This is a genomic window from Geoalkalibacter ferrihydriticus DSM 17813, from assembly GCF_000820505.1.
GTDB lineage: Bacteria > Desulfobacterota > Desulfuromonadia > Desulfuromonadales > Geoalkalibacteraceae > Geoalkalibacter > Geoalkalibacter ferrihydriticus.
Genome location: NZ_JWJD01000004.1, coordinates 115,344 through 230,686 on the forward strand (window position 1 = coordinate 115,344; position 115,343 = coordinate 230,686).

A 115,343-nucleotide genomic window follows, 5' to 3' on the forward strand; every position below is an offset into this window, starting at 1 on the left:
ATGAGGTCGGCGAAGGGATCGTGGTGCGAGATCGCGAGACCTTTCAGGTGATGAAGCAGTACATGGCCAACGGCAATTTCACCCGATCTTCCTCAATGGTTACGGCGAGCGCCAGCTTGGCTTTCATCGGCAATATCGATGATGCGATTGAGTCGGTGGTCAACTCCCCTGAGCATTCGCTCTTCAAGCCTCTGCATCCAGTATTCGATCTGGCCATTCTGGACCGTTTCCATACCTTCGTTCCCGGCTGGGAGATTCCGAAGAACAAAGACGAGAACCTGACCCGCAATTACGGTTTGATAATCGAATACCTGGCCGAGGCATTTCACCATCTCGCCCGCAAAACGAACCGTTTCGCCCAGGTGAAGGCTGCCTGCAAACTCGGCCCCGGCTATGACCAGCGGGACCAGACGGCCGTGCTGAAGACCGTCTGCGCTTTCGTCAAGATGCTCCATCCGGGCGACGAGCCGACCCAGGAGGAAATCAACGAGTATCTCGCCTATGCGATCGAAGGGCGGCGGCGGGTGAAGGAGCAGCTCAACAAAAAGAAGCCGGACGACGAGTTCGCCAATATCAACCTCGGTTTCTACGCACCCGACGGGCAGTTGATTACGGTCTTCTGCCCCGAATCGCGTTATGCCGACGCAACCCAGAACCCCTCACGCAGCCGGGCGCAGGAAGAAGAGGATGAGACTGTAGCTGCTAAGCCCGCTACTGTACAGCCACCTCCAGGGGCCTTTCCTCCGCCGGAGGCTCAACCTTCGGCCTTACCGGAGCCCGTTGCCTCAGAGCAGACGGAAGCCCTTGCCGCTAATAGAAGCGAACCGAAGGAGCGGCACTATCGAATCCATTACGGAGCAATCGGGCATTCCTACGAGAGCATCTTCGGCGACTACCTGCCTGGAGCAGAGGAGATCGTCATCGAGGACCCCTATATCCGGCAAAATCATCAGATCGGCAACTTCTTGCGCTTTTGCGAAACGGCCGTTCGTCTAGGCAAGCCGAAGCGTATTGTCCTGATCACGAAGTTTGACAACCAGTTCGAGAAGGACGAGGCGATGGCAAAGCTGTTTTCCATCGCCGACAGTCTGAAGCAGCTTGATATATCTTTGGAGATCAAGGAAAACGCAGCCTTGCACGATAGAGAGATAAGGCTGAGTAACGGCTGGACCTTAAAGATCGGGAGAGGTTTTGACATCTACCAGAAACCGGACGATTGGTTCCAGATCGGCGCAAATGACCTTTTTCTTAGACCGTGTTTGGAAACGAATGTGGACGTGATTCCGCGGTAGGGGGGTCCGTCTAAGCACGCGCCGAAGAACCGGCAGGGCGTGCCTTTTTCTCCTACGGTCTCGTCATAGGAATGATCTTTAAAGTCCTTTTTGGATGGCAGGAAAAATATATCATGCATCCTCAGGAAGTGAGGGTTGAGTCAGAGGAAAATAAAGGCTACCAAAATTATCAAGCTTATCCCGCCAGTCTGGTGACGGCCCACTTCTTGGCACTCGAACAAATTCCAAAATATGATCTTCGGTTCTTCCCCTTTCTTTTTCCCAAGGCAGAATCGCAATACCGACAGAATGGCGATCCAGCAAATGCAGGATTTCGGAAAAAATTCTAATGCGTTCACTACCAATATTTGATGGAAAAATGACCCAAATAGCCTTAAAAAAACAGGCATTAAAAAGCAGTCGGCTCAAAAGTGGCTCGATGCGCTGCTTAAAGTTTTCGTTTGACCGGAGGTGAAAGAACATAAACCCAACGTCCTCTGATTTTTTGGTTTCAGGATCCCACCCAAATGCTATTGCATCAACAGACAAAGGGAATTGCATAGGTTTTACTTTTTCAATACTTCTTTTGATTTTATCCACGAACATGCTTGGTTGCGCATAGAGAAGACCACGAAAGGCTGCCTCTTCAAATTCTCCTCTTTCTTTTTTCGCAAGTTGCTGGCCAGAAGCGGCACTCGCGTTCTTGGAAAACACCTGTTTATAGTGTTCTCGCAAGTTCCGGTAAGTTAATTTCCCCCCTGCAACTTCGGCCAACATTTTGACCCCTTCGTTGGGATTCACCTGATGCAGGCGTTTTATCACCTCAAGGCTAGGGAAAGATAAAGTATCTGGATCGACCCCCGCCAAATCCTTAACAGAACCCTTGACTGAATCGAAAAACTCCCTGACAGCCATCATACGATTCACCGTATTCAGGCTGTAGCCACATGCCTTGCAAGCGTCTCTGATTCTTCGGTGCGGGTGTGCATATCCTGCTTTAGAGTAATGTTGCTTGAATTTCTCAAAAGTCGATGCTACCGAGTACCAATTGCCCTTAATTCTGGATAGTTCCGCCAATTCTTGGAGCAGGCTCTGCGGATTCATAATTTATCTCCCAAAGAAACGTCGCACAAGCGTGCGATCTTTATTGACAAAAGGCTTTGCCAGTGCTAAATTTGTAGCACAATAGTGCGACGTGGCATAAAAGTGCGACACACTATAGCAGTTTACAAATACGTCAAAGAGAATGCACGAGAAATTTAGTGCACGGCACTGAGTATCTTGATGATGGGCACCAAAGGAAACTCTCTTTAGAATCCCCTCGCACGGGAGCAGGTATGAAAAAAAGAAGGGGCATATCACCGAACGATGTTAAACGTTGGATCGCCAAGGGTGACGGCCAAGGAACGGGTCGAGAGTATAAGCCGTTTTTTCATGTCCGGGATGTTCCCTCTTGTGGTCGATCATCCATGGTGCTGGGCCTGAAAACCGGTCGAGTCCATCATTATCTCTCCGATCTCGAATACGCCTGCCACATTCTGGCCGAGTATGCGGGGGACATTACCGACATCCGGGAACAGTTCACCCTGCTCCCTTGGGAGGAAACGCAGAGGATTGCTGATGGGCTTGGCATTCGCCATCCTACTTACCCAGGAACAAAAACCCCGACACTCATAACTTCAGACTTGGTGCTGACTTCAGAAAAAGAAGGGCAAAAGAGCTACGGGGTCATCTGCGTCAAGCATTCTTCGGCGACGATCCTACCTCGGGAGGCCAACATGTTCACATCAAAATTCAAGAAGATAGGCCGCCGAGTTCGGCGGGTTATGGAAAAACTCCTCATCGAAAAAACTTACTGGGAGCTCCGAGGCGTTTCTTGGCGCCTGGTTACCGAACAGGACATCCCCATGGTTCGTGTCCGTAATTTGGATTTGCTTCGGGGGAGTATGGTCTCCGAGGAACTCGACAGTGTGAACACACTTATGGGGGACTTCCTAAAGATATTTGATTCAAACTGGACGGCCAACCGTACGTTTCTCCGCATCCTCGACCGAGTCGGCGAAAAAATAGGTCTCTCGCGGGAAGAGTGTTTCACCCTCTTCAGCCGGGCCGTCTGGCTGCGACTCCTTCCCGTTGATCTGGACAAAAAAGTCATCCATCACGATCAGCCACTGCTCAGGATTGCAAACCAAGGAGGCGACAGATGCTAAGCATCAACGATTTCCTCTGTGCAGCGCCAGATACTTCGACGGTCATCGAAGGGGTTTCTCGCCTAGTGGGTGTCGACTCCCAGAATTTCGCATACCTGATCCGTGTAGACGAATCGCCACTTAAGGGGCCGATCCAGATCCCCATGCTCCAATTGCAGGCAGCTATCCAGGCTGGAGAGGTTCTCCTGGATCAGGAAATCACCATCGAACTACCTCCTACCCTGGAGGTGCTGAATTCTGCGGGAATAGAAAAAGTAAAGAAATCAATGGATGTTCTTACCCCGCTTGTCTTGGATGATAATGTCCTCTTCAACCCGGAGTATCGCGCACGGATGTTTGCCCAGCGGGGTGAGGAATGCAAAATTCATCCGCGACAAATTCGCCGTCTCTATTATCGGTACATGTGGGGCGGGCAGACTGAGCTGGCCCTCGCCCCCATGTTTTCTAGGTGTGGAGGGCGCGGCCAAAAGCAAAAGCCGGGTTCAAAGAAGAGGGGCAGGAAACCCCAGGATAGCACAGTGGCCAGTCAGGTCTCCTTGCCAGACGTGCGCGAAAAGCTAGAAAAAGGCGCTAAGAAATTTTACCTGCCGGACGGCCTCACCCTGGAAGAAGCCTTCATCGAGACAAAAAACAAGTATTTCACAAGGGGACTGCATATAGAAAGGGGAGCTCCAGTCACTGCAATTCTTCTCCCGAAAGAACAGTTACCCAGTCTCGCTCAATTTCGCTATGTCTGCGGCTACCTCGGCAAAACTCGGAAAAATGGCCGTAGAATTCGCCAGAAGCTTGTGGAATGGGAATTCAGAGGTCGAAATCGTGACAATGTTCCGGGACCAGGCTATCGGTTCGAAATAGACGCAACAAAATTACAAGTCAGACTGGTCTCGCGGTATGACCGGTCCAAGACACTCAAGGATCCAACTCTCTACGCCATCATCGACGTTTGGTCTGGGGCCATCGTCGGTTATGCACTTTCGTTTCACAACGCTAGCTGGGCACTGGCATCAAAGGCGCTGCAAAACTGTTTTACGGACAAACAGGAGGTATTCGAGCGATTGGGTATGAATTGGTACTCCAGAGAGGATTGGCCCTGCCAGCACCTCCCTCAACGTCTCGCTGCTGACAGAGGCGAACTGGTTAGCAATAAAGCAGGTTTGATCCCGGAAATTGGCCTTAAAGTTGAAATCATGCCACCGATGTGCCCGCAGCTCAAAGGTAAGGTTGAGGCATCAATCAAGGACGTTAAGCATGGACATTCCCATCGGCTGCCCGGTCGTCATCCAAAAAACCGTCAACGCCGTGAGACCGATGGAACCGAAACAGCAGCTTTAACCATCGAGGAAATGGAGAGGGTGATTGTCGAAATCATCATCGGGCTAAACCACGAACCGGCACCCGCCGCTCACATCCCTCCCGAGATGATCGAGGAGGGAGAGACCGATGTAACGCGCATTGGGCTGTACCGGTGGGGAGTAGAACGCTACACTCTCACACGGTCGCTTACCAAAGAAAAAATTTGGGAGAGTCTCCTGATGAAGGGTGAGGCGGCACTCACGCCTAAAGGACTCAATTTCAAGTGTCAGACCTATAGACTTCCTGCGGGCGCTAATGTCATGTCCCGTTGGAGGGCATCCGGAAAAGGAAACCCTCTGGTTCATGTCCGGTATGATGAACATCATGCAGACCAGATCTGGTTCATGGACCAGAAAGAAAAAAAATGGGTCCCGGCATCCAATGTCAGCGAAAACATCAAGCGGCGAAAAGCGGCGTTTTACGAATTGGAAATCAGCCGACAGGAGGTGAAACACCTCCGGCGCCTCGCAAAAGACGAAAACCTTCACCGGGAGAGCGAACGACGCCAACGGATCAATGCAATTATCACCCAGGCTGAGGAGGAAACCAAGGAGGATAGGAAAGGGGTTTCCATTGCAGGCCGCAAAAAAGATCGAATGGAAAACACCCAACTTGAAAGAGCGGCAAGCGAGATGATCGCCTCCGGCGCTACGGCCATGGCACCGGCTCCACAGCCGACACCGGCAGTGGGGGCGCAAAAAGATATCACAGGAGCTGTTTCGCCTGGCCCCCTGCCTGCCCCGTCCGGAGAGACGAAAAATCACCCTGAAAATAAGATTCATCCTGCTGAATTGTCGATTCAGATGTGGGAGGACTGATGAGGGATTGGATCAACGATAGCCCTGAGTATTTCGATTTCCCGATCCCCGAATTCCAAGGGAATCCTCTCGTCGAGGCATTGCGGCCTCCACCGATGGATAAGACGGAGGCAATTTCGCGGCTAAGTCAAAAGCCTCTTTTTAACAGGAGCGAACGCGATCTTCCCTCCTCCATGAGGATGGCTCTGCCCTCACGCTTGCAGAACTTCATGTTCCCAACCCAACAGCACATCGGGTTATTGGATCGGATTTACTGCCAAATCCTGAACGGCTATCGTAGGTATAACCCGGCCACAGTCTTAGGCCAGCAATATCTCCATGGTGAAGGTAACCCCTTTAACGATCCTAATAAGACCCCTTCAAATATTTCCTTCCTGACCGGACTTTCCGGCATGGGCAAATCCAGTCTGATCCGCAGTATTATGCGGGCAATGGGCAAGCCGCTCATCGTGCATTCCAACTACAAAGGTGCTCCATTCCCGGAGTCACAGATCCTCTATCTCATGAGGAATGTGCCCGACCAGTGCAGTGCCAAATCTGTCTGCAAGAAAATCGGCCTCCATGCTGACACCCTGCTTGGCAAGAAACTTTATGCTCAACGATTCACAGACAAGGCATCAAGATCCGAATACGTCTCCGCACTTGAGGCAATTATCAAAAATCACCATGTCGGCGCTCTTGTCATCGACGAATTTCAAAATATCTCCTTGGCAAAATCTGGCGGCAAGGGAGAGGTTCTAGCCCTGATTCACAATCTCCGCGACGAACTCGGAGTTCCCATCATCCTTGTCGGGACCTATAAAGCCGCAGCAATGTTAAGGGAGGAAACCAGCCTCGCGCGCCGTCTCGTTGAGGGCGGTTTTCACGAACTGAAGAGGCCTGCCGACCCAAGCGATATAAATTGGCGTGCCCTCTGCAACATCGTCTGGCGCTATCAGTGGGTGAGAGAACCGCAAGACATCAGCGACAAAATCGTCCAAACCTTATATGGCTTCAGTCAGGGAATCACCGGCATCATGATCAACCTCTTTATTACCGCCCAGACCTACGCGATCGAGGAAGGGCTCGAAACCGTGACCTGTGGTCTGTTGAATGAGATCTATCATGAACGCTTCCGGCCGATACACCACATCATCCACCTTCTCCGGGAAAACAATCCGGCAGTTTTGAGCCAGTATGACGATCTCTACTTTGACGCGATTGCGGAAATGGATGACGATCCATTACAGAACCGCATCAAAGCTCTTCGAGAAGGGATGGCAGACACCAAGGAGGCTCTGTTGGAAAATATTGCCGCCGGGCCGCCCCAGAATGTAGCCAAACCTCGCCAAGGAAGAAAAAACAAGCTGACGACAAAAAGCCTCCACGATGCGATCCGAGGGTCTGCTCAAAACTCTGCCGATATCCTCGGAAAAAGGGCATGAATACGTTTCCTTTCTTCCCTGTGCCAGCCTCGGGCGAGACGGCTTACTCTCTTTTCAGTCGCTCCATCGCGCGCTCAGGTCTTCCCGAAACCTATCTTTTGCAGGAGTTTACCTGCCAACGGCACTCCACAACCCTGCTATCGGCACTTCCGGGCTATCTGTCATCTATTTCGAGGAGAATGCCGCTCGGCCATCCTTGGCGAGACGCGACCCTTATCGTTCGTAAGCATACCTCACTGCCGTATTTCATTTACTTCGACGAGAAGGAAAATCGAGACAGATGGGTGGACAGGCTTGCGGGAATCGACTCTTCCCAGCCGATAACAATGGCGCTGGGGTTGACCAGCTACCCTCGCGGAATGCTTTCTATCCATCCCAGATATTGTCCGACCTGTGTTCAAGTAGACCGCGACAACTATGGTTTTCCCTGGTTCCGACGCGAGCATCTGTTGCCAGGAGTGGCGGTCTGCTGGCGGCATGGTACGGCCTTAGCTCAGGGTTGCAGCCGCTGTGGTCCGTATCCCATAAAAGGCAGAGCCCTGAGCATGGCCGGCAGATGTCTCTGCCAGGAGGGAATAAATCCGCTGCCAGTCCATGCCGACCTACCGGAAGACACCGAACCACTTCTCTGGCTCGCTCGGCAGAGTGCTTGGATGGTGAACTCGCCAGGAAGCCCCTTCGGTGGCATCAGGGCGACCTTGCGGGAGAAAGTCCTGGAGAAAGGTTTCGGGCGAGGTTCCTTGATTGAGCCACGTCGGCTCGCAAAAGCTATTGAGGAGAGATTCGGAAGGCAAACTCTGGAATGGCTGGGAACTCCTGCCTGGGAAGGGGAAAGACCTGCGGCATGGCTCCGGAGACTTCTTTCAGGACAACTCGACGGGAAGAAGCGCAGCCCTGCCCTCCTCTTCCTTATCATCATTGGAACGCTCTACGAATCGTTAGAGGCTTTTGAAAAAACAGCAGAAGATCTATCTCGACCTGAGACAATCGAAGAAGAACTGGTGCTGCCGACCTGGAGCGCAGATCTTTTTCGGCTCCTTCAAACCGGTGAATGCGGCCTACCCGGAATCTCCAAGCAACTTGGGATCTCGACCTATCGGCTCATTGAGAAAATTCGCCAACGTGGCTGGCGCGTTCCTCTTTCCCACCAGACTCGAAAAAAACTGGGAGACGCGAAGATCTCTGCAATCAAGGAAGATTTTATGCAGGGGATGGAGAAAACACAGATCATGCGCCACCACGGTTGCAGCGAATGGGCACTCACTTTGATTGAACTGGATGAACCTGGGCTAAACGCCAGCTTCCGAGGTGCTGCGAAGCTTATAACGCAAGAACGAAACCGCGCTCGGTTGCGCGACCATCTCTCCGCAAACCCGACTGCAACCCGAATCGATATCTTGGAAGGTCTGCCCGGTGTTTATGACTATATGCTTAAACAGGATAAGGAGTGGTTCTACAAACAAATTTCCGAGAAAAAGGCCGCGGCGCCAACTCCCAGGAAAAGCAGAGTCGACTGGGCCCTTCTCGATCAGAATAAGGCGATAGAGATCGCGGGCGTATTTGACGAGATGCTGGCATCGGGCCCAAAACCAGTGCAGGCGACCGCCACTGCAGCCCTGAAAAGGGCCGGCCTTCTACGACAATATAGCAATGATCCTACCAAATTCCCCCTGGTTGCCGGCATCCTTCAAGAGCGTTCCGAATCGCGGCAAAACTTTATCCGGCGCCGCCTAGCCTGGGCGGTGGAGCAAATGGCCAATTCCGGAGACCCCATCTCAATCAACAAGCTTCGCCGAGTCGCCTCCCTTCCGGCAGAAACTATGAGAGATCACAGGCAAGAAGTCATTAACCTAGCGGAGCAGATGAACACCGCTATCGATGGAGGATCATTTTTTGCGTAACGCGAAATGCATCCTCCAAACCACGTTGCCGGAACAGTTTTCAGGCAGTCTCAGTACCGTGACTTTTCAAACATAAAAAGGGCTATTTTCATTTGAGGGTTGAGGTGGCCCTTTCTGCAGGCACCTTCCATTACCCTCTCTCGGCGCGACACCTTTGGCATGGTCTTTGATTATTACTACAAGACAGGAGTTTGGCAGAATTTGACTGGATGGCGATGGGGTAGGTTTCATGCGAAGCGATATGTCCTTGAAAGAAAAAGGAACTAAAAACAACTATTCAGGAGGCTTAAAAGTGGGGACTTCAAGCAGGGGGAGCAACATTGGCTTAAAACCACAACGGGCTGTAAGGGAATATGCATGCTCTCGCAAATAGGGAAATAAGATCAGAGGAGCATTTCTTTGTGCCCAGTGGTCAATATGCTCCACAGGAAACTCACTTTCATCAACTTTGAAATTGCCAACAATTTCAATTCTCATTGAAAAAGGAGCCGAGTTTTCCTTTTCATCTTCTTCGAAGCCGACCTCAAGCTTCAAAGAAACACTGATCTCTTTATCTTCCTCATCATACTCACTATGACCTACCATAAGAGAGAACCTGCCCCCTTCGACACCTTTATCTTCGCTAGGGGGTCCATTCGCTGAAATAAATAATTCTTTGACCAACACACCTTGGACTTGAATGGGATGATATTTAGTCAAAGGAACTCCCTCTTTTTTCTCAGCCATTGACAAACCTAAGCAGCCAATTTGAAGGGGATGTAATTTACATCCTTGTCAGGAGAAGAGAAAATATCATGTTTAATGCTTTTTCTATATCTCTTCTCAGACTTTGATGTTGAATATTTGATTTCGCCAAAAAATAAATTTTCTCCAGGCGCAAAAGTAAACGCTTCGTTTAGGTTGGACAATACAGGTTTTTTTACATGCTTATAAAAATCATAATTAGACTTTTCAAGAATAGCATCAACCTCTGCGTCGGTGGCAGCTTCAAAAAATGTCTCAATTCGATCCTTTAAGTTTTCTGTCCATTTCTTTTCCATCTTTAATACCCTTTATAGTGTAAGTGCATACTCAAAATGTTTTGTGTATTCCTTACGCAAATTAAAACTGGATTATACAGAAACAGCCTTTCTCCAACCTTAAGGTCTTTTTTCCACACAAAGCTGCATTTGACTACATCTGCGCCTTCCAAAAGAGCAACGAAATTAATTGCTACAGCGTCGGTTACGTCCTTTTTCCCTCGTGCTATGAGATTTTCCTTTGCGACCTTTACAGCTTCTGCATGCTCATAGGTATTAAGGTTAAGGCACCTACCCAAATTAATTGTAGCACAAATAACACCAATTTGCGGATCGGCAAGCCCTCTTTCTCTCGCGGCTCTTCTGCCCTCTCGCTCAGCGAAATAAGAGGATGACTCATGGAAGTATACCCCATCACCTAACCAGTGCCGGGGACCTGTGCTAGGGTTAAAACCTTCCTTAAATATCTTGCCAGCAGAAATGAGCGTGGTGCCATGATATGCGTCTGGGACGATTTTTTGAATATATTCAATCGTGGATTTTTTGCTCATGTTCCGGATGAGCCCTCAGCTCCCTAGCAGGGCCTAATCAGAAGAAGATTAGTTTTAGGATAAAATACAAGATACCAAATTTTTCGCAAATAAAAACTTAATCAATATTATTTTTAGTATGGAGTCACAGCCGGCAAAACTCGGCAAATCGGCCTGGACAGTTATTCTGTCCAGAAAGGGTGTGTGCTATCGGTAGTGGATGGTGAAGATAACAGACCTGACAAGCTGATGTCCATAAGAATATAAGGAAACCCACAACCACCAGTCAGGCGTCGCCGCTTCCTTGAGGGGGTTCGCTCTCCAGATTTACGATCATCCCAAACGGTTGCGGATCTCCCTTTTGATGCCAAGTTCCACTTAGATCAAGTGAGAGTTGCGCATTCACAGCGTCTTCTTCCTTGTCTTCGTATTTGAGTCTTATTTCACCAGAAATCATCCCTTCCTCCATTGGATTGCCTGCTGTACATTGGAACGCATTATGTCACGGCTTCAGGGAGATTTAAAGCGGACGCTTTCGGGCGTCCTTTTTCGCACGGGTGCCAGCACAGTTTTCCAGCAATCTCGGGACCGGGACTTTTCAGACAGAAAGGAAGGGCCATTTTCATCCGCGGGATGAGATGGTCTTTTTCGCAGGTCAGGTGGGAGTTTTTTCCTCACCGGCCTCGATCTTTGATCTCCCATTATCGATGAGGTATTTGTAGTGCTGGTTGAGATCAAGAGCTAGCTACGCTCTCGTATCCGTCTCGATTCTTGTAAAGGCTCCATTTGATTTCCACTTGACGTCCTTCCTCTGGTTTTGCTTTTTTCGCGAGAACGGTTACCTGTTACCTAAGGTCGGATTTCCGATCCAGTTCCAAAGCGGCGCTTTCCCCCATTGCGACTCCTCCCTGCTTATAGGCCTGGCACATCCGGACCACAAGTTATCCTTAGCAACCTCCGCGCCAATCATTGGAGGACACCCAGCGGCCAGGGACAAAATGCGAGACCAGTGCCAACCTCCTACAGAGCGCCTATATCTACCGCCGTCTGATCTTGATTGAGAGACAAGCTCTGTTAACAGAAAGGCCCCCTCGGCAAAAATCGCCGAGGGGGCCTTCACTGTTAAAATTTATGATTCAACAACTTGCTAAAAGAAATTGTCACTCGCTCAAACTCGGGAAATGAGTGACAATTTCTTTTAGCAATTAAGCCCTTTGTAACTACCTGAAATTACATAACCACCAGTGACAAAGACTTTTAGCATTTCACAGAATGGGCACGAGTCTAGCGGAATTGCCCTGGGCTGTAAAGGGCCAATCCAAAAAGGTTTGACTGACCGCAACAACTCATTTAGACTAACTTTTTTGCCAATCAACCAAGGCGCAAGACATGCTGCGGACCCTGTTTTTTGTGGCCACTTTCATCCCCTGGACCCTGGCCTTGCTGCTGATCAGCCTGGCGGTGTCCTTCTTCGGGGCGGATGCCGTGCACCACTGGGCCAGAGTCTGGGCGCGCGGCGGTTTGCGCCTGGCGGGGCTGCGCGTGCAATGTCGCGGCCGACTCGAATTGGAGCCCGGGCAGGCGGTGATCTTCATGCCCAATCACCAGAGCAATTTCGACATTCTTGCCCTACTGGCCTGCATTCGGCCACCTTTTCGCTGGCTGGCCAAAAAGGAACTCTTCTCCATTCCCCTGTTCGGCACGGCCATGCGTCGTGCCGGCTGCATCGCCGTGGACCGTGGCGATCATCAACGGGCGGTAGCGAGCATGGATGAGGCGGCGCGGCGCATCCACGGCGGCGAATCGGTGGTCATCTTCCCCGAGGGAACGCGCTCCCCAGACGATCAGTTGCTGCCTTTCAAAAAAGGCGGTTTCATGACCGCCATCAAGGCGCAGGCGCCGATCATCCCGGTGGCCGTGACCGGCAGCGGCCGGGCACACCGCAAACACAGCCGCAAGATTCGTCCCGGCATTATCCGCGTCAACTTTCTGCCCTGCATTGAAACGCATGGGCTGACCACCAATGACCGCGACCAGTTGATGGATGCGGTGCGCCGCGCCCTGAGCGCGAATCTGAGGGAACCTAAGGCGGACACGACATGAGTGAGAGCATAGAATTGCAGCCTGCCGAGGTACGAATTACCGCCTTGGGCGGGCTGGGCGAAATCGGTCTCAACATGATGGTCCTCGAAAGCGGCACGGACCTGCTGCTCATTGATTGCGGCCTGATGTTTCCCGAGGCCTACATGCTGGGCATCGATCTGGTCCTGCCCGATATCAGCGCCATCCGCCACCGGGTCAAAGACATCCGCGCCCTGGTGCTGACCCATGGCCATGAAGATCACATCGGCGCCATCCCCTATCTGCTTCCGGAGTTAGGCTTTCCACCGATCTACGGCACCGGTCTCACTCTGGGCCTGCTGCGCAACAAGCTCGAAGAACACGATCTGCTCGATCGCGTCGAGCTGCGCCGGGTGAGTTTACCCGAAGAAGTTTCCCTGGGCCCCTTTGCAGTGGAGTTCTTCCGCGTCACGCATTCCATCGTCGACGGCGCAGGCTTGGCGATCCGCACCCCGGCGGGCCTGATCGTGCATACCGGCGACTTCAAATTCGACAACACCCCGGTGGACGGCAACCGCACCGACATGGCGCGCCTGGCCGGCTACGGCGATCAGGGGGTGCTGCTGCTGCTTTCCGACTCAACCAACGTCGAGCGCCCGGGCATGACGCTCTCGGAGCGGGTCGTAGGCGACGCCCTGGCCGAGATTCTGCCGCGCTGTCCCCATCTGGTGATGGTTTCGACCTTTTCCTCCAATATCCATCGCGTGCAACAGGCGGTGGACGCGGCCGTTGCCTGCGGCCGCAAGGTGCTGCTGAACGGTCGCAGCATGGTTGCCAACTGCACCGTGGCACGGCAATTAGGCTATCTGCGCATCCCCGACGCGACCCTTATCGACCTGCGCGACCTGCGCGATCTGCCGCGGCAGGAGGTCATGGTGATCACCACCGGCAGCCAGGCCGAGCCTCTTTCGGCGCTGATGCGCATCGCCATGGCCGACCACAAGCAACTTGAGCTGGAACCGGGCGACACGGTGATCCTTTCCTCCAAATTCATCCCCGGCAACGAGAAGGCCATCAGCAACCTCATCAATCACCTCTACCGACGTGGCGCAGAGGTCTATTACGAGACCACCAGCGAAATCCATGTCTCGGGGCATGCCGGGCAGGAGGAACTCAAGCTTATGCTGGCGCTGACCCGGCCGCGCTATTTCGTACCGATTCACGGCGAGTACCGCCATCTGGTGCGCCATGCGCAACTGGCGCGTACCATGGGGGTGGCCGCCGATTACGTCCGGGTGCTGGAGAACGGCCAACCGCTGGTGGTGGGGCCCAACGGCCTGCGCCGGGAGGCGCGGGTGGACAGCGGCCGGGTGCTGGTCGACGGCAAAGGGGTGGGGGACGTGGGCGCCATGGAACTGCGGGATCGCCGCCATCTGGCCAATCACGGCCTGGTTATGGCGATTCTCGGCGTCAATCAGAAAAGCGGCGAAATCGTCTATGGGCCAGAAATCTTTACCCGCGGCTTCATCCCTGAAGAAAACAGCGCCGCCTATCTGGAGGAGATGCGCGCAGTGATTCTGCAGGTATTCCAGGAACACAGCCTCGAAGCCGTCACCGAATGGGAAGAGCTGCGGGTCGAAGTTCGCAAGGCTCTGCGCCGCCTCTTTAATCGCACCATAAAACGCCGGCCGCTCATCGTGCCGGTGATCATGGAACTTTAAGCAGAATTCAACTATGTCCAAAGATGAGAAGAAATCCCTGGCCGGTGTTCTGAAAAAGGAAATCTCCGGCCTCCTGTGGTTGGCGGCGGGACTGTTCGTGCTGCTGTGTCTGGTCTCCTACAACAGCGGTGACCCGTCCTTCAACAACAATCTGCACCCGGAAAAAATTCACAATTTCGGCGGTGTGGTCGGCGCCCATGTGGCCGACCTGCTTTATCAGGCCGTCGGCCTGCCCGCTTTGCTCATCCCACTGATCTGCTTTCTGACGGCTTGGCGCCTGCTGAAAATGCGCGAGGTCAGATTCCGGCTCTACAAATCCCTGGCCTTTGTGGCCCTGCTGCTCTCCTTGGGAGGCATGCTGGCCCTGGGTCTCGATCAGGTCATGCTGTTCGGCCAGACCATCAACGAGGCCGGGGGCGGCGCCGGGCGCATCCTGGTCGACACCCTCTCGCTGTGGCTCAATGTGACCGGGGCGGCCATTGTGCTTTCCGTCTTTTTTCTCGTCTCGCTGATTCTTGCAACGCGCTTTTCCATGGTGCTGTTTCTCTCCGGTCGCCTGGATCTCCTTGGCCGCAGCCTCGAAGAACGCCGCTCCCGGCGGGATGCACAAAAAGCCCGGAAAGCCAGGGAAAAAGGCGAGCGCCAGGAAAAGGGCCCGCTGATTCAGGCGCCCGTGACGCCCGCCCCGGTGGCGCGCGTCAATCCGAAAAAAAAGAAAAAACAGGAGGAGCAGGAACGCCAGGTCGCCTTTGAATTTCTTGAACCCTCCGGCACCTACCACCGCCCGCCTCTGTCGTTACTCGACCATGAAGGCGGCCCCGCGCCGCCCGTCGATCGCGAGTCGCTGATGGCCAACGCCCGGCTGCTGGAAAACAAGCTCAGGGATTTTGGTGTTCAGGGCGAGGTGGTCGAAGTCAAGCCGGGGCCAGTGGTGACCATGTACGAGTTCGCTCCTGCAGCCGGGGTCAAGGTCAACAAGATCGCCGGCCTCTCCGATGATCTGTCCATGGCCTTGCGCGCCCTCTCCATCCGCATCGTCGCACCCATTCCCGGGCGCGGCGTGGTCGGCATCGAGATTCCCAACCGCGAGCGCGCAACCGTGTGGCTCAAGGACATCATCGAGACCGATGTCTTTCAGCGCGCCGGGGGGCGGCTGCCCATGGCGCTGGGGCAGGATATTTTCGGCGGCACGGTGGTCGCCGATCTGGCCAAAATGCCGCATCTGCTGGTCGCCGGTTCCACCGGCAGCGGCAAGTCGGTGTCCATCAACACCATGATCCTCTCCCTGCTCTACCGCGCCACCCCCGAGGACGTGCGCATCATCATGGTCGACCCCAAGATGCTCGAACTCTCCATTTACGAGGGCATCCCCCACCTGCTGCTGCCGGTGGTGACCAACCCCAAAAAAGCCGCCCTGGCCCTCAATTGGGCGGTGCGCGAGATGGAGCGGCGCTACCGCCTGATGGCAGACAAAGGGGTGCGCAACATCGACGGCTACAACAAGAAGCTGGCGCGCGAGGAAAAGGACAAGGCCGAGCAGAAAGCCCAGGGGGTGATGGTGGTGGAGAGCACCGATCTCATGGAGGACGAGCTGCCGGAGATCCAACCCATTGCCGGGGAGGAACTCGAACACGGGCATCTGCCCTTCATCGTGGTCATCGTCGATGAGCTAGCCGACCTGATGATGGTTGCCGGACGCGAGATCGAAGAATCCATCGCGCGTCTGGCACAAATGGCGCGCGCCGCCGGCATCCATCTGATTCTCGCCACCCAGCGCCCCTCCGTCGACGTCATCACCGGGCTGATCAAGGCCAACTTTCCCACGCGCATTTCCTTCAAGGTCTTCTCGCGCATCGATTCGCGCACCATTCTCGACTCCATGGGCGCCGAAACCCTTCTCGGCATGGGTGACATGCTCTACCTGCCGCCCGGCACCGGCGCTCTGCAGCGTGTGCATGGGGCGTTTGTCAGCGAACTGGAAGTGCAGCGGGTGGTCGATTTCCTCAAGAAACAGGGGGAGCCGGAGTACGACAAGTCGATTCTTGAAGCGCCGCCCAGCGCCGAAGGCGGCGGCGAGGACGACGATGATGAACTGGACGAAAAGTGGGATGAAGCCCTGGCGCTGGTCACCGATTCCCGCCAGGCGTCCATTTCCATGCTGCAACGCCGCCTGCGGGTCGGCTACAATCGCGCCGCGCGCATGATCGAGAAGATGGAGCAGGAAGGGATTATCGGTCCCTCCGACGGCACCAGCCGCCCCCGTGAAGTATTCATCAACCGCATCGATCCCTGAGACGAGCGTTCATGGCCAACCAGAAAAACAATGAACAGAGCATCATCGAACTATGTCTGGCCTCGCTCCATGCCCTGCCCGGCTGTCGTTTTGAATTTTCTCCGGCCGCGGCGGGCAGCGATCATGCCGGCCACCTGGAGCTCTCGGGCCCCTGGGGCGCCTGCCGCTACCAGGCACAGGTGGTGACCCGCCTTACCCCGCTGGCCGCACAACTGGCGATACACCAGGCCCAGGCGACAAGGGACTTCCCCTTGCTACTGCTCGCAGACTTTGTTTCCGAGCGCCTGGCCGGACAACTGAGAAGCCACGGCATCGCCTATCTGGATACGGTGGGCAATGCATCGCTGCATGAAGGCGGTTTGCTGGTCGAGGTCAGCGGACGCAAACGCAAGGCCCGCCCGCCACGCACCAGCCGCGGCTTTCAGCCTTCGGGCCTGCGTCTGATCCATCTGCTGCTGCGCAAGCCTGAAGCCCTCAACTGGAACTACCGGCGCCTGGCCAAGGAGGCCGGGTTGGCTCTGGGCGCGGTGGGGCCGGTTCTCAAGGAACTCGAAGAACGCGGCTTCAGTGTCGACGACGCCGGCGGCAAGCGCCGTCTGCGCAATCGGCTCGACCTGTTCCGCCGCTGGGAGATCGGCTACCTGGAGCGGCTGCGCCCGAAACTGCTGGTGGAGCATTGCCGCCCCGCCGCCGACATCGGCTTGGGTGCCCTGACGGATCTGATTCGCCGGCAAAATCTTCAAGGCCAGATTCAGATCGGCGGCGAACTCGGAGCCGCCCTGGTTCTTGAAGGGGTCAAGCCCCAGCAGGCGGTGTTGCATCTCAACGGCGACCCACTGGCCATTATGCTGCGCCTGCGCCTGGTCCCTGATCCCGATGGCGAAGTCATTCTGCTTAAGGCCCTGGGTACGCGCAGCGACGGCGAACGTCTGGCCCTGGCGGATCCGCTGCTGCTGCATGCCGAACTCATGGGGATCGGCAGCACGCGCGAAGAACTGGCCGAGCAGCTGTTCGAACGCTATCTGTCGCGTCACTTTCAGTCTCCCACCCTGGGCGGATCCGCGGAAAGGTCGAAATGAACGCCACCGAACTCCGAGAGTTATTGACGACTCTACAGCAAGGACAGACCAGCGTTTCCGAGGCTCTGGAACGGCTGCAACGATTGCCCTTTGAGGACATCGGCGTGGCCATGATCGATCATCACCGCGAATTGCGCCAAGGCGCTCCCGAGGTCATTTTCGGCGAGGGCAAGAGCGCCGCGCAATTGCAGGCCATCGTCGCCCGCATGCAGCAGCGCGGCGGCAACATCCTCGCCACCCGCCTCGACCTGGACAAGGGCCGGGCGCTGCTCTCCGATTTTCCCGAAGGACAATTCGATCCCGAGGCACGGACCTTTGCGCTGATCCAGAAACCCGTGAACCAAATCGGGCGTGGCACCATCGCGGTGGTCTCGGCCGGCACCTCGGATCTGCCGGTGGCGCGCGAGGCAGCGGTCACCGCGCGTCTGCTCGGCCATCAGGTGGAAGAGCTGGTGGATGTCGGCGTTGCCGGTCTGCACCGCCTCTTCGCCCGCGCCGACGTGTTGCGGCGCGCCGCGGTGATCATCGTCGTGGCCGGCATGGAAGGCGCACTGCCTTCGGTGGTCGGCGGGCTGGTCGCCGCACCGGTCATCGCCGTGCCCACCTCGGTGGGTTACGGCGCGGCTTTCGGCGGGGTCGCCGCCCTGCTCGGCATGCTCAACTCCTGCGCCGGCGGCGTCACCGTGGTCAACATCGACAACGGCTTCGGCGCAGCCTATGCCGCGCATCGCATCAACCAGGGCGAGACACCATGAGAACCCTCTACCTTGATCCTTTTTCCGGCATCTCCGGCGACATGTTTCTCGGGCTGCTGGTCGATCTCGGGGTGCCCGTCGCGGATCTGGAAACGGCGCTAACGATGCTGCCCGTCACTGGCTGGCGGCTGCAAGCCGCTGTGGAACGCCGCCAGGGCATCGCCGGCACACGGCTACGGGTCGAGTGCGAGGAAACTCACCATCACCGCACGTGGCGCGACATCGACGCGATGCTCGCGCAAAGCTCACTGGCGGGGCCGGTGCGCGAATCGGCACGGCGTATTTTCCGCCGCATCGGCGTCGCCGAAGCCAAGGTGCACGGCATCGCCCTGGACGAGGTCCACTTTCATGAGGTCGGCGCCCTCGACTCCATCGTCGATATCGTCGCCGCCGCCGCCGGCTTGGCCGTGCTAAGTGTCGACCAAGTCATCTGCGCCCCCCTGCCCCTGAGTCGCGGCTTCGTGAGGTGTGCCCACGGCAACTTCCCCCTGCCCGCGCCGGCCACCGTGGAAATTCTGCATGGAGTTCCGGTTGTGGACGGCAATTCAGAGTTCGAACTGGTCACCCCGACGGGGGCCGCGATTGCCGCCGAGATTGCGACCTTCGGCCCCCTGCCGGCCATGCACGTCGCACGCAGCGGCTATGGAGTTGGTGGCCGCCATCTTGCAGATCGCCCCAATCTGCTGCGTGGCATCCTCGGTGACACCTCAGTGCCGAGCGACACCGACCAGGTCGAGGTGCTGGAAACCCACATCGACGACAGCAACCCCGAATGGCTCGGGGCGCTAATGGAGGATCTGCTCGCCGCCGGCGCTCTGGATGTAGCCTACGTCCCTTTGCAGATGAAAAAAAACCGCCCCGGCGTCGGCGTCACGGTGATCGCTCCCCAGGGGCGCGGCGCTGAACTGGCAGGGCATCTGCTGCGTGAGAGCAGCGCCATCGGCGTACGGAAGCAGACGGTTGAGCGCCTCAAGCTCGAGCGCGAAACCGCCACCCTGGCAACCGAACTTGGTGCGGTCGAGGTCAAATTACTGCGCCAAGCCGGGCGCCTGCTGCGCATCGCTCCCGAATACGAGGGCTGCCGGCGTCTCGCCCGGGCCGCCGGCCGCCCCCTGCCCGAAGTTTACCGTCTGGTGGAACGCGCAGCGCAGGAGATGGCGTCAAGGATGCAGGATGAGGAATGAAGGCGTAAATAAACAAAAACTTGTCCTGCTGCTGTCGAGCAACGCAGGGCTCGGCTATTTTCCCTGGGCACCCGGCACCATCGGCACCCTGGCCGGGATTCCCGCCTTCTGGCTGCTGGCGCGGCTCTCCGTGCCGCTTTATCTACTGAGCTGGACGGTGCTGTTGGTCCTGGCTTTCTGGGCCGCCGCGGAGGCGGGGCGCATCTACGGGGTGGTCGATGATGGACGCATTGTCATCGACGAGCTGGTGGGTTATCTTGTCACGGTGGCCTTTGTGCCCTTTTCCTGGACAACGGCGCTGCTGGGCTTTGTGTTTTTCCGTTTTTTCGATATTGTCAAGCTCTGGCCTGCCAGTTGGTTCGACCGCCGCATGAAAAACGGCGTCGGGGTGGTTCTCGACGACGTCGTCGCAGGCATCTACGGAGCCGTCGCTCTGCATCTGTGCCTGGCGTTTCTGGGGTAAATTTTATTGCATCGGAGGTTGTCGTGAATCTCGACATCGCAGTCCTCGCCGTCGGGGATGAACTGCTCAACGGCGAAATTCCCGACACCAATACCGCGACCATCGGGCGTCTGCTCAATGCCGGGGGCTATCGGCTGGGCGAGGGGCGCACCGTTCCCGACCAGGAGGAAACCATTGCCCTGGCTCTGCGCGACCTTGCGGCGCGTCATCAGGTGGTGGTGGTCACTGGCGGCCTGGGCCCGACGCGCGACGACCTTACCGCCCGCGCTGCCGCCCGCGCCTTCGATCTCCAGCTGACAATCAACGATGAGGCCCTGACTCTGATCCGCGCCTTTTTTCAGGAACACGACCTGGAGATGGACCCGCGCAACGAAAAACAGGCCCTGTTGCCGCAGCAATGCCTGGTACTGCCCAATCTGCGCGGCACCGCTCCCGGTTTTCTCCTTGAGCAGAAGCAGAGCCTGCTGCTGTTTTTTCCCGGCGTCCCGGTGGAAATGGAGGCCATGGTCGAAGCCGAGCTTCTGCCGCGCCTCGACGCTCTGAGCGGCGGCCATCCGCCTCTGTGCGAGCGCATTCTCAAAATATTCGGTCTCTCCGAGCCCAAGACCGAAAGCCTGCTCGACGGCCTGACCCTGCCATCCGGCGTGAATATCGGATTCGGCGTCGACTTTCCCCTGGTGCACCTCAAATTGCGCGCCACCGGTCGCGCGGCCGAAGACCTGCTCGATCAGGCCGAAGTCAGCGTTCAACGACGCCTGGGCGATTTCATCGTCGCCCGTGGGCGCGAAACCTTGCCCCAGACTGTCGCCCGCCTGCTGAGCGCCAGCGGCCTGACCCTGTCGTTGGCTGAATCCTGCACCGGCGGTTTGGTGGCCGCCTGGCTCACCGATATTCCCGGCGCTTCAGCCTTTCTCGATCGCGGCGCGGTGACTTACTCCAACCAATCCAAGAACGATTGGCTGGGCGTGTCCAAACGCATGCTGCACGACCAGGGCGCGGTCAGTGAAACCTGCGCGCGCGCCATGGCCACGGGGCTACGCCAGAGTACCCGCACCGATATCACCATCGCCGTGACCGGCATCGCCGGACCTGACGGCGGCACCCCGGACAAACCGGTAGGCACGGTCTTTATCGCCCTTTCGGCCAATGACGCTGAGCAGGCCAAAGGCTACAGGTTCAGCGGCAGTCGTGACCAGATTCGCAAACTTTCCGCTTGCATGGCCCTGGAATGGATCCGCCGCTATCTGGTGGAGCGGGGACAGCCCAAACGCTGACAGCGATCCACAACCTCACCTGCCCGAGGACGTCATGGTCGCAGCAACAAAAAAAACCCACCGCCGCTCATTTGCCATGGCGCTCTGCGCAGCCTTGATTCTGCTGCCGGGCACCGCTCTGTCGACGGTCGCCGCTGCGGACCCGGTCATGACTACGGAGCGGAACCTGAACGCGAACCGCGCGCTTCATACGGCATTGATTCAGGGTGCCGCCTTGCCCGCCTTGCCGGCTCTGGCCCTGGGCCTCGCCTGGCTTCACCAACGTCGCCGCCGCAACGTTCTGAGGGCTGAACTCAGAAACAAGGAGCAGGAGAACGCCCTGGCCCTGCGCGATCTTGAGCATTCACGCCGTCGCTTTCAGCAACTGCTCGACAATGCCGGCGATGCCATCTTCTTCATTGCACCTGACAGCGGCCATCTGTTACAGGTCAATCGCCAGGTCGAAAATCTCCTCGGCTATAGCGAGACGGAAATCCGCGCCCTGTCCCTCGCCGAGCTGTTTCCCGGCCACCACGAGCGCCGCTATCTGCGCCTTATGCGCCGGGTTGTGCGCAACGGCTATGCAGAAGAGCCCAATCTGCATTTTCGCACCAAAAACGGCCAGCGGCTGGTCGGCGCGGTTCATGCCCGCCTCGGCCACCTCGATGACGCGCAGGTGGTGCACGGCGTGGTGCGCGACGTCACCCGGGTGCGCTTGAGCGAACAGCAGCTACGCCGTAAAAACCGCGAACTGACCCTGCTCAACGAAATCGCCCGGCGCATCGCCGGCCACCGCGGCCTGGATGAATTGCTGCAAGCGATTCTCGAAGATGTCATCAACGTCTTTGAAGCCCAGGGTGGCGGCATCTACCTGGTTCATCACTCAGACGGCACCTTGCAACTTGCCGCCCACCGCAACATCGAACCGGAGGTGCTGGCCGACATCCAGAAGGTGCCGCAAGGCACCGGCATGGCCGCCCGAGTCGCCGCCAGCGGCCGCCCGCAAAGTTCCGCGGACCTGAGCAACGATCTGCGCCTGCGCAGCCAAGCTATTCGCACCGCGGGTTGGCGTGGATTCCAGGCGATCCCTTTGAGCGCTAAAGACCAAACCGTCGGCGTGCTGTTTCTCTACAATCGCGACCAGCGCGTACTCAGCCGCGACGAAGTCCACCTGCTGATGGCCATCGGGCATCAGGTCGGCAGCGCCATCCAGGGGGCCGAACTTTATGAGGCATTGCGCTGGCAGAACCGCCTCACCGAGGCGAGCAACCGCGAACTGCAACGCTCACGCAGGCAACTGCGGGAAAACCTAGATCAAGCACAGCGCCACAATCGCGAACTCGCGCGTCTGGAGGCCATGAAGAGCAATTTCATGGCCCTCGCCTCGCACGAGTTACGTACTCCCCTGACCTGCATTCTCTCGGGCGCGCAATTTCTCGTGCAACGCCTGGAATCGCGCCTGGATGCCGAAGAAACGCAGCTTTTAGCGGCCCTGGTCCAAGGGGGGGAGCGCCTCGAAGCAATTGTGCGCGACATGCTCGAAGCGGCGCGCCTCGAGTCCCAATCTCTTTACCTGGCCCGGGAAAAAATTGATCTCTGCCAAATTTTGCATGAGGTCCATGGGGAGTTTCGGGCGGTTCTCGCCGACCGGCGGCTCGACTTCAAACTTCACAGCGTCCCCGAGGGAGCGGAACTCACCGGCGACGCCTACCACCTGCAACGCACCTTCGCCCGGCTGCTGGAAAATGCAGTCAAATACACCCCGTCCGGCGGCGGCATTGAAATCCGCAGTCGGTTGCGCTGTTTTGCCGAGCTGCACGGGGACAAGGAAAGCCTGAGCCGCTTCTCCCCGGTGTTTTTTCAGGAAACCCTCGGCGGACCGCTGATACAGGTCACCGTTGCGGACAACGGCATCGGCATCGAGGACGAAGAGCAACTGCGCGTCTTTGACAAATTCTATGAAGTCGGCGACATCAACGCCCACTCCACCTCGCGCACCGGCTTCGGCGGCAAGGGCTTCGGGTTGGGGTTGACCCTGGTCAAGGGCATGGTGGAAGCCCATGGCGGCATGGTCTGGGTGGAGAGCGGGCCCGCGGGCGGCAGCGCCTTTCATGTCCTGCTGCCGGTCATGCTCGCCGCCGCAACGGAAGATCAGGGAACATGAGCCTGCGCTCCTTCATCGCCGTCCCTCTGCCCCTGGAATTGCAACAGCGCATCCTGGCGCTGCAGAGGGATCTCGCCGGCGTGCTGGACGCAGTGCGCTGGGTCAAGGCTGAACAGATACATCTGACCTTGCGCTTTTTCCCGGCGCTGCCCGAAGAATGCCTTGATCCTGTGCGGGAAACTATGCTATCGGTAGGGAATTTCCATGCGCCGTTCAGAGTGGAAATCGGCGGGCTCGACGCCTTTCCCAACCTCGCCCGACCTCGGGTTTTCTGGCTCGGTCTTACACCGGAAGAACCTCTGCTCAGGTTGCAGCAGGATCTAGACGAGAAGCTTAAGATGATCGGCCTGGGGAGCGATGAGCGGCCCTTCAGACCCCACCTGACTCTCGGACGGGCCAGAGAAACCCGCAAAATCTCTCCTGCTCGGCTCGCCGGATACCAGAACCGCGTGGGAGAAACCTGGTCGGTGACGGAAATGCGGTGCTATCAAAGCCGCTTGACACCGGCAGGCGCCGTTCATACCTGCCTGTTTCGCGCCGCCCTCGGCAACGCAGGATCTTCCTGAACATCAAACGTTTCACCTTTCGGAGGTTTTTCCTTTTATGGCTGACGACAATCGCAACCGCGCCATCGATCTGGCATTCGGTCAGATCGAAAAACAATTCGGCAAGGGCAGCATCATGCGCCTGGGTGAGAATACGGTCCTGCCCGGGATTGAGGCGATTCCCAGCGGTGCCCTCTCTCTGGATATCGCCCTGGGCGTCGGCGGTGTGCCGCGCGGACGCGTGATTGAGATTTTCGGTCCCGAATCCTCGGGTAAAACCACCCTGGCCCTGCATATCGTGGCCGAAGCCCAGAAAAAGGGCGGGATTGCCGCTTTCGTCGATGCCGAGCACGCTCTCGACATCAATTACGCCAAGAAGCTCGGCGTTAAAGTCGAGGACCTGCTGGTCTCCCAGCCGGACACCGGTGAGCAGGCCCTGGAAATCACCGAAGTGCTGGTGCGCAGCGGCGCTATCGACGTGCTGGTCGTCGACTCGGTGGCCGCGCTTACCCCCCGCGCTGAAATCGAAGGGGAAATGGGGGACGCCCACGTCGGCCTCCAGGCACGGCTCATGTCCCAGGCTCTGCGCAAGCTCACCGGAACCATCAGCAAATCCAAGTGCTGCGTGATCTTCATCAATCAGATCCGCATGAAAATCGGGGTCATGTTCGGCAACCCCGAAACCACCACCGGCGGCAACGCATTGAAATTTTACGCTTCGGTGCGCATGGATATCCGCCGCATCGCCTCTCTCAAACAGGGGCAGGATGTGATCGGCAACCGCACACGCGTCAAGGTGGTCAAGAACAAGGTCGCGCCGCCCTTCAAGGAGGCGGAATTCGACATCATGTACGGCGAGGGCATTTCGCGCGTCGGGGACCTCGTGGACCTCGGCGCCGCCTGCGAAATTGTCGAAAAAAGCGGGGCCTGGTATTCCTTTCAGGGCGAGCGCATCGGTCAGGGACGGGAAAATGCTAAAACCTTTCTCAAGGAGCATCCCGAAACGGCCCAGGCCATTGAGGAACGCCTGCTCGAACATTTCGGCCTCGGTGCGAAGAAGGTCGCGCAACCGCAGGAAGGATAAAACAAAGGCACACCATGGACCTCAACGACGTCCTCAAACTGGCCCTGCGCGCCCGCGCTTCTGACATTCACATCAAGGCCGGGCTGCCGCCTGTCTATCGCATCGACGGAGCCCTCAAACCTCTGCCCAACGCGCCGCGCATGGTCTCCGAAAGCATTGCGCGCATGGCCGATGGCGTGATGACCGAGGCCCAGCGCCGCAAATTCGCCGACACCCATGAAGTCGATCTCGCCTATGGCGTGCCGGGACTGGGGCGCTTTCGCGTCAACGTCTTTTCTCAGCGCGGTTCGGTGTCCATGGTGCTGCGCGTCATTCCCTTCAAGGTACAGAACCTCGACGAATTGCAGCTGCCCGGAGTTCTCAAAAAAATCGCCATGGAACAACGCGGGCTGGTGCTGGTCACCGGCGCCACGGGCTCGGGCAAATCGACCACCCTGGCGGCGATGATCGATCATATCAACAGCAGCCGCACCTGCCACATCGTCACCATCGAAGACCCGATTGAGTACCTGCATCGGGACAAGAAAAGCATCGTCAACCAGCGCGAGGTGGGCTTTGACACCGAGGGCTTCGATGTCGCCCTCAAGAGCGCCCTGCGCCAGGATCCCGATGTCATCCTGGTGGGCGAGATGCGCGACTACGAAACCATCGAAACCGCGCTGACCGCTGCGGAAACCGGGCATCTGGTACTCTCCACCCTGCACACCATTGATGCACCTGAAACCATCAATCGTATTGTCGCGGTGTTTCCTCCCTACCAGCAGCGCCAGATCCGCATTCAGCTCGCCAGCGTACTGCGCGGCGTGGTGTCGCAGCGCCTGGTACCGCGCGCCGATGGTCAGGGCCGGGTTCCGGCCGTCGAGGTGCTGGTTTCTACCGCACGCACCCGCGAACTGGTGGAGGACAAGGACAAGACCAAGTTGCTGCGCGATTCCATTCAGCAAGGCTTTGTCTCCTATGGCATGCAGACTTTTGATCAGTCGCTCATGACTCTGCTGAAGAAAAAACTCATCACCTTTGATGAAGCCTTGCGCCAAGCCTCCAATCCCGACGATTTCAAGCTCAAAATGTCGGGCATTTCCTCAACGTCTGACCTGTCTTGGGAAGATTTTGACAAAGAGGAGGCGGACGAGGGAGAACAAACCGGAAACGACGTCGACATTGAGCGCTTCTGATCCGCTAACTTGCGCCCTGCGGCTGCTGAGCGCGCGCGACCGCTCCGTTGCCGAACTCAGCGCCGGCCTTCAGCAACGAGGCTATCCAGAGGAAGAGATCCAAGAGACCGTGCAACGCTGCTCTGAACTGGGTTACCTCGACGACCAGCGCTATGCCCATGAACGGGCCCGCGCCTTGGCGCGCAGCGGCCGCGCGGCAGGCAGCAGAATTCTTCTCGATCTGCGCCGCCGGGGCATCAGCGAGGAACTCGCGGTCGCGGCCCTGAGCGCCGCCGAGGCCGAACTGGCACCGGAGCAGATGCTGCGCGACCTTCTGGAGCGACGTTTTCCCGGCTTTGATTACGCCCATGCCGATGAGCGTCAGAAACGACGGGTTCTGAGCTTTTTTCAGCGACGCGGCTTCAGCCTCGAACAGATTTTTGCCATAATCAGACAGGAAAGGGATCTGTAGATCACCATGATGACAGGACATGAACTTCGCACCCGGTTTCTTAAATTTTTCGAGGATCGCGGCCACACGCTGGTTCCCTCCTCCTCCCTGGTGCCACACAACGACCCGACGCTGCTTTTCACCAATGCCGGCATGAATCAGTTCAAGGACTGCTTTCTCGGTCGCGAAAAACGCGCCTATGTGCGTGCGGCATCCTCGCAGAAATGTGTGCGCGCCGGCGGCAAGCACAACGATCTGGAAAATGTCGGCCGCACCGCGCGCCATCACACATTTTTCGAGATGCTCGGCAACTTCTCCTTTGGAGATTACTTCAAAAAAGAAGCCATTTCCTACGCCTGGGAATTTCTCACGCGCGATCTGAATCTCGACACAAGCCGCCTTTACGTCACGGTGTTTACCGACGACGACGAGGCTGCCGATATCTGGCATAAGCAGGAAGGGGTGCCCCGCGAGCGCATTTTCCGCTTCGGCGAAAAGGACAATTTCTGGAGCATGGGCGATACCGGCCCCTGCGGTCCCTGCACGGAGATTTTCTGGGACAACGGTCCCGAAGTTGGCTGCGGCAAGCCCGAGTGCGCCGTCGGTTGCGACTGCGACCGCTACATGGAAATCTGGAACAATGTCTTCATGCAGTTCGACCGCTCCGCCGACGGCACCCTGACGCCCCTGCCCAAACCCTCGGTCGATACCGGCATGGGCCTGGAGCGCATCGCCACGGTCATCCAGGGGGTGAGTTCCAACTACGACACCGATCTGCTGCGCGGCCTCATTGATTTTGTCGCCGAAATCACCGGCAACCCCTACGGCGCCGACGCCGACAACGATGTTTCCATGCGCGTCATCGCCGACCACAGCCGCGCAACCACCTTTCTCATCGGCGATGGGGTGCTGCCGAGCAACGAAGGGCGCGGCTACGTTCTGCGCCGCATCATGCGCCGCGCCGCGCGCCATGCCAAGATGCTCGGTTATAACGAACCGCTGCTCTGCCAGAGTACCGGTCGGGTTATCGAGATGATGAGCGGCCCCTATCCCGAACTCGGCGAGCGCGCCGCCTACATTGCCAAGGTGACCCGCAACGAGGAAGAGCGCTTTATCCAGACCCTTGACAACGGCCTGCGCATGCTCACCGAGGAGATGGCGCGCCTCAAGGGCGAGGGGCGCTCGCGGATTCCCGGCGATGTGGTGTTTCGCCTCTACGACACCTTCGGCTTTCCCGTGGACCTCACCGCGGACATCGTTGAAGCCGAAGGGTTCACCCTGGATGAGGAGGGATTTGAAGCCTGCATGCAAGAGCAGCGGCGCAAGGCCCGTGAACACTGGAAAGGCTCCGGCGAGACGGCTGTCGACGCGGTCTGGCGGGAACTGGCCGAAGCCGGTATCCGTTGCGAATTCACCGGCTACGGCCGCCTCACCGACCATGGCACGGTGCTCGCCATCCTGCGTGAGGGACAACGGGTCAGCAAAGCCGCAGCGGGCGACAAGGTGCAGTTGGTGACGTCCGCCACGCCCTTCTACGGGGAATCCGGCGGTCAGGTCGGCGATCGCGGCGAAATCACGACCGCCGGTGCGCACCTGCGCGTCGCCGATGCGCAACGCCCCCTGCCAGAGCTCATCGTACACCATGCCGAGGTACTCGAAGGCAGCCTGTGTGAAGGCGACGCCGCCGAACTTTTGGTCGACGGTGCCGCGCGTCAGGGCACGGCGCGCAACCACACTGCCACCCACATATTGCAAGCAGTACTGAGCGAGGTCCTCGGTGATCATGTCAAGCAGGCCGGCTCGCTGGTTACCCCCGAGCGCTTGCGTTTTGATTTCACGCATTTTTCGCCTTTGACCGACGAGGAACTCACGCGCATCGAACGTGAAGTCAACCGCCGAATCCGCGAAAACGCCGAAGTCGACAGCCAGGAGATGGCGGCCGCCGAGGCCCTGGCCGCCGGCGCCACCGCCCTGTTCGGCGAAAAATACGGCGAAAGCGTGCGCGTCATCGCCGTCGGCGACTTCAGTATGGAGTTGTGCGGCGGCACCCACGCCCGCGCCGCAGGCGATATCGGTCTGTTCAAAATTCTGCAGGAATCCGGCATTGCCGCAGGTGTTCGCCGTATTGAGGCGGTAACCGGCGAACGGGCGGTGGAACACATTCTGCGGCAGGAAGAGACTCTGGCGCGCATGGCCGCGCTGGTGAAAAGCGACCCCCAACAGATGGAGAGTCGCCTGCAGAAGCTCCTGGAACGCCAGCGTGAGCTGGAGCGCGAAGTCGAGTCCCTGCGCGCCAAGCTCAATGCCGGAAAGTCAGGCGAACTCATGGAACGGGTGCGCGAGGTCTCCGGGGTGCCATTTCTCGCTGTGCGGGTTGATGGCGTCGACGGCAAGGGACTGCGCGACTTCTCTGATCAGGTGCGCGATCGCTTGGGTTCCGGCGTCGTGGTGCTGGGCTGTGAAAGCGACGCCAAGGCCAACCTGCTGGTTGCAGTCAGCAAGGACCTCACCGCTCGCCTGCAGGCCGGCGCCATCATCAAACAACTTGCCGCCGTAGTCGGCGGCGGCGGCGGCGGACGTCCGGATCTCGCCCAGGCCGGCGGCAGTCGCCCGGAGAAACTCGACGAAGCTCTCGCGCAGGTTGAGCAAGTGCTCGCCGAAACCTTGCAAAAACAAATGTCATGAATCTTTCAGGAGGCTGAGACTATGGGTGGAACAACGTTGAACACAGCTGAGCAGCCCGAATACCAGCACCCCAAGCACAAAGACTACCATCTGCGCGATATCGTCACTGCGGCAGCCAATCCCGCCATGTCCATGCACCTGGGGCGGCTGGAACCGGGCGGCGAAATTTTTGTGCACACCCACGAAGCCCAGAGCGAAACCTTCTATATCCTTTCCGGCGAGGCCGTTTGCACTATGGGAACCGAGCAGATCCCCTTCCCTTCGGGCGCCTGCGGTGTTGCACCACCCGGGGTTCCCCACGGCCTGCGTAACGACAGCCGCGAAACCGTCACCCTTCTGGCGCTGTTCACCCCTCCCCTCAAGTAACAGGGCACGGAGGCCGGAGTGCAACTCGAAATGCGGGGAGAACCCGGACTGCGACAGGAAATGCAGGGCCGCACGGTGCTGGTGGTTGACGACGAAGCCATTATTCGGGAGCTCTGCGCCAAGGTCATTAAAAACCACCGGATCCTGGAGGCCGCAAGCGGCGAGGAAGCTCTCGAAATTCTGGGGCGCGAAGCGATCGATGTCGTTCTCACCGATGTCATGATGCCGGTCATGGACGGGCTTGATCTGCTGAAAAAGATCAAGGAAGAAGATCCCGCTCAACCGGTAGTGATCATGACCGGCTTTGCCGACAAGGATGTCATCCTGCGGGCCCTCAAGGCCGACGCCGACGATTTTATCAGCAAGCCGATCAACCTGTTGCAGTTGCGCACGACCATCGATCGGGTTCTGGAGAAAAAGGCACTGCGCGAAGAGTTGCATAACCTCAAGCGCATGGATCGGCTCAAAACAGAGTTCCTCGGTCTCGTCTCTCACAAGCTCAAGACCCCGACCACCGCTATATCCCTGTTTATCCAGAACCTTGTGCAGGGCATCGGCGATCCTCAGGATCAGGGGTTTCAGCAAACCCTGAAAATGATCCTTGAAGAATCAACCTACCTCGAAAGCCTGATTCAGGATCTGCTTTTCTTCAGCGAGGTGATTCTGCGCGAAGGGCCGCCCCGCCTCGCACAGGTCGACCCCAGCGCGGTCTGCCGTCAATCCGTCAAGGATATCTACCCCCGTGCAGCAGCCAGAAACATCAGCCTCGATCTGCACCTGCCCGCAGACCTGCCCCTCATCCTGACGGACCGCGAGCAGCTCGCCTTTATTCTTCATGCCCTGCTCGACAATGCCATCAAATTTACGCCGCTAGGCGGCCAGGTTACCCTCGCGGGCGAAATCATCCCTGAGGCCGTGCGCCTTAAGATCCGCGACACGGGGGCGGGCATCGCCCCGGAGGAACGAGCGCGCGTCTTCGAGAAATTCTATCAGATCGACCCGGCCCATAGCGGCCAGGTGCGCGGCTTCGGCCTCGGACTGTTCTACGCGCGCAGTTTCGTGCAGAACCTCGGCGGCAAGCTCATTCTCGAGAGCGAATCCGGGGTGGGCACGACAGCCGTCCTGTCCCTGCCCCGCGCATAGCTGCATTACGGCATTTTTCTTTGTATCATCAGATCCCTGTGCTATATTCTCGATATTTTTCCGCGGCTGGGCCGCTTTTTTTCATCCGGGAGGTTTCATGTTTCACGCAACCACCATTCTCTGTGTGCGCAAGGACGGCACGGTGGCACTGGCCGGCGACGGCCAGGTGAGCTTCGGCAACACGGTGATGAAGCATACCGCGCGCAAAATCCGCACCATGAATGACGGCAAGGTCCTTGCCGGATTTGCCGGCAGCGCCGCCGACGCCTTCACCCTTTTTGAAAAATTTGAAGGAAAATTACAGGAGTTTCGCGGCAATCTGACGCGCGCGGCGGTGGCTCTGGCCAAAGACTGGCGCACCGACCGTGTGTTGCGCCGCCTTGAGGCACTGCTGGTGGTCGCCGACCGCGAGGCGACACTGGTGATTTCCGGTGCCGGGGACGTCATCGAGCCTGACGACGGCATCGCCGCCATCGGCTCGGGCGGCCCCTATGCTCTGGCCGCGGCCCGCGCCCTGGCGGAAAATTCGGCGTTGAGCGCTGGTGAAATCGCCGAGAAGGCCATGCGTATTGCTGCCGATATCTGTATATATACCAACGACCAGATCAAACTGGAGACTCTGTCGTGAACAATTTCACCCCAAGAGAAATCGTTTCTGAACTCGACCGCTACATCGTCGGGCAGAACGCTGCCAAGCGTGCCGTAGCCGTCGCCCTGCGCAACCGCTGGCGTCGCCAACAGGTACCCGAAGAACTGCGCGATGAAATCGCTCCGAAAAACATCATCATGATCGGCCCCACCGGAGTCGGCAAAACCGAAATCGCCCGCCGCCTGGCCAAACTCGCCCAGGCGCCCTTCATCAAGGTCGAAGCCAGCAAATTCACCGAGGTCGGCTACGTCGGCCGCGATGTGGAGAGCATGGTGCGCGACCTGGTCGATCTGGCCATCATTATGATCCGCGAGGAAGAAGCGGGCAAAGTACGCCTCAAGGCCGAAGATCTGGCCGAAGAGCGCATCCTCGATCTGCTGCTGCCCGGAGAGAGCGCGGCTCTGCAGACCACTGAGGCCGAAGGCCGCGAGACCACCCGCGACAAACTACGCCGCAAGCTGCGCATGGGCGAACTCGATAATCGGCTGGTCGAAATCGACATTCAGGTGTCCAAAGCACCGAATATGGAAGTTTTCACGCCACAAGGCATGGAGGAGCTGGGGTCGAGCTTCAAGGAGATGTTCGGCAATCTCTTCCCGAAAAAAAGCAAACGGCGCCGGGTGCCGGTTTCCGAAGCGCGCGAGCTGCTCATCGAAAGCGAAGCCGAGCGTCTGGTCGACATGGACAAGGTCAAAACCCTGGCCAAGGAACGCGTCGAACAAAACGGCATCATTTTTATCGACGAGATTGACAAGATCGCAAGTGCCGAGCACGGACGCGGCCCCGACGTCTCACGTGAAGGTGTGCAGCGCGACATTCTGCCCATTGTCGAGGGCAGCACGGTCAACACCAAGTGCGGCCCGGTGCGCACCGACCATGTGCTGTTCATCGCCGCCGGTGCCTTTCATATGAGTAAACCCTCGGACCTGATTCCCGAACTTCAAGGGCGCTTTCCCATCCGCGTCGAACTGGAAAGCCTCGGCGAGGCGGAATTCGTGCGCATTCTGAGTGAGCCGAAAAACGCTCTGACCCGCCAGTATATCGCGCTCATGGCCACCGAAGGGGTCGAGCTGATCATTGCCGAGGATGCCGTGCGCGAGATCGCCCGCACCGCCCAGGTCGTCAATGAGCGGACGGAGAACATCGGCGCGCGGCGCCTGCATACCATTCTGGAGAAGATGCTTGAGGATCTCTCCTTTCGCGCCCCTGAACTGGGCACCAAACAGGTGACCATCGACGCCGCGTATGTGCAGGACAAACTGGCGGACATCGTCAAGGACGAGGATCTGTCCAGATATATTCTGTAGGGGCGACGCATGCGTCGCCCTAAGTAACGCATGCGTCGCCCTAAGCAAGGCATGCGTCGCGCCCGGGCCAGGCATGCCTTGCCCCCACACCCCAACCACAAGCCACGGATTGCCCGACATGCAGGAACTCATCGCCAAAGCCAACGTTCTGCTTGAAGCCCTGCCCTGGATCAAGCGCTTCTCCGGTGCCACCATCGTCATCAAATATGGCGGCAACGCCATGGTTGAGGAGCACCTTAAGGAGAGCTTCGCCCAGGATATCATCCTCATGAAGTTCATCGGTCTCAACCCCGTCGTGGTGCACGGCGGCGGGCCGCAGATCGGCAAGCTGCTCGCGGCGCTGGGCAAAGAGTCGCATTTTGTGCAGGGCATGCGGGTCACTGATCGCGAAACCATGGACGTCGTAGAAATGGTTCTCGGCGGCCAGGTCAACAAGGAAATCGTCAACAACATCAACCGCCACGGCGGCAAGGCGGTGGGTCTCACCGGCAAGGACGGCCGCCTGATCATCGCGCGCAAAATGGAGATGACCCAGATCAACCCCGACACCCTGACTCCGGAGATCATCGACATCGGGCACGTCGGCGAGGTCGAGAGCGTCAATCCTTCCATCATCGAAGCACTGGAAAAAAGCAATTTCATTCCCGTCATCGCTCCTATCGGCGTCGGCCTCAGCGGCGAGACTTACAACATCAACGCCGACCTGGTTGCGGGTCGCATCGCCGGCGCCCTGCGCGCCGAAAAACTCATCCTGCTTACCGATGTGGAGGGCGTCAAGGATCGGGACGGGCGGCTTATTTCAACCATCGACATAGATCGCGTGCCCGACCTGATCAACAACGGCACCATCACCGGAGGCATGATCCCCAAGCTCAACTGCTGCGTTGATGCCGTCGAAGAAGGCGTCCACAAGGCTCATATCATCGACGGTCGCATGGAACACGCCTGCCTGCTGGAAATCTTCACCGATCAGGGCGTCGGAACCGCCGTGGCGAGGTTCGCAAAATGAATAATTCCGCGCAATGGATCGAAAGAGCCGACCGGCATATCGCCAGAACCTACGGTCGCTACCCTCTGGTGGCGGCGCGCGGCAAAGGCTGCCGGCTATGGGACGTGGACGGCAAGAGCTACCTTGATTTTCTCGCCGGCGTCGCAGTCAACAACCTCGGCCACTGCCACCCCAAGGTGGTCAAGGCCCTGCAGGAGCAGGCCGCGCAATTGCTGCATGTTTCCAACTATTTCCATATCCCGGCGCAGATTGAACTGGCCGAAATTCTCTGTCGCCATTCCTTTGGCGACCGGGTATTCTTCTGCAATTCGGGGGCGGAGGCCAACGAAGCGGCCATGAAACTGGTGCGCAAATACAGCCGTGAGGCCCATGGAGAAAACCGCTTCGAGGTGATCACCGCCCTGGCCTCCTTTCACGGCCGCACCATCGGCACCATCGCCGCCACCGGCCAGGACAAGGTCCGAGTCGGCTTTGAACCGGTGGTGCCGGGTTTCAAATATGTGCCTTTCGGCGACATTCACGCCCTGCGCGCCGCAATCTCGCCCAATACCTGTGCCGTCATGCTCGAGCCGGTCCAGGGGGAAGGTGGAGTCAACCTGCCGCCTGCAGGCTATCTGCAGGCCGTGCGGGAACTTTGCGATGAAAAAGGGCTACTGCTGGTGTTTGACGAAGTGCAGGTCGGCTGCGGCCGCACCGGCAGCCTTTTTGCCTACGAGCAGGAAGGGGTCGAACCCGACATCATGACCCTGGCCAAAGCCCTGGCGGGGGGGCCGCCCATCGGTGCCATGATTTACCGGGAAAAATTTGTCGACAGCCTGGGTCCCGGCACCCACGGTTCGACCTTCGGCGGCAATCCCCTGATGACCGCCGCCGGCATCGCGGCCATGACGACCCTCCTCGAAGACGGCGTCCTCGACAACTGCCGGGCCATGGGCGCTTATCTGGCAGAGCGACTCGCAGAGTTCAAGAAGCGCTATGCCTTCGTCGTCGAGGTGCGCGGACGCGGCCTCATTTACGGCATGGAACTCTCCATTGAAGGTGGCGACATCGTGAAGCAATGCCTGGAGCGCGGCCTGTTGCTCAACTGCACCATGGGCAAGATTCTGCGCTTTCTGCCGCCGCTGATCGTGACCCGGGAAGAAATCGACGAGGCACTGGATATCCTCGACGGCGTCTTGCGGGAAATCTAAAAAATCTCTCACCGCAGACAGCGCCGAGTACGCTGAGAAAACCTGGGAAAAGAAATCTCTCGGCGAACTCTGCGGTGCAAAAGAGTTTGAGGAGTTAGATCGTGAAAAAAGACTTTCTTTGCCTGACCGACTGGAGTCGGGATGAACTGGAACAGATTTTCGGTCTGACCCGGGAGCTCAAGGCCAAGCAGAAGCGTGGCGAGGAGCATCACCTGCTCAAGGGCAAGACCCTCGGGATGCTTTTCGAGAAGAGTTCGACGCGCACCCGCGTGTCTTTTGAGGTCGGCATGTTTCAGTTGGGCGGCCACGCCTTGTTTTTGTCCTCGGGAAATACCCAGATGGGACGTGGCGAGCCCATCAAGGACACGGCGCGCTGTATGGCGCGCTATGTCGACGGGGTCATGATCCGCACCTTTTCCCAAAGCGTTGTTGAAGAATTCGCCGCGTGCAGCAGTGTGCCGGTGGTCAACGGCCTCACCGATCTCTACCACCCCTGCCAGGTGATGGCCGATCTGTTCACCGTCAGCGAACATCGCGCCAACTGGCGCGAGCTGAACTACTGCTGGATCGGTGACGGCAACAATATGGCCAATTCGTGGATCAATGCGGCCGCTGTGTTCGGCTTCGAACTGCGGGTGGCCACGCCCGACACCTACCGCCCCGACGGCACAGTCATGGAGCGGGCCCGCAAGATGGGGGCGCGCATCAGCTACACCAACAGCCCCCGGGAGGCGGCGCGCGGCGCCCACGTTCTCAACACCGATGTGTGGGCGAGCATGGGACAGGAAGCCGAGCAGAAGGAGCGCGAAATAGCCTTCCAGGGCTACCAGATCAACACCGAACTGCTGAAGACCGCAGCCGCAGACTGCCTGGTCATGCACTGTCTGCCCGCTCATCGCAATGAGGAAATCACCGACGAGGTTATCGAGGGGCCGCACTCCATTGTGTTCGATGAAGCGGAAAACCGTCTGCACGTGCAAAAAGCCATTCTGGCCACTCTGATGCAATAGCAGAGGGACCATGACACTGACCTGTCCCGAGTGCGGCTTGAGCCGCGACATTCCGCAGGAGCGCCTGCCCGCGCGCGCGGCGCGCGTGAAATGTCCCCGCTGCACGGCGGTATTTTCCTATCCGGGCGCCTCGGTGCAAACGGGCGAAAACACCGGCAACGAAGAATCCTCGCTCAAAGCTGTTAAGCTTACAGAAAGCGCCGCGCCGGACACGGACAATCGCGCGCTGCGCCCCAAAGCGGGCTTCTGGATGCGCGGCGTGGCGGCCCTTATCGACGGAATGCTCATCAGCCTGGTGCAGATGGTGTTAGGCGGCTTTCTTGGCTGGGCCGGACAGCTAACCTTTGGCCCCGGCAGCGAAACCACCCACTTGTTGGTGCTGACCCTGGCCCTGTTCAACTTTGTGCTGTGGCAGACCTACAAAGTGTTTTTCACCGGCTACTGCGGACAGACGCCCGGCAAGATGGCCTTGCGCATTCAGGTCATCCGCCATGACGGCGCCTCGGTAGGATTTATGCGTGCCTTCGTCCGGGAAGTGGTCGGCAAGTTCATTTCAGGAATTCTTTTTGGCCTGGGCTTTCTCATGGTGGCCTTCGACGCTCAAAAGCAGGGACTGCACGATCGCCTGGCCACGACCTACGTCATCAAACTTTAGGCTTAAGGAGGGCGGGCCTTTTTCTTTCGCCGTCTTATTTCAACCTCAGGAGACTTATTCATGTCCAAAAAGGGAAGCGTCAACAAGGTCGTTCTGGCTTATTCAGGGGGTCTTGACACCTCGATCATTCTCAAATGGCTGGTTGAGGAATACGGTTGTGAAGTCATTGCCTATTCCGCCGACCTCGGGCAAGGCGAGGAACTTGACAACATTCCGGAAAAAGCCAAAAAAACCGGGGCTTCAACCTGCCACATCCTCGACCTCAAAGAAGAATTCGCCCGCGATTTCGTTTTCCCCATGTTCCGCGCCAATGCCATCTATGAAGGTCGCTATTTTCTCGGCACCTCCATCGCCCGGCCGCTCATCGCCAAGGCGCAAATGGACATTGCCGCCCAGGAAGGGGCCGACTCCGTCTCCCATGGCGCCACCGGCAAGGGCAACGATCAGGTGCGCTTCGAGCTGGCCTACTACCATTTCGATCCGGCGATCAAGGTCATAGCTCCCTGGCGCGAGTGGGATCTCAAGAGCCGCACCGCCTTGGAGGAATATGCGCGCAAGCACGGCATTCCCGTGCCGACCAGCAAGAAATTTCCCTGGAGTTCGGACCGCAACCTGCTGCACATCTCCTTCGAGGGCGACATTCTCGAAAATCCCTGGGCCGAGGCCCCGGAGGAAATGTATGTACTCACCGTTCGTCCCGAGGATGCCCCGGATCAGCCGGAATATGTCGAAATCGACTTTGAAAAGGGCGATGCCGTAGCGGTCAACGGTGAGCGACTCTCGCCCGCCAAGCTCCTGGCCAAGCTCAATGAATTGGGCGGCAAGCACGGCATCGGCCGCGTCGACCTCATGGAGAACCGCTATGTCGGCATGAAGAGCCGCGGCGTCTATGAAACCCCCGGCGGAACCATTCTCGAGGAGGCCCACCGCGCGGTGGAATCCATCACCATGGACCGCGAAGTCATGCACCTGCGCGATTCGCTGGTGCCGCGCTACGCCGAGATGATCTACAACGGCTACTGGTTTGCCCCCGAGCGCAAGGTACTCCAGGCCCTCATCGACGAATCGCAGAAGACCGTCAACGGCAAGGCGCGCATCAAGCTCTACAAGGGCCATTGCCGAGTGGTCGGCCGCCAGTCGGACACTGACAGCCTGTTCAACGTCGACTTCGCCACTTTCGAGGCGGACGAAGTCTACAACCAGGCCGACGCTGAAGGCTTCATCAAGCTCAATGCCCTGCGTCTGCGCATCGCCGCCATCCAAAGACTGGCGAAAACCAAATAACGCGAAATCCGGGACGCGGAGCGCGAAGGGCCGTTTTGCCTTTCTCGCCCCGCGTCCCGCATTCCGACTTTTATGGAATTCAAAAAACAACAGGCCATCAAAACCTCCGTCGTCGCTTGCGTCATCGACGAGAACGAACGCGTGCTGCTGACGCGGCGCTGCATCGAGCCTTTCTGCAGCCTGTGGGTCATGCCCGGCGGCAAAATCGATCATGGCGAGTCGATTCTGGCGGCGTTGCACCGCGAGGTGCGCGAGGAAGTGGGCATCGAGATCCACGTTGAGGGCCTCATCGATGTCTTTGAACACATCGATGTCGGCGACCGTAAGGATCATTTCGTCATTCTTTACTACCGCGCCGTGCCTTTAAGCCTTGAGCTTTCACCCAACGGCGACGAATGCACCGAAGCCATCTGGGCCCTCAAGAACTGTTTGCCGAAAATGGCCCTGCCGCCGGGTGGCCGCCACATCCTCACCCAGGTGTTCCCCGATCTGCCCTGGGAGCAGCCACGTCCCGCCGATCTTGACCTGAACGAGGAACTTCCCGGCGGGCAACTCACATCCTCCAGCCAGAACTGAGCGCATGTTTCAGATCGTCGACCAGCAGATCAACGTCGAATTTCCCCTCGGGCACCATCTGCATTGTCTCATCGCGCAGATTCCCAACAGCTTGGGGTTGTCGAGCTTTGCCTGCAAACTGACCGATCCCCAGCCGCAATGGGAGCGCATTCGCTCGATTCTCGAACTCGCCGCCGAAGGTCCGGGAAACCTCAAGAAACTGCACTTTCTCATGCTGCCGGAATCCTCCATGCCCGCAGCGCATGTGGGCGAAGCTCTGACCTTTATCGATCGCCACTTCCGCCCCAACACCATCACCATGTTCGGCGTCGAGCACATTCGCCTGCACGAATACCGCGCTCTTCTTGAAGACTACCGAGCCGACAACCAAGAGGTTCTGGCCTCGGTTCTGAAAGACAGCGATGCGGGCGACATCGAGCAGCTGCCGGTCAACTGGGCGGTGATCGCGGTCAAGGAGACGGACGGGCGCCTGCGGGTTTTCCTGCAGGCCAAAAGCCATCCCATGGTGGCCGAGGAAACCATCGACCCCTTTCACGACCTCTATCGCGGCAAGGCCTTTCCCCTGCTACGCTGTACGCCGGTCGGCTTCAACTTCATGGCCATGATCTGCCTTGATTACATCTACCGCGATCTCTACCAGTCCAACATCAACACGGTGATCGAGAGGGCCAACGATCTGTTCTTCCGCACCCGCCAGCGCCTGGACCTGCTGGCGGTTCTGCAATGCAATCCCAAGCCCGAGCATCAGGCCTTTCGCGACGTGGTCAACGGCTTTTACGGCGAATATCTGGCCTACACCCCCGGGGTGCGCGACACGGTCACGGTGTTTGCCAATACCTCCAACGAAACCAGCGGGCTCAGCGTCAAAGGCGACTACAGCTTCGGCCATTCATCGGTCATTATTCACAAGAGCCACAAGATTCTGCCGGTCAGCTATCCTGAATTCGCCAGCGACGATTTCGACGGGCTGCCGGTCTGCCGGCTGCGTTTTGGCGCCGACACCCGCCTTTATTATGTCAACCTGCCGCTGTTTCACGAACTTGATCCCCGCACCACCCGCTTTCCCCTCAAGGTGCATGGCATTTACCGCCTCGCGGGGAAATTGGGCTGGACACGCCTTGAGGATACCGACCTGCAACCCCTTGGCGATATCAGGGAAAAGGCCGCCGCTTGCCCCCTTACTCCGGCCCCGAACGGCACCAAGTAACCCGCGACACCCAACTATTGACCCGCAATCCACCGACAGGGAGACATCGAGTCCATGGCACAGGATAAACTCTGGGGCGGACGCTTCAGCCAGCCCACCGACAAGTTCGTCGAAGAATTCACCGCCTCCATCACCTTTGACCAGCGCATGTACCGCTACGACATTCAGGGTTCCATCGCTCATGCGCGCATGCTGGCCCGGCAAAACATCATCGCTCAAACCGAAGCCGAGCAGATCATCGCCGGCCTCGAAGAAATTCTCGCCGAAATCGAGGCGGGCCGGTTTGAATTCAAGGTCAGCCTTGAAGACATCCACATGAACATCGAATCGCGCCTCATTGAGCGCATCGGCCCCGTTGGGGGCAAGCTGCACACCGCTCGTTCACGTAACGACCAGGTGGCCCTTGACGTTCGCCTTTACCTGCGCGATGAGCTCAAGGCCATCGCACGCTATCTTGACAGCCTGCAGGACGCGGCACTCGGGCAGGCCGAAGCCAACCTCGCCGTCATCATGCCCGGTTATACCCACCTGCAAACCGCCCAGCCGGTGCTTTTCGCCCACCACATGCTGGCCTATTATGAAATGTTCCGGCGCGACGCGGGACGTCTTGCCGATGTCGCCAAACGGCTCAACGAATTGCCCCTCGGCGCCGGCGCCCTGGCAGGAACCACCTTTCCCATCGACCGGGAGTACGTCGCCGAACAACTCGGCTTTGACGGGGTGACGCGCAACAGTCTCGATTCGGTCTCCGACCGCGATTTCGCCCTCGAATTCTGCTCTGCCGCCGCGATTCTCATGATGCACCTCTCGCGTCTCTCGGAGGAGCTGATCCTGTGGTCTTCGGCTGATTTCAACTTCATCGAGCTGACGGACGCTTTCTGCACCGGCAGCTCGATCATGCCACAGAAGAAAAATCCCGACGTTCCCGAACTGGTGCGCGGCAAGACCGGGCGCGTCTACGGCAATCTGATCAGCCTGCTGACCCTGATGAAAGCCCTGCCCCTGGCCTACAACAAAGACATGCAGGAAGATAAGGAGCCGCTGTTCGACACCATCGACACGGTCAAGGGCAGCCTCAAGATTTTTGCCGACATGATCGCGCAGATGCGGGTTAAGGCCGAGCCCATGCGCATCGCCGCGGCACGCGGGTTCTCCACCGCCACCGACGTCGCCGACTATGTGGTGCGCAAGGGTTTGCCCTTTCGCCAGGCTCATGAAGTGGTGGGCAAGACGGTGCGCTACTGTATCGAGCAGGGCAAGGATATCCCTGAGCTGACCCTGGAGGAGTTCCAACAGTTTTCGCCGCTCATCGAAGCCGACATCTACGACTACGTTACCCTCGAAGCCTCGGTTAACGCCCGCCGCGCCACAGGCGGCACCGCGCGCCAAGCGGTAACGCGCGAAATCAAGCGGGCCCGTGAGGAGCGCCAGGCCCAACCCTGAAAAAAAGTAACTATTCAGCGGCAACGTCCGAGAGTACCGCAGGGAAAACGCCATACGGTCGGGCATGGGAGGATTTTTTAAGATGAGATTTTTTGTTCGCAGGCCTTTCCCCATTCTGCTCCTGCTGGCCGCCCTCGGACTTTCCCTCGGCGCCTGCGGCAAGAGAGGTCCGGTGCGGCCCTTGGCCGAACTCAGCCCCGCCGCGCCACCGAATTTCAGCGCCGAGCAGAAGGGGGAAAGTATTTTGCTTTCCTGGGATCTCCCCAGAGTCAACCAGGACGACTCTCCCCTGGTTGACCTCGCCGGCTTTCGCATTTATCGCCTGACCTTTCATCCCGAAGACCCCTGTCCGGAATGCCGCGAGGAACAGGCACCTTTGGTGGCCGAACTTGATCTCGATTACCTGCCGTCAGGCAGCCGGCTTGACGAACGATTGTTCTGGTTCGACACGTGCGCCGCCCTCGGCAGCGGCTACCTTTACCGCATCCTGCCCGTCAATCACAAAGGCCGTCCCGGCGCTGCCGCCCGCAGCCACCTGATCCTCGGTGAACCGCCCGCGCCGCCCGTTGGGCTGTCGGCCGCCGGCCACGACCGCCTGGTGCGCTTGAGTTGGGCACCTGTCACCAGCCTGCCGGAAGAGGCCGAGTTGCTCGGCTATCACCTTTATCGGCGCAGCGGCGACGCGCCCTATTCCCCGCAGCCCCTGACGCGTGAGCCGCTCAGCGCAGCGCAGTTCGAGGATTTTTCCGTGGCTAACGATCAGGTCTACAGCTACGCATTGCGCACGGTCATGGTGGTGGAAGACCGCCGCATTTTCTCGAGCCGCTCAGAGGAAATCAGTGTCGTTCCCAAGGCCGGTCGCTGACCTCGAAGCGAGGCTGCTTTTGACTTATCCCTTCGGGTATGTTAGTTATTTTGGTTTATTCAGGCGCCGCACCCGTATTCTCATCCACCTCAGGAGGATCGATCCCTATGCATCATTTTCAGTACAAAGGCAATGAACTCTACGCCGAAGACGTCGCCCTGCGCGACATCGTCGCCCAAGTGGGCAGCCCCGTCTATGTGTATTCCCAGGCCACCCTGGAGCGCCACTTCAAGGCCTTCGACGAAGCCTTTGCCGGTGCGCCGCATACCATCTGCTACTCAGTCAAGGCCAACTCCAACCTGGCGATTCTCAAGACCATCATCCGCATGGGCGGCGGCGTCGACATCGTCTCCGGCGGCGAACTCTACCGCGCCCTGCAAGCGGGGGTGGATCCCAAGAAGGTGGTTTACTCCGGGGTGGGCAAGCGCGACGACGAGATCGAATATGCTCTCAACACCGGCATCCTCATGTTCAACGTCGAATCCGAGCAGGAAATCGATCGGTTGAATGAAATCGCCGGACGACTCGGCAAGAAAGCGGGCATCGCCCTGCGCGTCAACCCCGATGTTGATCCGCAGACCCACCCCTATATCACCACCGGCCTGAAAAAAGCCAAGTTCGGCATTACCATGGATCGTGCCGTCGAGGAATACAAGCGCGCGCGTGACATGGAGAATCTCGAAATTCTCGGCATCGACTGCCACATCGGCAGCCAGTTGACCAAAGTTGAGCCTTTCGTTGATTCAATCCGCAAACTCAAAGAGCTGATCGGTGAACTCAAGGCACTCGGCATCAACCTGAAATATCTTGATCTCGGCGGTGGTCTCGGCATCCAGTATGACGCCGAGGATCCGCCCCTGCCCGCCGATTACGGCAGCGCTATCAAGGCAGAAACCAAGGATCTCGGCCTGCACCTGATTTTTGAACCGGGGCGCAACATCGCCGGCAACGCCGGTGTGCTGGTGGCCAAATGCCTCTACACCAAAGAGCGCGACGAAAAGAACTTCATCATCATCGATGCAGGCATGAACGATCTGGCTCGCCCTGCTCTCTACGGCAGCTTTCACGGTGTGCAGCCGGTGGTCAAGGACCAGGACGGCATGATTCCGGCCGATATCGTCGGTCCCATCTGCGAAACCGGAGACTTTCTGATCAAAGAACGCAGCGTTCCAATGTTCAAGCAGAATGACCTCATGGCCTTCATGTCCGCGGGCGCTTACGGCTTCACCATGAGTAGCAACTACAACACGCGTCCGCGTGCTGCCGAGGTGCTGGTCAACGGCGATAAGTTCGTCGTGATCCGCGAGCGGGAAAAGGTCGAGGATCTGGTGCGCGGCGAATCCATTCCCGCATGGCTGTGACGGGACAGGTGTATTTCTTTATGCTTGGGTGCCTGCCGGCCAGTGTTTTTTGCTGACCGGGACGCAAGCATTTCCGGGAGGAGGACATTATGTTCAAAGGTTCCATGGTCGCCATCGTCACGCCGTTCAAGGCCGATGGCAGTTTTGACGAAGAAACCTATCGACAGCTTATCGATTTTCAGATCGCAAGCGGCACCGACGCCATCATTCCCTGCGGCACGACCGGGGAGTCGGCGACGCTTGACTTCGATGAGCACGCACGCGTCATCCAGGTCTGCATCGAGCAGGTCAACAAACGCGTCCCGGTGATTGCCGGGACCGGCGCCAACTCCACCACCGAGGCCATCGGGCTGTCGAAGAATGCCAAGGACATGGGAGCCGACGGCCTGCTGCTGGTCTGCCCCTATTACAACAAACCTTCGCAGGAGGGCATCTACCGGCATTACAAAGCCATTGCCGAGGCGGTGGCCCTGCCGCAGGTTCTGTACAACGTACCGGGGCGCACCGGCGTCAACATGACGGCCGAGACGACCGTGCGCCTGGCGGAGATCCCAAACATCGTCGCCATCAAGGAAGCTGCGGGCGACCTGACCCAGGTGAGTGAAATTCTTGCGCGCGCCGGCGACAAGATCGACGTGCTCTCGGGCGATGATTTTCTTACCTTCCCGATGCTGGCCTGTGGTGGCAAGGGCGTGATCTCGGTGTCCGCAAATATCGTCCCTGCCCAGGTCAAGGCCATGGTCACGGCCTTTTTCGCCGGCGACTGGGAGCAGGCGCGCCGCCTGCATCTGGAACTTCTCGATTTACACAAGGCCATGTTCATCGACGCCAATCCGGTTCCGGTCAAAACTTCGCTCGAACTCATGGGCAAATGTGCGGCGCAGGTGCGCCTGCCCTTGTGTGAACTGGGCGCGGCCAACCTGGAAAAACTCAAAACCGTGCTGAAAAAGCACAAGCTGATTTAAAAACCGGGTAACTGTTCAGCTGCAACGTCCGACAGTACCGCAGGATGCGGCGGTTGAGCGCTGCGGCAAATGTTTGAGCCGCAGGTGAGTTTTTGCCTCCCGCGATGCCGCCTCACCCTGCGGTGCATGCTGAACAGTTACAAAAACCGTTTCTCGCAGAGCCGTCGAGCACTGAGGTTTCTCCGGCGCAAAGTGCGCGCTGCGTGTGTACGGCGCATCGGAGAAATAGAAAAGGACTTATACATGATCAAAATTGCCGTTACCGGGGCCGCCGGACGCATGGGCGGGCGCATCATCACCGCCATCAAGGAAGCCGAGGGGCTGGAACTGGCCGGAGCCGCCGAGCGTCCCGGGCACGCCATGGTCGGACAGGATGCCGGCCTGGTGGCCGGCTGCGGCCCCCTGGGAGTGAACATCAGCGATGACCTGGAGCAGGTTCTGTCCGGGGCCGATGTGCTCATTGACTTCACCTTTCCCGAGGTCACCCTGAAAAACCTGGAAATCTGCGCGCGCCTGGGCTGCAAGATGGTCATCGGCTCCACCGGCTTCACTCCCGATCAGCGCGAAGGGGTGGCGCGCCTGGCCCGGAAAATACCGGTGGTGCTGGCGCCCAACATGAGCGTCGGCGTCAATGCCTGCTTCAAACTGCTCAAGGAGGCGGTGCAGATTCTTGGCGACGGCTTTGACGTAGAGATTGTCGAGCTGCACCACAACAAGAAAAAGGATGCGCCCAGCGGCACTGCGGTGCGCATGGGCGAAGTGGTGGCCGACGCTCTGGGTCGCGACTACAATGAATGCGCGGTGTTTCATCGTGAAGGCATGACCGGTGAGCGCACCCATGAGGAGATCGGCATGCAGACGGTGCGTGGCGGCGACATCGTCGGCGAGCACACGGTCTATTTCATCGGCATGGGCGAGCGCATCGAAATCACCCATCGCGCCATGAGCCGCGACATGTTCGCCCGCGGCTCGGTGCGTGCCGCTCACTGGCTGGACGGCAAGACGCCTGGGCTCTACGACATGCAGGATGTCCTGGGCCTGAAATAAGCCAAAACCTGGAACGCGGGACGCGGAACGAGGAACGCGAAAAACTGGCCTACTCATCCCGCGTCACGCGTTCCGCGTCCCTATTTTCTTCAACATACGGAGGTTACATTGGCACGTCTCAACGACAACTACCTGAAACTCAAAGCCGGCTACCTGTTTCCCGAAATCGGCCGCCGCATCAAGGAATTCACTCAGGCCAACCCCGACGCCAAGGTGATCCGCCTGGGCATCGGCGATGTTACCCGCCCTCTGGTTCCGGCGGTGGTGGATGCCTTTCACAAGGCCATTGACGATCTGACCCGTCCGGAAACCTTCATGGGTTATGGCCCTGAGCAGGGCTACGATTGGCTTATTGAAACCATCATCGACAAGGCCTATCGCCCCTTGGGAGTCGAGCTCAAGACCTCGGAAGTATTCATTTCCGACGGCTCCAAGTGTGACTGCGCCAACATCCTCGACATCTTCGACCTGTCCAACAAAGTGGCTATCGGCGATCCCGTTTACCCGGTGTACAACGACACCAACGTCATGGTCGGACGTACCGGCGAAGCCGACGACAAGGGCTACTATGAGGGCATCGTCTATCTGCCCTGTACCGAAGAAAACAATTTCACCCCCGACCTGCCCAAGGGAAAGGTCGACATCATCTACTTGTGCTTTCCCAACAATCCCACCGGCACCGTCGCCGACAAAGCCGAGTTGAAAAAGTGGGTGGATTACGCCAACGCCAACGACGCCATCATCTTTTTCGACGCCGCTTACGAGGCCTTCATTACCGAACCCGGCATCCCGCATTCCATTTATGAAATCGAAGGCGCGAAAAAATGTGCGATCGAGTTCCGCTCCTTCTCCAAAACCGCCGGGTTCACGGGCGTGCGTTGCGCCCTGACGGTGGTTCCGGAAGCGGTCATGGCCACCACCTCCAAGGGTGAGAAAGTCGCTCTCAACAAGCTGTGGAACCGCCGCCAGTCGACCAAATTCAACGGCGTGTCCTACCCGGTGCAGAAAGCCGCGCAGGCGGTTTACTCCGAGCAAGGCTGGCGCCAGACCAAGGATGTCATCGACTACTACATGGAAAACGCGCGCATCATCCGTGAGGGTCTCCAGGCCGCGGGCATCACCTGCTACGGCGGCGTCAACGCTCCCTACATCTGGCTCAAGACCCCCGAGGGCATGAGCAGCTGGGATTTTTTCGACAAGCTGCTCAATGAATGTCACGTGGTCGGCACGCCGGGCAGCGGCTTCGGCCCCAGCGGCGAAGGCTATTTCCGCCTGTCCGCTTTCGGCGATCGCGAAAACGTGGTAGCGGCCGTCGAACGCATTCAGCGCAAGTGGGGAAAGTAAAGCTGATTCGAGCCGCACATTCAACATTGTAACCGTTCAACTTGGGGGGTGGGCACGCGCCCACCCCTTTATTTCTCCTTGGCCATGCATCGGGACAATCTTTCTTCACAAGAGTTGGGCTGGCTGCGCCTGCACCTCACGCCACGCCTGGGTCGAAAAGCTTTGCGACGCCTGCATCAGGTTTTCGGCTCCCTTGAGGCAATTCTTGCCGATACCACGCCCGCGCGCCTGGCACGCGGCGGCCTGTCGCCAAAACTGGCGACGGCGATTCCCGCGGAGGATGATCCGAATTTGGCCGCCACGGCCGCCAAACTCGCGCAGGACGGCGTGCGGCTGGTGAGCCTGTGGGACGCGGATTTTCCGCCCCTGCTCGCCGGCATCCCCGATCCGCCGGCGCTGCTTTACGTGCGCGGCCACTGGCCTCCGGCGCCGGGACTCGCAGTGGTAGGCGCGCGCCGCGCCGGCGCGGAAAGTCGTCAGATGGTACGTGAGATTGCCCGCGATCTGGCAGGCCACGGCGTCTGCATCATCTCGGGGCTGGCACGGGGCATCGACACCGCCGCCCATCTCGGCGCGCTTGATGCGGGGGGCGCGACCGTTGCGGTGCTGGGCTGCGGCATTGACCGCATCTACCCTCCAGAAAACCGGAAACTCTTTCATCAGATCGCCACCCAGGGCACGCTGATTTCCGAATACGCTCCCGGCACCCCGCCCCTGGCGGGCAACTTTCCGGGACGCAACCGCATCGTGAGTGGTTTGGCGCTGGGTGTGCTGGTGGCCGAGGCCGCCGTCGGCAGTGGTTCCCTGATCACCGCCGATTTTGCCCTGGAACAGGGCCGCGAAGTGTTCGCCCTGCCCGGCGCGCCCTACGGCGCCTCCTGTACCGGCTCAAATACGCTGCTCAAGGAGGGCGCACATCTGGTTACCGAGGCGCGCGACATCCTCGATCTGCTCTGGTCGGACCTGGCGCGCAGCGCTTTGGGCGCTCCGGCTGCGGCGCCTGCACCCCTGCCGGAGCTTTCCAAGGAGGCTCTCCAGGTATTGGAGCCCATGGACACAAACGCCCTGCACATCGATGAAATCGTCCGGAAAAGTGGGTTGACTCCCATGGAGGTTTCCGCTATTTTACTGCACTTGGAACTTCAGGGGGGCGTCAGACAGTTGCCCGGAATGCATTATCAGCGCATTCGTCCTGGATGAATCCGGGGTTTGGTTCCCAGAGGAGGTTTTTTGAGAGACAGGGTTCTGGCCATTGTCAGCATCATTACGCAGTTTATCCTCGAAGAGAACGACCTGCTGACGAATGAAAATGAAATCGTTCAGGAACTGCTGGATATCGGCTTTGAGGTCGATGAGATCGACGCAGCCTTTTCCTGGATGGAGAATCAGACCCTGGAGCCGCTGGAACCCTCCCTGCCCAGCCTGGGAGTTACCAGTCAGCGCGTCTTTACCCTGCGCGAGAGTCTGATGTTGTCCCTGGAAGCGCGCGGCTTTCTCGTGCGGTTGCGCAGCCTGGGCATTGTCGATGACAATGTGGAAGAGGAAATCATCGAGCGAGCCATGTCCACCGGTGAGGATGAGGTGGGTCTCAAGGAGATCAAGCACATCGCGATTCTCGCTCTTTTTTCCCGCGCTCAGCAGCAGTGGCGCAAAGAGGTCGACTGCATTCTGGACGACGACTGGTCAGCTCTTTATCATTGAAAATCAGCAGGCTGCAGGATTTCCTGCAGCCTTTTTCGTTTCTGACCCGGCATGCCTCAAAACCGTGCGGGCAGCGAGGAACCTATGGCAAAACATCTGGTCATTGTCGAATCTCCCGCCAAAGCTAAAACCATCGAAAAATTCCTTGGTCCCGGCTACAAGGTTATGGCCTCTTACGGGCATGTGCGCGCGATGCCGAGCAAACAGGGATCGGTGGACATCAGCCAGGACTTCGAACCCAAATACCAGGTGCTGCCTGAGAGTCGCCGGCACATTGATGGGTTGAAGAAAGAGGTCGAAAAAAGCGAAGAACTCATCCTTGCCACTGACCCCGACCGTGAAGGTGAAGCCATCGCTTGGCATCTTCTGGAAGCGCTGGGCCTGACCGAGGATGGCAACAAGCCGCGGGTCAAGCGCGTGGTCTTTCACGAAATCACCAAGAATGCCGTAAAAAAGGCCATGGACAATCCGCGCCGGGTCGCCACTGAACTGGTGGATGCGCAACAGGCCCGTGCCGTTCTCGATTATTTGGTGGGATTCAACCTTTCTCCCTTTCTGTGGAAAAAAATTCGCTACGGCCTCTCGGCGGGCCGCGTTCAATCCGTGGCCTTGCGCCTGGTCTGTGAACGCGAGAAAGAAATCCAGGCTTTCACGGCGCAGGAATACTGGACCATTGACGCACTCCTGGCGCCCACCGCAGCGGCAAAGCGGACCAATTTCAAAGCACGCCTGCACAGCCTCGACGGTCAGCGTCTCGACAAGTTCGCCATCGGCGCGGAGCCGCAGGCCCTGGATCTCGTCAAGCAGATCGCCGCCTGCGACTTTGCCGTGCAGAAAGTCACTCAAAGCGAGAAAAAACGCAATCCCGCGCCACCGTTCACCACCAGCACCTTGCAGCAGGAGGCCAGCCGCAAGCTGGGCTACTCGGCGCGCAAAACCATGAGCACCGCGCAGAAGCTCTACGAAGGGGTCGACATCGGAGAAGGTGCGGTCGGTCTGATCACCTATATGCGAACCGACTCGGTAGCCCTCTCCGATGAGGCCACCGGTCAGGCCCGCGACGTCATCACCCAGCTTTACGGCACGGACTACGCCCTGTCCAAACCCCGGGTGTTCCGCAGTCGCGCGAAAAACGCCCAGGAAGCTCATGAAGCGGTGCGCCCGACCAACGTCGCCAACACCCCGGAGAAGGTCAAGCCCTTTCTCACCTCCGACCAGTACCGTCTTTACCGCCTGATCTGGATGCGTACCGTTGCCTCGCAGATGGCGGCCGCGATTCTCGACAGCACCTCCGTCGACATCGCCGCCGGCGAGCGCTTCATGTTTCGCGCCTCGGGCCAGGTGATTCGCTTCCCCGGTTTCATGAAGCTCTACATCGAAGGCACCGACGACAGCGAGGAGGAAAAAGAGGGAACCCTGCCCGCCCTCAGCGAAGGCGAGGCGCTGACGCGCGAGGAAATCCTCCCCGAGCAGCACTTCACCCAGCCGCCGCCGCGCTACACCGAGGCGAGCCTGGTCAAGACTCTCGAAGAATACGGCATCGGTCGCCCCTCCACCTACGCCAGCATCATGAACACCCTGGTTACGCGCAAGTACGTGCGCCTGGAAAAGCGCACCTTCTTTCCCGAGGACGTGGGCATGGTGGTCAGCGATCTGCTCACCCAGCACTTCCCGCGCTATGTCGACTATGCCTTTACCGCGGAAATGGAGGAAGAACTCGACGCCATATCCCGCGGCGAACATCAGTGGCGGCCCGCCATCCGCGAATTCTGGGAGCCCTTTATCGCCCTGCTCAAACAAAAGGAGCAGGAAGTCTCCAAGGCCGATGTAACCACCGAAAAAACCGATCGCATCTGCCCTGAATGCGGCAAGGAGCTGGTGGTCAAGCTTGGCCGTGCGGGCAAATTTCTCGCGTGTTCGGGCTTCCCCGACTGCCGCCACACCGAGCCCCTGGGCACCGAAGAAAAAGAAGAGCCGGTGCTCTCCGACCAGAAGTGCGACAAGTGCCAGGCCCCCATGCTCATCAAGGAAGGTCGCTACGGCAAGTTTCTCGCCTGCTCGGCGTATCCGGCCTGCAAGAACATCCAGCCCCTGGTCAAGCCCAAAGCGCTGGGCATCACCTGCCCCGAGTGCAAAGAGGGCGAGTTGATGGAGAAAAAAAGCCGCTATGGCAAAATTTTCTATTCCTGCAACCGCTATCCAAAATGCAAATATGCCCTGTGGGATCTGCCCTTGACCCAAGCCTGTCCCAAGTGCAAATTCCCCGTGACCGTGGAAAAAACCACCAAGCGCGAAGGCACGGTGCACAAGTGTCCCCAGGAGTCCTGTGACTGGAAAGAAACCCTGGTACCGCCGGTACCTAAGGACCCTGCGGCCAAAGCGACAAAACCTGCCAAGACGGCTAAGACCGCCAAGGCCACGAAAGCCACCAAGGCCGCCCCCAAAGACAAAAAGGGCTGATTTAAAAACCCTGCGACGTCTTGCCGCCGCACAAAAATGTGGATTTAAAGCTGACTCTTCAGCGCCGGCTGTGAATACGCCGGCGCTGCTGCTTTCTGTGAGCCTGATATGAATGAGCAACTGAGCATTATCGGCGCCGGCCTTGCCGGTTGTGAAGCTGCCTGGCAAGCCGCCGAGCGCGGTCTGAGGGTGCGGCTTTACGAAATGAAGCCACAGCGCTATTCCCCCGCCCACCAGAGTCCAGGCCTGGCGGAACTGGTCTGCTCCAACAGCCTGCGCGGCGTGGCTCTGAATAACGCTGTCGGACTGCTCAAGGAAGAGCTGCGCCGCTGCGGAGCCCTGTTCATGGCGGCCGCAGACGCCACCGCGGTGCCCGCCGGGGGGGCCCTGGCGGTGGATCGAGAGGAGTTTAGCGCGTATATCAGCGCCCGCATCACCAGCCATCCCCGGATTACCCTGGTGCGCGAGGAAGTGACCGAAGTGCCTGCCGAAGGTCGGGTCATCATCGCCTCCGGCCCCCTCACCTCCGAAGACCTTTCCAGAGAAATCGCGCATCTCACCGGTGCCGAGCATCTGTATTTTTATGACGCCATCGCTCCGATCGTCGAAGCCGACTCCATTGACATGAACAAAGCCTGGCGCGCCTCGCGCTATGGCAAGGGCAGCGACGACTATCTCAACTGTCCCCTCGACGAAAACCAATACCATGCCTTTGTCGCAGCACTGCGCAGCGCCGAAAAAGTTCCAACGCGCAACTTTGAGAAACTGATTCACTTTGAAGGCTGCATGCCCATTGAGGAAATGGCGGCGCGCGGTGATCTGACACTGGCCTTCGGTCCCATGAAACCGGTAGGCTTGAGCGACCCACGCACCGGCCGTGAGCCCTTTGCCGTGGTCCAGTTGCGCCAGGACAATCGGCACGCCAGCCTCTACAACCTGGTCGGATTTCAGACCAAACTCACTCATCCCGAACAGCGCCGCGTTCTGCGCACCATTCCCGGTTTGGAAACTGCCCGCTTCGCCCGCCTGGGCAGCATGCACCGCAATACGTTTCTCAACGCACCGCGCTGCCTGAACCGTCACCAGCAGTTGAAAAAGGATGCGCGCCTGATTTTCGCCGGGCAGATTACCGGTGTCGAGGGTTACGTGGAATCGGCAGCGAGCGGCTTTCTCGCCGGCTTGTTCGTCGGTGCGGCGCCTGACAACCAGACGCCCCCGCCACCCGCAACGACCGCCTTGGGTGCTCTCCTGGCGCATCTGGCCGACGCCGACCCCGACGACTTTCAGCCGATGAATATCAACTACGGCCTGTTTCCGCCCCTGGAAAAACGCCTGCGCAAGCGCAGCGAACGGCGGTTGGGACTCGCCGAACGGGCCCTGGCAGACCTGGAAGCCTGGTGGCGACCAATCCAGGAAAGTTTGCCGAGGTCCGGCGACCCCGCAAAATAACCAGGCGACAGCGTCAAATACCCGAGCCGGCATGCCCAATACCCCATCCTGACCCCTCGCCGCCCGAGGCTTCCCCAGCCGGTCTTTTGCTTTGTGCAAACCCGGATTTTATTCTGCAAGCGCGCCTCCTTAATGAGGAATTGGCAATCCCCTGTCGTGGCCCGCCAACTCCAGGGATTGCTGCCGCACGACGCCTTCTGTTCTCTCGCGCACTGACTAATAAACTCTTTATAAACAATCAATTTTATGTTGTTTTTGCGCCTCGCCAGTGATACCTAAGAGAGGTTTCGCCGCTCTGCGCCGAGGAATATTTCTTAATTCGCCTCTCTTTCGCAAACCGAGTCGCCAGGCTGTCCGCCAACCAGCACCGGATGCACTCCAGGCTGAAATCTTTCCACGCCTTGATCATCTGGGGGTAGGGGATCGGTACATAATTTAATGTCAGGTATGTTCTTTGCTTGTACTGGACAAGTCTTTGTCCCTCACCCTGCTGAACGGATTGATCGCATGGTCCACGAACACCCACCAATGGATGATCTGACCACGCTCAGTCCTGCGGAAGTGCTGGAGACTCTAGAGTCAGTCCCCTTTCTCGCGCCCTACGCGCTGGCCCTTTACTGTGAAACCCGCGGCCTGATCTGCCCCGAGGGACAGCACTTCAAACTCTTCGGGCCCTGCAGTCACTCGCTGCTGTGCGACGATCAATGTCGACCCATTCACGAAAATGCTCTCTCTCAGGCCATCACGCGCAACGAACCGGGGGTTTTTCGCTGCAAGAGCGGACTGCTCAACTTTATCGTCCCCTTTAAGCTGACCCGCTCTCAAACCTGCTGCCTTCTGGGGGGCGGGGTTCGCGCACCGGAGCTTGACCTCTCCACCTCGAAACTCCTGAGCCTGGCACGAGAAATCAACGATCCGGGTCTCGTGGAAGACATCGAAAAATTACCGATACACTCCGAAGAAGACTTGCAGGTTGTCGCCGGCCGGGTCGCCCAACTCATGGATGGCACTCAGGGCGACAACCTTTTGCGCCTCGCCTTCGAAAAGACCATGATGCGACTCAATGCCGTCACCGGCATGCTTCCCGAGTTCGACCGCGCGACAAACGTCGAACAGATTTTTCAGCTGCTCGGCGAAACCCTCACGGTTCTCTTCGATCTGCCGCGCGCGGCCGTTATTCTGGCCGCGGACGCCGCACGCAAACCCGTCCTGCGCGGCCTCGGTCAATGGCTTGAGCAGACGGTTTCCTTGAGCGAGGAACAGATCGGCTTGCTGCTCCGCGCCCAGGAGCGGCGCCATTTCTTCCTCGAAGAGGAAGACTGCCTCGGGCAGTTGCCGGGGGTGAAAGGCGAGTCGGCCAACTGCCTGCCGCTGGTCTACGGAAACCGCTCCCTAGGCACTCTCGCGCTGTTCGACGCGGATCTTGCGCCCCGCGATCTCCTGCTTATCGAGTTGCTCGCCGGACGCGCGGCCATGCGCATGGCAAGCCTCGAAAGCGAACGCGAACAAAGCCTCGAAGCCCGCATCTCGGCGCAGATCATCCAAATGGTCAGCGACTTTTCCCTGCTTGATCAGCGCGAGGCCCTGTTCAGCCGGATTCTTGACCTGACGGCCGAGTTGCTGTGCGCATCCAAGGGTTCATTGATGGTGCTTGACGAAGACGGCGAGCATCTCTTCATCGCCGCTGGAAAAGGAATGAATCCCGAACTGGCGCGCAACATGAGGGTGCGGGTCGGCAGCGGCATCGCCGGTCGCGTCGTGAGCAGCGGCCATTCCCTGCTGGTCAACGACATCGAAAAAGATGATCGGGTGCGCTCGGCCAACCGGCCGCGCTTTCGCACCAAATCCTTTCTCAGTATTCCCCTCAGGGTCCGGGGCGAAATTTTCGCCGTTCTCAACCTGTCCGACAAGGAAAACCAGGCGACCTTTGATGAGACCGATCTGCGGATACTCTCGGCCTTCGCTCCGCATTTTTCGGCGCTCATCGAACGCACCACGTCTCTGGAGCACGCCGCCGCCATGGAGGAACTCTCCATCACCGATCCGCTGACCGGTCTTTACAATCGCCGCTTTCTGGAACGGCGCATGGAAGAGGAAATCAGCCGCAGCCTCCGCCAGAGCTTATCGCTGACCATCATCATGCTCGATCTCGACAACTTCAAGCACTATAACGATCTGTGCGGCCATCTCGCCGGCGACAAGGCGCTCAAGCGCACGGCGCGCATTCTGCGCCATTCGGCGCGGGAAATGGATATCGTCACACGCTTCGGCGGCGAGGAGTTCTGTATTCTGCTGCCGGCGACCTCGAAGAAAGAATCGCTGCTGGTCGCCGAACGCATTCGTCACGCCATCGAAAAGGAAAGTTTTTTTCGCGAGCAGCATTTGCCCACGGGCAAACTCACCGCCAGCATGGGGCTCGCCTCCTTTCCGGTGGATGGCAACACGGCGCGAACCCTGATCAACGCGGCCGATATCGCTCTTTATCGGGCCAAAAGTGCAGGGCGCAATCGCTCCGTGGTATTTGAGCCTTCCTTTCGCGGCGACCAGGCGTCCTCGGCCTGAGCTTCTTTTTTGCTGCACTCGCCACACCGCTCTTGCCTTTTTCACACCAAGGATATCTGCTTTGACCAGCCCCATAACGCATCTGTTCCGCAACCCTCCGGGCACACTGGTGCTCGCTTCGGCCTCCCCGCGGCGCCGCGAACTGCTTGCATCTCTGGGGTTGGATTTCGCCGTGATACCGAGTTGCGCGGAGGAAACCCCTCTGGACGGCGAACTCCCCCGCGCCCATGTTCTGCGCCTGAGTTGCGCCAAAGCGCTCGATGTCGCCGAGCGCAAAGACATCGGCGGTCGCTGGTTTGTCGGCAGCGATACCATTGTCGTGCAAGACGGCCTGCTACTCGGCAAGCCTGCCGATGACAAACAGGCCCACTCCATGCTGAGCGCTCTCCAAGGTCGCCGGCACGATGTCTACTCCGGCTTTGCCGTCTACGACCGCCAGACCGGACAAACCCTGAGCGGTGCGGCGCGCACCGGAGTCCAGTTCCGGGAGTTGACAGGTGCGGAGATCGCGGGTTACATTGCCACGGGTGAGCCTCGGGACAAGGCTGGTGCTTACGCCATCCAGGGACTCGGTGCCTACCTGGTGCGCGCTATCGAGGGCAGCTACACCAGTGTCGTCGGCCTGCCCCTGAGCGAAGTCGTTGATGCGTTGCTGTCGCTGGGGGCCATACAAACAGCTTCCTGAGTAAACCTCCTCTCTTTGCAGTGTTTCGGCCATGAGTGTAACCACCAATCTCAATCAGATCCGCGCAGAAATCACCGCGGCCTGCCTGCGCGTCGAGCGGGACCCGCAAGGGATACGCCTGGTGGCGGTCTCGAAAACCAAGTCCTCGGCCGCCATTGCGCAGGCCGCCGAGGCCGGACAGAAGATCTTCGGCGAAAGCTACGTCCAGGAGTTTCTGGACAAGGCCGATGAGGTTCACCAGCCGGTGGAGTGGCACTTTATCGGCCATTTGCAGAGCAACAAGGTCAAATACCTGCGCAATCGCGTCAGCATGATCCACAGTGTCGACCGCCTTTCCCTGGCGCGCGAAATCAATCGGCAGTGGAAGAACCTCGAGCGTCCCCTCGATGTTCTGATCCAGGTCAATCTGGGGGATGAGGAGAGCAAATCAGGTGTCAGCTCCGATCAGACCGCCGACCTGGTGCGCGAGATTTCCGCTCTGCCCCATTTGCGCATACAGGGATTAATGGCCTTGCCGCCCTACTGTGAAGACCCGGAGGATGTCCGCCCCTTCTTCCGCCGCCTGCGCGGGCTTGCCGACGAAATCGCCGCCCTCGAACTTCCCGGCGTCAACATGGGCGAATTGTCCATGGGCATGAGCCACGATTTTGCCGTCGCCGTCGAAGAAGGAGCGACCCTGGTGCGCATCGGCACCGCGATTTTCGGCGCACGCAACTGATTCGTTCAACCCGACTCTCGCCCCATCCCCCTTGAGGTATGCACCATGAACCAGACAGCACCGCGCTCCCTTTGGGCCAGCCGCCTGGGATTCATTCTCGCCGCTGCGGGCAGCGCCGTCGGTCTCGGCAACATCTGGAAATTTCCCTATGTCGTTGGTGAGAACGGCGGCGGTGCCTTCGTTCTGGTGTATCTCGCCTGTATCCTGCTGGTCGGTCTGCCCATCATGATGGCTGAATTCATGCTCGGCCGCCACACGCGGCGCGATGCCGTGGGCGCATTTGTCCAACTCGAGGGCAAGCGCTCACCCTGGATTGCGGCCGGCTGGGTCAGCATCACCGCCGCCTTTCTGATCCTCTCCTACTATTCCGTGGTCGCCGGCTGGACCCTGGACTACGTCTATCGCGCCCTGCGCGGCAGCTTCAGCGGAGTACCGGCGGCAACCATCGAAGGCATGTTCGACGGCCTGATCGCGGATGGCCCACGGCAGATTCTCTGGCACCTGGTATTCATTTGCCTGTGCCTGGGCATCGTCATCGGCGGGGTGCAGAAGGGCATCGAGCGCTGGAGCAAAATCCTCATGCCGATCCTGTTGGCGCTGCTGGCGCTCTTGTTCATGAACGGCATGCTGAGCAAGGGCGCCTGGGAGGGCATCGCCTTCATGTTCCGCCCCGACTTTGAGAAGCTCACCGCCGGATCGGTGCTGGAGGCCATGGGCCACGCCTTTTTCACCCTGTCTTTGGGCATGGCGGCGATGATCACCTACGGCTCCTATATCAAGCGCAACGAAGATCTCCTCGGTTCGAGCCTGCGCATCGTCGGCCTCGATGTGACCATCGCACTCATGGCGGGCCTGGCCATTTTTCCCATCGTGTTCTCCGTGGGCATGGAGCCGGGAGCCGGTCCGGGACTCATCTTCAAAACAATCCCCGTGGTTTTTTCGCGCATACCCGGCGGCTTCGTGCTGGCCATTCTGTTCTTTCTGCTGCTCTCCTTTGCCGCTCTGACCAGTGCCATTTCCCTCCTTGAAGCCCAGGTCGCCTATCTCATCGACGAGCGCGGTTGGGGCCGCAAGCGCGCCACGGCGCTTCTGGCCGGACTGGCCTTCCTGGTCGGCCTGCCCACCGCCCTGTCCTACAATTCCCTGGCGCAGTGGCACCTGATCGGTGAGCGCACCTTTTTCGACTCCGCCGATCTGCTCACCTCCAATTACCTGCTGCCCATCAGCGGTCTGCTGATTTCCATCTATGTCGGCTGGTTCTGGAGCGGCAGCGAGGAAAAGCAGGAACTGGTGGCGGGGGGCTCGGGTTGGGTCTATCCCCTGTGGCATTTTCTGATTCGCTACATCGCCCCTTCGGCCATCGCCATCGTGCTGTTTTTCAAGATGCGCGAAACGGGGCTGTTCGCCTGGTTCGGGAACCTGTTCTGATGGCCGGGATTCTGGATACCTTTCTTTTGGATCTGGACGGCACCCTGGTCGATTCCGTCGCGGATCTGACGACCGCCGTCAATGCACTGCGCGCTGAATCGTCGCTGCCGCCCCTGGATCTGGCCCAGGTGCGCACTTACGTCGGCGACGGCGCGCGCCTGCTGGTCACCCGCGCCTTGCCCGCCGGTGCGTTTAGCGAAGAGAAGCTGGCGCGCTTTCTTGCACTGTACCGCGTCCATCTCCTCGACCAGACCCGCCTCTATCCCGGCATCGCAAGCTTTCTCCGCGCCCACGCCCCTGCCCGCATGGCGGTGGTCACCAACAAACCCACCCAACTCAGCGGCGAGTTGCTTGCGGGACTGGGCCTGGAGCGACAGTTTGCCGTCGTGCTCGGCGGCGATAGCTGCGCGACCAAAAAGCCCGATCCGCAACCCGTCCTTGAAGCCTTGCACCGCCTGGGGGCACGCCCCGAGCAGGCAGTGATGATTGGCGACCACCATACCGATCTGCGCGCCGGCCGCGCCGCCGGCACCGCCACCTGTTTCTGCGCCTGGGGCCTGGGGCACGATGACGGGTTGGAGGTGGATTTCCGCGCCACCCATCCGGAGGATCTGCTGCGCCTGTTTCCCGGGGTCGGCGTGTGACGACCAAGCCCCTGACTCTGCGGGAAATCTCCCTGTTTTTCTTTCCGCTCATGCTCAACGTCCAGTTCATGAGCGTCTCCCATTCGTTCATCAACGCCGCCCTGGCTCGCCAGCAGGACCCCGTCACCTCCCTGGCCGCCTTTTCCGTAGCCATGGTGCTGCACATGTTCGTCGCGGCGCCCTCCTACCAGAACCAGGCGATCACCATCGCCATGGTCCGCGGCCGCAAAAGTCTGCGCGCAACCTGGATTTTCGTGCTGCTCACGGCGGTCTATGTGGCCACCCTGCTGGCGCTGCTCGCCTGGACGCCCATCGGCGATTTCGTTCTTTACCGCTTTCTCGGTGTCGAAGAAAAAGTAGGGGTAGAAGTGCAGGCCGTTCTGGCCATTCTGGTGCCGCTTCCCTTTCTCACCGGCGCCCGCGGCTTGCTGCAAGGGCTGGTCATCCAGGCACGGCGCACCGGGCTCGTCTCCACCGCCACCGGCATCCGCATCGGCGCGCTGCTGGCCTTTCTCGCCCTCGGCGCGCCCTGGTTGTCCGGGGCACGCCTGGCAGCCTTTGCTCTGCTCGGCTGCATCGCGGTGGAGACGCTGTTCGCGGCCTGGTTCGCGCGGCATTGCCGCATCGATCACCAGGGAGCCCAAGAACATTCGCTGGGTGAAATCTTTCGTTTTTCCCTGCCCCTGGCATTTTCCTCAAGCCTGCAGTACACCATTCCCCTGTTAATCAACGCCATAATCAGCCGATTGCCCGACGGCCCCCTGGCCCTGGCCGCCTTCGGCGTGATTCGCGGATTTCTGTTTTTGCTCGCCGGCCCCCTGCGCAATCTGCAACAGGCCTACCAGACCCTGATTCGCAACGCCGCCGACTACCCGGCACTGCTGCGTTTTCACCGACGGGTCTCCGGTTTCCTGGCCGTGCTCCTGCTTCTCACCGCCTATCCTCTCAACGGCCCCATTCTCGGCACGGTCATGGGCCTGGATGCCGAAATGCGCGCCTACATCGCCCTGCCCCTGGCGAGTTGCGCTCTGTTTCCCATCTTTCACGGCGCCTCCAATCTGCTGCGCGGGATATTCACCCAGAACCATCAAACGGGCATGCTCGGCCGCGCCACCCTGTATAAATTCTTTTACCTGCTGATCTGCTGGGGACTGATTCTGTTGTGGACCCCACCGATTCCAGGGGTGGCCGTCGCCATCTTCCTCATCGTTTCTGCCGAATTATTGGAACTGATCTACATGCACCTGCGCTGCCGCGCCCGCTTGCCCGAAGCATTTGCCGGGGTCGATTCCACGCGATAGACTCAGAGGGAGAGGTAAATCATGGAGAAAAAGCATCCTTGCCCCGATTGCAAGATGTGCCAGTGGTGTTCGGATGACCGCTGTCGGCTGTGTCTGCGCACCGGCTGCCGCAAGAAGCTCAGCATGGCCGAGCAGATTGCCTTGTACGAAAAACTCAATGCCTTGAACAAAAAGGTTGATTGAGCAGCTGCACTCACCTGAGCCGGCACAAAAAAAACAGGCCCTTGGCGCTGCGAGAAGCAGCGCCAAGGGCCTGTTTACATTCTGAGTCGAAAAGGCAGGTCAGTTTTTCGCGTCATCCGCCGGTGATTGCGCGGGTCGCATAGGACGACGCTCTTCGCTTCCCGCGGGGGGCAGCTTGATCACCTCGATGTCGATATCCTCGACAATCCCCTGCTCCGGCAGCGCCACCGCGCGCGGCTCGGCGCCGCCATAGACACCAACGTAGCCGCCGCCCATGAGGGGGCCACCACCATAGGATTCGCGCACCCGCAGAAATACCGGCTGGGGCCGATCGAGGCGCAGCAGATAGTGCCCTTGGGCGTCGGTGCGGTCGGATACGCCCACCGGCTGCAGCGACATGCTCGGATCAGCGAAAGCGAACACCAGCAGATCGGCAACCGGCTCGCCGGCCGTATCACGCACTGTGCCGCGAATGGCGAGATCCGCCTCGGGGGCAAAACCGTCGTAACGCCAACCGCCGGAGCGTGTGCCGACATCAAGCGTTTCTCCCGCACGCACTTGCACCTTGAAATACTCGCCTTCACCGCCGGGGCTCAAAAACACCTGGTCGCCGGGACGCGGAGGCCCGAGGGGCGGGCCGGGAGTTTGACGCACGATAGCGCCAAGATAATAGATGCCGGGCGCGGCCTGCAATTCGAAGGAGCCGTCCGCATCCAAAGCGGCCATGGCAGAGGGAATAACGATGTAGCGCCTGGGATCGGGAATTTTGCCCGAAGCGACATCCCACAAAGAGGCAACGCCGCGGTAAGTGTCGACGCCTTCGACCTGGATACGCCCGATGACTCGGCCGGTGTCGGAGGAGAGAGCCCCCTGGGGAAAAATCAGGAGAAAAAACAGAAGAAGGGAATACCGTGAGTAATTCATGGGCAACCTCAGCCGAAAGAGTCAGAGAGAATCTATTTATCCCCCACCGACAGGGCCGCTGTCAACCCGAGCCAAAGCTATTTGTTGTGGCAGGCCAGGCACATGGCACTGCCGGTATTGGGCATGATGAGAAAGGGACGGTACTTTTCGTCGGCGGTGGGATCATCCCAAGGAATGGTGGAGTCATAATTTACATGAGGGTCGTGGCAGGAGCCGCATTCCACCCGGTTGCCCGCGCCATAAAAACGCACCCCGGCGGTAGCAGCCTCTACAGCGGAGTGCAGTTGATTGCCGCGCCCGACACTCTGGTAAGCGGTGCGCACCGCATCATAACTGAAGGAGATGGGATGGTCATCAGTCAGATTCCGGGTTTCCTCCGTAAGCATGCCGTCCTCGCCAAAAGCGCCGCCGATCCGCCCGGCGATGACAGGACCCAGCCAGACCAACGCCACATCGGTCTGCCCACTGTTCATGGTCGGATTGCCTGCCGAGCCGCTGCTGGGCCGCAGCACATGGTTGACTGCCATGGCCCCGTCATGACAGCTCATGCACAGCAGAGATTCATCACTGAGGGCGCGGGTGGCCCCGCCTGCCACGCTGTCAAGGGTTGCGGTGGTATAGTGGGTGAACTCCATGGCGCCCGGCAAGGCCCGGTTCCACAAGGGACCATCCAGGGAGCCTCCGTGAGGTGTATGGCAGAAAATACAGACCTGGTCCTCCTCGTCGGCCACATAATACCACTCGGAGCTGGTTGAAAGATTATGCACCGTGTTCGCCACGCGCTGCGGACCCATGGCGGCCAGGGCGCAGGTTCCGGCAAAAAAAAGTAGGAGAACGATTAAAATTGGAATGCGCACCATTTTTCGAACATACTCCCGCCGGGGGAATTCCCCAGGCAAAGGTCAAAAAAACCGTCGCGGTCAACCTGCCGACTTAAGAACCTTCAATATCTATTCCACTTTTTGAAGCACCAACCTAATCTCTGCAAGAGCCCTCTGGATTTCTGGCAAATCGGCCGCTTCCTCGGCCAACTCCGCTGCCAATGCGAGCGCTTGCTCCGTCCGTTCACCTTTGAGCGCCGCGCGGAGTGCGACGGCCTGAGTTTGGGACTGTCCCTCCAACTGGGCCTCCAGCCAGGTGACCCTGTCGGCCAGGGTGTGCCAAAAAGCAGACGCCGGCACACGCCCCTGGCCTTGCAGCAGTTGCAAATCGTGATTTTCGTCCACGAAAATCACATCCTTGCCGCCGCGCCCATCGACATCGGCGATAAAGAAGCGGAAGATATCGGGCATGAGAATGAAAGTCTTGCGCCCTTTCTGGGCAGCCTGTCCACCTTTACCACCTTTACCACCCTTAACGGACTTACCGACAGCGACTTCCGGAAGCCGTTCGAGACCGACTCCGCCCCCCCGACGCGGCCCTTCATTTACGGCGAGACGCGGCTCGGCCAGTTCCTGCCATTGCCCCTGGTCGTCACGGGCAAAGACGACAATTTCACCGTCGACGGCAACCAGCAATTCTTTTTGGCCTGCGCCGGCCAGATCCCCCAGGAAAGGACTGCGCGCCCCTTCAAGGTGAAACCAGCCCTGAGCAGAGCCCAGCTGCGGATGGTCATCGCTGCCCTGGTTAAAATAGGCAAAAACCTGTCCGCTCTTGCCTCCGACCAGCAGATCTTTTAGCCCATTGCCGTTGAGATCGGCCACAAAAGGCACGGCCATGGCGCCCACATCCACAGGGCCGCCAGGCGTGGAGAGATAGGAGCCTTGATCGAAGCGCGGCAAACCTGCCTGCCCCTGGTTGAGAAACAGGCGTACGCTTCCGTCGGCGCCACCGACGAGCAGATCGGGAAAATCGTCGTTGTTCCAGTCAACGACAAAGGGCGCCGCGCCCGGGATCAGGGGCAGGTCAAGCGCCTCAGCGGCAGCAAAGGCCGGCAGTTCGCGGCCGCTGTCCACTCCGCCCAGCAGCAGGATGCGCCCGTCCTGATCGCCGATAAGCAGATCGAGGCGACCGTCAGCGCTCAAATCGACCAGAAACGGAATACCGCTGCCCCCCGACACCGACGCGCCGAGGGAGCGCAGCGCGAATTTTTCAGGAAGGAATTGTGGAACCAATTCCGCGTAATGGCTCATGCTGATCCCGGAGACAACGGCGAGGGTCGCCACATGGGGCTCGAATCCGGGCGCTTTGACGACGACCGCGTAATCTCCATGTGCAATATCCCTCAAAGTCAAGGGCGTTTCACCCACCAGGCGCCCCGCGTAGGCATGATTGCCACCCAGATAGACCTGGGCGCCGCTTAGACTGCTTTCAATGCGGACAATGGTTGCGCCATAGGTAAAGGCTCCGGTTTCGCTGGGATCGGACGCCAGGCCGTGATTATCCACGCCCCGCACCCGCCATTGGTAGAAAACACCCTGCTCCAGCGCCTCATAGTCGGGAAGATCGCTGAGCATGATTGACGTATGCTCCAGGGCAACACTGATCAGCGGGTCGTTGAAGCCGGGTTCCGTTGCAATTTCCAGCCAATAATGAACCTGATCGAAGGGGTCTGGATCCGTCACTTCGGTCCATTCCAGCAGGCCCTCGCCTTCCATTAATTCGCCGGACAGCGGACTGATGAGTTGGGGAGTTCCCGGCGGTTCCTGAACGGCATTGACGTAAAAGGTTTCCAGGGTACTCCAGGAGCTCTGAGCCTCACCGTCGAAGGCCTGTACGCGCCATTGGTAGCCGGCATTTTCTTCGAGAGCGCCGGGCAGGGTGACACTCGTGGTGCCTTCGCCCTCTTCGACGTCGGAAATTTCCATGACCAGGGCTTCGTGACGATAGACCTCAACGGTATACGTCAGAACGTCACCATCGGAATCCAGGGCATTGTTAAAAGTCAAGGTCGGCAAGGCGGTCGCCACCTGGCTGCCGCCTAATGGAGAAACCGGAACCGGGGCCTCAGGGGGGTTATTGATCCGCACCGGCATGGTGCCGCCGTCAATACCGAAGATTTCCACGCGGCCATCGGCGCAGAGCACGAACAGACGTTTGAATTCGACATCGTAGGCCGCCGTCAAGGGCGTGGCCAATTGCCCCAGGCCGTAGCCGACCTGCTTGTAGGTCGACAGAAAAGTGCCCGGCAACCTGAGGATGCGAATCTCGGCTTTGAGCGAGTCGAGAAAATAGCCGCGTCCCTGGTCATCAAAGGCCATGCCGCCAAATGTGCTCAGGGCCGGAGTGCCGAAAGCGTTTTTGCCAAGCAGGGTGCGTAACAGGGCGCCGGCCTTGCTGAACACCTGGATTTTGGGCTCAACCGTGGTGCCCTGGCTGAAGTTGTCAGCTACGTGAATTTCGTCCCGAACGTTGTCGAGTCCCAAAGCGGCGATATTGGCGAACTGAGACGGTCCAACGCCAGGTGCGCCGAAACGAAACTGCAGACCACCGCCCGGTGCATAGATACCGATATTTTTCGCTTCCCCGTCGGCAACGAAAACATAACCCTGGGCGTCGACGGCAAGATTGAAGGCGAGGCTGAATTCTTCCGGGCCGCTGCCCAAGTAGCCGAGGACCTCACCGCTCTGCGTAGCGATGCGCACAACCGCCGTTTTGCCCCCGGCGTAAAGCACCTGGGCATCAGGGCTTATGGCCACACAACTTGCCTCAATGGGCAGGGGACCATAGGCACCGGCCGGCTCACCGTATCGGTCGAAGCGCAGAATCATTTGCGAACGCGGTTCGGCCACATACAAATTGCCCTCGGCGTCGAGGGTCAGGTCCGTCGGCGCAGTCATGCCTTCACTGATGCGACCCAGGGAAGTAATGGTCGGAGCCACAGCAGCCACGGCGACGGCTTGCCAAATCACTCCGATGGCCAGCGAAATGGCGGCAAAAATCAAGCCTGATCTCAAGCTGAACTTTAGCATGGGAATCCTCCTCAAGGCGCCAGTGGTCGGCGGCGCCGGGCAGACATTTAGGCAAACTTATGAGCCTGCCCTAAACATCCTGCAAGGGAGGTACCAAAAGAAGAAAAGAGCGAGAAAGAGATGGGTGAATTGCGCGCCCCCGAATCCCGAGGATCCGCGGGCGCGCGGTCGACTCTAAAGAAATCCGAATTTTTTCATGCGATAGCGAAAGGCATCGATGCCGAGATTGAGTTTTTTGGCCGCCTTTGACTGGTTGCCGTCGGTCAATTCCAGAGATTGGCGAATGAGTTCGCGCTCGACCTCTTCAATGTCGATGCCCTCGGGGGGAATTTGAAAACTTAGCGGGCCGCTGCTCAGCACGCCGGCCTTACCGACGATTTCCTGAGGAAGATGCTCAAGGAGCAAAGTTTCTTCGTTTTCCAGAATGATGGCGCGCTCGATCACGTTACGCAATTCGCGGATATTTCCCGGCCAGGGGTATTCAAGCAGAAACTTCTCGGCCATGGGAGAGACGCCCTTGACACTTTTGCCGAACTCGCGATTGAAGTGAGCGATAAAGTGTTCAACCAAAGGCAGTATATCGTCTTTTCGCTCACGCAGAGACGGCAGGAACAGGGGAATCACTTGAAGACGGTAGTAGAGGTCGGCACGGAAACTTTTGTCGGCGATGGCTTCGAGCAGATCCTTGTTGGTGGCGGAGATGATGCGCACATCAACGCTGATGTCCTTGGACCCACCGACCCGGCGAAAGGTGCGTTCTTCGAGGACCCGCAAAAGCTTGGCCTGCATGCCCATGGCCATGTCGCCGATCTCGTCGAGAAAGATGGTTCCCCCGTCGGAGAGTTCGAACAGACCTTTTTTCTGGACCTTGGCGTCGGTAAAGGCACCGCGTTCATGGCCCATCAACTCGCTCTCGAGGAGCGTTTCGGGAACGGCCGCGCAATTGATGGCCATAAACGGCTTATCGGCACGGGCACTTTCGTAATGGATGGCCTTGGCGACCAATTCCTTGCCGGTGCCGCTTTCGCCTTGGACGAGGACGGTACTCGCATCACTTTGCGCCACCTTCTTGATCAGACTCAGCACATTTTGCATGTGGCGGCTGTCGCCGATGAGGTTGCTGATGCCGAAGTGGCGCGACTGCTCCGAGCGCAGATGTGCAACTTCGCGCTTGAGTTCGCCGGTCTCCAGGGCTTTTTTGATGGTGATGGCCAACTCATCGAGGTTGAACGGCTTGCCGATATAGTCATAGGCGCCCATGCGCATGGCCTTGACCGCCGTTTCCAGAACCCCCAAGGCGGTGATCATAATGACGATCAGCTCGCCGTCAAGATCCTTGGCCTTTTGCAGGACCTCGAGTCCGTTGATCCCGGGCAACTGGATATCGAGCAGCACCAGATCGGGGGATTCGTCCCTGATCAGGCGCAGGGCGTCCTCTCCGGACCCGGAGGTGAGAACCTCGTAGCCCTGTTTGCTGAGATTTTGCTCCAGGGACCAGCGAATCAGGTGCTCGTCATCGACCACCAGAATCTTATGTTTGCCCACAGTCATCGCCTCCCTTGGCGTTGTTTCCCACCGGATCGGCGGGCAATTCTATGGTGAACACGGCGCCCTGCCCTGGACGGCTTTCCATGAAAAGCCGTCCCCGGTGTTCTTCCAGCAGGCGGCGGCAGATGGCAAGGCCCAAACCCGTTCCCTGACTTTTGGTGGTAAAAAAGGGTGTAAAAATCTGCTCAAAGGCCTCCGGAGGAATTCCGGGGCCGCTATCGGCGACGCGGATACGCACCCATTGGCGCCCGTCCTGCTCATGAAGCTCGGTCGCCACATGCAGAGTTCCTCCCTGCTCCATGGCCTGCAGAGCGTTGATGACGATATTGAACAACACTTGCTGAATCTGTTTTGCATCGACCCACACCGGCGGCAGCGCATCCGCCAGAGACTTGCGGCGCTCGACATTACCGGCTTCGGGATGCTGATCAGCAAAAAACAGGGTGCGGCCGACAAGATCGTTGATATCGACATGAGAAAACTCCGGCCGGCCCGGGCGGCCGAAATGCAGCAAATCCGTCGCAGTCTTGTTGAGTCGGGCAATCTGCACCAGCACTTCGTCGACCACGGATTTGCGCTCATCATCGCGGTCAAATGCCTCGGAGAGCACCTCAATCGCCGCGCTGATGCCCGCCAAGGGGTTTTTTATCTCATGAGCGACGCCGGTTGCCATCTCACCCACCGAGGCCAGGCGGTCGGCGTGTTCCATCTGTTGAAAGTGATAGTCCTGAAGCTGCTTTCTGGCATTTTCCAGATTATCGACCATGGCATTGAAACCCAGCGCCAGTTGGCCGATTTCGTCGTTATGCAACGGCTTGGCGCGCACAGCCAAATCGCCCTGCTCCACCTGGGTCATCAGCCCGGCCAACTGGCCCAGGGGCCGCTGAACGAAACGCAGCAACACCCAACTGATCCCGGCCACCAGAACCACAACCATGATGAGCGTCGAGCCTGCAAAAAGGGCAGTCGTAGCGCGCAATTGCTCGCGGGTTTCGGCCAGGGACACATGCAAACCCAACACTCCGAGGACCTCCTCGTCGGCCTCGTGGCAGACAATGCAGGCCGATCCGGATCGGATCACGGATTGAATGCTGAGCCACTCCTCGTTGTCCGCGACGAAAATCCCGTCCCGTTCTCCGTTGCGAAATAACTGCAAATCCCTGACGTCGACGGGTTGGCCGATCTCGGTTGCCCGTGATGAGCGCAGCACCCTGCCGTCGGGATGAAAAATCTGCACTTTGCGCAGATGCGGGCTGTTGCCCACCAGTTCAAGCACGATCTGCACTTCCTCGGTGTTGCCGGTACACATGGCATTGGCGATGGAACGCTCGACCGTGGAGAGCAGCACATCGGCATGCTGGCGCGAAACATCGAAGAGGTGCTGACGTTCGCGCTGGAGGTGAAAAAGAGTAAAAGTGCCGATGCCCACCACCAGCAGGGTGACATTGAAAATGAGAATCCGGGTGATCAGGCGGACATCGGCATTTTTCAATGATCGAAACCTTTCCACCCCACCTAACGGATGCGCTTTTTCTGAATAACCCTCTCGGCCGCCTCGACCAGTTCGGCCGCCGTCAATCCGTAATAAGCCAGCAACTCCTCGGCGGTGCCTGATTGTCCGAAGACATCGCGCAGCCCGATTCGTTCCACCGGCACCGGATAACCCTCGGCCACCACTTCACACACCGCGCCGCCCAGACCGCCGATAACGGAGTGCTCCTCGGCTGTCACCAGCGCACCGGTTTCACGCGCCGCCTGCAAAAGCAGATCGACATCCAGAGGTTTGATGGATCCCATGTGCACGACGCGCGCATCGATGCCGCCTGCGGCGAGAATCTCCGCCGCCGCCAGCGCCTGTGCCGTCATCAGGCCGGTGGTGACAAAGGTCAGATCCTTGCCTGGGCGCAGCAGACGCCCCTTGCCTATGGAAAACTCGGTATTCTCGGGAAACACCTGCGGCACCTTGGAGCGCCCCAGACGCATGTAAACAGGTCCGTCATAAGCGGCGACAGCCCGCACCGCGGCAGCGGTTTCCGGCCCGTCGGCGGGGCAGAGCACCACCATGTTGGGCAGCGCCCGCATGATGGCCAGATCTTCCACGGATTGGTGAGAACCGCCGTCTTCACCGACAGTGATGCCGCCGTGGGTAGCGACCACCTTGACATTCAGGCGCGGATAAGCCAGGGATTGGCGAATCTGCTCAAATGCGCGCCCGGAGGCAAATACGGCAAAGGTTGAAGCGAAAGGGATCTGACCACCGGCCGCCAAGCCGGCCGCCATCCCCACCATGTTGGCCTCGGCGATGCCGGCGTTGAAAAAGCGCTCGGGGAATTCTTTGGCGAACTGGGCGGTCTTGGTCGAGCCGGACAGGTCGGCATCGAGCACGACGATGGAAGAGTTTTCGCGGCCGAGTTCCACCAGGGTCCGGCCGTAAGCGTCACGCGTTGCAATCATGGGCTGCGAGTTCCTTTATGCAAGAGCTTAAAAAATGAGGTCCGCGGGCCGGCCTGATCATGGCTCAGGCGTGGCCCAGGTGCTCCAGGGCGCGCTCAAGTTCCTCGTCGCTGGGCGGCACGCCGTGGTAGCTGGCCTTGTGCTCGAAGAAAGGCACACCTTTGCCCTTGACCGTGCGCGCGATAATCAGGGTCGGGCGGCCGCTGCAGTCGGCGGCATCGGCTAGGGCGCGGGCAATGGCATCAAGGTCGTGACCATCGACTTCCAGAACGTGCCAACCGAAAGCCAGAAACTTTGGACCCAGGGGCGCCACGCGCATGACTTTGTCGACTTCGCCGTCGATCTGCAAACCATTCCAATCAAGCAGCGCGCACAGGTTGTCAACGCCGTAATGGGCGGCGGCCATGGCCGCTTCCCAGATCTGGCCTTCCTGCACCTCGCCGTCGCCGAGCAGGCAATAGGTACGGCTCTTGCGCCCCTGCAGACGCGCCGCCAGGGCCATGCCCACCGCCTGGGACAGGCCCTGCCCCAAAGAACCGGTGCAGACTTCAACTCCGGGGGTTTTTCGCATGTCGGGATGGCCCTGCAAGTGACTGCCGAGGCGCCGCAGGGTTTTGAGATCCTCAGCCGGAAAATAACCGGCCTGAGCCAGGCACGCATAAAGGGCCGGCGCCGCATGCCCCTTGGAAAGGACGAAACGGTCACGGTCGACCCAGTGCGGATTGCTGGGGTCGTGACGCATCTGGTGAAAAAACAGCACCGTCAAGGCATCAATGGCCGAAAGACTGCCACCGGTATGACCCGAGCGGGCCGCGTTGAGCATCTTGAGTACATCGACCCGCAATTGGCGGGCCTGTTCGCCAAGTTCCTGCAGCTGCAATTCGTCGAGCATGGTAGATCGATCTCCTTTGAGGGCGCCGGGCCGGAACAGATACGGGCCCAAATGGTCTAGAGGTCCTTGTCAGTAAGATAGGAAAAAATAAGATCATCAAGACTGGTGGGTTGCGCATCCGGGGCCGGCGGCGCAACCCGAGGTTGATCCGCACCTGCCGGGGAGTCGCAAGCGGCGCCGGGAATCCGCGCCGCGATCAGTGCGTCGAAGCCCCCATCCTTAAGCCGGCGCAACATGGTTTTGTGCTGCTCCTTCATGAGGTCTTCGACAACGGAGGCCAAACGATCGGCTTTGATGATGTCGGCGTAAGATGTCTTTTTGCTGGCGATGATGGTGCCGCCGCGATAGAGCAGAGTTATGATAAACGGGTTCTTCTGTCCGCCATCTTCGGTCTGGACATGATAGAGTTCGCCCTCATAGCGAACATTGTGATTGAACCCAACGACCATCGCAACTCTCATGAAACCAGTGGAAAATCAATCCCTTGATAACACACTCCGCGAAATGGCGCAACCCTGTTTCCGCCATTTAACAAAATTATTTAATAAGGAGCCTCTTTATTTTCTCCACGGCGGCCATGGCGTCGCCGCCATAAAGGTCGGCGCCGATGCGCGCGGCATATTCTTCCGTGACGACCGCGCCGCCGACCAGGGTAAAGGCCTTGATCCCTTCGTCGCGCAAACGCTGGAGGGTATGCTCCATCTGCGCCAGGGTGGTGGTCATGAGCGCCGAGAGTCCGACGGCATCTACCTGGCGCTCACGTGCAACGGAAACAATGCGCTCGGCGGGCACATTCTTGCCCAGGTCGATGACTTCGAAGCCGTGATTTTCCAGCAGGGTGCAGACGATATTCTTTCCGATGTCATGGATATCGCCTTCCACGGTCGCCATAAGGATGCGTCCCAGGCGCGGACCCATCTCGCCCGGCATGCGCTCCTTGATGCGGGCGAAGGCGGCATGCATGGTTTCTGCGGACAACATGACCTGGGGCAGAAAGATCTGCTTGGCACCGAAGCGCCGCCCGATCTCTTCGAGTCCGGGCAGCAACCCCTCGTTGCTGATGGTCATGGCCTCGAGTCCCTCGGCAAATGCCTGGTCCACCAGGGCCGCGACACCTTCGCGATCGCCTTCGATAATCGCCGTGGCCAAGCGATCTCGAATCCCCGCGCCCCCCTCGGCCAAGGGCACGGCCAGGGGCGCGGTCACACCGCTGTAATGGGCGATGAATTCCTCGGCCCGCACGTCCCGACCCAACAACACCATGGCGGCGCGAAAGCTGTCCATCATTCGCTCTTCTTTGGGATTGATGATGGCGAGATCCAGTCCGGCCTCAAGAGCCATGGCAAAAAACGCCGAGGAAAGAATGATCCGGCTGGGCAGTCCGTAGGAGATATTGCTGACCCCCAGCACCGTCGCCAAACCCAGTTCGGACTTCACCTGGCGCAGGGTACGCAGAGTTTCCGGCGCCCCCTTCTGCTCGGCGGACACGGTCAACACCAGCCCGTCTATCACCACATCACAGGCCGGCAATCCAGCCTGCTGCGCGGCCTGCAGAATCTTGCGGGCAATGGCGACGCGACCTTCGGCGGTGGCCGGGATTCCTTCCGCGTCCAGGGCCAGACCGATGACCGCCGCTCCGTACTTGCGGGCCAGGGGCAAAACAGCCCGCAGGCTTTTTTCTTCGCCCGACACCGAATTGATGAGCACCTTGCCATCCACCGCCTTGAGCGCCCGCTCCAAAGCCAAAGGGTCGGAGGAATCAAGAACCAGGGGCGCGGCCGCCACGCCGGCGACCGCGAACACCGCTCGCTCCAGGGCTGCCGGCTCGTCCACTCCCGGCGCGCCGCAGTTGATGTCGAGCAGCGCCGCCCCGGCCGCCGTCTGCTCCTGGGCCTCGCGGCGGATGTAGCCGGTCTTGCCCTCGCGCAGCTCAGCGGAATAGGCTTTTTTCCCCGTAGGATTGATGCGTTCGCCGATCACCGCGCAGGGGGCCGTACCGCCGACCGGCACGACCGCGCCGCGGCTGGAAAGAAATAAGCGACGCGGCGGTGGCGTCCAGGATTGATCGCGCCCCTGGAGGGCGGCACGCATGGCATGGATATGGGTGGGCGTTGTACCGCAGCAGCCGCCGATGACGCGCACTCCCAGCGCAATCATGCGACCGTGAAAAGCTGTCATATCCTCAGGCGTTCCGGGAAAAACGGTCTGGCCATCGACCAGCTGGGGCAGGCCGGCATTGGCCTGGGAAATGAGCGGAAGATGGCAGACCGCGCGCATTTTTTCCAGCAGAGCGACAATCCCTTCAGGCCCCAGCCCGCAATTGGAGCCGATTACATCCACGCCGAGGCCTTCGAGAGTCACAGCCGCGGCCTCCGGCGGCGTACCAAGAACGGTGCGACCACCGTCGTCGAAAGTCATTTGTGCAATGATCGGCAGTTCGGAAAATTCACGACAGGCAACCACCGCGGCGCGCAATTCACGAATATCGAGGAAAGTTTCACAGCTCAGCAGATCGGCGCCGGCATCGACCGCAGCCCGCACCTGCTCACCGAAAACCTCCACCATTTCATCGAACCCGGCATCGCCCACCGGCTCCAGAAAACGCCCCGTCGGCCCCAGAGACAGGGAGACAAAGCCTTCACCGGCCGCGGACCGCGCCAGTTCGACCGCCCGCGCGTTGATCTCGCGAACCCTGTGCTCCAAGCCGTAATGCCCGAGCTTGACGCGGTTGCCGCCGAAAGTGTTGGTCACGATAATGTCGGCACCGGCCTGGGCATATTCGCGATGTACGGCGGCCACCACGTCGGGCGCGGCGAGATTCATCTCCTCGGGACAGCCTCCGGGCGCCAGTCCCCGCTCCTGCAGCATGGTGCCCATGGCGCCGTCAAGAACCAGCACACGCTCTTTTAGGGCCTGAAGAAAACGACTCATTGGATTCCCCCTTGGGCAGGCGATGTGGAAAGATCATCACTGCCGCCAACGCCCAGGGGCGGACGGCCGTAACGAAAATCAGCCGGCACCGGCGCGCGCAGATCGACATGACCCTTAAGCGACTCCACCGCCTGACCGGCAACGAGAATACGCACCTGGCGCAGATGCGGAAAATTGACCGCCAAGGTGTTGGCCAGGCCGTAAACGGTCAGCAGTTCCGAGATGCTTCCGCCGGGATGGCGCGTTACCAGGTCGCGGGTGAAGTCGACGGTTACCGTCTCCTCATCAAAAGCCACGCCCAGGACACGGGTTTGCGGCGGCAGCACCGGTATCAGATCGGCGCGCGGGCCCTTGATCAAGGCTTCAATCACCGCATGAACGCACTTCTCGTTATCGGGACAGTCCGGCATCTCGCGCTGCTCGGCCACCAGGAACTCACCCTGAAGGTCGGCAAAATAGAGAATAATTTCACGCATTGCCGGTGCCTCGGCAGGGGTCTCGACACCCTTTTGCGCGGGCGCGAACCAGCCCGCCTTGCCTGCCCAAAACGCCAGCGCGCCAACCACCAGCAGTAAAACAACCAGCCCGGCAATCCATTTACCGGTGCGATCAAAGATCATGGCGTACCCCTTGCCTTTTCCTCTATTAATTGTGTTACGCCCAATCGCGCCGCGGGACGTGGCGGTTGAGTACCGCCGTGAATGTCTGAGCCGCGGGCGAGTTATTGGCCGCAAGCGATACCGGCGCCGCTAACCGATTTCGACCTGCTTGACACCCCCCAGAGGTGCGCCCCAAAAAGTGCCGCCGACGCGCTCGAAACGCTCCGGTACGTCGGTCACGAAAAAACGGTGTGGACCGGGCGGCGAGCGTCGCAACAGATCTTGCTCGGCCAGTGCCCGGGCCACAGTCGCGGCCGTTTCTTCCGCCGAGTCGACCAGTGCCACCTCGGGGCCGAAAAAATCTCCGAGAATAAGTTTAAGCAGGGGATAGTGCGTACAACCCAGCACCAGCGCATCGATTTTTTCGGCGGCCAGGCCCGTCAGGTACTCCTGTGCAACCAGACGGGCAATGGGATGCTCAGACCAGCCCTCCTCCGCCAGGGGCACAAACAGGGGACAGGCCGTCGTACTCACCTGAATTCGCGAATCAAGGGCCTGGATAGCCCGGGTATATGCGCTGCTCTTGATGGTGCCTTCGGTGCCGATCACGCCCACGCGCCGACTGTGCGTCAACTGAACCGCACGCGCGGCGCCTGGCTGGATAACACCGAAGACGGGGATCTGAAAACGCTCTTCCAGCACCGGCAGCGCCACCGCCGAGGCGGTGTTGCAGGCGACCACCAGCACCTTGACGCCAAGGGCGGTGAGAAAACCCGCCGCCTCCTGGGCATAGCGAGTAACGGTTGAACCACTCTTCGTCCCGTAAGGAACCCGCGCGGTGTCGCCCAAATAGATCAACTCTTCATCAGGCAGCAGGCGGGACAGCTCTTTTAGTACCGTCAACCCCCCGACGCCGGAGTCGAAAACGCCTATCGCACGTTCGGAAACCACTGCCGTGTCCATCCTCTCCGGAAATGCCCGAGCCCCTGTGACGCACCCCCGAAAAAACCAATTATTTTCCAAGGATTCAAGCCAGGGAATGGTAGAAAAGCGACCCGACAAAGTCAAGAGAAATGGCGGTTTTTGACTTCCTCCCAAAATGGAAAACTGCTATAGTCAGAATTTGGCTCCACGGCAGACCTCGTTAACCCGCAAAGGCTCGACATGGACTGGTCAGGCATAACAGAGTTTTTCCGTCACCTGCGAACCGACCGCATCCTTGACACTCTGCGCCAGTGGAATCTCGGCGAACTCATTGCCACCCCCTGGTTCCTCGGCTCGGTCCTGGCGCTGGCACTGACAGCCTTCTTCCTGCGCCGGCGCATGCTGCTGGCAATAATTCTTGGCGCTGCGGGATTCGCCTGGCTGACTTCCTATACCCTGGAGCGCGGCACCTCCCTGGAGGGCGGATCCAACGAAGGACTGCTGGTCTTTGTCGGTGGCGGCGTGGTCTTGGTGGGCGTGGTTCTCTACCTGGTATTTATTCGCTCCGACTGAAAGCTGTCCGCTGGACCAGGATCGTTTACCCACTCTTTTTCGCAGAAGCCCAATGATTGGATTTACCACAACAATTCCCCTGGAGATTCTGGTCGCCGCCGGACGTCGCTCCGCTGACCTCAACAATCTCTTCATTACCGATCCCGACCCTCAGGCGCTCATCGAAGACGCCGAGGTCGCCGGCTTCCCACGCAACATCTGCGGCTGGATCAAAGGACTCTACGGCACAGTGCTGCGTCATGGCATCTCCGAAGTCATCGCCGTGACCGAAGGCGACTGCTCCAACACCCAGGCGCTGATGGAAGTTCTGACCCTGCAAGGGGTAAGGACCATCCCCTTCGCCTACCCATATGACCGCTCGCGAGAGACGTTGGCACTGGAGATCAGCAAGCTGGCACGGCACTTCGGCGTGGACAAGGAGCAGATCGAAGCAGCCCGCAGCCGCCTTGACCAACTGCGCCGCAAAGTCCACGAAATCGACCGCCTGACGTGGCAGGAAAACCGAGTGAGCGGCGAGGAGAATCACCTGTTTCAGGTCTGCACATCCGACATGAAGGGCGACATCTGCGGCTTCGAGCAGGAGATCGACTCTTTTCTGGGCAAGGTCCGCCTGCGCCCTCCTTTCGCCGAAAAGATTCGCTTGGCCTATATGGGCGTTCCGCCCATCGTTACCGACCTCTATCCGCGCCTGGAAGAGATGGGGGCGCGCGTGGTCTTCAATGAAACCCAACGCCAGTTCTCCATGCCCTATCTTTGTGCCGACATCGAAGAGCAATACCGGCGCTACACCTATCCCTATGACATCTTCGCCCGCCTCGACGATATCGAAGAACAGATCGCTTTACGCCGGGTTGACGGGATCATCCACTACGTTCAATCTTTTTGCTTCCGCCAGATCGAGGATCTCATTGTGCGCAAACGCCTGAAAGTGCCGGTGCTCACCCTTGAAGGCGACCGGCCCGGCCCCCTCGACGCCCGCAGCCGCATCCGCATTGAAGGATTTCTCGAAATGCTCAAGGCCCGCAAACCATGACGACACTCGGAATCGACCTGGGCAGCCGCAAGGTCAAAATCGCCGCTCTGCGGGCAGGCGAAATCCTGTGGCTGCGCGACTTTGACACCATCCCCTTCTACAAGAGCTACGGCGGCCTGCACAAGGGGCACCTGACCATCGACTTTGCCGCGCTGGAATTGTTCCAGGACGGCGATGCGCCCGCGGCGATGGTGGCCACGGGCTACGGCCGCAACACCATCAACCTTCAGGGCGCCCGCGTCATCCCCGAAATCCAGGCGCATGTCGCCGGCGCGCGCTTCCAGACCGGTTGTGATACGTTCACCCTCATCGACCTGGGCGGCCAGGACACCAAGGTGGCGCGGGTGGAAGAGGGCATTCTTCAGGACTTTCTGATGAACGACAAATGCGCCGCCAGTTCCGGCCGCTATCTTGAAAACATGGCCCAGGTACTCGACATCGACCTTGACGAACTGGCCCGCTATGCCGATAATCCAGTAGCTCTCGATGCCACCTGCGGTATTTTTGGCGAAAGCGAACTGATCGGCAAAATTGTCGAAGGGCACCCCCTGCCGCACCTGTGTGCCGGCATCAACGCAACCCTGGTCAAGCGGGTAATGCCCATGCTGCGCCGCTTTCCCCAGGACGTACTGTTGGTCACCGGGGGCGTGGCGCGCAACCAGGCATTTCGGCAACTTCTGCAACAGGCCGTCGCGGCCCGCCTGCTGATGCCGCCACACCCGCAGCACAACGGCGCCATCGGCTGCGCGATCCTCGCCTCGACCTCAAGTTGAACGACACAACCGACCACACCGCCTCGCACTTTGAAAGGAACACATAATGAAACTCAAAAAACGCGACATCCTCCTGGTAACAATCGGCGCGGCAATCGTTGTCTTTCTTCTGTCCGCCCCGCCTGCAACCACCAACCCGGTCCCATACGACGACACTCACCGGCAGTATTACGACCTGGCGCGCGATGAAGGCAAAAAATCGGCTGAGAGGTTCTGTGAAGACTGCCACAACCAGGACATGATGCCGCTGCCCGAAGGGCATCCGCCCAAATACCGCTGCCTGTTCTGCCATAGACTTGAGCGCGACAAATAGCCATTCACCGCCATTTGCCGACACGTGGCCGGTCCTTTGGCGGATCGACTCGGCCGACAACCCGAGCACAGAGTGGCCACAAAACCGTTGCCCCTTTTTAACATTAAATTTCGCCCCGCTTCTTTATTGAAAACGCTTTCATCTCTCAGAAAAACAAACGGGCAAGAAAAGAAAAAGATTAACAGGCCCGAACACTTAGAAAATCGACCACGGGGAACACCAGCACGCCCCTTGAGCTTGACCACTTACCGAAGCCGTCGGCAGCATGGCGAAAACTTCCTCGGCCATCTTGCGGTTTTTTGTCTGGCACATTAAGTTCATAACCGACAGCGTATGCCCTGCGGACTTCCAACACACGGCAAAAGGTTTGACTCAAATCATGACTCAGCAAAACACCCATCACGCACAGACCGGCAGCCTCGCGACCTTTTTCGCCCCCCTACTAGTGGCGGCGCTGGCCTGCATTCTCGTGGCGACCGCTGCAAAGGCCGCCGACGACACCCGCGAAGTTGCCGCGCGCGTCAATGGCGCCCCCATTTACATGGACCAGGTAACCCCTCTGGTTGAGAGCCAGTTGCAGCGCAATCCGCGCATCGCCGAGCAGGCCAGGGGAGAAGCCCTGCTGCACGACATGCATATGAGGGCCTTGAATCAACTGATTGATGTTGAGTTGCTTTACCAGGCAGGAAGCGAAATCGAGATTCCGGATGCTCAGGAACAGATCGCGGCCTATGTCGACCACTATCGCGCCAACAACCTGACCGCGAATCTGAGTGAAGAGCAAATGCATGCGGCGGCTCATCGCCAGGTTCAAGTCAACGCTTACTACCTCAGCCGGGGCCTTGATGATCCCGAGGTGCCCGAAGAGCGAATCCGCGCCTTTTTCGAACAGAACAAGCAGGACTTCACCCAGCAGCCATCCATCGAGGTCCGCCACATCCTGATCAAAGCAGATCCCGATGGGCCGGACGAAGATACGGCAAAAGCCCGAGGGCGCATGCAGGAAGCGCTGGATCGCTTGAATCAGGGTGAGGACTTTTCCAAGGTCGCACAGGATCTTTCTGAGTGTGCGAGCGCCGCCGAGGGTGGCCATCTTGGCCATGTCGAGCGAGGAAGCATGCCGCCGGAATTCATCGATGCCGGATTTTCCCTGCCCGTCGGTGACCTGAGCCGCGTTGTTCAGACCCGCTTTGGTTTTCACGTTCTCCAGGTTCTTGACAAAAATCCCGGCGGCGCGCCGTCTTACGAAGACATGCGCGATTTCTACCGGACGTTTTTGCAAAAGCAGTTGCGCGAAGAATTGCTCGCCCAGGAATTTGCCCTGCTCCGTGAGCGGGCCGAGATCGAAATTTATCTGCCGCAGCGCGCCACCACGCCCATGCGCGGCACACGCTGAGCCGGCTCAAAAGTCTAGTGAGTGTATTGACAAACTGAGCATTACGGACGATACTTCAGCCTATCCGTCTTGCTCGACCACAGTCGGACAAAGCCAAACCCGTCGCGAGGCGGGGACGGAAAGCCACGGGTCTCTTGCAGACAGCCGGGTTGCCCTTCAGCAGAAAGGGGCAACCCGGCTGTTTTTTTTTGGTTCCGTTTCATAACCGGCGATTCGGACAATTGATCTTTCAGGGCAAAATTACACAAAGGAGGTGAACCCAAGCAGTTCGACCACACCCGAAAACCCATTTCTGCAATCAGTGTCACTGCCATTTTTAAGTTGTAACTGTCATTGGTCTATCTTTGCTGCTGTACCGTCTCATCAATGAATGTCTCTGAACAAGGACACAAGGGAGTAAAGGGTATGAAAAAAAACATTACTAAAGTTCTGGCTTTTGCCGCCGTCCTGGCCTTCAGCCTGGTCGCCACCACCCAGGCAGCGGTACCGCCTCCGCCGGCCAACCAATTCGTCGGCTTTCCCGACACCGTCTTCGCCAATGTTTCAGAAGCCGACTGCCGCGCCTGCCACGGCGCCACGCCGCCTGAAGGCGTACCGGTCGACACGACCTATCTGCCGGATCGCCACCACCTGCTGATCGGTACGGCGATCCCGCCCAACAGCGTCGTGCCCCATCCGGAATTCGGCACCTCCTACATGTGCTTCAGCTGTCACGGACTGACGATGACCGGCACGGATCCCGGCAACGAATTTGAATTCGACGAATTCCGCAATTGCTCCACCTGCCATACCGACGCCTCGCCTCACCACCTGACCAGCGCTGCCCAGATCGGCGACTGCCGCATTTGCCACGGCGCGGTGGTCGACAACGGCCTGCTTCCGGAAAACCGCGAAGTCCGCAACGGCGTCGAAGTTCCCGTGTGGCTGCCCACCTACAATCCCAGCCTGATCACCCCTTGGCCGAGCCGCAAAAACGGCGACTCGGCCTCGGCGGGCAACTGCACCTTCTGCCACGCACCCAGCCCGCAGCAGGCGACGGGGTTGAATCGCGGATTTGCCATCGACCCGATGAGCGGCGTCATGGTCTACAACAACGCCGACACGCATCATCTTCCCGGCTTTATGGGTGACAATGCGGACGCCAAATGCTCCTGGTGCCACCCCGGCGGCTCGCCTTTCCCGATCAATGCCATGAGCATCCGGACCTGCCAGAACTGCCACGGCATCCCCTCGCTGCACAACATTCAGTATGACAATACCGGCGACGGCATCATGCCCGGCCAGATGGATCCCTGGTACGGCCATATCGGCAACAACCTCGACTGCATGGGTTGCCACGCCTCTTCCGCTTTCGGCGCCTCCGCCGCGGACATCGGCAATACCGTACCGCAGATCAACAGCATGACCAGCTATGTCATCATCGAGGGCACGGAAGTCGATGTTGAACTGAGCGGTTTCGGCTTCATCAGCCGCACTTTTGCGGGCAATGAATACGTCGCGACAGTGGTCCTTACGGACAAATCCGGCACTACCTATGAGCTGGCGCCCAAGTCCGTTTCGCCCACCAGCATCGAAGTGACCGTTCCTGCCTATCTGCCCGCCGCCACCTATCGCGTGGTGGCCCAGAAGGCCGACAAGGTTTCCAGGCCCGAGATTCTGGTCATCAAGCCCCTGGTGGCCATTGACAGCGCCGACATTCAAAACAACGGCGACATCGTCATTGCCGGTCAGGGCTTCGGCATTGAGCCCCCGCAGAACGTCCGCAACCTGGGCGTCGAAGTCGCAGGCGCCAAAGCTCAGGTGCTTTCCTGGAACGAGGACCGCATCGTCGTTTCCGCCGCCAACGCTCAGGCAGGTCAGACGGTTGAAGTTCTCTCCACCTTTGCCGTGTCCACACAGCTGACCGGCGAAGCTGCTCCTCCCGTTGTCGAGGAGCCTCCCGTTGTCGAGCCTCCCGCAGACAAAAACCGCGGCCGCAGCAAGGCCGACGAAAAGTCCAACAGCAGCAGAAGAGGGCGCTAAGGCGTTAGCCGCACCTCAGAACCTTAAATGTTCAAAATTATTCTGATATGAGCCATGGGGGGACGTTAAAGCGTCCCCCCGTTTTTCTTGCCGGACCACCCTGGAAGCTTTAACCCCTTACGGGAGTCTCACCCAACATGAAAATTTTTCCCTTGGCACTTTTTGTCCTGGGCTTGCTCGTTTTTTTTCCTGCCGCTCAGACCCAAGCCACGCAGACAAAGGAATATCTGGTCGGCTTTCACAGCCCTGCCCTGGCCGCTGAACAAGGCAAAGCACTCGGCAAGGATCGCCGCAGCAACCGCAGCATGCGCAGGCTGCCTATCCTCACCCTGGCCCTTGATGAAGCCGAGGCCGAGGCGTTGGGCCGCAACCCAGGGGTCGCCTATATCGAAGAAAACCGTTGGGTGCAGGCCATCGATCCGACCCTGGGAGCCGAGTATTCCAACAGCTGGGGAGTTACCCACATCGGCGGCATGAGTGTGCATGAGAAGGGCTATTTCGGCCAGGGCGTGCGTATTGCGGTTCTCGATACCGGCATCGACTACACGCATCCGGACCTGATGTTTCGCTATGCCGGCGGCTACAATTTCGTGTTCGACGATGCCGACCCCATGGATGATAGCTCCAGCAGTCACGGCACCCATACCGCCGGCATTATCGCCGCAGAGCTCAACGGCATCGGAGTGGTGGGGGTCGCGCCGCGTGCGCGTCTCTATGGCGTCAAGGTGCTGGACGGCGCGGGGTTCGGTACACTGGAGTGGCTGATTGCGGGTATCGACTGGGCCATAGACAACCAGATGGACATCATCAACCTGAGCCTCGCCTTCGATTTAGACTCCCCCGCCGTCCGCGACGCTTGTGATCGCGCCTTTGCCGCCGGAATCCTGCTGGTTGCCGCCGCCGGAAACACCAATGGCTCCGCCGCCCTGTATCCCGCCGCCTACGATTCGGTCATTGCGGTCAACGCCACCTCCGGCGACGATCAGCTCGCCGCTATCTCCGCCATCGATCCCCGCATCGAACTGGCGGCCCCCGGTGTTGATGTCGTGTCCACCGCGCGCGGCAATGAATACCTCTCCCACATCGGCACCTCGCAGGCCGCGCCGCATGTCACCGGTGTCGCCGCGCTGATTCTCGCCGCCGGCATCGAGGATGCCAACAACGATGGACGCCTGGCGGACGACGTGCGCCTGCGCTTGCAGCAGACCGCCGTGTCTTTGGGGGAAGCCGGTCGCGATTCTTTCTACGGATTTGGGCGGGTCGATGCCGTAGCCGCACTTGAACTTGCAACCGCTCCGCCCCCGCCCGCCCCCGTCGTCAAAGAAAAGAAGGAAAAAAGACTCAAGCGGGCGGAAATTATCCGGACCGTCCCCCCAGGCCCTGGAAAATCCCACCCGGCGCGCTCCCGCTGAACCCGCCTGCCGCCCTGGTGAGGCCGCACTTGCCTCGACGAAAAAAAGCCGCTCCTTCCGAGCGGCTTTTTTCGTTTCAACAAACGTAACTATTCAGCGGCAACGTCCGACGGTACCGCAGGGTGCGGCAGTTGAGTGCTGCGGCAAATGTTTGAGCCGCAGGTGATTTTTTGCCGCACGCGATGCCGCCGTACCCTGCGGTGCATGCTGAACAGTTACCTAACTTATTCAGTTGCAAGCAATGCTTGCGCGGCCGGCGCTGAATGCGAAACAATTTCTCTGCAAATTGACGTATTTCGTCACGGAACCCGCGGATATTGAGAGAGGCGAAAAACGCGAACTTTCTTCGCCGCGCCGTTGCGACGCAAGACAACCCTCAGAGCAACCCCTTGCCGGTGGTCGTTGTCACCAGCTTGCCGTGCTTGACGCCCTTGGTGCCGATGAGTTCGTCGGCCAGGCGCCGCACTTCGCCGACCCTGCCTTTGACCACCACCACCTCAAGACAGTGGTGGGTATCGAGGTGGACATGCAGAGCCGAGATAATGGCGTCATGATGGCTGTGCTGCTGCTCGGTGAGTTTGTCGGCGAGATCGCGGGTGTGATGATCGTAAACCAGGGTGACCGTGCCGACCGTTTCTTCATTTTCGTCGGCCCACTGCTGTTCGACCAGGGCGTTGCGAATCAGATCGCGAATGGCTTCAGAACGATTGCTGTAGCCCTTGTCTGCAATCAGGTCGTCAAAGCGCTGCAACAACCGATCGTCGATGGATATACCGAAGCGGATGGTTTCGGACATGGCGAACCTCCAGGTGGGGATAAACGAACGAATTTTTCTAGCACGCCCGCCGCCAGGGGTCAAGGGCGCAAGATCCATGGAGAAATTCCTTCCCGTGGGTCATTCGCTCAGGCCTTATCCACAGGCTGTCCACCGCAGGATCACAACATCTGGTGCCCCGAACACAACTTCTAATCTACATCTTGGGTTTTTTGCCTTGACTCACAGCGACTCTGTGCTAAATTCAGCCAGTTGCCAAAGCGCCGCGGGGCGCCGTGAGTCCAACAGAGGGAGTTTGTAACTATGTTGAAATTTATCCGCAAGCGCGATGGGCGCCTGGTACCCTTCGAGGAGAAAAAAATCGGAGAGGCCATCCAGAAGGCGGTGCGCGCGGTGGGCGGCAGCGACATGAATCGCGCATCCGGCATCGCGCGCCAGGTGGTGGGCATCCTGGAAGTCATCTACAAGGATGAGCGCATTCCCACCGTCGAAAACGTGCAGGATCTGGTTGAGAAGATTCTCATCGAAAACGGTCACGCCCAGGTCGCCAAGGCCTATATTCTTTACCGAAACCAGCACGAGAGCCTGCGTCGCACACAGGAATTCATGCGTGAGTCCATCGAGTCCATCGACTCCTATCTCGCCCAGGAGGACTGGCGGGTCAACGAAAACGCCAACATGGGCTACTCCCTGCAGGGGCTCAACAATCATATCGCCAGCAACATCACCAGCAACTACTGGCTCAACAAAATCTACCCCGAGTACATCGCCGCGCCGCATCGCAATGCCGATCTACACCTTCACGACCTCGGCATGCTCTCGGTTTATTGCTGCGGCTGGGACCTCAAAGAGGTGCTGCTCAAAGGCTTCACCGGCGCCTACGGCAAGGTGCAGAGCGGCCCGCCCAAACACTTCCGCACCGCCCTCGGGCAGGTGGTCAACTTTTTCTACACCCTGCAGGGCGAGGCCGCCGGCGCCCAGGCCTTCGCCAATTTCGACACCCTTCTGGCACCCTTCATTCGCTACGACGGCCTCGGCTTTACCGAGGTCAAGCAGGCCATGCAGGAGTTCATCTTCAACATGAACGTGCCGACCCGGGTCGGTTTCCAGACGCCCTTTACCAATGTCACCATGGACATGACTCCGCCTTCGACCCTGGCCGGCGAAGGGGTAATTATCGGCGGACGGCTGACTGAAGCCACCTACGGCGAATTCCAAGAGGAGATGGACCTCTTCAATCGCGCCTTCTGCGAAGTGATGATGGCGGGCGACGCCTCGGGGCGCATCTTCTCTTTTCCCATCCCGACCTACAATCTGACACGCGAACTGGACTGGGAGAGCACCCGCTTCCAGCCCATATGGGAGATGACCGCCAAGTACGGCATTCCCTATTTCAGCAACTTCATCAATTCGGACATGAGTCCCGAGGACGCGCGCTCCATGTGCTGCCGCCTACGTCTCGACAACCGCGAGTTGCGGCGGCGCGGCGGCGGACTGTTCGGCAGCAACCCGTTGACCGGCTCCATCGGCGTGGTGACCCTCAACCTGCCGCGCGCCGCCTATCTGGCTGATTCCAAGGAAGCCTTTTTCGCGCGCATTGGCGAATTGATGGACATCGCGCGCGACTCTCTGGAGATCAAGCGCAAGCAGCTTGAGCGCTTCACCGAGCACGGCCTCTACCCTTACAGCCGTTTTTACCTCGACGGCATCAAAGAGCGCTCGGGAAATTTTTGGGACAATCACTTCTCCACCATCGGCCTGATCGGCATGAACGAAGCCTGTCTCAACCTTCTCGGCCGCGACATCACGACCCCGGCCGGAAATGCCCTGGCGGTGGAAACCCTGGAATTCATGCGCACCAAGCTGGAAGCCTACCAGGAAGAAACCGGGCACCTGTACAACCTGGAAGCCACCCCCGGCGAAGGCACCAGCTTTCGTCTGGCGCGCGCCGATCATGAGCGCTACCCCGAAATTCTGGCCGCAGGCCATGAGCAACCCTACTATACCAACAGCACCCAACTGCCGGTGGGCAGCACCGATGATATCTTCCAGGCCCTGCGTCATCAGGACCAGTTGCAGACCCGCTACACCGGCGGCACGGTATTTCACGGCTTCCTCGGCGAGCGCCTCGACGACTGGCAAAGCGCACGCCTGCTGGCGCGGCGCATCGCCGAGAATTTCCACCTGCCCTACTTCACCATCACACCGACCTTCACCATCTGCCCCGAACATGGCTACATTGCCGGCGAGCACTTCGAATGCCCGCACTCTGGGCATGGCCAGGCGGCCTGACATTCACCTGCGGAGGAGAACATCATGAACCCCAAATGCGAAGCAAAGGTTGAAGTCTATTCCCGCGTCTGCGGATTTTTCCGCCCCGTGCAGCAATGGAACAAAGGCAAGAAAGAAGAATTCCGCGACCGCCGTGAATTTCTTGTCGAGCAGAGCAACGGCAAAGGCTGATTCATGGGCATCAAAGGATTCCAGGGAACCAGCCTGCTTGATTTCCCCGGCCGCATCGCCTCCCTGGTCTTTTTCGGCGGGTGCAATCTCACCTGCCCCTTCTGCCACAATCCATCCCTGGTGCTGACGCCGGAGGATCACCCCGATTACCCCCCGCAGGTGCTGCTGGGGGAACTCGCGGAGCGCCGTGCTTTCATAGACGGCGCCGTGGTCTCCGGCGGCGAGCCGACCCTCGACCCTGAACTGCCGGGGTTTCTGCGCCAGATCAAGGCCCTTGGCCTGCTGGTCAAGCTCGACACCAACGGTCTGGCGCCGGATATGCTCGCAAGCCTGATTGATGAAGAACTTCTCGATTATGTGGCTCTCGATGTCAAGACCGCCCCAAGCCGTTACGGCGAGCTGCATCGCGCCCCCGTCGACCTCGACCTGCTGCCGCGCAGTGTGCAGTTGCTTAAATCCAGCGCGCTTGATTACGAATTCCGCACCACCTGCGTTCCCGGCTTCGTCGAGGAGAGTGACATTCGCGCTCTTGGCGAGCTCTTGACGGGGGGCCGGCGCTGGGTCCTGCAACAGTTCGTCCCCCAGCACTCGCTTGCACTGCCTCTGCGGAAAATCACCTCACATCCCCCCGCCAAGCTGCATCAAATGGCGGCCATCGCCCGCGACCATGTTGCCGAGGTGAAACTGCGCGGCATCGAATAAGCACGTCCCGCCTTGAGCCTGCCCCCCCGGCAGAATTTGCGCTGAAACTACACCTTGACACCTTCTCTTAGCTTTTTTATCCTGCCAGTGATACAATATCCGAATTCGTAGCATTCAAAGGTTGCCGCCAGGCGCTTGCTCAACCCGTTTGACTTAGTTGCCAAGATGAGTTTTCAATTCAGGAGATCGTCCATGAAAAAATTTGTCTGTCCGATTCCGGCGGCGCTTTTGCTCCTCGTCCTGACATCGACATCGGTCTGGGCCCACGGGATGAGCATTTTCGCCTACGTCGACAACCAGGTTGTTTACACCGAGAGCTATTTCTCCAACGGCCAGGCGGTGCGCCAGGGACGCGTGCTGGTCTTCGACAGCGAGAGGAACCCATTGTTGGAAGGCGAAACCGACGATGAAGGTCTGTTTGACTTTCCCGTTCCCAAGATTGATGATCTGACCCTCGTCATCGAAGCCGGAATGGGTCATAAGGCGGTTTTTGTTCTTGAAAAATCCGCAGTGCAGGAATAATCCATGCGCTGGGCCCTACGAACCCTTAGCCTGGGAGCCTGCCTGATGCTGCTGAGCGGGACATTGACGCCGCTTTCCGCCAAGGCCGCCACCGCCCTACCGGAGGAAGCCGCCGTCTCAGCACCGCAGGAGAATTCCTGCGGCGAGGTGCTGGTTTTGCTGCGGCAGCAGAACCAAGATCTCGCGCGCGACATGCGCCGCCTGCATCGCGAGTTGGCGGCCCTGCGCCACGAACTGGAACAACCCGGCCTGAAGGAAATTTTCAGTGGCATCGGCTATATCTTCGGCCTGTGCGGAGTGGCGTTCTTTTTTCTGGGCCGCAAAAGCCGCGCCGAAGACGGGGGATAAGCGGCCATGCATATTTCTGATGGGGTTCTGCCGGTCAGCGTAGCTCTGGGGAGTGGGGCGGCGAGTCTCGCCCTGGCCGCCTGGAGTGCGCGCCGCACGCCCAGCGAAGACTTGCCGAAACTGGCGGTGGTTGCGGCATCCTTTTTCGTTGCCTCCCTGGTTCACGTGCCTCTAGGCCCCACCAGCGTCCATCTGCTGATTCCGGGACTGGTCGGCATCCTGCTGGGCTCCGCATCATTTCTGGCCATCGCCCTGGGTCTGGTCCTGCAAAGTCTGCTGTTTCAATACGGCGGATTGACCGCCCTGGGGGCCAATGCCTTGCTGATGGGCATCCCGGCCCTGATCTGCGGCTGGCTGTTTCAGCGCCTCAAGGGGCACAACCGCAAGCGCCAGATGATCGTCGGCGGCATTATCGGCGGCCTCGGCACGGTCTTCGCGGCCATGCTCCTGGCCGTTCTTCTGGCCAGCGGCGGCGAGGATTTTTTCGGCGTGGCACGCCTTGCGGTGCTTGCCCATGTGCCGGTCGTGGCCATCGAGGCTCTGGTCAGCGCCTTTACCATCGGGTTTCTGTGCAAGGTCAAACCTGAACTTCTGCACCTGGCCCAAACCGGCCTGAAACGGGAACATTGATGATTTCAACGCCCGGCGGAGTCATCCAGGCAGCGGCCGGGATTTTACCCGCCGCCTTGCTGATTCTGCTCGGCGGTGCGAGTCTGGTGGCCATCTTGCTCAAGCGGGCGGCGCGCAATAGGCGCGACGGCTCGCCGGAGCAAAACTGGGCGGTTCCGGTCATCGATCAGGCCGGCGGCGACTCGCCCTTTCACTGCTGGGATGTGCGCTTTAAACTCGTGAGCCTGCTGGCCTTTGCTTTTTTCATCGTCGCGACGCGCTCCCTCACCAGCGCGCTGCTCGCGCTGGGGTTGGCCGCACTCACTGCGGCGGCCGCGCGGGTCTGCTGGAAGCGCGTCGGGCGGAGGCTGCTGGCCATGAGCGGCTTTCTCGCCATGTTCGTCATCGTCATGCCGTTGACCGCGGTGGTTTATCCCGACGACACCCTGTTGGTTTTTCCGGAGATTTCGCGCCTGCCCCTCAATCTGCGCGGCCTCGAACTGGCGCTTGCGATCTGCGCCAAGGCCTGTGCCGTAGCCCTGCTCATGGAGCCGCTGCTGGCCACCGCGCCTCTCTCCACCACGCTTGAGGGACTCACGCGCCTGGGGGTACCGCCCAAAGTCGGCCAGATGATCCTGCTCGCCCACCGCTACATTTTCGTCTTTCTTGAAGAAGCGCGCCGCATGACGATCGGCATGAATGTGCGCGGTTTTCGCAAACGCACCCAGGTGGAGACCCTGCGGGTCATGGGCAATTTTCTCGGCATGCTGTTCATCCGTAGTTTCGAGCGCACCCATCGGGTGTTCGACGCCATGCAGGCGCGTGGGTTCGAAGGCGTCTTTCCGCAACAGGCGCAATTTCACGCCCAACCCAGCGATTGGCTCAAGGGAGCCTTCTTCTTGGCCCTCGGGCTGTTTCTCGTAATTTTCGATCGCCTCTGGTCCTGAACCACGCCAAGGAGGACGCTTCTTCCCAATGCACCAGATTCATCGCCTGCCCCCCATGCCTTTTACGGGCGAGGCCCTGTTCGACATTCGCAGGCTCAATTTCCACTATCCCAACGGCCACTGCGCCCTGCGAAACATCGACTTGCGCATCGCACCCGGCGACCGCATCGCCCTGGTCGGGCAAAACGGCTCCGGCAAATCAACCCTGGTGCGCCACCTCAACGGCCTCTTGGCCGTGCAGCAGGGCCGCCTTACCTACAAGGGGCTGCCCCTTGGGGGTGAACACCTGCGGCGCGCGCGCCTCGAAATCGGGCTGCTCTTTCAAGACCCCGACGACCAGTTGTTTTGCAACTCCCTTTACGAAGATGTCGCCTTCGGCCCCCTCAATCAGGGCCTGCAAACCCCGGAGGTTGATCTGCTGGTCAAAGAGTCCCTGGCACAGGTCGGTCTCGGGCATCTGCTGTACAAACCCTCTCACCACCTGAGCTACGGGCAGAAAAAACGCGCGGCTCTCGCCACGCTTCTGGCCATGAAGCCTGAAGTGCTGATCCTCGATGAGCCCACCGCCAACCTGGATTCGGCCCAGGAAAACATCCTCATCGAGCTGCTGCGCGACTTTGCGGGCACCCTGATCTGCATCACCCACGACCTGCTCTTCGCTTATGAACTCTGCCGCAGGGCGGTGGTTCTCGACCAGGGCCGCATTCACCACGATTTCAGCATGCCTGAGCTGGTTTCGCATCGCCCTTCCCTGCGCGAACACGGGCTGGATTTCTCCTTCCGTCTGCACGATCCCCTGGCCACGGCAGCGCCTCTGCCTGCGGCTGAAATTGCCGAACTCGCACCGCCCCGGGCTGTGGCGCCGCCCCCGTCCGGTGCCGGGCACGCCCCTCCCCTGGTGGAGCTGCGCGCTTACCATTTTGCCTATCCGGACGGCACCTGCGCCCTAAACGGCATCGATTTCAGCCTGAGACCAGGCGAAAGCGTCGCCGTCGTCGGCGAAAACGGGGCTGGCAAAACAACTCTGTTATCCTGTCTCCTGGGTGTGCGCCACGGCGAGGGCGCGCATCTTTTCGCCGGACGACCGGTCGGCAAAAAACAGCGCCGCGAACTCTGGCGCCAGGTCGGCATGGTGTTCCAGGATCCATCCGATCAGCTCTTTTGCGCCAGTTGCGCCGAAGAAGTGGCTTTTGGTCCGCGCCAGATGGGCCTGCCCACCGACGAGATCGCGCGGCGCGTGGCGGAAGCCCTGGCCCGAGTGCGGCTGGCGGGCTATGAAGAACGCGTGCCCCTGCATCTTTCGGGCGGCGAGCGTAAGCGGCTGGCCATCGCCACGGTTCTGAGCCTCAACCCCGAAATCCTCATCCTCGACGAGCCCACCGCCGGCCTCGACCCCCAGGGCGAAGAACTCTTGCTGGAGATTCTAGGAGAACTTTCACAAACCCGCGTCCTGGTCAGTCACGACCCCTATCTGGTCGGCAAGCTGACACAACGCACCCTGGTCATGCACCAGGGCCGCATCCTTGAGGATTATTCCACCGCAGAATTTCTCGCCGATCAGAACCACAAAAACCTGAACGCTTTGGCCCTGAGTTACAAGTCTGTCTGCTGCAACGAAATTCGGGAATTACAGCACCGCCATGAGCACAGCCACCCTCATCGCCATCTGCACGAACATGCCCACCGCCACGGCGACTTGGTACACTGTCACCTCCATGAGCATGAACACATGCATCCGCACGACTACATCCATGCACATCACACCCATTCAGAGCAACATGACCACCCCCCGCAACCGCGCTACCACGAGCACGGCCATGCCGAACATGAACAGGAGCCTCACGAGCATGAACATCGTCCGGAGGCTCCCCTTGAACCTAAAAAAACGGCGCCGGACGCAGACAGATAGCACGTTTTTTATTTTCGTAACAATTAATTTGACATACGTATTTTTTTTTCGTATGTTCTGACCTGGTTGTGCTTCCGTCCTTGGCAGGGGGAATAGCAGCCAACCTGCAATCGACTCTCCTACCTTGGAGCCCCCTTTTGTTCATGGGGGCAGCAACGGCCTCCCATCCGCGCTGCCCCCTTTTTTCATTTTCAAGCCCCACCTCGTGCCACATGCGGCTCGTCCTGTCTTCTAATTCCGGCTCTTTTCAGCGCGTTTGCGTTACGCCAACCTGCCTAAGTGCGCGAGACACTAGCCCGTATTGCGCAACCCCGCCGCGATGCCGTTAATGGTTGAAGCCAGCACGTAATTGAGTTCATCGCTGTCCTCGCCGCTGCGCTTGCGGCGCAGCAACTCAACCTGAATCAGACTCAGGGGATCGACATAGGGGTTGCGCAGGCGCAGACTCTGGGCCATATCGGGCGTGCGCTCCAGCAGCTTCTGCTGGCCGCTAACCGCCAGAACCATCGCGCGGGTGCGCTCAAACTCCTCCACAAACAAAGCAAACACCCGCTCACGCAACGCCTCGTCCGCGACCAGCCCCGCATAGAGCCGCGCCAGGGGCAGATCGACTTTGGCCAGCGCCACTTCGACATTGCGCACCAGATCGCGAAAAATGGGGAAGTTCTTCATCATGGCCTGCAGCAGATCCAGACCGCCCTGATGCTTTTTCGTGAACGCCTCAAACGCACATCCGACGCCGTACCAGCCGGGAAGCAGGTGGCGGCTCTGAATCCAGCCAAAGCCCCAGGGGATGGCACGCAGATCGTCGAGGCTGCGGTTATCGCTGCGCCGCGCCGGGCGCGAACCGATTTTGGCCAGGTCGAATTCCAGCACCGGCGTGGCCTGCTCGAAATAAAGCAGGATATCGGGGTTATCGGCAATGTCCCGGCGGTAGCAGGCAAAAGCGCTTGCCGACATTTCATCCATGGCCTCAAGCCACTGCGATTGCGGCTGGGGGTCGGCCACGCCGGGGCGCGTCAGGGCTTCCAGCGAAGCGGCGACCATGAGTTCCAGATTGCGCAGAGCCAGAGAGGCGTCGGCGTACTTGAAATTGATCACCTCGCCCTGTTCGGTGATTTTCAGGCACCCCTCAAAGGCACCGGCCGGCTGGGCGACGATGGCGCGATGGGTGGGACTGCCGCCGCGCCCCACGGTGCCGCCGCGCCCGTGAAAAAGCTGCAACCGCACCTGGCACTGCTCAGCGACGCGATGCAGATCGCGATGCGCCTTAAAGATCTCCCAGGTGCTGGTGAGCATGCCGCCGTCCTTGTTGGAATCCGAGTAGCCAAGCATGACTTCCTGGCGGCGCTGCCAGGAATCGAGCAGCGGCTGGTAGTCGGGCGCGCTCCACAGCGCACGGCAGATATCAGGAGCGTTTCGCAGATCGGTAATGGACTCGAACAGGGGCACCGGCATCAGACCCGGATCTCCGCGCTCCTCGCCCCCCCGGACCTCGATCCCGGCCACCCCGCACAGCCATACCAGGTTGCGCAGATCCGCCGCGCAGGTGGCGCCGCTGATGACGTAACTGCGGATGGCCTGAGGGGGATATTCGCGCTTAAGAGCGGCAATTGTCTTGAGGGTATCGAGCAGCTCGATGGTCGCGGCGCTGGGCTGCGGTACCGAGGCAGCACCGGACTGTTCATCGAAGTGCGCCATGGCGCCGAGCTCCTCCACCGCGGCACGATGAACGCGGGCATGCTGACGGATGTCGAGGCTGTGCAGATGAAATCCGAAGGTCTCCAGGCGGCGCAGCACCGGATCGACATAATTGCGCGCCAACCGTTCCGCACCATGGGCGGACAGGCTGCGCCGCACCAGGCGCAGCTCCGCGGCTAACTCCTCGGCGTCGGCGTAGCCTTCGGCCTGGTTGGGATCAACCAGAGTCTGTTTCAGCCGATACAGGGCGATACGCAGAAATTTGCGGTAATGCTCGCAATCGGGATAGCCGGCGGTACTTGACGCGGTCTCGGGAAAGGCCTCCTGCGCTTTGGCCGCTGCCGCAAGCAGCTCGTCGCTCGCGCCGACCCGGCAGGCCGAAGGCGTGAGCAGCTCGCGCAGCTCTTCCAGGTTGTCGAGATACACCCCGAGAATGACTTCCCGCGCCCGCTCCAGCGCATCACGTGTGGCCGCCGGGGTGACGAAGGGATTGCCGTCACGATCGCCGCCGATCCAGGAACCGAAGCGCACCACCACCGGCAACTCTGCAGGGGTCGGCGATTGCCCGTACACATCGCTGAATGCCTCTGCCAGGTCGCGGTAGAAATCGGGTAGAGGATCGATGAGAGAACCCCGATAGTGGTCGATGCCCATGCGGATTTCGTCTCCCACCTTCGGCTGGCGACGGCGCACTTCATCGGTCTGCCACAGGGCGTTGATCTCGGTGAGGATTTCATCCTGCATGTGCGCCGCCTCGCTGGCGGACAGGGGCAGGCGATCGAGGCATTCGAGCATGCGATCGAGGCGCCGGCGTTTGTAGCGCACCACACGCCGCGCGACTTCCGTGGGATGGGCGGTGAACACAGGGATGACGCTGACACGCGCCAACTGCGCGAGGGCGCTCTGCATGTCGCATCCGGCGTCTTTGAGGCGCTGCAGGGTGCCGCGCATGGAGCCCGGCTTGTCGCCGCCGGGCTGCAGGCGCGCCGCCCGCCGGCGGCGCTTGCGGTGGTTGGTCTCGGCCAGGTTGGTCAACTCGAAATAGGTGGCAAAGGCCTTGACGATCTGGTGCGCGTCATGCAGCGACAAACCGGCGACCAGCTTCTGGGCCTCTGCCTCCAGCTGCTGCTCCTCTGCGCAGTTCAGAGCGGCGCTCGAGCCTTCGGCACAGATCTCGCGATGGCGAATGGCACCGGTGCGCAAAGCTTCTTCGGCGGCGAAGATATGCTCGCCGGCCTGTTCACGCAGCACGACGCCGAGCAGTTTGCCCAGCGAGCGCACATCGCGCCGCAGGGGCAGTTCCTTGCGCTGCCCATCGCAGGTGATCAATTCCTCCAGGCGCTCGGCCTGGTTGTCTGCGCGCCAGAAAAGTTCCGGTTTTTCCATGTCCACCCCTTGAAGATTGAAGGTTCAGCCGAAAGAATCAGAGTAGATAGAATCCCTGAATCAGTAACTGCCACTCAATCTTAAGGGCTGTGCGGCAAGATGCAAGCGGCACGGACAGAGACTGGGGAAAATCAGCGCTGCTCGAACATTCCGCTCACCGATTCGACCAGAATGTCGAAAGCCTGCTCGCGGGTCACATCTTTGGGCAGCCAGCGCACCAGCACCTCTTCAAGTTCATTGAGCACGTTGCCGTCGCGACAATCGTAGGCATCCATCACCGCTTCCAGCATGGGAATGACCTCGAACAGGTCATCGGCCGCAAAGGCATGGCTGTCGGGCTTGCCGATGAATTTCGGACTGTGCTTGTTGGCGTGGTTTTTGGGGTAACGATAAAAAAGATCGGACGGATTGATTCTGATTCCCATGAGCCGGCTCCTGAAAAGAGGTTGGAAATTGCAGATCTTGCGGGAAGCCCTCTATAGCAGTTGGGTCACGCCCTGCTAGACTTAAGGCATGTCCATCCTTGCCATGCAAAAGGTTCACCAGCACGACAAATAGCGGAAAATGGCGGTTTCTCCCGCGCGAATGCCTCACAAAGAGCCCTTAACCCATGCCCTTTGCCTGCAAAACAAGCATTCTCTCTCCCCGTGCCGATCCTGCCCACCCGCGCGCAAACAGGCCACCAGAAAATATAACCAAGCCGGTTGCATTTTATTTTTTCAGCAGTATACTACGGCCAATTTTTTATTTTCGCCATCTCAACGGGCAGGAGGCAGCATGGAAACACCGAACTACAATGTAGCCATTGTGCGCAGCTTCATTCACTGGAGTATTCTCTGGGGAGTGGTCGCGATTCTGGTGGGGGTTCTCATTTCCTTTCAACTGGTCTACCCTAACCTGAATCTTCCGCCCTATCTCACCTACGGTCGCCTGCGCCCTCTGCACACCAATGCCGGTATCTTCGGCTGGGCCATCGGCAGTTTCTTTGCCCTCTACCTCTACATGGTGCAGCGCCTGTGCCGTCGGCCTCTGTGGAGCGATGGGCTTGCGCGTTTTCAGCTCTACCTGTTCAATTTCACCATCATCGTTGCCGCCGTCACCCTGCTTATGGGCTTTACCCAATCCAAGGAGTATCATGAGCTGGAATGGCCGGTGGACATTCTGGTGGTGGTACTGTGGGTGGTCTTTTCAGTCAATGTCCTCATGACCATCTTCAAGCGCAAAGAGCAACAGATGTATGTTTCCCTGTGGTTCATGGCCGCCTCCCTGATCGGGGTGGCGATTCTCTATCTGGTCAATTCCGCGGCGATCCCCGTTTCTCTGTTCAAATCATACTCGGCCTACGCCGGTGCCAACGACGCCAATGTGCAGTGGTGGTACGGCCACAACGCGGTAGCCATGGTGCTGACCCTGCCGCCGCTGGCCATCTTCTATTATTTTCTGCCCAAATCAACGGGGGTCGCCATCTACAGCCACCGCCTGTCCATCGTTGCCTTCTGGAGCCTGGTCTTCATGTACCTGTGGACCGGCGCCCACCATCTGCTGTGGACGCCGATCCCCGACTGGGTGCAGACTCTTGCCATGGCTTTCTCCATCATGCTCATCGCCCCGTCCTGGGGCTCGGTCATCAACGGCTATCTGTCCATGAACGGCCAATGGCATCAGATGCGCGAGAATTACCTGGTCAAATTTCTGATTCTCGGCATCACCTTCTACGGCCTGCAGACCCTGCAGGGGCCGCTACAGGCGGTGCGCTCCTTCTCGGCGTTCATCCATTACACCGAATGGGTGCCGGGTCATGTGCACATGGGAGCGCTGGGCTGGGTGTCACTGGTGCTGTTCGCAGCCTTCTATTACCTGGCGCCGCGCATCTACGGCCGCGAGCTCTACAGCATCCCCCTGGCCAATCTGCATTTCTGGCTGGTGCTCCTCGGTCAGTTGATCTACTCGGTGAGCATGTGGATCGCCGGGGTGCAACAGGCCGGCATGTGGCATGCCATTGGCCCCGATGGCAGCCTCGCCTACTCCTTCGTGGAGAGTCTCATTGAAATGTATCCCTACTATTGGGTGCGCGCCTTCAGCGGGGTGATCTATGTCGCCGGAGTGGCGGTCTTTATTTACAACCTGGCCATGACCGCCCGCCGCGGCAAGCCCCTCACCGCGGCCACTGCCTGAGAGAGGAGATTGTTTATGTTCGGCTCCTGGGAAATCAAGCCTTCTGTCTTCCTCGCCCTGGCGACCCTCGCCATTCTGGTCGGCACGGTCGTCACCATGGTGCTACCCTTTGCCTGGATCAACACCGAGGGCGACCGCATCGAAGGGGTGACCCCTTACAACCCTCTCGAACTGGCCGGGCGTGATGTTTACATTCGCGAAGGCTGCAACAACTGTCACACTCAGACGATACGCCCCCTCGTGGCTGAAGTACTGCGCTATGGCGATTATTCGCGCGCCGGTGAATTCGTCCACGATCGCCCCCACCTGTGGGGATCGCGCCGCACCGGTCCTGATCTGGCGCGCATCGGCGGCAAATATCCCGATGCCTGGCATTATCAGCACATGGCCGATCCGACCGTTTTTGTGCCGCGCTCCAACATGCCGGCTTATGCCTTTCTCAACAACAGGCAGGTCGATCCTGATCTGACGCGGCGCAAGATGGAGATCCTGAGATTCCCCTACGAGGTGGAGCAGATCAGCGCACTGCGCGGCAAGACCGAAATGGATGCCATCGTCGCCTACATGCAGAAACTCGGCACCGGGGTGGAGCGCACCGAAGTGGCTGCAACCCTTGCCTCCCCGACGACGGATAAAAACCCCTTCGGCGACGACCCACAGGCCCTTAAGGAAGGCGCCGATCTCTACCGGCAACACTGTGCCGCTTGCCACGGCGCCGATCTTCAGGGCGGCATCGGGCCGGAGCTTGCCACGCCAGGCCGGGATGACGCGGATCTGTTTCAGGTGATTTTCCACGGCATCATCGAAGGCGGTATGCCGTCCTATGCGACTTTGGGACAAGAGCGGGTCTGGAAAATGGTCGGCTACATTCAGTCGCGACAGGAGTAGGGCATGGGACTCAAGGAAATTCTGTATCTGGCGGTAACTATCGGCATGTTTGCGGTGTTCGCTGCGATTGTGCGCTATGTTTACAACAGCAAACGCCGCCGCCGGCTGGAAGAGCCCAAACATCGCATGCTTGATGAGGATTGAACCGCGACACCCAGGATTCTTTCACCAGAGGAGATCGACGCCATGCTTGAGGATCACCAACACAAACGCCCGGCGCGTGAATTCGACGGCCTGATCGAAATGCGTTCGACGCCTGTGCCCCGCTATTTCAGCATCCTTTTTTACGGTCTGATCATTTGGGGGGTGCTGTTCATGGCCTACTACCTTTTCAGCGGCTGGAGCTCCGAAGGAGAGTTCGCGCGCAAGATGAGCGCCCATCTGGAACAGACCGCCGCGCAGCAGACCCAACCCGGCACTCAGGCCACGCCTGCGGTCGATGCGGACGAGGCGCGCCACCTCTATAACCAGCACTGCGCAGCCTGTCACGGTGGCAGCGGGCAGGGCGGTATCGGCCCGGCCCTGGATGACACGCAATACAAGTACGGCAATGAGCGCGAAGCCGTCATTCAGAGCATCGCCCAAGGCCGGCCTGCAGGCATGCCCGGTTACAACAATCAGTTTTCCGCCGCCCAGATCGAGGCCTTGGCCGATTATCTGAAAAAGCTGTGACGCATTTGACCATCGCGCCCGGCCTGCTCGGTCCCTGGCGCCGAGGTTTCCAGTGGGCATTGAGCCTCACGCTGCTCGGTGTTCCCTTCATGCACCGGGGCGGCGAGAGTCTGTTGCGGCTTGACTTGCCCGGACGGACTTTGTATGCCGCGGGACGTTCCCTGCCCATCGAAGATCTCTATCTGGCTCTGCTGCTGGGCATCGCGCTAATTCTGCTATTTCTGCTCCTCACCCTGGCCCTGGGCCGCGCCTGGTGCGGTTGGGCCTGCCCACAAACCACCCTGAGCGATCTACTGGAGTGGTTCGAGGGGTACAGCGCTCGTCTTATGCCCGCCGCCGGGCCCTGGTGCCGCGCCGGATTGCGCCATCTGTTCTGCCTGGCATTGGCCCTGCTGGTGGCCGCCAACCTGGTTTGGTATTTCATAGCACCCTACGATTTCTTCGCGCGTCTGGCGGAGGGGCATCTGGGTTATGCAGCTGCCCTGAGCCTGGCGGTGGTGACTGCGACGGTATATTTGGACCTGGCGTTCGTGCGGCGCCTTTTGTGTCGCGAATTCTGTCCCTATGGGCGCCTGCAGAGCGCCCTCATCGACCCAGGCACACTGACCTTGCGCTTTCACTCTGGCGAGGCCAGGCGCTGCATCCGCTGTTCGGCCTGTGTGCGGGCTTGTCCCATGGGCATCGACATCCGCCAGGGTGAGCAGATCGAGTGCATCAATTGCGGCCGATGCCTCGATGCCTGCCGCAAGGTGATGGCGGTCCGCCATCAACCCGGCATCATCCGCTACACCTTCGGCCTTGAAGGGCGTGGCGCGGCGGCACTGCTCAACCCGCGCCTGCTGTTGGTCGCCGGTGCCTGCGTGGTGGTCTTGGTTATTTTTGTCGGCACCCTGGTGCTGCGGCCACCCGCAACCTTGAAGCTGAGTCGCCCGGCTGAAATCGTGGCCAGCGCCCTGAGTGATGGACGCAGCGCCAACTTTTTCCTGGCGGTGGCGCACAATCGCGGACGACAAGCCCATGAGGTTTCTCTTCGCGCAACAACCGCTGATGGATCGCCCCTGGAGGTCCATGGCCCGGTACAGCGCGTTTCATTGGCCGGTGGAGAACGACGGCGTCTCGATTTTGCGGTGGTTACGCCGGCGGATGCGATTCCCGCGCCCATTATACTTACGCTTTACGACGCGCAGGGCCGCACCCTGGTGCAGAGCCGCGCACAACTCATCCTTCCGCCCACCAGCACAGAGAGGGTTTCACCATGAAGCAGAAAAACCCCGCAAACTTCTGGCCCTGGGGACTTGGCCTACTTTTTCTGGCCTTTCTCCTTTTCTCCGGCTGGTCTATTTATGCCGCCGGAACCCGGGTCAGCCCAGTGGTTGACGACTACGGTCAGCATTCTACCCCCGGCCGCAGTCTCAACAAGCCTCAATGACTCCGGATTCCATGGTCTGCGCCCATTGCGGTCTGAGCATAACCGCCACCGAGCGGGTACGCGGCCGCATCGCCGGAATTGATCAGGATTTCTGCTGTCAGGGCTGTCGCGGCGCCTTCCTCATCCTTACCGATGCGGGTCTTGACGATTTCTATCGGCGCCGCGAAGGCGAAATCGGCCTGCCGGCGGGTGCCTATGAGAATGCTTACGGCGAAGACTATTTAGCAAATTTTGTGCGTCCCGACCCGGACGGGGCGCAACTGTGCTTCATCGTCGACGGCATTCGCTGCGCTGCCTGCGTCTGGGTTCTGGAAAAACTTCTCGGCCGCTGCGACGGGGTGTTGGAGGCACGTCTCAATTACGGCAACCACCGCGCCCGAGTGAAGTTCGATCCGACGCGCACCAGCGCCGCGCGGATTTTTTCCGCCGTCGCCCGCATCGGTTACCTGCCCCGGCCCCTGAGCGTCGATCAAGGCGAAGAGCGTGCCGAGCGGGAAAGGCGGGCGCTGCTCATTCGATTCGGCACCGCCCTCTTTCTGTCCATGCAGCTCATGGGCTACTCCCTGGCTCTTTACGCCGGCTATTTTCAGGGCATGGATGCCCAAGCCAAGCAAATCTTCCACTATTTTTCCGCCGCCGTGGCCACCCCCGTAGTGTTCTACTCGGGCGCGCCCTTTCTGCAAGGAGGCTGGCGCAATCTGCGTAATGGTGTGCCCGGCATGGATTTGCTCATTGCCATGGGCGTGCTGGCGGCCTACGGTACCAGCCTCTACGCCACCTTTGCGGGCGGCGAGGTCTATTTCGACACGGCTGCCATGATCGTTACCCTGATTCTTGCGGGGCGCCTCTTCGAGGGCGCCGCGCGTCGCCGCGCGGCGGCCGGCATCGATCTGCTGCTGCGTCTCGCGCCTCAGACGGCGCGGCGCTTGCTGGGAGAACAGCGCGAAGAGATCTCGGCCTCCCAGGTGCGTTGCGGAGATCTTCTTGAGGTACGCCCGGGCGAGCGTTTTGCCGTGGATGCACAGGTGGTCGGGGGTGAAACGGAGGTCGATGAGGCGCCCGTGACCGGAGAACCCCTGCCGGTCTGGCGACGGCCGGGAGACCAGGTAGCCGCCGGCACTCTCAATCTGAGCGCTCTGGTTCGCGTACGCGCCACGGCAACCGCTGCGAACTCTTTCATTGCCCGCGTTGCGCAGTTGGTGGAGGAGGCACAGATGCGGCGCGCGCCCATCCAGCGCCTGGTCGACCGCATTTGCGCTCTGTTTGTGCCGGCGGTCATGGTCCTGGCGCTTGCGACATTTTTGTTTTGGAGTTGGCGCGCCACGGAGATATCGCCGCTGCTGGCGGCGGTCGCGGTGCTGGTCATTGCCTGCCCCTGCGCTCTAGGTCTGGCAACCCCCATGGCCGTGCTGGTGGCCACCGGCGCCGCCGCCCGGCGCGGCATCCTGTTTCGCGGCGGCGACATTCTCGAAATGACCGGACGGCTCACCCTGGTCGCCTTTGACAAAACCGGCACTCTGACCCTGGGACGTCCACGTCTGACCGATGTGTACCCCGCGCACGGCAGCGTCGATGAATTGCTGGCTCTGGCCGCGCAAGCCGAGTGCGGCTCCAGCCATCCCCTGGCCCAAGCCCTGGTGGCCGAGGCGCGCCGCCGAAGGCTTGATTTTACTCCGGCCCAAAATGTGCGTACCCTACCCGGACGCGGCCTGGAAGCCACAACGCCGCAGGGATCGCTGCGAGTCGGCAGCGAGGCCTTTTTGCGCCAGGCCGGGATCGACATTCCGCCGTCGACCGCCCTTGAGGGGGCAACCCAGGTCCATGTCGCCCTGGATGCCGACTATCAGGGTGTCATTCTGCTGGAGGATGCCTTGCGGCCTGAAGCTGCCGCGTGCCTTCAACAATTACACACCCTGGGACTCTCCCAGGCCCTGCTCACTGGGGACAGCCCTCAAGCCGCGCAACGCCTAGCCGCCAAATTGCCCCTGTCGTCTGTTCATGGCGGACTCAGCCCGGCGGACAAGGCCGCCTGGATCACCGCCGCGCGCGCGGAACGCGAACGTGTGCTGATGGTCGGAGACGGCATCAACGACGCCCCGGCTCTGGCCGCGGCACAGGTCGGCTGCGCCATGGTCGGCGGCACCGACATCGCCCTGGAAAACTCCGACCTGGTTTTGACGCGACCCGACCTTGGGCGCCTGGTCGAAGCCCTGTTATTGGCGCGCCGCGCCCGCATTCTCATCCGCCAGAATCTGCTCTGGGCCTTTGCTTACAACCTTCTCGCGTTGCCCCTAGCGGCGGCCGGACAATTGGCCCCGGTACACGCTGCCGCCGCCATGGCCCTAAGCTCCATCTGCGTAGTGGGCAATTCCCTGCGTCTCGGGCGCAAGGAATTGCTTCGACCTGAGATAAGGGTAAACTGAGCCATGCTGCAATCAACCCTAATCCTCATTATTCTATCCTTATTCATTGGAGCTGCTGTCTGGCTGGTATTTATCTGGGCCGTCAAACGCGGGGAATTCGATGACATCGAAGGACCCAAGCACCGCATGCTTGACGAAGACGATGCACGATCCGGCAAACCAAATCGCCGAAGGGATTCCTGATGCCCGCCTGCTGCCCTTCCGAAATCGCCTCCAGCGGGCCGCTGCTGCTGAGCATGGCTCTGGTCACCGGCCTGCTTGGCTCCGGCCACTGCATCGGCATGTGTGGCGGCATCATCGCGGCGCTCTCCCTGAGTGTACGCCAAGGCGGTGCAGGGCTGTGGTTCCAGCTGGCCTATCATCTCGGCCGCCTGACCACCTATGGGGTCATGGGTGCAACTCTGGGCTGGGTAGGAAGCATGGTGGTTTATACGGAAGGATTTCAGGCAGCCAGCCGAGTGATTCTTATCGGCGCCGATCTGCTGCTCATCGCGGCAGGACTTGCCACTGCGGGGCTGGCCGGGCGCCGCAGCCCCCTGGAAATAGAAGGGATGGTGCCGACCCGCTTGATCGGAAAAGCCGTCATCCGCCTGCGCCGCTGGCCGCCGGCCCTGGCGGCGCTGCCCCTGGGCTTGGCATTCGGCCTTCTGCCCTGTGGTCTGGTTTATGCCGTGGCATTAACCGCGGCGCAAAGCGCCGATCCTGGACGCGGCGCCCTTTTGATGCTGGCTTTCGGCCTTGGCACGGTGCCGGCCTTGATGCTGGTGGGGGCCGCCGCCGCCTGGCTGGGCCAACGCGGCCGCCGCTGGATGATGCGCGCCGCGGGATTGACGGTTGCACTCATGGGCTTATATCAACTGCTGCGCCATCTGGGGCTGCTCACCCCGCACTGAGACTGGCCGGCAAACCATCGCGCAACCTGGGGAATTGCAACTCCACGCCCAGATCGTTCATAATTTTTTTATTGTTCATGATTCTTGATTCTATAAAATAGCTGAACAAAAGAGGCTTCATGAGGCGGCGGGCCTCCTCCAGAGGGATCTGCGGCGGGCAGGGAATCCCCAGCAACTCGGCAACGGCGGTGAAATAGGCTGTCGCAGAACAGGGTTCATCATCACAGACATTGAACACCGCCCCGGGTCGGCCCTTTTCCGCGGCCGCCAGGCAGATCCGCGCGAGATCCTCGCTGTGAACGCGACTGGTCGGCTTGCTCTGCGATTCGACCAGCAGGGGATGTCCATTTTGCAGGTGCACGACCGGCAGGCGCCCCGGCCCATAGATATTGGCGATGCGCAGAGTGACCAGAGTTACCCCATGCTGCGCGCCCCAGGCACGCAGAGTTTCCTCGGCATCAAAGCGCCGCCGGGCGCGCGCCGTCAAAGGCTGCGCGGGACGGCTTTCATCAACCGCGACATCGCCGCTGTCGCCGTAAACCCCGCTGGTGCTCAAATAGACCAACCGCGCAGGCAGGTTTCCAGGCGCCAGGGCGGCCAGAAAATTTCTCACGCGCATCTCGCTGAAACCGCCCCCCGGCGGGGGCGCGAAGTAAAATACACTCCCTCCGCCGAGATCCGGCAGCCGCAAGGACGCAGGCTGGTCGAGATGGCCGAGGCACGGCTCTACGCCTAGAGCCATCAATTCACACGCCCCTTGTTCGCTGCGCACCAGACCGGCGACGGGCAATTGCCGCTGCTGAGCAAGGCGTGCCACGCGTCTGCCGATATCGCCGCAGCCGACAATGAAAATCCGTCCCAGAAGCTGTTCGTTAGAGTTCACGCTCTCTGCCCCTTGACACGGTTGCGGCCCTCGCGTTTGGCCTCATACAAACAGCGGTCGGCACACTCAATCAGGGCCTCGGCGGCCAGGCGTTGGCGCGTGGAGGTCTCAGGCAGACTGGCGACACCAAAGCTCGCAGTCGTCCTGACAGGGCCCTGCGGCGTGCTGATGTCAAACTGGGCCAGAGAGCTACGCAGGCGCTCGGCAACCACCAGGGCACCGTCCAGATCAGTTTCCGGCAAGACCACCAGGAATTCCTCCCCACCATAGCGAACCGCCCAGTCGAGGTCATGGCGCAACGCATCGACAACACTCACCCCGCATTGCTGCAACAGCAAATCCCCAACCTGATGGCCGAACTGGTCATTGACACGCTTAAAGTGATCGAGATCAAACAGCAGCAGGGAGAGCGGCCGCCCATAGCGAACGGCGCGCCTGATTTCCTGGGGCAAACGTTCGGCCAGGTAACGACGATTGAAAAATCCGGTAAGGGAATCCTTGACAGACAGATTCTTGAACTCTTCGAGACTTTTTTTGAGGGAACTCTCCAGATCAAGAATACGCCGGGCGATTTTCAGGCGCGCACGCAACTCGGCCTCGCCCAAAGGCTTGACCAGATACTCGTCGGCGCCGGCTTCAAGGCCTTCGATCAAATCCTCCCTGGATCCGCGCGCAGTCAAGACAATAATATAGATGTAGTACTTCTGAAACCGCTCACGAATGGTTCGGCACAACTCCAGGCCATCCATGCCGGAGACCACAAGGTCGGTGATGACGATGGGAAAATACCCTTGCTCCAATTGCGCCAGGGCGTCCGGACCATTGGTCACGCACAGCGAGGCGTGTCCGGCACCCTCAAGGGCATTCTGCAGCAGGCTGCAAATCGGCGGGTTATCTTCGACGACCAGCACCGGGAAAGTCGACGAAGAGTCACACTGAGAACCGTCCATGAGCCGTGGCTCCTTTCACAAATATACGACCAATGCAACCCACAAGCCTCACCCCTGGGCCCCGCCGTCCCCTTTGCGCCGACCGCGCCAGTCGCGAATGCTCCAAGCCAATTGTCCCCACATGCCGCGCAACATGCCGGCTTCGGCGGACGACAATCCGGCACGGCGAAAGATGTCGCGCAAAGGGTTGGTGACTGCTTCGGGACGCTCGGGATTCAGAAAGGCAATGCGCTGCAGCACAGCTTCCATGTCTGCATACAGGCTTGCCATCTCCCCCTGGCTCGCTGGTTCTTGCCGCGGCGCGGGAGTTGCGCAGGCCACCGACCGGCAAGTTTCATAAAGACAGACAACCACGGCCTGAGCCAGATTGAGGGAGCCTCCCTGAGCCGAGGTACCGATGGTGGCGGCATGGCTGCACAAGGCCACCTCGGCATTGGTCAGCCCTGCGTCCTCGCGCCCGAAAACCAACCCGGCGCGACCGGCGGCGGAGAGCGTCGCAAAGGTTTGCGGCAACCGGGAGACATCCAACAGCTCACCACGCATGCGGCCCATGCGGCGCGTGGTTGCGACAGTTATTTCAAGATCGGCCAGGGCCTCGGCCAAACTTGCATAAACCTGCGCCTGCCCAAGCAGATCGGAGGCAAAAACCGCAAGCTTATGCGCCTCCGGGTGCAGGTAATGACACGGATTGACCAGACGCAGATCGCTGACACCGAAATTGGCCATGGCACGACAGACCATGCCGATGTTGCCGGGATGGCGGGGCTCGACCAGGACAACGGCAATACGCTCAGAAAACGGCAAAGCTTGTGTCATTCGAATATCCGGGAGATTCCGTGCAATGGAAAAAGGGGAGCATCCGCCCCCCTTTTATTGTCAATGAAAGCGCCGCCTCAACCGCCGGTGACACTCATTCCGGCCGGCGGCACAAAAGTGCGCGAACCGGCTTCCTGATCAAGCATCAGCAAGCCGCGCCCGTCGCCTTCAACGCGTTTGAGCTTTTTCTTCACCAGCCCAAAACTGGCCTCTTCTTCCACCTGCTCGGTGACAAACCACTGCAGGAAAATCTGCGCGGCATGGTTGCTCTCGTCACGCGCGAGGTCCATAAGCTTATTGATACGATCGGTGACGAAATATTCATGTTCCAGAGCATAGTCAAAAACGTCATAGGCCGATGTGTAATCACCCTTAGGCGCATCAATCGGCAACATCACCGCGCGTCCGCCCGCCTCGCAGATAAAGTTGAAAAACTTTTCTCCGTGCGTCATTTCCTCCATGGCCTGAACGCGCATCCACGCGGAAAAACCGGGCAGGTCTTCCGCCTCGAAATAGGCCGCCATCGCCTTATAAAGATAAGCGGAAAAGAATTCGTTTTTCATCTGCTCATTCAATGCGTCCTGCAATGTCTGGCTCAGCATGAGATTTCCTCCCAGGAACAAGAAAAAAAAGGTTACGCAGGGAAACCCGGCGTTTTCGGTCGATTTATATTTATACACCAGTGGAAAATCAGTGTCCACAAACCACCGCAACCACAAAAAAGGCAGGTCCACCACCGGCGAACCTGCCTTTCAAATTATTTGTTCCGGTGCCGGGCAAAAATCAGCGATCGTCGAAAACAATTCGACGCAATCCGTCAATGGCGAAATTGCCCCGGTTGATATCGTCGGTGAACGGATTGCGATAGGAATAAGTCAGGTAGGTGCAATCACAGTCGGAGGGGAGAAACGCGTCCTGTATAATAAACTTCTGGCCATCGGTCTTGCGCGTCAGTTCCATCTCGCCCGCACTGATGTCATTGCCGAACATGCTGTAGCTGGCGTTGGGACTGTCAAAAAAAACGATTTCTCTTACGGCGTCCATGGGCACTTCAAGAGCGGTCCCATTAAACCACCCCTTGATCAGGTTGCGGTCTTCAATGCGAAAAAACCGGACTTCCTGGCCGTCGATGGTGACGAATCTACCCGAGCGGGTCGCCCCGGAAGCGGTGCTGACCAGCACGGACAAAAGAAGCAGCGGGATGGCGACATAGCGCAGCCACTTGCAAATCTTCATTTCAAAAATCTCCTTTTTCAATTGTTTTATTCAATTTCAGGAATCGGGTAAAAAAAGAAAACTCCGCGGGACTTTCGACACCCTCACTCAGACAACCGGGCATGGGCTCCCTTGCATTGACGTCGAGAATGTCGCTCCTCACGGATTAAGCCTTTTTTAAATGGCTGCCGCCAGCCTCATCTCTTAACAGTTTTTGAAAAAAAATTCAATGGTTTTTCCCTGGGAAGACAAGTTCATTCCACCGCAAAAAAAGATCGAACTCGCCAGAAAAACCCAACATTTCCCACGGCTGGATAGCTGGGCTCGCGATTTTTCCCCCGCGCGGAGAAAACATGCTATCATAGCCGCCACGCCTGCCGACACTTTAAAGAGACCCACTAACCGTAAAACTTTTCCAGCTCCGCCGAGGTCGCATTTTGCACATCAAATCTGCTGAATTTCTTAAAAGTGCCGTCCACCCAGAGCATTATCCGGAAGAGAGCCTTCCGGAAATCGCCTTTGCCGGGCGCAGCAACGTCGGCAAAAGCTCGATGATCAACTGCCTGCTCGGGCGGCGCGGTCTGGTGCGTACCTCCTCGACTCCCGGACGCACCCAATTGCTGAACTTTTTCACCGTCAACGATGCCTTTCAACTCGTCGACCTGCCCGGCTACGGTTTCGCCAAAGTCCCCCTGGCGGTTAAACGCAGTTGGGGGCCGATGATCCGCACCTATCTCGAAAAGCGCCGCAGCCTGCGTTGCGTGGTGCTGATTCTGGATATCCGCCGGGTGCCCAGCGAGGAGGATCTGCAATTTCTTGACTGGCTTGAAGAATACGAGATTCCCACCATCCCCGTGGTCACCAAGGCCGACAAAGTCACCCGTGGTCGCCGCCGGGACCATCTGAAGAAAATCGCCGAGGCTTGCGCCCTGCCGGTAGAAGCTTTCACCCTGTTCTCCGCCACCAGCCGCGAGGGTCGCGAAGAGATTTGGGGGCGGGTTGCCGAAGCGCTGAATCCCGAGGAAAAACCCTGATATTTTCAACCATTGACAGTTCCGAACGCCTCTGCTAAAAGAGTTTGCACCAAAAATTGTTTACGTACGACCCTTATTGATTCGGGTGCCCGCCGCAGCTTCAGCGCAGGCGGGAGAATAGGGAAGAGGGTGAAAGTCCCTCGCTGCCCCGCAACTGTAAGCGGTGACGAACGCCGATCTTAAGGCCACTGTTTTTTACCTGCTTCAGGTATCGGAAAACGGGAAGGCCCGGCCAGTAGGATGACCCGCAAGCCAGGAGACCTGCCCGAATGTCGGTTTACTCATCCTTCGTGGGAAGGGGTGGGGCCCGTCGTTCACTTATCTGAACCCCGGCCTCGCATCCTGCGACCGGGGTTTTTTCGTGCGATTGAAAGGACGGTTTTGAAAACGGGACTGATTCAGGTCTACACCGGCGAGGGCAAGGGCAAAACCACCGCCGCCCTGGGCCTGGTGGTGCGTGCCCTCGGCCAGGGGCTGCGGGTGCTGCTGGTGCGCTTTCTCAAGACGGAGCAACCGATGAGCGGTGAGGTCCGCTTTTTCCAGCAGACTCCCGGCCTGGAGATTCTCACTTCAGGCGTGGGCGGCATTCGTCAAGGGCAGGACAGGGAATTGTTGCGCTCCAGCGTCACCCGAACCTTCGCCGAAGTCAAACAGCGCCTGGCGCATGAACACTATGACCTGGTGGTCCTCGATGAAATTAACGGCGCCCTGCATAAAGAACTCCTCAACGTGCGGGAATTCCTGCAATTTCTCGATGAGCGTCCCACCAACACTGAGCTGGTACTGACCGGGCGCAACGCCCTGCCCGAAGTGCTGGAGCGCGCCCACCTGATCAGCCGTATCGACAAAATCAAGCATCCCCTCGACCAAGGCATTGCCGCCCGGTGCGGCCTGGAGTTCTGACGTCTATGGCACGAACTGTCTTCATCACCGGCGGCGCCCGCTCGGGCAAAAGCACTTTCGCGCAGCAGCAGGCCGAAGCCTGCCCCGGCCCTCTGCTCTACCTGGCGGCCGCGCGCGTCGAGGACGCGGAGATGGCGGCGCGCATCCAGGCCCATCGCGCCGTGCGCGGCGCACGCTGGCAGACCTTGGAGGAGCCCCTGGAGATCGTGCGGGCGCTGAGCGGTGCTTGCGGTTATGGCGCAGTGCTTTTTGACTGCGTCACCCTGTGGCTGAGCAATCTGCTTTTTCATCATCAAGAAGATCAGACGTTGATCCTGAACGCCGTTGACCAGCTTGCCGCAACCCTGACCCAGCTTGAAATACCGGTGTTCATTGTGAGCAACGAGGTCGGCAGCGGCATCGTCCCCGAAAATCGCCTGGCGCGACTGTTTCGCGACCTGGCCGGCACCGCCAACCAGCGCCTGGCGGCAGTGGCTGACGAAGCCTGGCTGGTCGCCGCGGGCTGTCCCTTGCGCTTGAAATAAAACACGAATCCCTACAGAAAGAAGGAAAGATCATGCCCTCGCCGACTCTGGCCCGCACCCTGGCCTCCATTCGCCCCGTCGACCTTGACCGCATGGCCGCCGTGCAGGCGCGCATGGATCGCCAGACCAAGCCGCGCGGCTCCCTCGGGCGACTTGAAGAGTTCGCCCGACGCTTTGTGGCCATCACCGGCCGCGAAGACATCCGCCGCAAGGAAATCTATACCTTTGCCGGAGATCACGGCGTGGCCGCGGAAGGGGTGAGCGCCTTCCCCCCCGAGGTCACACCGCAGATGGTTTACAACTTTCTCGCCGGCGGTGCCGGGGTCAACGCCCTGGCCCGCCATGCCGGCGCGGAGGTGCGGGTGGTGGACATGGGCGTCGATCATGATTTCGGCGAATTGCCGGGGCTCATCCATCGCAAAATCGCCCGCGGCACGGCCAATTTGCGGCGCGGTCCAGCCATGACGCGCGACCAGGCGATTGAAGCCCTGGAGGCGGGTATCGCCCTGGCCAATGCAGCGGCGGATGCCGGGGTCGATCTGCTCGGCACCGGCGATATGGGCATCGCCAACACCACGCCCTCGGCGGCGATTGCCGCGGTCTTCAGCGGCCTGCCACCGACCCAGGTCACCCATCGCGGCACGGGTATCGATGATCAGTCCCTGCTGCGCAAGATTGCGGTCATCGAAGAGGGCATCGCGATCAATGCTCCCAATCCGCAGAATCCGCTGGATGTCCTGGCCAAGGTCGGCGGATTCGAAATCGGCGGCATCGCCGGACTGGTGCTGGGCGGCGCCGCCCGCTCGATACCAGTAGTGGTGGACGGCTTCATCTCCACCGCCGGCGCGCTCATCGCCTGCGAGATGCATCCGCAGGTGCGCGAATACATTTTCGCCGCGCATCGCTCGGTGGAAGTCGGCCATGCCGTCATGCTCGAGCGCATGGCGCAGCAGCCGATCCTCGATCTGCAGATGCGCCTCGGCGAAGGCACGGGCGCGGCTCTGGCCATGAGCCTCATCGAGGCCGCCCTGCGCGGCTTGCGTGAAATCCAGACATTCGACCAGGCAGGGGTTACTCAGGGGAGGGATCAATGAAACGCGAATGGCAGGAGGTGCGCCTCGCCGGTGCCTTTCTTACCGTCTTTCCGGTGGCGCGCAATCTGGAAACGACCCCGGAGAGACTCGGGCGCAGCCTGGCTTTTTTCCCCGCCGTCGGCCTCTTAATCGGCCTCGGCCTGGTCGTGCTCAACTGGGCGCTGGGCGCCTTTCTGCCGCGGGCGGTGCTTGATTGCCTGCTGATTCTGACTCTGATCGCCGCCACCGGCGCGTTGCATCTCGACGGGATCGCCGATCTCCTCGACGGGCTGGCCGGCGGCAAAGACCGCGAGGGCATCCTGCGCATCATGAAAGACAGTCGCGTCGGCGCCATGGGCGCAGTCGGGCTGATCATGGTGCTGCTGCTCAAGTATCTGTCGCTCTACAACGTACCCGAAGAATTCAAATCAGCGGCGCTGCTCTTCATGCCCTGCGCCGGGCGCTGGGTCCAGGTCGTGTTGGCGTCCTTCTGCCGCTACATCCGCCCCGAAGGGGGCACGGGGGGCGCCTTTGTCGACCATGCCGGCGAACGCGAATTTCTCATCGGCACAGTCACCCTGCTCCTGGCCGGTCTGGTGCTGTTCGGCCTGAAAGGCATCTTTCTGGTGTTTCTCATCGGCTTGTCGGCCATGGTCCTGATCCGCTTTTTCGAAGCGCGTCTCGGCGGTGTCACCGGCGACGTGCTCGGCGCGGCCACCGAAGCTGTCGAAGTATTGACTCTGCTCTTAGTGCTGGCGGTGATGTCCCCATGATGACCGAACACACCCGCCTCTATCTCATCCGCCACGGCCAGGTGGAAGGCTTCGGCAACAAGCGCTATAACGGCCAAGCCGATGTCGCCCTCACGACCTTCGGCCGCGAACAGTCGCAAGCCCTGGGTGCGCGCTTGGCCGAGGCACCCCTGGCAGCCGTCTACACCAGCGATTTGTCGCGCTGCGTCTTTGCCGCCGAGTGCCTGGCCGCGCCCCATGGACTGCAGGCGGTTCGCGTGCCCGAGGTGCGTGAACTGCACATCGGCGCATGGGAGGGGCGCACCTGGCAGGAGTTGCAAGAGCTTTACCCGGAGCAATGGCAGGCACGGCTCAACGATCTGGTTCATTACCGCGTCCCCGGCGGCGAGAGTCTCGCGGAAATGGCACAGCGGGTGCGCCCGGCCCTGCAACGCATCATTGAGCGACATCGCGGCGAAGAGGTCGCCCTGGTCGGCCATGGCGGCGTCAACCGAGTGATTCTCCTTGATGCCATCGGCGCGCCCCTCACGCAGATGTTCGCTGTCGAGCAGGATTATGGCTGCCTCAATATCATCGACTATTTCGCCGACGGCAACGCGGTGGTGAAACGGCTCAATGGCTGAAGCGATTCCAACCTTTCTCATCGCCGCTCCCGCCAGCGGCTGCGGCAAGACCACCCTGACCCTGGCGCTGCTCGCCGCCTTGCGCCGCCGCGAGCTGCGCGTGGCGCCCTTCAAGGTCGGCCCCGACTTCATCGATCCCGGCCATCATGCCGCCGCCTGTGGCCGTGCCTCGCGCAATCTCGACAGCTGGATGTGCGGCACGAACTACGTCCGCGACACCTTTCGCCGTGCCTGCGTGGGGGCCGATGTGGCGGTGATTGAAGGAGTCATGGGACTGTTTGACGGCGCTTCAGGCAGTGACGACGCCGGCAGCAGCGCCGCAATCGCCCGCCTACTCGATGCCCGGGTGCTGCTGGTCATCGACGCCCGCGCCCAGGCGCGCAGTGCCGCGGCTCTCGTACAAGGCTTCACCCGCTTCGACCCGCGCCTGAAATTCGCCGGAATCCTCTGCAACCGGGTCGGCAGTCCCCGTCACGCCGAACTGCTGCATGACGCCCTCGCCTCGGTCCCCGACCTGCCGCCGCTGCTCGGCTGTCTGCCGCGGGAAGAAGCGCTGAGCCTGCCCGAACGCCATCTGGGCCTGGTCACCGCCGGGGACGCGCGGCGCGATGAGAGCTTCTACCAACACCTCGCCGAATGGCTGGAAAGCCACGTCGATCTGAACCCGATTTTTCCATCGGACCCATCGGGACCATTGGCGCCATGCGTTTCACCCGCGCACAGACCTCCCAGAGCCCGCATCGCCGTGGCCCGGGATGAGGCCTTCTGCTTCTACTATCCGGACAACCTCGAACTGCTCGAGGCGGCCGGTGCCGAGCTGGTCTTCTTCTCGCCCCTGCGCGACACGCGCCTGCCGCAAGGAATCCACGGGCTGTACCTGGGCGGCGGCTATCCTGAATTGCACGCGGAAAAACTTGCGGCCAATACCCACCTGCTCGCCGATATCCGCCGGGCCGCCGACCAGGAACTGCCCATCTACGCCGAATGCGGCGGCTTCATGCTGCTGTCGCAAAGCATCGACGAGTACCCCATGGCCGGGGTGTTTCCCGCCCATGCGCGCCTGCTGAAAAAACGCAGGGCGCTGGGCTACCGCGAGGTGACTCTGACTGCCGATTCGCTGCTGGGTCCCGCGGGCACCTGCCTGCGCGGCCACGAATTCCATTATTCGGAGATGGAGATGCCGCCCGAGGTGCCGCGCCAGTACCGGCTGAGTCGGCGTGGCGGTGAGGACCTTGCGGACGAAGGCTATCGCCGCCGCAACGTACTGGGCAGCTACATCCACCTGCATTTCGGCAGCCATCCATCGGTTGCCGAACATTTTGTCAATTTCTGTCGCAAAGGAGTTCAATCCCCATGAAAACCGCCATTTTGCTCATGGGCCACGGCTCACGCATTCCCGCCGCCAACGAGGCCCTGCACGCCATTGCCGCCATGGTGCGCGAGTGCACCGGCTTCGAGATCGTCGAAGTTTCGTTCCGCGAGCAGCACGCCCCCAACATCCAGAAAGGCATTGATGCCTGTGTCGCGCAAGGCGCGCAGCGCGTTCTGCTCTATCCCTATTTTCTCTTTGCCGGCGCCCATGTGCTCGAGGATCTGCCGGCGGAAATGGAAGAGGCGGCACGCCGTTATCCCGGCCTGGTTATGGCCCTGGGTGAGCCCCTCGGGGTGCACGCCAAACTCGGCGAAATCGTGTGCGAACGCATCGAGGATGCCATGACGCGCGCCGGCTGGGATGCTCCGGCCAAGATGGCGGCGCGCTAAGATGACTATGAACGACGGCGAAATCATCCTCGACCCCGCGGCCATTGAAACACAGAGCTTTGCCATCATTGATGCCGAGGTCGGCGCGCACACCTATACGGCCCGGCAATGGCCTATCGTGCGCCGGGTGATCCACACCACCGCCGATTTCGACTTTGCCCGCGCCACCTGGTTTTCCCCCGACGCACTGGAGACCGGGCTTGCCGCCCTGCGCAACGGCGCGCGAATACTGTGCGATACCAACATGGTCATGGCCGGCGTGAACAAAACGCGTCTCGCCACTCTGGGTGGCAGCCTCAGCTGCCATGTGGCCGATGCCGATGTCGCCGCCGAAGCACGCGCCCAAGGCATCACCCGCTCGCTTCTCGCCACGCGCAAGGGAGTCGCCGCCGGTGCTTCGATCTTTCTCATCGGCAACGCGCCCACCGCCCTCTATGAACTGCTGCGCCTGGCGCGCAGCGGCGCGGTGCAACCGGCACTGGTGGTCGGGGTTCCGGTGGGCTTCGTCGGCGCGCAGGAGTCAAAAGAAGCGCTGGTTGCCGCGGGCCTGCCGGCCATCGTCTGCCGGGGCCGCAAGGGGGGTTCGGCGATTGCGGCAGCAATCCTCAACGCGCTGATGATTCTCGCCGAGGAAAGTCAACCATGAGTCCTTACCGAATTTTCGCGGGCGTCGCGCTGCTGACGCTCTTGATCCCTGCCCCCGCGGCAGCCATGCACATCTCCGAAGGCATCCTGCCCGCGGGCTGGGCGTTGTTCTGGTTTCTCGCGGCGGCGCCCTTCGTCGCCCTGGGCGTGCGCCAGATCAACCGGCGCAAACAGATCGATCCCATGTACATCCCTCTGCTCGGCATTTTTGGCGCCGCGGTATTCGTCTTCAGCTGCTTCCCCATCCCGGTGCCGGTCGCCGGCAGCACCGCGCATCCGGCGGGTACGGGCCTCAGTGCGATTTTCCTCGGCCCCTTTGCCAGCGTGGTCGTTGCCTTCGTCTCGCTGCTGCTGCAGGCACTGTTTCTCGCCCACGGCGGACTGACCACCCTGGGCGGCAACACCTTTTCCATGGGCGTGGTCGGCAGCTTCGGCGCTTTCGGCGCTTTTCTCCTGGTGCGCCGTCTGGGCCTGCCTCTGTTCTGGTGCGGATTCGCCGCAGGCGTGGCGGCGGATCTGCTCACCTACCTGAGCACTTCGCTGGAACTGGCCCTGGCTCTGCACGGCGATCTTTCCTTCTGGCTTGTCCTCGGGCAGATCTATCTGGCTTTCATGCCCACGCAGATTCCCCTGGCGCTCCTCGAAGGGGCGGTCACCGGCGGCATTCTGGTCTATGTGCGCAAAAACCGTCCCGACATCCTGCGCAGGGTCGGCCTGGTCAAGGAGGCGAGGGCATGAAAAAGGGTTTGGCTCTACTGGTTCTTCTGGTCACTCTCCTGGGCACGGCCGCAGCCTTCGGCGAAGACGAGGAGCCCCGCTGGGCGGGCGTCGATGAAACCGTGGTGGAAAAATTCGCCCGCGATCTCGGCCGTGAGCCACGCGATTCCCTCATCGACACGGACCAGGGCGATCTGCTGCTGTTTTTCTTCACTCTGGCAGGGGCAACCGGCGGCTTCATCATGGGCTACTACTGGCACAAGGTCTTTGTCGCCGGGAAGCAGGAGACCCCACCGCGCGGATGAGCGGCGCTCACTCTTTCATCGATGCCCAGGGCGACAGCCGGCGCCTGTTGGTCGTGCTGGACGGCCGTGTCAAACTGGCCCTGCTGCTCGCGGCCCTGCTCGTCAACCTCATCGCGGGGGGGCTGCGGGCGCCGTTGCTGCTGCTGGTTCTGGCCCTGGTTCTGATCCCGGCAGCCGGCGTACCGCTACGCACCTTCGCGCGACGCATGGCAATGCCGGCACTCATCGCCCTGGTGGCCCTCGTCACCCAGTTGTTCTGGGTTAAACAGGGCAATGAACTCCTGCAGGTGCCCCTGTTTTTCTGGGAATGGAGCATCACCAGCGGCGGCATCCAGCGCGGTCTGGAGTTGGCCTCACGCATCCTCGGCGGCATGAGCGTGCTGCTGTTTTTCGCCCTGACCACGCCGCTTCCCGAACTGCTACGCGCCGCGCGCTTCTTCCGTTGCCCGCCGGTGCTGGTGGAGTTGGCCATGATCATGTATCGTTATATCTTCCTGCTGCTGGAAGAAGGGGTGCGCATCCGTAACGCGCAGCGAAGCCGTCTGGGTTATGCCGATCTGCGCAGCAGCCTGCGCTCCTCGGGGATTCTCGGCGGAATGCTGATTCTGCGCACCTTTGATCGCGCCGAACGCAATTTTTCCGCCATGCTCTGTCGCGGCTACCGCGACGCCCTCACCGGCGTCACCCTCCGCCCTGTGCAAAAGCACGACTGGATCGCCCTGGCCCTTGGCCTAGTGCTCCTGGCCGCAATTTTCGCGCTGCGCTGAGATTTCTTGTCTTCGCTTTTCCACCACTGACAAATGACGGTTTTCCATGCCCCTGATCAGAACTGAAAATCTGCATTACACCTACGAGGACGGCACACCTGCCCTCAACGGCATCAATCTGGACATAGAAGCGGGCGAGTTTCTCGCCGTGCTCGGCTCCAACGGCAGCGGCAAGACGACTCTGATCAAACATCTCAACGGCCTGCTGCGCCCCACTCTCGGCCGGGTGCTGTTCGACGACAAGCCCATCGAAAGCGTCGCGGAGCGCGAGGTTTTCAGCCGCATCGGCATCGTTTTTCAGGATCCCAACGATCAGCTTTTCGCCTCTACCGTCGAGGAAGACGTCGCCTTCGGCCCGACGAATATGGGTCTGGCCCCGCAGCAGATCAAAGAGCGCGTGCATGAAGCCCTGCACCGTGTCGGCATGGAAGACTTCGCCCGCAAATCCATCCACGCCCTCTCCCATGGACAGAAAAAACGCATCTGCATCGCCGGCATCCTCGCCATGGCGCCGCAGGTGATCGTGCTCGACGAACCCACGGCGGGGCTCGATCCCATGGGGGTACACTCCCTCATGCACCTGCTCGAAGACCTCAACAAGAAGCAGGGCGTGACCATGATCATGGCCACTCACGTGGTCGATCTGGTGCCCCTGTTCATGAGCAAGATCGCCATTCTGAGCAGGGGGCGAGTGCTGCGTTCCGGCACTCCGGTCGAGGTGTTCGGCGATCCCGAGGCCATCGAGAAGGCCAAACTGCACCTGCCGCTCATCGCCGAGTTGATGAACATTCTCAAAACCCGCGATCACGTCAAGCTGCACCATATTCCCCTCACCGTCGGCGAGGCGCGACATGAAAT

The 115,343-nt window shown here is 59.7% G+C and carries 106 protein-coding genes, 1 pseudogene and 2 riboswitches (2 of these 109 cut by a window edge); of the genes and pseudogenes, 83 read left to right on the forward strand and 24 right to left on the reverse strand.

Annotation, left to right across the window (positions count from 1 at the left end):
- Nucleotides 1-1,292 carry the 3' portion of a BREX system Lon protease-like protein BrxL gene (gene brxL, locus GFER_RS11585; RefSeq protein WP_040099786.1) on the forward strand. The gene continues 823 nt to the left of window position 1, outside the view, so the window shows 1,292 of its 2,115 coding nt (coding positions 824-2,115); its start codon lies beyond the left edge, outside the window; its stop codon occupies nt 1,290-1,292.
- Between the two features lie 111 nt (nt 1,293-1,403).
- On the opposite strand, the gene GFER_RS11590 is transcribed toward brxL, so the two are convergent.
- A complete protein-coding gene (locus GFER_RS11590; RefSeq protein ID WP_040099788.1) occupies nt 1,404-2,375 on the reverse strand; it encodes a hypothetical protein in 972 nt (323 codons plus the stop codon).
- A gap of 233 nt (nt 2,376-2,608) precedes the next feature.
- On the opposite strand from GFER_RS11590, the gene GFER_RS11595 reads away from it, so the two are divergent.
- The 4 genes from GFER_RS11595 to GFER_RS11610 are packed head-to-tail and all read left to right on the forward strand — an operon-like array spanning nt 2,609 to nt 8,977.
- Nucleotides 2,609-3,481: a TnsA endonuclease N-terminal domain-containing protein gene (locus GFER_RS11595; RefSeq protein WP_052446332.1), complete on the forward strand. Its 873-nt coding sequence runs from the start codon at nt 2,609-2,611 to the stop codon at nt 3,479-3,481.
- On the forward strand, nt 3,475-5,652 hold the full coding sequence (locus GFER_RS11600) for a DDE-type integrase/transposase/recombinase (RefSeq protein WP_040099790.1): 2,178 nt from the start codon (nt 3,475-3,477) through the stop codon (nt 5,650-5,652). The genes GFER_RS11595 and GFER_RS11600 overlap by 7 nt, the downstream gene beginning before the upstream one ends.
- A complete protein-coding gene (locus tag GFER_RS11605) occupies nt 5,652-7,076 on the forward strand; it encodes an ATP-binding protein (protein ID WP_040099792.1) in 1,425 nt (474 codons plus the stop codon). The genes GFER_RS11600 and GFER_RS11605 overlap by 1 nt, the downstream gene beginning before the upstream one ends.
- Nucleotides 7,073-8,977: a TnsD family Tn7-like transposition protein gene (locus tag GFER_RS11610; RefSeq protein ID WP_074669433.1), complete on the forward strand. Its 1,905-nt coding sequence runs from the start codon at nt 7,073-7,075 to the stop codon at nt 8,975-8,977. The genes GFER_RS11605 and GFER_RS11610 overlap by 4 nt, the downstream gene beginning before the upstream one ends.
- 273 nt (nt 8,978-9,250) lie before the next feature.
- Here GFER_RS11610 and GFER_RS11615 read toward each other — a convergent pair whose 3' ends face one another.
- From GFER_RS11615 to GFER_RS18925, 4 genes are all read right to left on the reverse strand, one after another.
- Nucleotides 9,251-9,703 (reverse strand): protein-export chaperone SecB, encoded by a 453-nt coding sequence (locus GFER_RS11615; protein ID WP_040099796.1) that lies wholly within the window; start codon nt 9,701-9,703, stop codon nt 9,251-9,253.
- Nucleotides 9,704-9,711: 8 nt separating this feature from the next.
- On the reverse strand, nt 9,712-10,017 hold the full coding sequence (locus tag GFER_RS11620; protein WP_040099799.1) for a hypothetical protein: 306 nt from the start codon (nt 10,015-10,017) through the stop codon (nt 9,712-9,714).
- A 2-nt stretch (nt 10,018-10,019) separates the two neighbouring features.
- The gene (locus GFER_RS11625; protein ID WP_040099801.1) at nt 10,020-10,547 is read right to left on the reverse strand and encodes a hypothetical protein; all 528 of its coding nucleotides are present in this window, start codon (nt 10,545-10,547) and stop codon (nt 10,020-10,022) included.
- 265 nt (nt 10,548-10,812) lie between these two features.
- Nucleotides 10,813-10,983 (reverse strand): hypothetical protein, encoded by a 171-nt coding sequence (locus GFER_RS18925; RefSeq protein WP_153304544.1) that lies wholly within the window; start codon nt 10,981-10,983, stop codon nt 10,813-10,815.
- A 932-nt stretch (nt 10,984-11,915) separates the two neighbouring features.
- Between GFER_RS18925 and GFER_RS11630 the strand changes: the two genes are divergently transcribed.
- From GFER_RS11630 to GFER_RS19130, 42 genes are all read left to right on the forward strand, one after another.
- The gene (locus GFER_RS11630; RefSeq protein ID WP_040099804.1) at nt 11,916-12,629 is read left to right on the forward strand and encodes a lysophospholipid acyltransferase family protein; all 714 of its coding nucleotides are present in this window, start codon (nt 11,916-11,918) and stop codon (nt 12,627-12,629) included.
- On the forward strand, nt 12,626-14,308 hold the full coding sequence (locus tag GFER_RS11635; RefSeq protein WP_040099806.1) for a ribonuclease J: 1,683 nt from the start codon (nt 12,626-12,628) through the stop codon (nt 14,306-14,308). Before GFER_RS11630 ends, GFER_RS11635 begins: the two co-directional genes overlap by 4 nt.
- Nucleotides 14,309-14,321: 13 nt before the next feature.
- The gene (locus GFER_RS11640; RefSeq protein WP_052446334.1) at nt 14,322-16,601 is read left to right on the forward strand and encodes a DNA translocase FtsK; all 2,280 of its coding nucleotides are present in this window, start codon (nt 14,322-14,324) and stop codon (nt 16,599-16,601) included.
- Nucleotides 16,602-16,612: 11 nt separating this feature from the next.
- Entirely contained in the window at nt 16,613-17,680 is a 1,068-nt protein-coding gene (locus GFER_RS11645; RefSeq protein ID WP_040099808.1) for a type IV toxin-antitoxin system AbiEi family antitoxin, read from the forward strand.
- The gene (gene larB / locus GFER_RS11650; RefSeq protein WP_040099810.1) at nt 17,677-18,435 is read left to right on the forward strand and encodes a nickel pincer cofactor biosynthesis protein LarB; all 759 of its coding nucleotides are present in this window, start codon (nt 17,677-17,679) and stop codon (nt 18,433-18,435) included. Before GFER_RS11645 ends, larB begins: the two co-directional genes overlap by 4 nt.
- The gene (gene larC / locus GFER_RS11655; protein ID WP_040099813.1) at nt 18,432-19,619 is read left to right on the forward strand and encodes a nickel pincer cofactor biosynthesis protein LarC; all 1,188 of its coding nucleotides are present in this window, start codon (nt 18,432-18,434) and stop codon (nt 19,617-19,619) included. Before larB ends, larC begins: the two co-directional genes overlap by 4 nt.
- Nucleotides 19,609-20,082, forward strand: a complete 474-nt coding sequence (locus tag GFER_RS11660) for a phosphatidylglycerophosphatase A family protein (protein ID WP_040099815.1) — start codon at nt 19,609-19,611, stop codon at nt 20,080-20,082. The genes larC and GFER_RS11660 overlap by 11 nt, the downstream gene beginning before the upstream one ends.
- Before the next feature lie 23 nt (nt 20,083-20,105).
- Nucleotides 20,106-21,356, forward strand: coding sequence for a CinA family nicotinamide mononucleotide deamidase-related protein (locus tag GFER_RS11665; protein ID WP_040099817.1), 1,251 nt, complete (start codon nt 20,106-20,108; stop codon nt 21,354-21,356).
- A gap of 34 nt (nt 21,357-21,390) precedes the next feature.
- The gene (locus GFER_RS11670) at nt 21,391-23,499 is read left to right on the forward strand and encodes a sensor histidine kinase (protein ID WP_040099820.1); all 2,109 of its coding nucleotides are present in this window, start codon (nt 21,391-21,393) and stop codon (nt 23,497-23,499) included.
- Nucleotides 23,496-24,065, forward strand: a complete 570-nt coding sequence (thpR, locus tag GFER_RS11675) for an RNA 2',3'-cyclic phosphodiesterase (RefSeq protein ID WP_040099822.1) — start codon at nt 23,496-23,498, stop codon at nt 24,063-24,065. The genes GFER_RS11670 and thpR overlap by 4 nt, the downstream gene beginning before the upstream one ends.
- Before the next feature lie 37 nt (nt 24,066-24,102).
- Complete coding sequence (gene recA / locus GFER_RS11680; protein ID WP_040099824.1) at nt 24,103-25,128, forward strand: recombinase RecA; 1,026 nt, start codon at nt 24,103-24,105, stop codon at nt 25,126-25,128.
- A gap of 14 nt (nt 25,129-25,142) precedes the next feature.
- Nucleotides 25,143-26,303 carry a type IV pilus twitching motility protein PilT gene (locus GFER_RS11685; RefSeq protein WP_040099826.1) on the forward strand — a complete coding sequence of 387 codons (1,161 nt, stop codon included), beginning with the start codon at nt 25,143-25,145 and terminating at the stop codon, nt 26,301-26,303.
- On the forward strand, nt 26,290-26,754 hold the full coding sequence (locus GFER_RS11690) for a regulatory protein RecX (RefSeq protein WP_040099828.1): 465 nt from the start codon (nt 26,290-26,292) through the stop codon (nt 26,752-26,754). Before GFER_RS11685 ends, GFER_RS11690 begins: the two co-directional genes overlap by 14 nt.
- A 9-nt stretch (nt 26,755-26,763) precedes the next feature.
- Nucleotides 26,764-29,418: an alanine--tRNA ligase gene (gene alaS / locus GFER_RS11695; RefSeq protein ID WP_040099959.1), complete on the forward strand. Its 2,655-nt coding sequence runs from the start codon at nt 26,764-26,766 to the stop codon at nt 29,416-29,418.
- A gap of 21 nt (nt 29,419-29,439) precedes the next feature.
- Complete coding sequence (locus GFER_RS11700; protein WP_040099830.1) at nt 29,440-29,784, forward strand: cupin domain-containing protein; 345 nt, start codon at nt 29,440-29,442, stop codon at nt 29,782-29,784.
- An 18-nt stretch (nt 29,785-29,802) separates the two neighbouring features.
- Complete coding sequence (locus tag GFER_RS11705) at nt 29,803-30,927, forward strand: hybrid sensor histidine kinase/response regulator (RefSeq protein ID WP_235264082.1); 1,125 nt, start codon at nt 29,803-29,805, stop codon at nt 30,925-30,927.
- 97 nt (nt 30,928-31,024) lie between these two features.
- A complete protein-coding gene (gene hslV / locus GFER_RS11710) occupies nt 31,025-31,555 on the forward strand; it encodes an ATP-dependent protease subunit HslV (protein WP_040099831.1) in 531 nt (176 codons plus the stop codon).
- Nucleotides 31,552-32,883 (forward strand): ATP-dependent protease ATPase subunit HslU, encoded by a 1,332-nt coding sequence (gene hslU / locus GFER_RS11715; protein WP_040099833.1) that lies wholly within the window; start codon nt 31,552-31,554, stop codon nt 32,881-32,883. The genes hslV and hslU overlap by 4 nt, the downstream gene beginning before the upstream one ends.
- Before the next feature lie 118 nt (nt 32,884-33,001).
- Nucleotides 33,002-33,892 carry an acetylglutamate kinase gene (gene argB / locus GFER_RS11720; RefSeq protein WP_040099834.1) on the forward strand — a complete coding sequence of 297 codons (891 nt, stop codon included), beginning with the start codon at nt 33,002-33,004 and terminating at the stop codon, nt 33,890-33,892.
- Nucleotides 33,889-35,082 carry an acetylornithine transaminase gene (locus tag GFER_RS11725; RefSeq protein ID WP_040099836.1) on the forward strand — a complete coding sequence of 398 codons (1,194 nt, stop codon included), beginning with the start codon at nt 33,889-33,891 and terminating at the stop codon, nt 35,080-35,082. The genes argB and GFER_RS11725 overlap by 4 nt, the downstream gene beginning before the upstream one ends.
- Nucleotides 35,083-35,183: 101 nt before the next feature.
- Nucleotides 35,184-36,092: an ornithine carbamoyltransferase gene (gene argF, locus GFER_RS11730; RefSeq protein ID WP_040099838.1), complete on the forward strand. Its 909-nt coding sequence runs from the start codon at nt 35,184-35,186 to the stop codon at nt 36,090-36,092.
- A gap of 10 nt (nt 36,093-36,102) precedes the next feature.
- Entirely contained in the window at nt 36,103-36,747 is a 645-nt protein-coding gene (locus GFER_RS17780) for an RDD family protein (protein WP_052446335.1), read from the forward strand.
- A 60-nt stretch (nt 36,748-36,807) separates the two neighbouring features.
- Nucleotides 36,808-38,031: an argininosuccinate synthase gene (locus GFER_RS11740; RefSeq protein ID WP_040099839.1), complete on the forward strand. Its 1,224-nt coding sequence runs from the start codon at nt 36,808-36,810 to the stop codon at nt 38,029-38,031.
- A 72-nt stretch (nt 38,032-38,103) separates the two neighbouring features.
- Entirely contained in the window at nt 38,104-38,607 is a 504-nt protein-coding gene (locus tag GFER_RS11745; RefSeq protein WP_040099840.1) for an NUDIX domain-containing protein, read from the forward strand.
- A gap of 4 nt (nt 38,608-38,611) precedes the next feature.
- Nucleotides 38,612-39,814, forward strand: a complete 1,203-nt coding sequence (locus GFER_RS11750; protein ID WP_052446336.1) for a hypothetical protein — start codon at nt 38,612-38,614, stop codon at nt 39,812-39,814.
- 54 nt (nt 39,815-39,868) lie between these two features.
- Complete coding sequence (gene argH / locus GFER_RS11755) at nt 39,869-41,257, forward strand: argininosuccinate lyase (protein ID WP_040099842.1); 1,389 nt, start codon at nt 39,869-39,871, stop codon at nt 41,255-41,257.
- An 82-nt stretch (nt 41,258-41,339) separates the two neighbouring features.
- A complete protein-coding gene (locus GFER_RS11760) occupies nt 41,340-42,122 on the forward strand; it encodes a fibronectin type III domain-containing protein (protein ID WP_040099845.1) in 783 nt (260 codons plus the stop codon).
- 107 nt (nt 42,123-42,229) lie between these two features.
- Nucleotides 42,230-43,483 carry a diaminopimelate decarboxylase gene (lysA, locus tag GFER_RS11765; protein WP_040099847.1) on the forward strand — a complete coding sequence of 418 codons (1,254 nt, stop codon included), beginning with the start codon at nt 42,230-42,232 and terminating at the stop codon, nt 43,481-43,483.
- An 89-nt stretch (nt 43,484-43,572) separates the two neighbouring features.
- A complete protein-coding gene (gene dapA / locus GFER_RS11770; protein ID WP_040099849.1) occupies nt 43,573-44,448 on the forward strand; it encodes a 4-hydroxy-tetrahydrodipicolinate synthase in 876 nt (291 codons plus the stop codon).
- A 243-nt stretch (nt 44,449-44,691) separates the two neighbouring features.
- Complete coding sequence (gene dapB / locus GFER_RS11775) at nt 44,692-45,495, forward strand: 4-hydroxy-tetrahydrodipicolinate reductase (protein ID WP_040099851.1); 804 nt, start codon at nt 44,692-44,694, stop codon at nt 45,493-45,495.
- Nucleotides 45,496-45,603: 108 nt separating this feature from the next.
- Complete coding sequence (locus tag GFER_RS11780) at nt 45,604-46,839, forward strand: LL-diaminopimelate aminotransferase (protein WP_040099853.1); 1,236 nt, start codon at nt 45,604-45,606, stop codon at nt 46,837-46,839.
- A gap of 48 nt (nt 46,840-46,887) precedes the next feature.
- The gene (gene dprA, locus GFER_RS11785) at nt 46,888-48,039 is read left to right on the forward strand and encodes a DNA-processing protein DprA (RefSeq protein ID WP_139171916.1); all 1,152 of its coding nucleotides are present in this window, start codon (nt 46,888-46,890) and stop codon (nt 48,037-48,039) included.
- A 30-nt stretch (nt 48,040-48,069) separates the two neighbouring features.
- Nucleotides 48,070-48,540 (forward strand): DUF494 family protein, encoded by a 471-nt coding sequence (locus GFER_RS11790; protein WP_040099858.1) that lies wholly within the window; start codon nt 48,070-48,072, stop codon nt 48,538-48,540.
- A gap of 84 nt (nt 48,541-48,624) precedes the next feature.
- On the forward strand, nt 48,625-51,000 hold the full coding sequence (gene topA, locus GFER_RS11795) for a type I DNA topoisomerase (protein ID WP_052446355.1): 2,376 nt from the start codon (nt 48,625-48,627) through the stop codon (nt 50,998-51,000).
- Between the two features lie 108 nt (nt 51,001-51,108).
- Nucleotides 51,109-52,449, forward strand: coding sequence for a methylenetetrahydrofolate--tRNA-(uracil(54)-C(5))-methyltransferase (FADH(2)-oxidizing) TrmFO (gene trmFO / locus GFER_RS11800; protein WP_040099860.1), 1,341 nt, complete (start codon nt 51,109-51,111; stop codon nt 52,447-52,449).
- A 507-nt stretch (nt 52,450-52,956) separates the two neighbouring features.
- On the forward strand, nt 52,957-55,011 hold the full coding sequence (locus tag GFER_RS11805; RefSeq protein ID WP_161807408.1) for a diguanylate cyclase: 2,055 nt from the start codon (nt 52,957-52,959) through the stop codon (nt 55,009-55,011).
- Between the two features lie 61 nt (nt 55,012-55,072).
- Entirely contained in the window at nt 55,073-55,696 is a 624-nt protein-coding gene (locus GFER_RS11810) for a Maf family protein (protein ID WP_235264084.1), read from the forward strand.
- Between the two features lie 31 nt (nt 55,697-55,727).
- Nucleotides 55,728-56,414, forward strand: a complete 687-nt coding sequence (locus GFER_RS11815; protein ID WP_040099862.1) for a YggS family pyridoxal phosphate-dependent enzyme — start codon at nt 55,728-55,730, stop codon at nt 56,412-56,414.
- 45 nt (nt 56,415-56,459) lie between these two features.
- Complete coding sequence (locus GFER_RS11820) at nt 56,460-57,842, forward strand: sodium-dependent transporter (protein WP_040099864.1); 1,383 nt, start codon at nt 56,460-56,462, stop codon at nt 57,840-57,842.
- Nucleotides 57,842-58,486: an HAD-IA family hydrolase gene (locus GFER_RS11825; RefSeq protein ID WP_040099866.1), complete on the forward strand. Its 645-nt coding sequence runs from the start codon at nt 57,842-57,844 to the stop codon at nt 58,484-58,486. The genes GFER_RS11820 and GFER_RS11825 overlap by 1 nt, the downstream gene beginning before the upstream one ends.
- Nucleotides 58,483-59,787 carry a hypothetical protein gene (locus GFER_RS11830; RefSeq protein ID WP_235264085.1) on the forward strand — a complete coding sequence of 435 codons (1,305 nt, stop codon included), beginning with the start codon at nt 58,483-58,485 and terminating at the stop codon, nt 59,785-59,787. Before GFER_RS11825 ends, GFER_RS11830 begins: the two co-directional genes overlap by 4 nt.
- 21 nt (nt 59,788-59,808) lie before the next feature.
- On the forward strand, nt 59,809-59,970 hold the full coding sequence (locus GFER_RS19130; RefSeq protein WP_167334950.1) for a hypothetical protein: 162 nt from the start codon (nt 59,809-59,811) through the stop codon (nt 59,968-59,970).
- 99 nt (nt 59,971-60,069) lie between these two features.
- Here the strand turns inward: GFER_RS19130 and GFER_RS11835 are convergent, their stop codons facing one another.
- From GFER_RS11835 to murI, 11 genes are all read right to left on the reverse strand, one after another.
- Entirely contained in the window at nt 60,070-60,894 is an 825-nt protein-coding gene (locus GFER_RS11835; RefSeq protein WP_040099869.1) for a carboxypeptidase-like regulatory domain-containing protein, read from the reverse strand.
- A 77-nt stretch (nt 60,895-60,971) separates the two neighbouring features.
- Entirely contained in the window at nt 60,972-61,754 is a 783-nt protein-coding gene (locus GFER_RS11840; protein ID WP_052446338.1) for a hypothetical protein, read from the reverse strand.
- Between the two features lie 90 nt (nt 61,755-61,844).
- Entirely contained in the window at nt 61,845-64,805 is a 2,961-nt protein-coding gene (locus GFER_RS11845; RefSeq protein ID WP_040099871.1) for an FG-GAP-like repeat-containing protein, read from the reverse strand.
- 174 nt (nt 64,806-64,979) lie between these two features.
- A complete protein-coding gene (locus GFER_RS11850) occupies nt 64,980-66,350 on the reverse strand; it encodes a sigma-54-dependent transcriptional regulator (protein WP_040099872.1) in 1,371 nt (456 codons plus the stop codon).
- Nucleotides 66,337-67,845: a sensor histidine kinase gene (locus GFER_RS11855; RefSeq protein WP_235264087.1), complete on the reverse strand. Its 1,509-nt coding sequence runs from the start codon at nt 67,843-67,845 to the stop codon at nt 66,337-66,339. The genes GFER_RS11850 and GFER_RS11855 overlap by 14 nt, the downstream gene beginning before the upstream one ends.
- Before the next feature lie 23 nt (nt 67,846-67,868).
- Nucleotides 67,869-68,807 carry a transketolase family protein gene (locus GFER_RS11860; protein ID WP_040099873.1) on the reverse strand — a complete coding sequence of 313 codons (939 nt, stop codon included), beginning with the start codon at nt 68,805-68,807 and terminating at the stop codon, nt 67,869-67,871.
- A gap of 64 nt (nt 68,808-68,871) precedes the next feature.
- Complete coding sequence (locus GFER_RS11865) at nt 68,872-69,699, reverse strand: transketolase (RefSeq protein WP_040099874.1); 828 nt, start codon at nt 69,697-69,699, stop codon at nt 68,872-68,874.
- Between the two features lie 56 nt (nt 69,700-69,755).
- Nucleotides 69,756-70,148: a hypothetical protein gene (locus tag GFER_RS11870; protein WP_040099875.1), complete on the reverse strand. Its 393-nt coding sequence runs from the start codon at nt 70,146-70,148 to the stop codon at nt 69,756-69,758.
- Between the two features lie 88 nt (nt 70,149-70,236).
- Nucleotides 70,237-72,630, reverse strand: coding sequence for a homocysteine S-methyltransferase family protein (locus GFER_RS11875; protein ID WP_040099876.1), 2,394 nt, complete (start codon nt 72,628-72,630; stop codon nt 70,237-70,239).
- Complete coding sequence (locus tag GFER_RS11880; protein ID WP_052446339.1) at nt 72,627-73,250, reverse strand: GerMN domain-containing protein; 624 nt, start codon at nt 73,248-73,250, stop codon at nt 72,627-72,629. Before GFER_RS11880 ends, GFER_RS11875 begins: the two co-directional genes overlap by 4 nt.
- A gap of 129 nt (nt 73,251-73,379) precedes the next feature.
- Nucleotides 73,380-74,180, reverse strand: coding sequence for a glutamate racemase (gene murI / locus GFER_RS11885; protein WP_235264088.1), 801 nt, complete (start codon nt 74,178-74,180; stop codon nt 73,380-73,382).
- 213 nt (nt 74,181-74,393) lie between these two features.
- On the opposite strand from murI, the gene GFER_RS11890 reads away from it, so the two are divergent.
- The 7 genes from GFER_RS11890 (at nt 74,394) to GFER_RS11920 (ending at nt 81,675) form a co-directional block, all read left to right on the forward strand.
- Nucleotides 74,394-74,726 (forward strand): hypothetical protein, encoded by a 333-nt coding sequence (locus GFER_RS11890; protein ID WP_040099878.1) that lies wholly within the window; start codon nt 74,394-74,396, stop codon nt 74,724-74,726.
- 52 nt (nt 74,727-74,778) lie between these two features.
- Nucleotides 74,779-75,759, forward strand: a complete 981-nt coding sequence (locus GFER_RS11895; protein WP_040099879.1) for a 2-hydroxyacyl-CoA dehydratase family protein — start codon at nt 74,779-74,781, stop codon at nt 75,757-75,759.
- Nucleotides 75,756-76,532 (forward strand): acyl-CoA dehydratase activase, encoded by a 777-nt coding sequence (locus tag GFER_RS11900; RefSeq protein ID WP_040099880.1) that lies wholly within the window; start codon nt 75,756-75,758, stop codon nt 76,530-76,532. The genes GFER_RS11895 and GFER_RS11900 overlap by 4 nt, the downstream gene beginning before the upstream one ends.
- Nucleotides 76,533-76,578: 46 nt before the next feature.
- Nucleotides 76,579-76,845: a cytochrome c gene (locus tag GFER_RS11905; protein WP_040099881.1), complete on the forward strand. Its 267-nt coding sequence runs from the start codon at nt 76,579-76,581 to the stop codon at nt 76,843-76,845.
- A gap of 379 nt (nt 76,846-77,224) precedes the next feature.
- A complete protein-coding gene (locus GFER_RS11910; protein ID WP_040099882.1) occupies nt 77,225-78,241 on the forward strand; it encodes a peptidylprolyl isomerase in 1,017 nt (338 codons plus the stop codon).
- An 82-nt stretch (nt 78,242-78,323) separates the two neighbouring features.
- Nucleotides 78,324-78,398, forward strand: a riboswitch (cyclic di-GMP riboswitch).
- Between the two features lie 248 nt (nt 78,399-78,646).
- Nucleotides 78,647-80,263 (forward strand): hypothetical protein, encoded by a 1,617-nt coding sequence (locus GFER_RS11915; protein WP_040099883.1) that lies wholly within the window; start codon nt 78,647-78,649, stop codon nt 80,261-80,263.
- Between the two features lie 137 nt (nt 80,264-80,400).
- Complete coding sequence (locus GFER_RS11920) at nt 80,401-81,675, forward strand: S8 family peptidase (protein WP_052446340.1); 1,275 nt, start codon at nt 80,401-80,403, stop codon at nt 81,673-81,675.
- 376 nt (nt 81,676-82,051) lie between these two features.
- On the opposite strand, the gene nikR is transcribed toward GFER_RS11920, so the two are convergent.
- On the reverse strand, nt 82,052-82,471 hold the full coding sequence (gene nikR, locus GFER_RS11925) for a nickel-responsive transcriptional regulator NikR (protein WP_040099884.1): 420 nt from the start codon (nt 82,469-82,471) through the stop codon (nt 82,052-82,054).
- A gap of 282 nt (nt 82,472-82,753) precedes the next feature.
- On the opposite strand from nikR, the pseudogene GFER_RS11930 reads away from it, so the two are divergent.
- From GFER_RS11930 to GFER_RS11965, 7 genes and pseudogenes are all read left to right on the forward strand, one after another.
- Nucleotides 82,754-84,913 (forward strand): annotated as a pseudogene (locus GFER_RS11930) (ribonucleoside triphosphate reductase).
- Between the two features lie 3 nt (nt 84,914-84,916).
- Nucleotides 84,917-85,615, forward strand: a complete 699-nt coding sequence (locus GFER_RS11940; protein ID WP_040099887.1) for an anaerobic ribonucleoside-triphosphate reductase activating protein — start codon at nt 84,917-84,919, stop codon at nt 85,613-85,615.
- 192 nt (nt 85,616-85,807) lie between these two features.
- Nucleotides 85,808-86,137, forward strand: coding sequence for a hypothetical protein (locus GFER_RS11945; protein ID WP_040099888.1), 330 nt, complete (start codon nt 85,808-85,810; stop codon nt 86,135-86,137).
- A 3-nt stretch (nt 86,138-86,140) separates the two neighbouring features.
- Nucleotides 86,141-86,485 carry a hypothetical protein gene (locus GFER_RS11950; protein WP_040099889.1) on the forward strand — a complete coding sequence of 115 codons (345 nt, stop codon included), beginning with the start codon at nt 86,141-86,143 and terminating at the stop codon, nt 86,483-86,485.
- 6 nt (nt 86,486-86,491) lie between these two features.
- On the forward strand, nt 86,492-87,115 hold the full coding sequence (cbiM, locus tag GFER_RS11955) for a cobalt transporter CbiM (protein WP_040099890.1): 624 nt from the start codon (nt 86,492-86,494) through the stop codon (nt 87,113-87,115).
- Complete coding sequence (cbiQ, locus tag GFER_RS11960) at nt 87,115-88,041, forward strand: cobalt ECF transporter T component CbiQ (RefSeq protein WP_040099891.1); 927 nt, start codon at nt 87,115-87,117, stop codon at nt 88,039-88,041. Before cbiM ends, cbiQ (GFER_RS11960) begins: the two co-directional genes overlap by 1 nt.
- A gap of 28 nt (nt 88,042-88,069) precedes the next feature.
- Complete coding sequence (locus tag GFER_RS11965) at nt 88,070-89,950, forward strand: ABC transporter ATP-binding protein (RefSeq protein ID WP_082048053.1); 1,881 nt, start codon at nt 88,070-88,072, stop codon at nt 89,948-89,950.
- Nucleotides 89,951-90,241: 291 nt separating this feature from the next.
- Here GFER_RS11965 and ppc read toward each other — a convergent pair whose 3' ends face one another.
- Entirely contained in the window at nt 90,242-93,037 is a 2,796-nt protein-coding gene (gene ppc / locus GFER_RS11970) for a phosphoenolpyruvate carboxylase (protein ID WP_040099892.1), read from the reverse strand.
- A 131-nt stretch (nt 93,038-93,168) separates the two neighbouring features.
- Nucleotides 93,169-93,462 (reverse strand): hypothetical protein, encoded by a 294-nt coding sequence (locus GFER_RS11975; RefSeq protein WP_040099893.1) that lies wholly within the window; start codon nt 93,460-93,462, stop codon nt 93,169-93,171.
- Between the two features lie 352 nt (nt 93,463-93,814).
- On the opposite strand from GFER_RS11975, the gene GFER_RS11980 reads away from it, so the two are divergent.
- Genes GFER_RS11980 through GFER_RS12010 form a run of 9 tightly spaced genes read left to right on the forward strand, consistent with a single transcriptional unit; the run spans nt 93,815 to nt 101,517 of the window.
- Entirely contained in the window at nt 93,815-95,212 is a 1,398-nt protein-coding gene (locus GFER_RS11980) for a cbb3-type cytochrome c oxidase subunit I (protein WP_040099894.1), read from the forward strand.
- A gap of 15 nt (nt 95,213-95,227) precedes the next feature.
- Nucleotides 95,228-96,100: a cbb3-type cytochrome c oxidase subunit II gene (locus GFER_RS11985; RefSeq protein ID WP_040099895.1), complete on the forward strand. Its 873-nt coding sequence runs from the start codon at nt 95,228-95,230 to the stop codon at nt 96,098-96,100.
- Between the two features lie 3 nt (nt 96,101-96,103).
- On the forward strand, nt 96,104-96,244 hold the full coding sequence (locus GFER_RS18295; RefSeq protein ID WP_074669432.1) for a cbb3-type cytochrome c oxidase subunit 3: 141 nt from the start codon (nt 96,104-96,106) through the stop codon (nt 96,242-96,244).
- 42 nt (nt 96,245-96,286) lie between these two features.
- Nucleotides 96,287-96,772, forward strand: coding sequence for a c-type cytochrome (locus GFER_RS19000; protein ID WP_040099896.1), 486 nt, complete (start codon nt 96,287-96,289; stop codon nt 96,770-96,772).
- Nucleotides 96,769-98,031 carry a 4Fe-4S dicluster domain-containing protein gene (locus tag GFER_RS11995; RefSeq protein ID WP_052446341.1) on the forward strand — a complete coding sequence of 421 codons (1,263 nt, stop codon included), beginning with the start codon at nt 96,769-96,771 and terminating at the stop codon, nt 98,029-98,031. Before GFER_RS19000 ends, GFER_RS11995 begins: the two co-directional genes overlap by 4 nt.
- Nucleotides 98,028-98,201 (forward strand): hypothetical protein, encoded by a 174-nt coding sequence (locus GFER_RS18930; protein WP_153304543.1) that lies wholly within the window; start codon nt 98,028-98,030, stop codon nt 98,199-98,201. Before GFER_RS11995 ends, GFER_RS18930 begins: the two co-directional genes overlap by 4 nt.
- The gene (locus GFER_RS12000; protein ID WP_139171914.1) at nt 98,198-100,624 is read left to right on the forward strand and encodes a heavy metal translocating P-type ATPase; all 2,427 of its coding nucleotides are present in this window, start codon (nt 98,198-98,200) and stop codon (nt 100,622-100,624) included. The genes GFER_RS18930 and GFER_RS12000 overlap by 4 nt, the downstream gene beginning before the upstream one ends.
- Before the next feature lie 3 nt (nt 100,625-100,627).
- Nucleotides 100,628-100,807, forward strand: coding sequence for a cbb3-type cytochrome oxidase assembly protein CcoS (ccoS, locus tag GFER_RS12005; protein ID WP_040099898.1), 180 nt, complete (start codon nt 100,628-100,630; stop codon nt 100,805-100,807).
- Entirely contained in the window at nt 100,807-101,517 is a 711-nt protein-coding gene (locus GFER_RS12010; protein WP_052446342.1) for a sulfite exporter TauE/SafE family protein, read from the forward strand. The genes ccoS and GFER_RS12010 overlap by 1 nt, the downstream gene beginning before the upstream one ends.
- Here GFER_RS12010 and GFER_RS12015 read toward each other — a convergent pair.
- From GFER_RS12015 to GFER_RS12035, 5 genes are all read right to left on the reverse strand, one after another.
- Complete coding sequence (locus GFER_RS12015; RefSeq protein ID WP_235264089.1) at nt 101,504-102,400, reverse strand: SDR family oxidoreductase; 897 nt, start codon at nt 102,398-102,400, stop codon at nt 101,504-101,506. The two genes, GFER_RS12010 and GFER_RS12015, sit on opposite strands and share 14 nt — an antisense overlap.
- The gene (locus GFER_RS12020; RefSeq protein ID WP_040099899.1) at nt 102,397-103,350 is read right to left on the reverse strand and encodes a diguanylate cyclase; all 954 of its coding nucleotides are present in this window, start codon (nt 103,348-103,350) and stop codon (nt 102,397-102,399) included. The genes GFER_RS12015 and GFER_RS12020 overlap by 4 nt, the downstream gene beginning before the upstream one ends.
- A gap of 48 nt (nt 103,351-103,398) precedes the next feature.
- Nucleotides 103,399-104,166 carry an RNA methyltransferase gene (locus tag GFER_RS12025; RefSeq protein WP_040099900.1) on the reverse strand — a complete coding sequence of 256 codons (768 nt, stop codon included), beginning with the start codon at nt 104,164-104,166 and terminating at the stop codon, nt 103,399-103,401.
- Nucleotides 104,167-104,243: 77 nt separating this feature from the next.
- Nucleotides 104,244-104,768: a ferritin gene (locus tag GFER_RS12030; protein ID WP_040099975.1), complete on the reverse strand. Its 525-nt coding sequence runs from the start codon at nt 104,766-104,768 to the stop codon at nt 104,244-104,246.
- A gap of 181 nt (nt 104,769-104,949) precedes the next feature.
- Nucleotides 104,950-105,402 (reverse strand): hypothetical protein, encoded by a 453-nt coding sequence (locus GFER_RS12035; RefSeq protein WP_040099901.1) that lies wholly within the window; start codon nt 105,400-105,402, stop codon nt 104,950-104,952.
- Between the two features lie 416 nt (nt 105,403-105,818).
- Between GFER_RS12035 and yihA the strand changes: the two genes are divergently transcribed.
- From yihA to GFER_RS12100, 13 genes are all read left to right on the forward strand, one after another.
- Nucleotides 105,819-106,415 (forward strand): ribosome biogenesis GTP-binding protein YihA/YsxC, encoded by a 597-nt coding sequence (gene yihA / locus GFER_RS12040; RefSeq protein ID WP_040099902.1) that lies wholly within the window; start codon nt 105,819-105,821, stop codon nt 106,413-106,415.
- Between the two features lie 66 nt (nt 106,416-106,481).
- A riboswitch (cobalamin riboswitch) is annotated at nt 106,482-106,698 on the forward strand.
- 98 nt (nt 106,699-106,796) lie between these two features.
- The gene (locus tag GFER_RS12045) at nt 106,797-107,318 is read left to right on the forward strand and encodes a cob(I)yrinic acid a,c-diamide adenosyltransferase (RefSeq protein ID WP_040099903.1); all 522 of its coding nucleotides are present in this window, start codon (nt 106,797-106,799) and stop codon (nt 107,316-107,318) included.
- Nucleotides 107,319-107,323: 5 nt separating this feature from the next.
- Entirely contained in the window at nt 107,324-107,842 is a 519-nt protein-coding gene (gene cobU, locus GFER_RS12050; RefSeq protein WP_040099904.1) for a bifunctional adenosylcobinamide kinase/adenosylcobinamide-phosphate guanylyltransferase, read from the forward strand.
- A 32-nt stretch (nt 107,843-107,874) separates the two neighbouring features.
- The gene (gene cobT, locus GFER_RS12055) at nt 107,875-108,936 is read left to right on the forward strand and encodes a nicotinate-nucleotide--dimethylbenzimidazole phosphoribosyltransferase (RefSeq protein ID WP_040099905.1); all 1,062 of its coding nucleotides are present in this window, start codon (nt 107,875-107,877) and stop codon (nt 108,934-108,936) included.
- Nucleotides 108,933-109,688, forward strand: a complete 756-nt coding sequence (gene cobS / locus GFER_RS12060) for an adenosylcobinamide-GDP ribazoletransferase (protein WP_040099906.1) — start codon at nt 108,933-108,935, stop codon at nt 109,686-109,688. Before cobT ends, cobS begins: the two co-directional genes overlap by 4 nt.
- The gene (gene cobC, locus GFER_RS12065; protein ID WP_040099976.1) at nt 109,688-110,290 is read left to right on the forward strand and encodes an alpha-ribazole phosphatase; all 603 of its coding nucleotides are present in this window, start codon (nt 109,688-109,690) and stop codon (nt 110,288-110,290) included. Before cobS ends, cobC begins: the two co-directional genes overlap by 1 nt.
- Entirely contained in the window at nt 110,283-111,647 is a 1,365-nt protein-coding gene (locus tag GFER_RS12070; protein ID WP_139171912.1) for a cobyrinate a,c-diamide synthase, read from the forward strand. The genes cobC and GFER_RS12070 overlap by 8 nt, the downstream gene beginning before the upstream one ends.
- On the forward strand, nt 111,644-112,051 hold the full coding sequence (locus GFER_RS12075; protein WP_040099907.1) for a sirohydrochlorin chelatase: 408 nt from the start codon (nt 111,644-111,646) through the stop codon (nt 112,049-112,051). The genes GFER_RS12070 and GFER_RS12075 overlap by 4 nt, the downstream gene beginning before the upstream one ends.
- Before the next feature lies 1 nt (nt 112,052).
- Nucleotides 112,053-112,697: a precorrin-8X methylmutase gene (locus GFER_RS12080; protein WP_040099908.1), complete on the forward strand. Its 645-nt coding sequence runs from the start codon at nt 112,053-112,055 to the stop codon at nt 112,695-112,697.
- Complete coding sequence (locus tag GFER_RS19135) at nt 112,694-113,434, forward strand: energy-coupling factor ABC transporter permease (RefSeq protein ID WP_052446343.1); 741 nt, start codon at nt 112,694-112,696, stop codon at nt 113,432-113,434. Before GFER_RS12080 ends, GFER_RS19135 begins: the two co-directional genes overlap by 4 nt.
- Nucleotides 113,431-113,718, forward strand: a complete 288-nt coding sequence (locus tag GFER_RS19370) for a hypothetical protein (RefSeq protein WP_040099909.1) — start codon at nt 113,431-113,433, stop codon at nt 113,716-113,718. The genes GFER_RS19135 and GFER_RS19370 overlap by 4 nt, the downstream gene beginning before the upstream one ends.
- Nucleotides 113,715-114,485: a cobalt ECF transporter T component CbiQ gene (gene cbiQ, locus GFER_RS12095; protein ID WP_040099910.1), complete on the forward strand. Its 771-nt coding sequence runs from the start codon at nt 113,715-113,717 to the stop codon at nt 114,483-114,485. Before GFER_RS19370 ends, cbiQ (GFER_RS12095) begins: the two co-directional genes overlap by 4 nt.
- Before the next feature lie 46 nt (nt 114,486-114,531).
- Nucleotides 114,532-115,343, forward strand: the 5' portion of a protein-coding gene (locus tag GFER_RS12100; RefSeq protein WP_040099911.1) for an energy-coupling factor ABC transporter ATP-binding protein. 43 nt of this gene lie beyond the right edge of the window; only the first 812 of its 855 coding nucleotides appear in the window; the start codon lies at nt 114,532-114,534; its stop codon lies beyond the right edge, outside the window.

Excerpts from the sequence above, each read along its gene's own strand:
- GFER_RS18295 (WP_074669432.1), top strand. The coding sequence starts at position 96,104 with ATGGGACTCAAGGAAATTCTGTATCTGGCGGTAACTATCGGCATGTTT.
- cobS (WP_040099906.1), top strand. The coding sequence starts at position 108,933 with ATGAAACGCGAATGGCAGGAGGTGCGCCTCGCCGGTGCCTTTCTTACC.
- GFER_RS11980 (WP_040099894.1), top strand. The coding sequence starts at position 93,815 with ATGGAAACACCGAACTACAATGTAGCCATTGTGCGCAGCTTCATTCAC.
- GFER_RS12010 (WP_052446342.1), top strand. The coding sequence starts at position 100,807 with ATGCCCGCCTGCTGCCCTTCCGAAATCGCCTCCAGCGGGCCGCTGCTG.
- GFER_RS11915 (WP_040099883.1), top strand. The coding sequence starts at position 78,647 with ATGAAAAAAAACATTACTAAAGTTCTGGCTTTTGCCGCCGTCCTGGCC.
- ccoS (WP_040099898.1), top strand. The coding sequence starts at position 100,628 with ATGCTGCAATCAACCCTAATCCTCATTATTCTATCCTTATTCATTGGA.
- GFER_RS12020 (WP_040099899.1), bottom strand. The coding sequence starts at position 103,350 with ATGGACGGTTCTCAGTGTGACTCTTCGTCGACTTTCCCGGTGCTGGTC.
- alaS (WP_040099959.1), top strand. The coding sequence starts at position 26,764 with ATGACAGGACATGAACTTCGCACCCGGTTTCTTAAATTTTTCGAGGAT.
- GFER_RS19370 (WP_040099909.1), top strand. The coding sequence starts at position 113,431 with ATGAAAAAGGGTTTGGCTCTACTGGTTCTTCTGGTCACTCTCCTGGGC.
- GFER_RS11615 (WP_040099796.1), bottom strand. The coding sequence starts at position 9,703 with ATGGCTGAGAAAAAAGAGGGAGTTCCTTTGACTAAATATCATCCCATT.
- GFER_RS11815 (WP_040099862.1), top strand. The coding sequence starts at position 55,728 with ATGAGTGTAACCACCAATCTCAATCAGATCCGCGCAGAAATCACCGCG.
- GFER_RS11645 (WP_040099808.1), top strand. The coding sequence starts at position 16,613 with ATGGCCAACCAGAAAAACAATGAACAGAGCATCATCGAACTATGTCTG.
- GFER_RS11840 (WP_052446338.1), bottom strand. The coding sequence starts at position 61,754 with ATGGTGCGCATTCCAATTTTAATCGTTCTCCTACTTTTTTTTGCCGGA.
- argH (WP_040099842.1), top strand. The coding sequence starts at position 39,869 with ATGGCACAGGATAAACTCTGGGGCGGACGCTTCAGCCAGCCCACCGAC.
- dapA (WP_040099849.1), top strand. The coding sequence starts at position 43,573 with ATGTTCAAAGGTTCCATGGTCGCCATCGTCACGCCGTTCAAGGCCGAT.
- topA (WP_052446355.1), top strand. The coding sequence starts at position 48,625 with ATGGCAAAACATCTGGTCATTGTCGAATCTCCCGCCAAAGCTAAAACC.
- cobT (WP_040099905.1), top strand. The coding sequence starts at position 107,875 with ATGCCCTCGCCGACTCTGGCCCGCACCCTGGCCTCCATTCGCCCCGTC.
- thpR (WP_040099822.1), top strand. The coding sequence starts at position 23,496 with ATGAGCCTGCGCTCCTTCATCGCCGTCCCTCTGCCCCTGGAATTGCAA.
- GFER_RS11910 (WP_040099882.1), top strand. The coding sequence starts at position 77,225 with ATGACTCAGCAAAACACCCATCACGCACAGACCGGCAGCCTCGCGACC.
- cobU (WP_040099904.1), top strand. The coding sequence starts at position 107,324 with ATGGCACGAACTGTCTTCATCACCGGCGGCGCCCGCTCGGGCAAAAGC.
- GFER_RS12030 (WP_040099975.1), bottom strand. The coding sequence starts at position 104,768 with ATGCTGAGCCAGACATTGCAGGACGCATTGAATGAGCAGATGAAAAAC.
- GFER_RS11895 (WP_040099879.1), top strand. The coding sequence starts at position 74,779 with ATGATTGGATTTACCACAACAATTCCCCTGGAGATTCTGGTCGCCGCC.
- GFER_RS11950 (WP_040099889.1), top strand. The coding sequence starts at position 86,141 with ATGCGCTGGGCCCTACGAACCCTTAGCCTGGGAGCCTGCCTGATGCTG.
- GFER_RS11600 (WP_040099790.1), top strand. The coding sequence starts at position 3,475 with ATGCTAAGCATCAACGATTTCCTCTGTGCAGCGCCAGATACTTCGACG.
- nikR (WP_040099884.1), bottom strand. The coding sequence starts at position 82,471 with ATGTCCGAAACCATCCGCTTCGGTATATCCATCGACGATCGGTTGTTG.
- GFER_RS11825 (WP_040099866.1), top strand. The coding sequence starts at position 57,842 with ATGGCCGGGATTCTGGATACCTTTCTTTTGGATCTGGACGGCACCCTG.
- larC (WP_040099813.1), top strand. The coding sequence starts at position 18,432 with ATGAGAACCCTCTACCTTGATCCTTTTTCCGGCATCTCCGGCGACATG.
- GFER_RS11905 (WP_040099881.1), top strand. The coding sequence starts at position 76,579 with ATGAAACTCAAAAAACGCGACATCCTCCTGGTAACAATCGGCGCGGCA.
- GFER_RS11860 (WP_040099873.1), bottom strand. The coding sequence starts at position 68,807 with ATGATTGCAACGCGTGACGCTTACGGCCGGACCCTGGTGGAACTCGGC.
- GFER_RS11625 (WP_040099801.1), bottom strand. The coding sequence starts at position 10,547 with ATGAGCAAAAAATCCACGATTGAATATATTCAAAAAATCGTCCCAGAC.
- hslV (WP_040099831.1), top strand. The coding sequence starts at position 31,025 with ATGTTTCACGCAACCACCATTCTCTGTGTGCGCAAGGACGGCACGGTG.
- GFER_RS11740 (WP_040099839.1), top strand. The coding sequence starts at position 36,808 with ATGTCCAAAAAGGGAAGCGTCAACAAGGTCGTTCTGGCTTATTCAGGG.
- GFER_RS11890 (WP_040099878.1), top strand. The coding sequence starts at position 74,394 with ATGGACTGGTCAGGCATAACAGAGTTTTTCCGTCACCTGCGAACCGAC.
- GFER_RS11605 (WP_040099792.1), top strand. The coding sequence starts at position 5,652 with ATGAGGGATTGGATCAACGATAGCCCTGAGTATTTCGATTTCCCGATC.
- GFER_RS19130 (WP_167334950.1), top strand. The coding sequence starts at position 59,809 with ATGGAGAAAAAGCATCCTTGCCCCGATTGCAAGATGTGCCAGTGGTGT.
- GFER_RS19000 (WP_040099896.1), top strand. The coding sequence starts at position 96,287 with ATGCTTGAGGATCACCAACACAAACGCCCGGCGCGTGAATTCGACGGC.
- lysA (WP_040099847.1), top strand. The coding sequence starts at position 42,230 with ATGCATCATTTTCAGTACAAAGGCAATGAACTCTACGCCGAAGACGTC.
- GFER_RS11865 (WP_040099874.1), bottom strand. The coding sequence starts at position 69,699 with ATGCTCGACGAATTGCAGCTGCAGGAACTTGGCGAACAGGCCCGCCAA.
- GFER_RS11590 (WP_040099788.1), bottom strand. The coding sequence starts at position 2,375 with ATGAATCCGCAGAGCCTGCTCCAAGAATTGGCGGAACTATCCAGAATT.
- GFER_RS11945 (WP_040099888.1), top strand. The coding sequence starts at position 85,808 with ATGAAAAAATTTGTCTGTCCGATTCCGGCGGCGCTTTTGCTCCTCGTC.
- GFER_RS11880 (WP_052446339.1), bottom strand. The coding sequence starts at position 73,250 with ATGATCTTTGATCGCACCGGTAAATGGATTGCCGGGCTGGTTGTTTTA.
- GFER_RS11660 (WP_040099815.1), top strand. The coding sequence starts at position 19,609 with ATGAGGAATGAAGGCGTAAATAAACAAAAACTTGTCCTGCTGCTGTCG.
- GFER_RS11750 (WP_052446336.1), top strand. The coding sequence starts at position 38,612 with ATGTTTCAGATCGTCGACCAGCAGATCAACGTCGAATTTCCCCTCGGG.
- GFER_RS11700 (WP_040099830.1), top strand. The coding sequence starts at position 29,440 with ATGGGTGGAACAACGTTGAACACAGCTGAGCAGCCCGAATACCAGCAC.
- GFER_RS11965 (WP_082048053.1), top strand. The coding sequence starts at position 88,070 with ATGCACCAGATTCATCGCCTGCCCCCCATGCCTTTTACGGGCGAGGCC.
- GFER_RS11845 (WP_040099871.1), bottom strand. The coding sequence starts at position 64,805 with ATGCTAAAGTTCAGCTTGAGATCAGGCTTGATTTTTGCCGCCATTTCG.
- GFER_RS18925 (WP_153304544.1), bottom strand. The coding sequence starts at position 10,983 with ATGATTTCTGGTGAAATAAGACTCAAATACGAAGACAAGGAAGAAGAC.
- ppc (WP_040099892.1), bottom strand. The coding sequence starts at position 93,037 with ATGGAAAAACCGGAACTTTTCTGGCGCGCAGACAACCAGGCCGAGCGC.
- GFER_RS12025 (WP_040099900.1), bottom strand. The coding sequence starts at position 104,166 with ATGACACAAGCTTTGCCGTTTTCTGAGCGTATTGCCGTTGTCCTGGTC.
- GFER_RS12000 (WP_139171914.1), top strand. The coding sequence starts at position 98,198 with ATGACTCCGGATTCCATGGTCTGCGCCCATTGCGGTCTGAGCATAACC.
- GFER_RS11670 (WP_040099820.1), top strand. The coding sequence starts at position 21,391 with ATGGTCGCAGCAACAAAAAAAACCCACCGCCGCTCATTTGCCATGGCG.
- GFER_RS11640 (WP_052446334.1), top strand. The coding sequence starts at position 14,322 with ATGTCCAAAGATGAGAAGAAATCCCTGGCCGGTGTTCTGAAAAAGGAA.
- GFER_RS11975 (WP_040099893.1), bottom strand. The coding sequence starts at position 93,462 with ATGGGAATCAGAATCAATCCGTCCGATCTTTTTTATCGTTACCCCAAA.
- GFER_RS18930 (WP_153304543.1), top strand. The coding sequence starts at position 98,028 with ATGAAGCAGAAAAACCCCGCAAACTTCTGGCCCTGGGGACTTGGCCTA.
- recA (WP_040099824.1), top strand. The coding sequence starts at position 24,103 with ATGGCTGACGACAATCGCAACCGCGCCATCGATCTGGCATTCGGTCAG.
- GFER_RS12075 (WP_040099907.1), top strand. The coding sequence starts at position 111,644 with ATGAAAACCGCCATTTTGCTCATGGGCCACGGCTCACGCATTCCCGCC.
- GFER_RS11760 (WP_040099845.1), top strand. The coding sequence starts at position 41,340 with ATGAGATTTTTTGTTCGCAGGCCTTTCCCCATTCTGCTCCTGCTGGCC.
- GFER_RS11595 (WP_052446332.1), top strand. The coding sequence starts at position 2,609 with ATGAAAAAAAGAAGGGGCATATCACCGAACGATGTTAAACGTTGGATC.
- GFER_RS11685 (WP_040099826.1), top strand. The coding sequence starts at position 25,143 with ATGGACCTCAACGACGTCCTCAAACTGGCCCTGCGCGCCCGCGCTTCT.
- GFER_RS17780 (WP_052446335.1), top strand. The coding sequence starts at position 36,103 with ATGACACTGACCTGTCCCGAGTGCGGCTTGAGCCGCGACATTCCGCAG.
- GFER_RS11920 (WP_052446340.1), top strand. The coding sequence starts at position 80,401 with ATGAAAATTTTTCCCTTGGCACTTTTTGTCCTGGGCTTGCTCGTTTTT.
- GFER_RS12080 (WP_040099908.1), top strand. The coding sequence starts at position 112,053 with ATGACTATGAACGACGGCGAAATCATCCTCGACCCCGCGGCCATTGAA.
- GFER_RS11835 (WP_040099869.1), bottom strand. The coding sequence starts at position 60,894 with ATGAATTACTCACGGTATTCCCTTCTTCTGTTTTTTCTCCTGATTTTT.
- GFER_RS11630 (WP_040099804.1), top strand. The coding sequence starts at position 11,916 with ATGCTGCGGACCCTGTTTTTTGTGGCCACTTTCATCCCCTGGACCCTG.
- GFER_RS19135 (WP_052446343.1), top strand. The coding sequence starts at position 112,694 with ATGAGTCCTTACCGAATTTTCGCGGGCGTCGCGCTGCTGACGCTCTTG.
- GFER_RS11820 (WP_040099864.1), top strand. The coding sequence starts at position 56,460 with ATGAACCAGACAGCACCGCGCTCCCTTTGGGCCAGCCGCCTGGGATTC.
- GFER_RS11870 (WP_040099875.1), bottom strand. The coding sequence starts at position 70,148 with ATGGTCGTTGGGTTCAATCACAATGTTCGCTATGAGGGCGAACTCTAT.
- GFER_RS12070 (WP_139171912.1), top strand. The coding sequence starts at position 110,283 with ATGGCTGAAGCGATTCCAACCTTTCTCATCGCCGCTCCCGCCAGCGGC.
- cbiQ (WP_040099891.1), top strand. The coding sequence starts at position 87,115 with ATGATTTCAACGCCCGGCGGAGTCATCCAGGCAGCGGCCGGGATTTTA.
- GFER_RS11635 (WP_040099806.1), top strand. The coding sequence starts at position 12,626 with ATGAGTGAGAGCATAGAATTGCAGCCTGCCGAGGTACGAATTACCGCC.
- larB (WP_040099810.1), top strand. The coding sequence starts at position 17,677 with ATGAACGCCACCGAACTCCGAGAGTTATTGACGACTCTACAGCAAGGA.
- GFER_RS11805 (WP_161807408.1), top strand. The coding sequence starts at position 52,957 with ATGGTCCACGAACACCCACCAATGGATGATCTGACCACGCTCAGTCCT.
- GFER_RS11745 (WP_040099840.1), top strand. The coding sequence starts at position 38,104 with ATGGAATTCAAAAAACAACAGGCCATCAAAACCTCCGTCGTCGCTTGC.
- trmFO (WP_040099860.1), top strand. The coding sequence starts at position 51,109 with ATGAATGAGCAACTGAGCATTATCGGCGCCGGCCTTGCCGGTTGTGAA.
- argB (WP_040099834.1), top strand. The coding sequence starts at position 33,002 with ATGCAGGAACTCATCGCCAAAGCCAACGTTCTGCTTGAAGCCCTGCCC.
- GFER_RS11875 (WP_040099876.1), bottom strand. The coding sequence starts at position 72,630 with ATGAGTCGTTTTCTTCAGGCCCTAAAAGAGCGTGTGCTGGTTCTTGAC.
- GFER_RS11610 (WP_074669433.1), top strand. The coding sequence starts at position 7,073 with ATGAATACGTTTCCTTTCTTCCCTGTGCCAGCCTCGGGCGAGACGGCT.
- GFER_RS11900 (WP_040099880.1), top strand. The coding sequence starts at position 75,756 with ATGACGACACTCGGAATCGACCTGGGCAGCCGCAAGGTCAAAATCGCC.
- dapB (WP_040099851.1), top strand. The coding sequence starts at position 44,692 with ATGATCAAAATTGCCGTTACCGGGGCCGCCGGACGCATGGGCGGGCGC.
- cobC (WP_040099976.1), top strand. The coding sequence starts at position 109,688 with ATGACCGAACACACCCGCCTCTATCTCATCCGCCACGGCCAGGTGGAA.
- cbiM (WP_040099890.1), top strand. The coding sequence starts at position 86,492 with ATGCATATTTCTGATGGGGTTCTGCCGGTCAGCGTAGCTCTGGGGAGT.
- GFER_RS11620 (WP_040099799.1), bottom strand. The coding sequence starts at position 10,017 with ATGGAAAAGAAATGGACAGAAAACTTAAAGGATCGAATTGAGACATTT.
- GFER_RS12035 (WP_040099901.1), bottom strand. The coding sequence starts at position 105,402 with ATGAAGATTTGCAAGTGGCTGCGCTATGTCGCCATCCCGCTGCTTCTT.
- GFER_RS11985 (WP_040099895.1), top strand. The coding sequence starts at position 95,228 with ATGTTCGGCTCCTGGGAAATCAAGCCTTCTGTCTTCCTCGCCCTGGCG.
- GFER_RS11725 (WP_040099836.1), top strand. The coding sequence starts at position 33,889 with ATGAATAATTCCGCGCAATGGATCGAAAGAGCCGACCGGCATATCGCC.
- GFER_RS11940 (WP_040099887.1), top strand. The coding sequence starts at position 84,917 with ATGGGCATCAAAGGATTCCAGGGAACCAGCCTGCTTGATTTCCCCGGC.
- cbiQ (WP_040099910.1), top strand. The coding sequence starts at position 113,715 with ATGAGCGGCGCTCACTCTTTCATCGATGCCCAGGGCGACAGCCGGCGC.